This window comes from Opitutus sp. ER46 (assembly GCF_003054705.1).
In the GTDB taxonomy this organism is placed as follows: Bacteria; Verrucomicrobiota; Verrucomicrobiia; order Opitutales; family Opitutaceae; genus ER46.
In genome coordinates this window covers 1-115,343 of the sequence record NZ_QAYX01000017.1, presented here as the reverse complement: position 1 = coordinate 115,343, position 115,343 = coordinate 1, and the positions used below count along the sequence as shown (strand labels likewise).

Genomic DNA, 115,343 nt, shown 5'->3' with positions numbered 1-115,343 from the left:
CGCCACCCTGGCATCCGCCTCGAACTCATCGAATCCCCGACGTCCGCCCAGCTCCCGGCGCTGGCCGCGGGTGAGATCGCGTGCGGCTTCTTCCACCCGGACGCTCCCACCCCGTCCCTTCACACGCGTTCACTGTTGCGCGAAAACAATGGCGTGCTCCTGCCGTCCTCACACCCCTTCGCCCGCCGGCCCGCCGTATCCTTGCGCGACCTGGCCGAAACGCCGTTTGTCCTCTTTCCGCGCGCCCACAACGCCGGGTTCTATGATCGAATCCTCGGCGCGTTTGCCGCCGCCGGCGTCAATCCCCGGATCTCCGAGGAAATCTGGCCGCGCGCCAATGGCGTCGGCTTGGTGCGCGCCGGCCTTGGCGCCACTTTCATGACACCTTCGGAAGCGCAGCATCTGCCCCCCGAGGTCACGTTCCGGGCCCTCACCGGCCCAGCGCCCGAAAGCCGGCTCGTGCTGGGGTGGCGGAAGGAGGCTGAGACCGACCCAGCCCTCCGTTCCTTTCTCAACGTCGCCGCCGCGGAACGCTGATCTACCCCCGCACCGGTCGCGTCGCATGGGGGCGCGCACCTGACGCCGGCAACAGCGCCCGCCGCCCGCTCCTCGCCGCACGCTCAGCCGACCCGACTCCATGCTCGCCAACCGCGGCACCGCGGAGTTCAAACGGGATCAACCCACGCATCCATGGAACAAGGACAGCCGTCCGCCCACCTCGTTGTCTCACGTCTCCGGCTGGCAGCCTTCCCCGTCGCCTACGGCCTGAGCGGAGTGCTGGTGGGAGGAACGATCAACCGGGTGATGATCGCGGAGCTCGGCGTACCCGCCACGCTCGTCGCCGCCCTTTTCGCCATCCCGCTCGCGCTCTCGCCGCTGCGGTTGTGGTTCGGCTTCTGGTCCGACCAGCACCCGATCCTGGGGCGCCGCCGCGAACCGTACATGGTCTTGGGCGCGCTTGTTCTCGGCCTGGGCCTCTGCGGCATCGCGGCGATCACCCGCCCCGACGTTTCGGCCGCCTGGCTCGCGACCTTCGGCGTGCTCACCTTCACCGTGTATGGCCTGGGTCGAAATCTGGCCCACACCGCCTATCAGGCACTGGTCGCTGAAATCTTCCCCGCGCGCCAGCGCGGACGCGCGATGACGCTCTATGAGGTGGCCACGCTGGTTGGCTCCGTTGCCGGTGCCGGCATCATCGGCCGAAAGCTGGAACACTACGATCCGACACAGCTCCTGGCCGTGGCCGGTGGCGTAGCCGTGGCGGTCCTGGCGCTCACGCTCATCGCCGCTCCACGCCAGGAGGTTCTCTCCCTGGCAACGGCGCGCGCCGAACGGGCTGGCGAGCTGCCCTTTGGCCAAGTGCTCCGCGAGTTCGTGCTGGCGGATCCCCAGATCCGTCGGCTGTTCGTCGTGGTCGTCTGCACGTTCACCGGCACCCTCGCGCAGGACGTGCTTCTGGAGCCGTACGGGGCGCTCGTTCTCGGGCTGAGCGTCGGCCAGACCACGCGGCTCACGATGTTCTGGGGCATGGGGGTGCTGATCGCGATGCTCCTGTCGGGGCTGCTGCTGTTGCGCTGGCTGGGACCGCTGCGCCTGATGCGTGTCGGGCTCACGGCGAGCATCATCGTATTCAGCGGCGTCGCCGCACTCGGGATCGCCGGGGCGGCCGCACAATTCCGTTGGCTCGTGCTCGCGCTCGGATTGTGCACCGGCCTCACCGGCGCCGGCATGCTGGCCAGCGTGGCGCAGTTCACGACGCCGGAACGCGCCGGCATGCTGATGGGAGTCTGGGGCATGGCCAACATGGTCGGACACGCCGTCGGCAGCCTCATGGGCGGCGCGATCGTGGACGTGATGCGTCTCTGGACCGGGAACGCCCTCCTCGCCTACACCACGCTCTTCGCCGCGGAGGTGGCCCTCCTCGTCCTCGCCCTGAGGCTAAGCCTCCGCCTCGCCCCCGAGCGAACCCGCGCCGCCACCGAATTCGCGACGTCTCCGTAAACGCGTCCGCTGCCCCCGCGGCCCGCCGAAAACAGAAACCCCGCTCCCGTTGTTCTCGGGGGGCGGGGTTTTGCGAGGCGACGGTTGGTCGTCGTTTATGGCGCCACTCCACTCGGAGCAGCAGGTGGGGTCTTCTGCTTGAAGATCAACTTCTCGCCCTCCCGGGCGACGAGGACGGGTTCGCCATCCTTGACGTCACCGCGCAGCAGCGCCTCGGCGAGCGGATCTTCCAGGTAGTGTTCAACGGCGCGGCGCAGCGGACGCGCCCCGTACTTTTCGTCGTAGCCCTTCTCGATCAGCAGGTCTTTCGCCTCCTGGGTGAACTCCAGGGTGATCTTCCGCTCGGCCAGACGCTTGCCGAACGCGACCACCTCTAGATCCACGATCTTCACGAGGTCTTCCTTGTTCAGCGGACGGAAGAAGATGATGTCCGAGATACGGTTCAGGAACTCGGGCTTGAAGACGCGTTTCGCCTCCTCGAGCACCTTCTCGCGCATCTTCTCGGCGTCGTTGAAGCCCTGCGCCGCCGCGCCGAAGCCCATCGAGGTCTGCCGCTGCAGCAGCTGGGCGCCGACGTTCGACGTCATGATGATGATCGTATTGCGGAAATCGACCGTGCGACCGAGCGAGTCCGTCAACCGGCCATCTTCCAGAATTTGGAGGAGCAGCTGGATGACGTCCGGATGCGCCTTCTCGACCTCGTCGAAGAGCACCACCGCGTACGGCTTGCGGCGGACGGCCTCCGTCAGCTGGCCGCCCTCTTCGTAGCCGACGTAACCCGGAGGCGAACCGACCAGGCGGGACACGGCGAACTTCTCCATGTACTCCGACATGTCGATCTGGATGATCGCGTCCTGGTTGCCGAACATCTGCGAGGCGAGCTGCTTCGCGAGCATCGTCTTGCCGACGCCCGTCGGGCCCACGAACATGAACGAGCCGATGGGGCGGCGCGGATCCTTGAGATCGGCGCGCGAACGCCGCAGCGCTCGGGCGATCGCGGAAGCCGCGATATCCTGGCCGATGACCGCCTTCTGCAGCTCAATCTCGAGGGTAAGCAGCTTCTCGCTCTCCTTCTTCTCCATCCGGGAGAGCGGAATACCGGTCCAGTCGGCCACGACCTGCATCATGAGGTCGTCGTCGATGGTCACGCGCTTCTCATCGCGCTGCTTCTTCCACTGCTCGGTCACCTGCTCCTGCTTGGCGCGGAGCTGCTTCTCCTGGTCGCGGAACTTGGCCGCCTCCTCGAAGTGCTGTTCGCTGATCGCCTTCTCCTTCTTGGCGCAGATGTCCTCGATCTCCTTCGTCAGGCTCTCGATGTCCGGCGGGCGGCTCAGCGCCGTGATCCGGGCGCGGGAACCCGCCTCGTCCATCACGTCGATGGCTTTGTCCGGCAGGAAGCGGCCGGTGATATAGCGGTCGGAAAGCTTCGCGGCCGCCTCGAGCGACTTGTCAGTGAAGGTCGCCTTGTGGTGATCTTCGTACTTCGACCGGATGCCCTTCAGGATGAGGATGGTGTCGTCGACCGACGGCGCCTCGACCTTGACGGACTGGAAGCGGCGATCGAGGGCGGAGTCCTTCTCGATGTACTTGCGGTATTCGTTGAGCGTCGTCGCGCCCACGCACTGCAGTTCACCGCGGGAGAGCGCGGGCTTGAAGATATTGGAGGCGTCCATCGCCCCTTCGGCGGCGCCCGCACCCACGATGGTGTGCAGCTCGTCGATGAAGAGGATGATGTTCTTCGCGCGCTTGATCTCGTCCATCACAGCCTTGATGCGCTCCTCGAACTGGCCGCGGTATTTCGTCCCGGCCACCATGAGCGCGAGGTCGAGGGTGATGACCTTCTTCTCGTAGAGGATCTCGGGGACGTTGCCGGCCGCGATTTCCTGGGCGAGACCTTCGACGATCGCGGTCTTGCCCACGCCCGCCTCACCGATGAGCACGGGGTTGTTCTTCGTGCGGCGGCAAAGGATCTGGATGACGCGGCGAATCTCGTTCTTGCGCCCAACAACCGGGTCCATCTCGCCCTTGCGCGCCAGCTCCGTGAGATCGCGACCGAACGCCTTCAGCGCCGGGGTCTTCACTTCCTTCTTGTCGTCACCACCGCCGCGTTGCGGCGCGCCCGCGGCCGCCTCTTCGCCCGGCTCACCGCGCTCGGCGCCGGAGAATTGGGGATCGAGTTCGCGCAGGATTTCGTTGCGGGTTCGCTCAATGTCGACGTCGAGCGACTTCAGCACCCGGGCCGCGACGCCCTCACCCTCGCGCAGCAGGCCGAGCAGGATGTGCTCGGTGCCAACGTACGAGTGGTTCAGCGTCTTCGCCTCCTTGCCCGCGAGCGCGAGCACCTTCTTCACGCGGGGGGTGTACGGAATGCTGTTCTGCGTCTTGGTCTCCTGGCCGGTGCCGACCTGCTTCTCGACGGCTCCGCGCACGGTCTCCAGGTCGAGGCCCATCTTCTGCAGCACGCTCACGGCGACGCCCTGCCCCAGCTTGATCAGCCCAAGCAGGATGTGCTCGGTACCGACGTAGTTGTGGTGGAAGCGGTCCGCCTCCTTGCGAGCCAGCGCCAGCACCTGCTGTGCGCGTGGCGTGAAATTGTTCATCGGTTCTTGGGACATTTAGAAAAGTGGGTCGCGGTCAGTTCTTGTCTTGGCTGACGAGATTGAAGTCGGGGCGCGCAAAATTGGCAAATTCGGAGCGGAGCCGGACGGCCCGCAGGATGTCGCGCTGGGCGGGATCGAACTCGCCCTTTTGCGCATGCTGCAGGTGACCGGGCTGCGCCTCGATGAAAAGGCGGTCGATCACGGAACGAGCGGTATCCGGGAACGTGCCGAGGTCGATGCCCAGGCGGATTAGCGAAAGCAGGTTCATGGCCTCGCTCGAGCTCAGCACATGGCTGTTCTGGAGGATGCCGTAGGCCCGCCCCACCTTGTCCAGAAGCTTGGCGGCGTCCGCCTCCAGCAGCTTCTCGCGGGCGTTCAGCTCATGCTCGATGATCGACTGGAGCACGCTGGTCAGGCGCTTGATGATCTCCTCTTCCGATTCGCCGAGCGTCGTCTGGTTCGAGATCTGGAAGATGCTGCCGCTCGCGTCCGACCCCTCGCCAAACAGGCCGCGAACGACCATGCCGAGCTGGTTCACCGCGCGGACGACTTTCTCCATCTGGCTCGAGATGACGAGGGCCGGAAGATGCATCATCACCGAGCCACGAAGGCCGGTGCCGAGATTGGTCGGGCACGCCGTCAGGTAACCGAGCGTCGGCGAGAACGCGAAATCGAGCTGGTCCTCGAGCGAGCTGTCGAAGTCGTTGATCGCGTTCCAGGCCTTCTTGAGCTGGAAACCGGCGCGCAGGACCTGGATGCGCAGGTGATCCTCCTCGTTGACCATGACCGAGACCGCCTGGTCCTTGCTGATGACAACGCCGGCCCCGCCCTTCGCGCCGCTGAGTTCGCGGCTGATGAGGTGACGTTCGACAAGGATCTGCTTCTCCAGGTCGGTCAGCTCCCCGATCGAAAGATTGTAGCAACGCTTCATCGCGTTGGTGCTCGAGATCGCCGTCCGGCAGCGCTCGAAGATCTCCTCGCGCTGGCCGGGCTTGGCCCAGCCGGGGAACGGCGTGCCCGCCAGGTTCCGCGCCAGGCGCACGCGCGTCATGAGGACGATCGCGCTCTTGCTGCTCGACGAGTCGGTCAGCTCGGAATGGGAATCCAGGAGCGATGCGATGCTCATTGGTTTAGCGCGCGAACTTCGCCCCGAAGGCTTGTTTGACTTGGTTGATTTCATCGCGGGTGCGGGCGGCGTCCTCGTAGCGCTCCGTCTTGATGGCCTCGGTGAGGTCGAGTTCGAGCTTCGTCAACCGGTCGTAGAGCGTCTTCCGCTCCAACGCCCGGTGGGGAATCTTGCCAGCGTGCGCCGTGCCATTGTGCATCCCCTCCAGCATCGGTTCCAAAATGGATCGGAAGGTCTCGTAGCAGGCCGGGCAGCCGAAGCGCCCGTGCTTCTTGAAATCATTCTGGGTGAAACCGCATTGCTCGCACCGCACCCCGCCGCCGGCCACCGGCTCCGGGTTCAACGATGCTTTGAGCAGCAGGTCCGCCAGCGAGAAACCGCTCGGATCGGTCACCCCCTTGGCCTGGGCACACGCCTCGCACAGATCCACTTTGTGGACCTTGTTGTTCACAATCTGCGTCAGGTGCACTGTCGCAGGCTTGGAGCAAAGATCGCATTTAAGCGGGTTGGCCATGGTAGGTGTTTTTGTTCTGCACGGAACATGCCACAGACACGTTCGCTGGCAAGTGTGGGCGAGTGGTGTGGCACGTGCGCCGCGACGGCGCGCCACCCTGTGACAACCGTGCTATCGTGACACGCGGCCACGAACTTGAAAACGCGTGGTCGTCCGCCCCCAACTCGCCGCCAATTGGCGCTAGATTTTCCGTTGCCCGCCTCAGATTCGCGTCCCCTCGAGCTTCACGCGGGCCCGGAAATCGGCCAGCACGCGCTGCGTGATCGGACCGGGCTTGCCGGTGCCGATGACCCGCCCATCCAGCTTCACCACCGGGATCACTTCCGCGCCGGAACCGGTCAGGAAACACTCGTCCGCGCACCAGATGTCGTAACGCGTCAGGTCCACCTCGCGCAGCGGGATGCCGGTCGCCTGCGCAATGTCGATGATCGTCGAGCGTGTGATGCCCTTGAGCGCGCCTTGGGAGGCGGCCGGCGTGAGGAGTTCGCCTTTGTGCACGACGAAGATGTTGTCCGCTGTGCACTCCGCCACATAGCCTTGGTCGTTCAGCATGATGGCCTCGAGCGCCCCGAACTGCTTCGCCTCAATCTTGCCCAGGATGTTGTTGAGATAGTTCAGCGACTTCACCGTCGAGGGCAGCGCCGCCGGTCCAATCCGCCGCGTCGGCACCGTCACGATCCCGAGGCCGTTGTCGTAGTATTCCTGCGGGTACAGCGAGATCTTGCCCGCGATGATGAAGATCGACGGCTTGGGACAGAGCCACGGGGCCAGCCCGAGGTCGCCCACCCCGCGCGTGATCACCAGGCGGATATACGCGTCGCGCAGCCCGTTCTGCCGGCAGGTCTCGCAGGTCGCCCAGCTCAGCTCCGCCCGCGAGAGCGGCATCTGCAGCATGATGGCCTTGGCCGAGTTCTCGAGCCGCTCCAGGTGCTCCTCAAGCCGGAAAATGTTCCCGTCGTACAGCCGGATGCCCTCAAAAACGCCGTCGCCGTAAAGCAGACCGTGATCGAACACCGAGACCTTGGCTTCCGCGCTATCGACGAATTTTCCGTCCAGGTAGACCTTCATGGCGCGCACCATTGGCAGACGCCGAAACCCTTGTCCAGTTGCGTTTCCCAACGCTTTGTCCATCGTCCCGCGACTCATGACCAACGCCGGCCCCACACCGCACGTTCCCTCCTCCACTCCGCCCGCCGCGGTCGCCAGCCGCATCCCCACTTACGTCATCGGGCACCGGAATCCGGACGCGGATGCGATCTGTTCGGCCATCGCCTACGCCGCCTTCAAGGAGGCCCGCGGCGAACGCGGTTATGTGGCCGCCCGCTGCGGCAATTCCAACGCCCGCATCGACACCATCCTCCGCCGCTTCCACCAGCCGCTCCCGCTTTACCTGAGCGACGTCTCGCCGCGTGTCCACGACCTGATGACGGCCGACGTCATCTCCATTCCCCAGGGCGCAACCTGCGCCGAGGCATTGGAACTCATCGACCAGCACGCCATCCGCATCCTGCCGGTCGTCGGCCCCGAACGCAGCGTCGTGGGCACCGTCTCCCTCGCCCACCTCGGCGGCGTCTTCATCCCCCGCGTCAGTGAGCCCCGCCTCATGCGGCAGGTGCACACGTCCCTCGCCCACATGGTTCGCGCGCTGCGGGGCAAGGCGCTCAACCTCGTCAAGGAACAGCAGGTCGAGCAGTTGTTCGTCCGCCTGGGCACCATGGACGTCAGCTCCTTCTGGGCCATCTCCATCCGCGAGAACATCCCCGCGGAGAAATCCATCATCGTCGTCGGCGACCGCACCGACATCCAGCGCCGCGCCATCGACATCGGCATCCGCGCGCTGATCATCACCGGCAACAACGACATCGACGCCGAGACCCTCGCCCTCGCCCGCGCCCGGGGCGTCAGCGTCATCCAAAGCCCCTACGACTCCGCGACCACCGCCTGGGTGGTGCGCACCGCCTCGACCATCGACCGCATCATCGATCGCGACTTCAAGAGCGTCGGACCCGACACCCGCATCGCCGATATCCGCAAGCTCCTCGCCCCGACGACCGCGCACGAGCTCATCGTGACCAGCGACGAGGGCTGCCTCATCGGCATCATCACCAAGAGCGACGTCCTGAAACCCGTGCAGACCCGCCTGGTCCTGGTCGATCACAACGAGCTCACCCAAGCCGTCCCCGGCGCCGAGGAGGTCACCATCACCGAGGTGATCGACCACCACCGCCTCGGCGCCCTCAACACCGCGCAACCCATCCTCTTCATCAACGAGCCCGTCGGCTCCACCTGCACGATCGTCGCCGACCTGTTCCGCCGCGAAGGCATCACGCCCACGCCCGACATTGCCGGCGTCATGATGTCCGGGCTGATCTCCGACACGCTCCACCTCAACGGCCCCACCACGACCGCCAAGGACGCCCGGACCCTCGCCTGGCTCGCCGAGATCGCGGGGATGAACCCCAAGCAGCTTGCCGACGAGATCTTCAACTCGGGGTCCGTCATTCTCGCGGTCCCGCCCGAGAAGGTCGTGCGCTCCGACCTCAAGGTCTACGAGGAGCAGGGCATTCGCTACGCCGTTTCCCAGGTCGAGGAGCTCGGCTTCGGCAATTTCTGGCGCCACGCGAAACCCATCGCCGATGCCCTCGAGGCCCTCTGCACCCAGGACCGGCTCGATTTCGCCGCCCTCCTCGTCACCGACATCAACACGCAGAATTCGCTGTTGATCGTGAAGGGCGGACCCGAGGTCGTCCGCCGCATCAATTATCCGCATGTCGAACAGGACGAGATCTTCGACCTGCAGGGCATCGTCAGCCGCAAGAAGCAGCTCATCCCGTATCTCACGAGTCTCCTCAAGGAGATGGCGGCCGATGGCACCACTCCCGCCGGCTCCCCCAACGCCCTCAAGACGGGCGGCGGCCGCTGACGTGGCCGCGGGGGCGCGGCGGCGCGCTTGCGGGCCGTGCCGATCGCGAGGGGAAGCACACCCGGTGGATTTACCGCTGCGCGCTCAGACGAATTCTATCAGCGCACGCGGCCAAGCGCGTGCGCCTTTGCGAAGCCAACGGCATCCGCGACGCCGCGGCGGGCCTAGATATGGATGGCTTCGCCGCTGGTGGCGGCCGCCGCTTCCATCAGCGCCTCGCTCAGCGTCGGGTGCGCATGGATCGACCGGTGCACCTCGTCGACGCTGCCTTCCATGTTCATCGCGAGCACGTACTCCGCGATGAGCTCCGGCGCCTCGTTGCCGAGGATGTGCACGCCGTAGATCTCGCCGGTCTTTGCGTCGCTGATCACCTTCACGAAGCCCTCGGCGTCGCCCGCCGCGACCGCCTTGCCGGACGCCGTGAACGGGAACTTGCCGACCTTGTAGTTGAGCCCCTTCTCCTTGCAGGCCTTCTCGGTCAGCCCCGTGCTCGCGATCTGCGGCTGGCAGTAGGTGGCGCCAGGGAAGATTTTCACGCGGCCGCCATGCTTGTGGCCGAACATCGATTCGACGGCATTCACGGCCTCGTACGTCGCCACGTGCGCGAGCCACGGCGGCCCGATGATGTCGCCCGCGGCGTAGATGCCCTTCACGCTGGTCTCGTATCCGTCATTCACCTTCACGTAGCCGCGATCCAGCTCGAGCTTCACCTTCGGCGACAGCGCGCCTTCCAGGTTCGGCGTCACGCCGATCGCGAGGAGCAGGCACTCGGCCTCGAGTTCGGTGGGATTACCGTCCTTCGCCAGCGTCAGCTCCACCTTGTCTTTGCCGACGCGGACATTCTCAACCTTGGTGCCGACGTGGACCGCGATGCCCTGCTTCTCGAACGAACGATGCAGCGCTTTGGCGATGTCTTCGTCCTCGACCGGGACAACCTGCGGCAGCATTTCCACGAGCGTCACCTTGCTGCCGAACGCATTGAAGAAATAGGCAAACTCCACGCCGATCGCACCGGCGCCGATGATGACGATCGACTTCGGCGGCGTCTTCCGCGGGACGAGTGCCTCGCGCGAGGTCATGATCCGCTCGCCGTCGACCGGCACGTCCGGGAGGCGCCGCGGTTTGCAGCCGGTGGCAAGCAGCACGTTCTTCGTCTTGAAGAACTTCCCCTTCTGCGGCCCGTCGGTGATTTCCACCATGCCCGGCACCGTCACCTGCGCGCGGCCGACGATGTAGTCGACCTTGTTCTTGCGGAACAGAAACTCGACGCCCTTCGCCATCTGGTCGGCGACGCCCCGGGAGCGCTGCATGACCTTGCCGAAATCGAAGGCGATCTCCTTGGCGCCGAGCCCGTAGGCCTCGGCCTTCTGAAAGGCGCGGTAAACCTCCGCACTCTTCAGCAGTGCCTTGGTCGGAATGCAGCCCCAGTTGAGACAGGTGCCGCCCGCGCGCTCGAGCTCGATGCAGGCAACCTTCTTGCCCAGCTGCCCCGCACGGATCGCGCCCGCGTATCCCGCGGGCCCACCACCGATGACAATCAGATCGTACTCCGTTGTTTCTGCCATTTGGCCAACGTCGCTAGGCCGCTGGGTTCGTCAAATTCAATCTCCACGCCCCGGCCCCGGTGCGCGCCGAAAGTGCCGGCGCTCAAGCTGGCGCGACGGAGCATCAGTGTAGCCGCTTCCGCCGCTCCGAATATCGACCCGGCACACCGTCCCTCGGCTGGGCGCGCCATCGCTCGAGGCGCGCGGCACCGCAAACCAACGTCAGATATCAATCACGTCGCCGCCCTTCGGAGGCTTGGGCGGAGGCGGCGGCTGACGATCCTTGGCCGCACCGCGGATGACACCGCTGGCAAACCAGTTCGTGACGCTCACCACCAGCGAGCCGCCGACGGCCGACCAGAACCCGGCGACTTGAAATCCGTCCACCAGCCGACCCACCAGCAGGAATAACAAGGCATTGATCACCACCACGCCCAACCCCATGGTCACGATGATGAACGGCAGCGTGAACAGCACCAGCAGCGGCCTGAGGATCGCATTGAAGAAACTCAGCAGCACCACCACGACGAACAGGGTGACGCCGTCGTCGCAATGGATGCCCGGGATGAGCCGCGTAGCCAGCAACACGCCGAGCGCCAGCACGAGCCAGCGGAGCAGCAGTTGAGTGAAGGGAGAGCGCATCGAAAGAGCGGCAACCATCCTCCCAAACCTGTCCCCCGCAATGAAAATCCTTGTCGTGCAGGACCACCTCCGCAGCGGCGGCACCGAGCGCCAGTCGGTGCTGCTCACGGGGGCGTTCGCCGCCGCGGGTCACGACACGACGCTGCTCACGTTTCGCCCCAGCGGCGCTCTGCAGCCCACCATCGCCCCCGCCGTGCGGCAGGTCGCGCTGCAACGCGCCGACTACCGTCTCGACTGGTTCGCCCCGGGACTTCGCCGCGTGACCGCGCAACTGGCGCCCGAAGTAATCCTTTGCATGGGGCGTATCGCGAACTGCTATGCCGGATCCCTGCAGCGCGCACTGCCCGCCAGCGTCGTCATCGCCACGATGCGCACGGGCAAACCCCTGCCCTGGCTTTTTCGCACCTCTCTCCGCCTTGTCCGGCACGTCGTTGCCAATAGCCATGAAGCGAGCGCGACGCTCACCGCCCGCTACGGAGTGCCCGCGGCACGGATCAGCGTCATTCACAACTCGCTCGTTTTCCCACCGCTCCTGTCGGGCACCGAACGCGCCGCCACTCACGACGCCCTTCGCCAGCGCCATGGCGCGACGTCCAACACCGTCGTGTTGCTGAACGTGGCGATGTTTCGGCCCGAGAAAAACCAGCGCGAGTTAGTGGAGATCGTGGCCGGGCTTCCCGCGGGCTTCGACGTCCAGCTTTGGCTCGCCGGCGACGGCCCGGCCCGGCCCGCCTGCGAAGCGCTCGTCAGGGATCGGCAGCTTGCCCATCGCGTCCGGTTCGTCGGCTTTCACCGCGACCCGTCCGCGTTGTATGCCGCGGCCGACATCGCGGTCCACGCGTCCTGGAGTGAGTCGCTCTCGAATTTCCTGATCGAGGCGCAGGCGCAAGGGCTGCCCGCCGTGGCATATCAGGCGCAAGGCGTCACCGAGTGCTTTGTGCCCGGCCGCACGGGTTGGGCCATCGCCCGCGACCAGCGTGACGCCTTCCGCGCCCAAGTCCTCGCGCTGGCGCAGGCCGCTCCGTCCGAGCGGGCTGCCCTAGCCGATGTTGCCCAGACGTTTGCCCGCGCGACCTTCGACCCAACCCGGCAGGTGGAGAAATACCTCGCGGTATTCTCTGCGCTTCGCGCCACGCCCCGGGGCTGAGGCCGACCGGCCACCAAGCCCTGAGCCACGCCACCTTCCCGGCGGGCCGCAAGCCCCCGAAGCGCGCGCCCGTCGCCGATCAGGGACAGGTCCGTTTGATGTTGGGGAGAAAGGTTTTCGCGCTGCCTTGTTTTGCACAGCCAGAGCCGTGGCGTGGCGTAAACTGCTGATCCATCGTACAAGCGGCCCCAAACCGCATCACTTGGAGATCAGGGGACAGACCCCGTTTAAGTCCCTGCCCCCGTCTCGGTCGCCGTCTTCTCAAACGTACCTGTCCCCGATCGCCGGCCCGCCACCCAAACGTAGCTGTCCCTGATCGCCGACGATTGCAGTCATGGCTGACCTGAAACGTACCTGTCCTTGATCCATCAGCCACACGCCAGCGACGGGGGGAGGCGATCGGTCGCCGCCTTCTCCACGAGGGACAGGTACGTTTCAAGTCGGCGCGCTCAACGTGCCGGCACAGCCCCCGCAACCGGCGCTGGACTCTGCGGACGGGCGGGGTACTTCAGTTCCTGTCGCCGTTCTACCGCGTCCCCTTTTTCCGCCCACCCCGCCTGCCATGACCAACAAGCAGCGCACCGACCTCATCGAGAAGTACATCCGCAAGCATACCTACGCCGACCTGCACACCCTCGCGACCGAGTTCGGCGGCTCTTTATCCACCGTGCGCCGCGCCCTGGACCTCCTCGAGGCCCGCGGTATCGTCCGACGCCATCACGGCGGCGCCTCGCTCATCGAGACCGACGCTCTCGCCGAGGAGTACGACTTCCTCGCCCGCAACAAGCGCCAGGTCGACGCCAAGTTCGCCATCTCCGCCCTCGTCGCCGAGCAGGTCAAACCGGGCATGACCGTGATCCTCGACGGTGGCACGACCACCTATACCGTCGCCCGCCTCATCGCCGGCCGCCGTCTCCAGGTCGTCACCAACTCCCTCCCCGTCGCCTCTCTCTTCGGTGACGTCGGGACGGCCGAAACCACCGTCACCGGCGGCAACATCTATGGTCGGCTTGGCGTCCTCCTCGGCCCCACCTGCGAGCAGGCGTTCGACGGCATGCACGCCGACCTCGCGATCCTTGGCGGCGCCGGCATCACCGAAAACGGCATCTGGAATCAGAACGCGCTCATCGTCTCCGCCCAGCGCAAAATGATCGCCGCCGCCGAACGCGTCATCTTCGCCGTCGACAAGACCAAGTTCGGACGCAAGGCGCTCAACCTCACCGCCCCGTTCGACGCTCGCTTCACCATCGTCACCGACACGCTCCCCGAGCCCGCGGTGGTCAACGCGATCAGCACCGCCGGTGCCACCCTGACCCTCGCCGAAAAGGTCGCCTCCCCCGACGAGGAGCCCGATTTCGAGGTCTGAGCTCGCGTTTCGCCTCCGGCAAAACGCGAGAAGCTTACGGCCGGTCACTTCCACCACCGCGCCGCAATCGCTTCCTACAGCCGGGCGTACTCCGAACTCCGCTTGCTCCGCGCGCCTTCTGCCCGCGCCCGGCCGTCGTTTCGACCGGGAGTGCGGCCATCGTGGCGAGAATCCGTTGGATCGTGTTCCAGGTGCGCGTCGTGATGCGTTTCCCATACCGGCGCTCCAACGCGACCATGAACTCGGCCCCCTCCATCTTCGTCCGATCGATCGCGGTGCACACCGGTGCCGGATCGTCCTTCCGAAAGGTGACCACCAGGTACAGCGGGGCTCCATGCTCCGCGCCGTCAAAGGGGTCGCTGCGCACCAGCGCCTCAAGTTCGTCCCGACTTCGCACGAACACATCGATCGTCTCGCCGAGCTTGTCCGCCAGTGCTTGCTCGATTTTCCGCTCCAACGTGGCCGTCTTCGTCCTGCGCGCGGCGAACACCAGGTTACCGCTCGAGAGCAACGGCTTCACCGCCTGATAACCCATCCCCGTCAGCACCGCGCAAAGCTTCGGGTTCCGGGTTTTCGGGTTCGCGGGGCCGATCCCGCGCAACAGCGCAACATATTGGGTGAGTGGCATGGGAAGGTGGGCGCGTCGCCCAAACTGCGAATCACTCGCGGCTTGTCACCTCTTCCGTTCGCGCCGAACCCGCGCCTCCTGACACCGGCCTGTCAGCAGCTTGGCCGACGACCGGGCGCTGAGTTGCGTTCTCGGCTCCGGTCAGCTTCGTCAGCGGGGTGTCTGCACCTTCACCCGTGTCCTTTCCAGCGGCGCCAGAATCCATCCGATTACGCGGAGTCCGTCAGAATAATCTGAAGGGCTTCGACCTCGATCTGCCGTTGGGCAAGTACATCGTGGTCACCGGCCTAAGCGGCGCGGGCAAGTCTTCCCTCGTGTTCGACACCCTCCACGCCGAGGGCCAGCGGCGCTACGTCGAGACGTTTTCCGCCTACACCCGCCAGTTCCTCGACCTGCTCGACAAGCCCAAGGTCGACTCCATCGAGAACATCCGGCCGTCCATCGCCATCGAGCAGACCAACACCGTCAAAACGTCCCGCTCGACCGTCGGCACGATGACCGAGCTCACCGACTTCTTCAAAGTCTGGTTCAGCCACGTCGCCGAATGCTTCGATCCCGCCACCGGCGAAAAGGTCGAGGACGACAATCCGCAGAGCATCTGGACCAAAGTCCTCGCCGCGCATTTTGGCCGCACCGTTGTCGTCGGCTTCCGCGTCACCCGCCCCGATGCCCTCTCCTGGCCCGAGATTCTCAAAAACCTCAAGGCCCAGTCCTACGTCCGCGTCCTCCTCCCGTCGTCCGCACCGGCCGCCTCCACTGCCGCGTCCTCGCCCACCCGCGCCCGCCGCGGCAAGACCGCGTCGCCCACCGCCACCGCTGTCTCGGCCGTAATCGCATCCGGCGCCCCCACCCCTTCCGTTTCGCCCGCGGCTCAGGCCGCCCCAACGCCCGTTTCCACGCCCGCCGCGCTCACCGCCCACCGGATTGACGATCTCCTCGCGCTCCCGCCCGCCACCCTCGCCAGCCAGCTCCCCGGCGCAGTGCTCTACGTTGCCCAGGATCGCGTCGCCGTCACCGCCGACAACCGCGCCCGCTTCCTCGAGGCCACCGAAACCGCCCTGCACTTTGGCAAGGGCGAGGTTCACATCTTCGGCGAGACCGACGCCTCCGCTTCGTCTCCCGCCACGCTCACACCTTCCGTCCCGGCAACCTCTGTGGCCGGCTCCGCGTCCGCCCCCGCCCCCGCCACCGCCTCCCGCGCGTCCGCCTGGACCGAACTCGGCCACTTTTCCCAGGGCCTCCATTCCCCGAAAACCGGCCGCACGTTCCGCCGCGCCACGCCCGCCCTTTTCTCCTTCAACTCCCCGCTCGGCGCCTGCCCGAAATGCCGCGGCTTCGGTCGCGTCATCGAGATCGATTACCGGCTCGCCATCCCCGACCAGTCCCTGTCCATCGACCAGGGCGCCATCAAATGCTGGGAGGGCGAGGTGTATCGGGCGTCCTTGGACGACCTCCGGCAGTTCACCAAGCGCAGGAAGATCCCGACCGACGTCCCGTTCGCCTCGCTCACGCCCGAGCAGCAGAGCTTCATCATCGACGGCGAACCGGGCTACGGGGAGGAGAATGGCAAGCAGTGGCCGCAGTACTGGTACGGCGTAAAGGGCTTCTTCCGCTGGCTCGAGAAGACCACCTACAAGATGCACGTGCGGGTCTTCCTCTCCCGCTACCGCGCCTACAACCCCTGCCCCGACTGCGGCGGCCAGCGCCTCCAGCCCGAATCCCTCTGCTGGAAATGGCAGGGCCGCACGCTCCCCGAGCTCTACACCATCCCGGTCTCCGACCTCCTCCAGCTCCTGCGCTCGGCCGCTCCCTCGACCAGCACCTCCTCCGCCCCTTCCACCACCCCGCCCGCCTCCTCCGATCTCGCCTACGACGCGATCGTCACGCGGCTGCGTTACCTCGAACAGGTCGGCCTCAGCTACCTGACGCTCGACCGCCCGTCGAAGACGCTCTCCGGCGGCGAGGTCGAACGCGTCAACCTCACGAGCTGCCTCGGCACGTCCCTCGTCGACACGTTGTTCGTCCTCGACGAGCCAAGCGTCGGCCTGCACGCCCGCGACATCGACCGGCTCATCGCGATCATCCGTTCGCTCACCGACGCCGGCAACACGGTCGTCGTCGTCGAGCACGACGAGGCCATGATCCGCGCGGCCGACCACGTCGTCGAGGTGGGTCCCGAACCGGGCCAGCGCGGCGGGCATATCACCTTTCAGGGCACAGTCGCCGACATGCTGGCGTCCCCGCAAAGCATCACGGGCGCCTACTTCTCCGGCCGCCAGTCCGTGCCGACGCCCGCCGCCCGCCGCCCGGTGGCCACCCGGCCCGCCGCCGCCGCGGCTAGCTTCGCCCCGCCGTGGCTGACTTTCCGCGACGCCACCAAACACAATCTCTGCCAACTCACGCTGCGCCTACCGCTCCAGCGGCTCGTCTGCCTCAGCGGCGTCTCCGGCTCCGGCAAATCCACCCTCCTCGACAACGTCATCTACCAGGGCCTCCTCGCCCAGCGCCACCTTCTCACCGAGGATGCCGCCACGATCGGCTCGGTCACCTGCGACGTCCCGCTCGGCGAGGTGGTCCTCGTTGACCAATCCCCGCTCTCGCGCACGCCGCGCTCCAACCCCGCCCTCTACACCGAGGCCTGGGATCTCATCCGCGAGCTCTACGCAACCACGCCCGCCGCGCAGGAGGCCGGCTTCAGCGCCTCGTCCTTCTCCTTCAACAGCGGCGACGGTCGCTGCGAACACTGCCAGGGCCTCGGCTACGAGCGGGTCGAGATGCAGTTCCTCTCCGACGTTTTCGTCCCGTGCCCGGTCTGCGAGAGCCGCCGCTTCAAGCCCGAGATCCTCGCCATCCAGTGGCACGGTCGCTCCGTCGCGGACCTCCTCGCCACCAGCGTTTCCGATGCGCTTCCGCTCTTCGCCGAACACGCGACCATCCGCAGCCGGCTCGCGGTCCTCGATGCGGTGGGCATGGGCTACCTCACGCTCGGCCAGCCGCTCAACACGCTCAGCGGCGGCGAATCTCAGCGCCTCAAGCTCGTGCGCTACCTGAGCGACTTCACCGGCGACGCGGGCCCCGCCGCCCGCGGCGCGTTGCTCCTGCTCGACGAACCCACGACCGGCCTCCACCGCCACGACGTCAAACGGCTGCTCTCCGTGCTCCAGGCGCTCGTCGACCGCGGTCACAGCGTCGTCGTGATCGAGCACAACCTCGACGTCCTCAAATCCGCCGACTGGCTCATCGAGATCGGGCCCGAGGCCGGCGCCGGCGGCGGCCGGATCGTCGCCGAGGGCACGCCCGAGGACGTCGCCCAGGTCGAGACCGCCACCTCGCCCTTCCTGCGCGAGGCCCTCGGTATCCGCTCCGCCAACGCCACGCTGCTCGCGGCCGAGGCTCCGGGCGCCTACACGACCTCGCGCCGCGGCAAGGCCAAGCCCCCCACCGCCGCACCGATCGCACCCGCACGTCCCGCCCTCGCCCCCGTGCTGCGCATCGAGGGCGCCCGCGAAAACAACCTCAAGAACCTGTCGCTCTCCATTCCGCACCGGCAGCTCAACGTCGTCACCGGCGTCTCCGGCTCCGGCAAGTCGACCCTCGCGTTCGACATCGTCTTCGCCGAGGGCCAGCGCCGCTTCATGGAGTCCATGTCGCCGTACGCGCGGCAGTTCGTGGAACAGCTGCCGCGCCCCGCACTCGACCGGCTCACCGGCATCCCGCCCACCGTCGCCATCGAGCAGCGCGTCACCCGCGGCTCCCGCAAGTCCACCGTCGCCACCATCACCGAGGTCGCGCAGTATCTGCGGCTCTTGTACGCCCGCCTCGGCGTGCAGCACCACCCGGAGACTGACCAGCCGGTCCGGCCGCTCTCGCCCGGCGAACTGAAGCAACTGCTCGGCCGCGTGCTGCAGTCGCCCGCCGCGAAACGCGCGAAGCACCTCTACCTCTGCGCCCCGCTCATCCGCGGCCGCAAGGGCCACCACCAGCCCATCGCCACCTGGATCTCCCGCCACGGCTTCGAGCTCATGCGCATCGACGGCCTGCTCACCCGCGTCGACGCCTTCCAGAAACTCGACCGTTACAGGGAGCACGACATCGAGGTCGTCGTCTCCGACCTGACCACCGTCGCCGCGGCCCCCGCGAAGCGGGTCCCGGCCGCCAGACCAGCCCCGCGCCGCGGCACGAATCCTCCCGCCACGTCCGTCGCGCCGGCGCCCGCCACGCCCGCCGCCGCCCTCGACCAGGCGCTGGCGCTCGGCAAGGGCGCGTGCTTCCTCCTCACCGAGCGGGGCGACATCCTGTCCTGGTTCTCCACCACGCGGACCGACATCGAGACCGGCGAGTCCTTCCCCGAGCTCGACCCGAAAAACTTCTCCATCAACTCGCCACGCGGCTGGTGCCCCACCTGCCGCGGCCACGGGCGCGTCTATCCGTGGATGCTCGAGCTCGCCAAGGAGGACGAAAAGGACGACCCCGCCGCCCGCTTGCGCGAGTTCGGCGTCGAGGCGCCTGAGGACCTCGCCGACGAGGGCCAGCCCTGCCCCGAGTGCCACGGCGCCCGGCTCAACCGGATCGGCCGCTCCGTGAAGCTCCATTTCCGCGGCGCGCAGCCGCCGCGCTCGTTGCCAGAGCTCCTCCGCGCCACGCCGTCCGAGCTCCTCGCCCGGCTCGCCACGCTCGACCTCGACCGCCGCGGCAAGCTGATCGTCCAGGACATCATCCCGCAGATCGAGGAGCGGCTGAAGTTCCTCGACCACGTCGGCCTGCCGTACCTGTCGCTCGATCGCGCCACCGAGACGCTCTCCGGCGGCGAGGCCCAGCGCATCCGGCTCGCCGCCCAGCTCGGCTCCAATCTCTCCGGCGTGCTGTACGTCCTCGACGAGCCGAGCATCGGGCTGCACGCGCGCGACAACGACCGGCTCATCGACACGCTCCAGGCGCTGCGCGCGAAGGGCAACACGCTCCTCGTCGTCGAGCACGATGACGAACTCATGGAGCGGGCCGACCAGATCATCGACCTTGGACCGGCCGCCGGCATCCACGGCGGCGAACTGCTCGCGCACGGGACGCCGGAGGAGATCAAGCGCAACGCCAAGTCGCTCACCGGCCTCTTTCTCGCCAAGGGCATCGCGCACCCGCTGCGCGGCCAGTATCGCCTGCTCGAACCAACCACGCGCAAGGACGCCTGGCTCGAGCTGACCGGCGTGCGTTTCCGCAACCTGAAGGGCTTCGACCTCCGCCTTCCGCTCGGCCGCCTGATCATGGTCGGCGGCCCCAGCGGCGCCGGAAAATCCACGCTCTTCCGCGACGTCCTGCATCCCGCGATCAACGCCGCCCTCGGGGCCAGGAAGGCCACGCTCACGGGCAAGGACTTCGTCAAGGCCACCGGTTTCGCCGACGACGCGCCCGGCGCGACCAACCCGCTGCCGCCATTCGATGCCCTGCGCGGCGCGCAGGGATTCCGACGCGTCGTCGAGGTGGACCAGTCGCCGATCGGCAAGACGCCCCGCTCCACGCCGGCAACCTACCTGGGCATCTTCGACCTCATCCGGCAGTTCTTCGCCAGCCTCCCGGAGTCCAAGATCCGGGGATACACCGCGTCCCGCTTCTCGTTCAACACCCCGGGCGGACGCTGTCCGACCTGCGAGGGCGCCGGCCGCGTGAAGCTGGAGATGGCGTTCATGCCGGACACCTACCTGCCGTGTGATGACTGCCGCGGCTCGCGCTACAGCGCCGAGCTGGCCGATCTCACCTGGAAGGGGCGCAACATCGGCCAGGTGCTCGAGCTCACCTTCGAGGAGGCGGCGACGTTCTTCGATTTCCATTCGAAGCTGCAGCAGGTCTGCCAGCTCATGGTCGACTGCGGCCTGGGCTACCTGACGCTCGGCCAGAGCTCGCCCACGCTGAGTGGCGGCGAGGCGCAGCGGCTCAAGCTCGTCACCGAGCTCTCCACCGGCCTCGCGTCCTACCGCGAACGCAGCCGCGGTGAGCTGCCGCGCAACCTGTACCTCCTCGAGGAGCCAACGATCGGCCTCCACCTGAGCGACTGCGAGAAGCTCATCCAGGTCCTGCACTCACTCGTCGACCAGGGGCACACCGTCGTCGTGATCGAGCACCACCTCGATCTCCTCGCCGAAGCGGACTACGTCGTGGAGCTTGGGCCGGTCGGCGGCCCCGCCGGCGGCGAACTGCTCTACCAGGGGCCGCTCGCCGGACTGCTCAAGGTGAAGCGCAGCCCGACCGCGCCCTATCTCCGCCGCCGCCTCACTTCTGCCCAGGCCGCGCGTTGATCGAGCCTGCCGGACGCACGCGCCACGCGCTGACGAGGCCCCGCGCTCGCGTGGTTGCACGCGAGCGCCCCGGAGCCCGTTGGCAGCGGCACTGAAGGTGCGCGGCCTTCCGCGCCACTCAGCCCAGCGCGTCCCGAATCGCCTTGGCCAACTCCGCCATCCGCACCGGCTTGATCAGGCACGAGGCGAGCTGGGCCACGGCAACGCTGCGCGTGAGCAGCTCCGGGTTCAGGTATCCCGTCAGGAGAATCCGCTGCGTGCCCGGGTGTCGCTGCGCGCACCGCACGAGAAATTGCAGCCCCTCCTCGCCCGGCATCAGGTGATCGCAGACGACGACATCGTACCGCCGCGTCGTCATGAGCAGTTCGGCATCCCGCGCGTTCGCCGCGACATCGAGGGCAAACTCCCGCTCCAAGCCCTGCCGCAACGCATCGAGCAGCGGCGCCTCGTCATCCACCAGCAGCACCGCCGGCTTGTTTCCCGACCTGTCCGCGGCGGCGTCCATGATCGGCTCGGCGGCGCGGGGTTATTTCTTCGCCGCGAGGCTGGCGTCGTGCGCCTTGGCGGCATCGGTCACCACGCGCACCAGCTCCGAGATCGCCACCGGCTTGAGCAGGTAGCGAAACAGCGCGGCCTCGTTGACGCTGCGCAAGAGCATCTCGGGCTTCATGAAACCGGTGACGAGGATGCGCTGCATGTGCGGGAAATCCTCCCGGGCGCGCACGAGGAAGTTCATGCCGTTGCCGCCGGGCATCAGGTGGTCGGCCACGACGACCTTGAAGCGCTTCTTCTGCAGGAGGAAGTCCGCGTCCCGCGCATTGTTCGCCGTCGTGACGTCGAAGTACGGACTGAGCGCCGCCACAAACACGTCGAGCAGGGGCTGCTCGTCGTCAACCAGCAGGACGGCGTCCTTGGGCTGCTCGTGGGTCGGGGCGTTCGTGGGGCTCGATTGCATTTTGCGCGGAGCGTGAATTTCGCGGCGGGCGCTGGCAAACCGAATGTGGCCGTCGCCTCGTGCCGTATCCGCGGGGGCAACAAGATGCTACGTGACTGCCGCCGCTGGCTTAACCGTGTTTTGTTTTGCCACGCCTCCCCGGGAGGCGCTTGCTCCTGCGCATCCAGCGATGGAAGCAATCGACCTCCCAACCGCGCTCCGTGACGGCACTCTCGCCCAGATACCGGCCCCCGCCCTGACGCTCACCGCCTTTACGGCGCCGAATGCCGCCGGCAATACGCCCATGCACGTCGCGGCCAAGTACGGGCGGCTCCGCGAGCTCCCGGCCGAATTTCTCACGCCAGAGACCCTTACGCTCAAGAACGACGCCGGCTACACCCCCCTGCACCATGCGGCGCTGGGCGGCCACTTGGACCAGATTCCGCCCGCGCTGCTCACCGCAGAGAACCTCGCGCGCCGCAGCAACGCCGGCGTGACGGTCGTTCACCTCGCCGCGGCCAACGGCCATCTCGACCAGATTCCGGCCGCGCTGCTCACCGCGGAGACTGTGCAGTGGAAGTCCGACATCGGGAACACCCTGCTGCACGACGCCGCCGAAAACGGCATGCTCGACCGCGTGCCGGCGGCCTTCCTCACTCCGGCGAACCTGGGCGCGAAGAATCTCGGCGGTGAAACCGTGCTCCACGTTGCCGCATTCAACAACCACCTGGCTCAGGTCCCCCGCGAACACCTCTCCGCCGCCGCGCTCCGCGAGGCCACGAGCTCGGGCGACACCGTGTTTCACGCCGCCGCCGTCTCCGGCCACCTCGAGCAGATCCCGCCGGAGCTCCTCACGCACGACAACCTGGTCGTCGCCAGCAAGTCGGGCTTCACGCCCATCCACGCCGCAGCCGAAACGGGCCAGCTCAACAAGATCCCCGTCGATCAGCTCACCGCCGACCTCCTGCTGACGCGCAACGACAACGGTGACACTCCCCTCCACGCGGCCGCGTACGAGGGCCACCTCGACCAGGTGCCCTCCTCCCTGCTCACGCCCGAGCGCCTCGCCACCCGCAATTACGACGGCCTCACCGTCCTCCGCACCGCCGTGAACCGCGGCTTCGTCCACCAGCTCCCGCTCGCCGTCCGGCCGCGCGAGCCCGGCCCGATCCGCCGCTTCCTCCAGCGCCTCGCCAACAGCCGGCTTCCGTTCTGAGCGCTTCCACCTCCGGCCGCCAGGTCCTCGCGACAACGCCGGCGGCCCCGCCGTCCGCGACCAGGCCCGCCTCCCGCTATGCGTTTGATGCCCGGCAGTTTCCAAGGCGGATTTTCTCCTGCAAATGGTGACCGGGAATCACCAATCCACACATAGTTTTTCGCCTTCCCCTCGCCCCGCGCCGGCGCTTTGCTGCACCCTGGTTTTTTCAAATCACGCGCTCCTCCCGGAGCACGCGACCTGTTCGGAATTCTTTTCCCTCCATGAACACAACCATTACCGCCATCACCGCCCGTGAGATCATCGACTCGCGCGGCAACCCGACCGTTGAGGTCGACGTGAAGCTCGCCTGCGGCGCCCTGGGTCGCGCCGCCGTGCCGTCCGGCGCCTCCACCGGCGAACACGAAGCGATCGAACTCCGCGACGGTGACAAAGCCCGCTACGGCGGCAAAGGCACCCAGAAGGCCGTCGGCAACGTGAAGGCCAAGATCGCCCCGGCGCTGATCGGCTTCGATGCCTGCGACCAGGTCGGCGTGGACCGCGCGATGCTCAAGCTCGACGGCACCTCCACCAAGTCGAAGCTCGGCGCCAACGCCATCCTCGGCGTCTCCCTCGCCACCGCGCATGCCGCGGCCGCCGCTCTCGGCCAGCCCCTCTACAAGTACATCGGCGGCCCGAACGCGAAGGTCCTCCCCGTTCCGATGATGAACATCATGAACGGCGGCGCGCACTCCGATGCCCCGATCGACTTCCAGGAATTCATGATCATGCCCACCGGCGCGAAGTCCTTCTCCGAGGCGCTGCGCATGGGCTGCGAGGTGTTCCACTCCCTCAAGAAGGTCCTCAAGGAAAAGGGCCTCGCCACCGCCGTCGGCGATGAGGGTGGTTTCGCCCCCAAGCTCGAGTCCGCCGAGGCCGCCCTCGACGCTATCGCGCTCGCCGTGAAGACCGCCGGCTACAAGCTCGGCAAGGACATCAACCTGGCCCTCGACGTCGCCTCCTCCGAGTTCTACGTCGCTGCCAAGAAGCACTACGTCTTCAAGAAGTCCTCCGGCAACATCCTCTCCGGCGACGAGATGGTTGAGTTCTACAAGACCCTCACGTCGAAGTACCCGATCATCTCGATCGAGGACGGCTGCGCCGAGGGCGACTGGGCCACCTGGAAGAAGCTCACCGACGCCATCGGCGACCGCGTGCAGCTCGTCGGCGACGATCTCTTCGTCACCAACACCGAGTTCCTCAAGAAGGGCATCGAGACGGGCACCGCCAACTCGATCCTCGTCAAGGTGAACCAGATCGGCTCCCTCACCGAGACCCTCGACGCCGTCGAGATGGCCAAGGAAGCCAACTACACCGCCGTCATCAGCCACCGCTCGGGCGAGACCGAGGACGTCACGATCGCCGACATCGCCGTCGCGACGAACGCCGGCCAGATCAAGACCGGTTCCCTCTGCCGCACCGACCGCATCGCGAAGTACAACCAGCTCCTCCGCATCGAAGAGGAACTGGGCGCCAGCGCGATCTACGGCGGCAAGATGCGCGGCCTGTAAGGCTCGCGCTTCCGCTCTCACTTCAAAGGCCGGGCGTTTCTGCCCGGCCTTTTTCGTGCCCGAGTTCCGGCTCGCGTCGCACCAGATTCCGCCGGCGGCTCGGCGTCGCCGTCGACATGCACTCGAACGCGAGAGGAGCCCCCGCCCCGCGGCCAATGGCCATGCCGCCGCCGAAAACGGGCGCGCTGACGCCATCGCGTCCCTGAGATAACTAGCCAGATCTGGCTAGTTATCGCCCGTAACTAGCCAGAATTGGCTAGTTATCTCGGTTTCGGGTCGTCCGGGGTTTGAGTCGATTCCGCTCGTTCCTCACGCCTCCGGAGCGAGGTGGAATGGCGCAGCTGCCCGCCCCCCTGCGCCTGCATCGGCGTTGGCAGTGCCCGGTATCGGCAGCTTCCTGCGTCGGGAGCTTCCGGGTTGGCAGCGTCAGCGCGTCCGGGGCGGCAGCGATCGCGCCGCCCGTTAGCCGTTCCTCACGGCAGCTCGTACACTTCGACGAGCGCCACGCCGCTCATGCCTTCGCCGGTCCCGGAAACCTGCACCGTGTAGCTGTCCGGCGGCAGCGAGAGCACGACGACTGCATCCTTGCTGCCATCCGCCAGCCCGAACGCCCCCGTGGCGGCAAACGCCGCGGTGATCTCCGGCGCCGTCGCCGCGCGCCCCCAATCCAGGTTCTCCGCGATCACGGCGTGGTCTGACTGGCGGAACACCTTCAGTTGCGGGTCGACGAGGTAGCTCGAAATCCACCGGCTGAGACCGGGCCCGATGCCGCGCACGAGCAGCCGCTTGGTGCCGCTGCCCCCGACCACGAAACCCGCGGTCAACATCGCCTCGCCGCTCCCCGCCTGCCCGCGCACCGAGAGATTGCAGAGCCGGGCGCCCACGGTCGGATCGGCATCATAGACCTCCGCCAGCACCACGCCGCTGCCGCCCTTTCCCCCCACCATCACGGAATAATTGCCGTCGCCCGCCGTCGCGAGCAGCGCGGCATCGGCACTACCGGCATCCAGCCCGAAGGCCCACGTCCGAGTCGTGGCCGCCGCCAGCGCCGGCTGGTCCGGGAACGTCACCCAGTTGTCGTTCGCCGCCACCACGAGGCCGTCGTGATACAGTGCGAGCTCCGGGTCCGGCAACGCCGTCGCCAGCTGGAACTGCGTCCGGAGGGTCGGTCCCACCGTCCGCACCAGGACGGGCTTGCCGTAGCCGGAGACAACGAAGCCCACGATCAGAGTCGCCTCGCCGGTCCCGGTCTGCGCGCGGACCGACATGTTCACGAGCGACGCCGTCGGTCGCACGCCCAGGGTGAGCGTCGCGCCTTCACTGGTGTTCGTCACCGCCGTGTTCGCCGGAACCAGCGCGGTCACCCCGGCGTTGTAGGTGTCAAGGGCAGTCGAGACCTGCGCCGCATAAACGCCACGGTCGGCCTCGCCGACGCCGCTCAGCGTGAGCGTCGCCGTCGTGGCTCCGCTGACCACCGTCCCGTTGGCCCGCGGCCCGTCCGTCAGGGGTACGCCGGCCGCCAGCCACTGATACCGCAGCGGCGTGGCATTGATGCCGCCGCCGCCCGCTGCTCCCACCGTGAAAATCGCCGTCCCACCCGGCACCGCCGTGAGGTCCTGCGGCTGCCGCGTGATCGTCAGCGCATTGTAGGTCACGAGGGCGTTGCCCCCGGCCGGCACCGCAAACTCCGTGCTGCCGGTGAATCGGACGTTCTGCGCGTTGAAAACCTCCAGCCCCACCGTGCCGTTCACGCGCACGTTGTGCAGCGTCACGTCCTCGATCAGCGCCTCCGCCAGCGGCAGGCCCCAGATCACGCTGTAGCCCCAGGCGTCGGTCGCGGTGATGTTCGACAGCGTGATGTGCCTCCACGTCGGAATCGTCGTCGCCGTCAGCGGGTGCGGCGGCGTCGCGTTCCAGTTCGCCACCTTGGCCGGAGTGGTCTGGTTCGAACCGCTCGTCGAACCGGGCGAGCCCACCGCCGCGTAGTAGCTGTAGAAAACAAACGGATACCGCACGTCGGTCATCGTGAGATTCGAGTACGTCACGTTTTGTACCGGCCCGCCCTGCGTGGCGTCCGCCTTCATCCGCACGCCCGTCGTCGTCCCGGTGAAGGTGCACTGGTCCACCAGCATGCCGTCGAGCCCGACGTTGGTCTGGCCGCCGATCGACACCCCGTGACCCGTGCCGAACGCGCAGTTCGTGATCGTGATGTCCCCGCAGAACACGCTGCCCGGCTTCACCGCGATGTTGTCGTCCCCCACGCTGATCGCGCAGTTCTTGATCAGGTAGTGCTGCCCGGCCGGATCGAGGCCGTCGGAGTTGGGGGCGTCCGCCGGCGTGGTGATCGTGATCCCGTCGATCGTGACGTTGTTCGTCGCGCTGAACGCGAGGTGGAACATCGGCGAGTTCGTGAACGTGAGTCCGGTGAACCGCACCGTGTCGGCCCGGTTCACCTGCACCAGCCGCGGCCGACCGCTGATCTGCCCGGCCTCGTAGGCGGCCCACCAGGCCTCGCCATCGCCATCGATCCGCCCGCCGCCGCTGAACTCCACGTGCGTCGCCCCCGTATAGACAGTGATGAAATGCGCCGGCGAGGTCCGGCTGTTCGGATAGGTCCCGAACGGCAGCGCCTGGACCACCGCCCCGGCCTCCACCAGAAAACGCGTGCCGGCATACACGGTGAGCGGTCCCGTGCGATATGACTGCGCGGCCGCGGGGAAGCGGACCGTCCCGCCGCCCGCCGTGCGCGCCGCGTTGAGCGCCGCCTGGATGGCGCTCGTGTTGTCGGTCACGCCGTCCGCCACCGCGCCCTGGGCGGTCACATCGAACACGCCGGCCGGAATCACCGGCAGCGGCGGATCCGCGCGCAGAAGGGTCGCGGCCGCCAGGACGAGGATACCCACGCCGGCCCAGCCGGCGCGGCGCAGCAAAGGGGGTAAGTAAGCCACGCCGGAAGCCCAAATCGCGACACGTGTCGTAGCGAGCGCGAAATCCGCCAAGTTTTGGGTCAAATGGAGCGGCCCCGGCGGAATCGCCCCCCTCGAAAGAGGGAACACGAAGTTGCTTCGGCCGCGCAACGTGCCCCAGCTTCCCGGCGTCTCCACCGCCATGCGTCCGCTTCCCCTGCTCTTCACGTTGCTGTTCACCCTCGGCCTCGCCCGCGCCGACGTCTTTCCGAAGCACGAGCCCGAGCGGCAATTTGCCGAACTCAAGGTGTACGACGCCGAGGGACACCCGTGGCGCGTCGCCCAGGAGGACTGGACCGGCGCCCGCCGGCGTGTGGCGGAGGATCCCGCCTGGACCAAGTGGCTGCGCAGCGAACGCGCCCAGGTCGATGCCTGGATCGCCCACCACCAGGACCACGTCGAGTGGGCCGCCGGCTGGTCGCACGACGGCGTCAGCCCCAAGGACGGCTCCCGCCTGAACTGGGTCGACCAGATCCCCGGGAAGGAGATCACGCATTTCACCAGCGCCTCCGATCCGCAGGTCGAAATCACCCCGAAGCTCTTCGCGTGGTGGGTCGTCACCTTCCGCAACCGGCACGTCGAAACCATGGTCCGCGCCGCCCGGCTCCACCGGCTCACCGGCGACGAACGCTACGCCCGTTGGGTGATCGACCAGATGGATTTTTACGCCGCCAACCTCGACCGGTGGGCCATGCTCCCGACGGCCAAGGGGGCCCGGTTGTTCTGGCAGACGCTCTCCGAGGCGACCGGCCTCGTGCAGTTCACCGAAGCCGTCCGGCTCCTCGGCGACACCGTCCCCGCGGCCCAGCGGCAGCGCTGGCGCACGACCTTCTTCCAGCCCGAAGTCGAGCTGCTCAACCGCACGTTCCGCTCGATCCACAACATCGCGACCTGGCAGCGCTGCGCCGTCGCCGAGGTTGCCCTCCTCTACGACGACGAACCGCTCTGGCGGCAGATGATCGACGGCGAGTTCGGCGTCCGCCAGCAGATCGCCGGCGGCATCACCTCCGAGTACCTCTGGTACGAGCAGTCCTTCGGGTACAACAGCTACGTCGTCAGCGCGCTGAACTCGCTGTTCACGGCGGCGAGCCTCCACGGGCGCGCGCCGGAACTCGCCGCCGAGATGGCCACCGCCGAGAACCTGATGCTCTCGCCGACGTACCTCCGTTTCCCCAACGGCCAGCTGCCCAACCCAGCCGACAACCGCGGCATCCTCACCGCGCCGGAACGCGGCCCTTTCCTCGAGACCTACCGCGTCCTGCCCACGACCATCGGACTCACCGACGCCGCCGGGACGCGCAACTGGAACACCCTGCTCGATCCGCCGCCCGCCTCGCCGCATCCGGTCACCCTCCCGGCCGTGACGAGCCGCAACCTGGAGTCCTCCCGCATGGCGCTGCTCAAGAGCGGCCGCTGGCAGGTGTTCTTCCATTACGGCCAGCTCACCCGCTCCCACTCCGAGGCGGAGGCGCTCAACTTCTCGGCCTTCTACGGCGACACCGACATCACGCACGATCCCGGCGTCGTGGGCTACGGCTCGCCTCTCTATCGCGGCTATTACACGCGCGGCCTCTGCCACAACGTCCCACTGATCGACGGCGAGGGGCAGGAACCGCCGCAACGGGGCGAACTTCTCGCCTACTCCGCCACCCCGGTCCGCGTCTCCGCCGCGCAACCGCACTACACCCGCAACGCCGGCGCCGGCCGCGCGCTCGAGATCAAGGACGACGCCCTCGTCGACACCGTCACGGTCGAAACCCGCGCGCCGCGGCGCCTCGGCCTCGCGCTGCATGTTCAGGGGCGCGCGCAGTTGCCCGCCGGCTTCACGGCCGACGCCACGCTCCCCGAAGGCCGCGCCGAACCTTTCCGCCACTGGCGCGACGCGCGGGCAGCCACGTTCCGCGACCACGCCGAGATCGACGTCGCCTACGGCAGCGTCGTGATGCGCGTCACATTCACCGCGCCGGGCGAGTTCCGCCTCTGGCACGCCTCCTCGCCGGACGTTCCGCCCGCCCGGCGCGAGAGTTTCTATCTCGAACTGCTCGCGCCGGCGGCCAAGGCCACGTTCACGACCACCTTCACCCCGCAGCCGACGCGGTAGTTCAGCCCAGAACGCCGGCCCTCTCTCGGCGGGATGCGCCCATGGCTCATCCCGGCAACCGCGCCGGCCAGATGGCCAGCCAACCTCCAGGTTCGACGCGGACGCCGGGATGCGTGATGGTCGGCACCGATGCGCTTCCCCCCACGTTTGATCGCTCCCGCTTTCGCCCTTCTGGTCCTGATCGCAGCCCCGCTGCACGCTCAGCGCGCCGCGGTCGAGGCGCGGCACGGCATGGTCGCCTCCGCCCACGTCCTCGCCTCGCGGGCCGGCGTCGAGATGCTCGAACGCGGCGGCAATGCGGTGGACGCCGCCGTGGCGACCGGCCTCGCCCTCGCTGTCGTCTATCCGATCGCAGGCAATCTCGGCGGCGGGGGCTTCATGCTCATCCACCTCGCCGACGGCCGCGACCTGGTCATCGATTACCGCGAAACCGCCCCCGCGTCCGCCGGGCGCGACATGTATCTGGACGCGAACGGCAATGTCCGCGAAGGCCTCGGATCCTCGACCGTCGGCTGGCGCGCCAGCGGCGTGCCGGGAACGGTGGCCGGCTTCGCGCTGGCCCTGCAGAAGTACGGCTCCGGCAAGGTCACGTGGGCCGACGCCTGCGAGCCGGCGCGCCGGCTCGCCGCCGAGGGCTTCGTCGTCTCCCAGGCCACCGCTCGACGCCTCCACGGCAACCGGGAGTTGCTCGCCCAGTTCCCCGAGTCGAAACGTATTTTTCTCCGCGACGGCGCGTATTGGGCGACTGGCGACAAATGGAAACAGCCTGACCTCGCGGCCACGTTCGCCCGCCTGCAACAGCAGGGTCCGGGTGAGTTTTACACCGGCGAGACCGCCACGCGCATCGCCGAGGCGATGGCCGCGAATGGCGGCACGATCACGCGCGCCGACCTCAAGGCCTACGTGCCCGCGGAGCGCGTGCCGCTGCGCGGCCGCTATCGCGGCCACGAGATCGTGACCATGCCGCCCCCGAGTTCCGGCGGCATCGCGCTGCTGCAGATGCTCGCCATGCTCGAGCCGTTCGACGTCGCGACCATGGGTCCCAACTCGGCCGCCAAGGCGCACCTGTTCGCCGAAGTGATGCGGCGCGCGTTCTGCGATCGTTCCGAATACCTCGGCGATCCGGACTTCGTGGCCGTGCCCACCCGCGAGCTCCTGGCCTCGGACTACCTCGCCGGCCGCATGCGCGACTTCGATCCCCGCCGGGCCACGCCGTCCTCCGCCGTCAAACCGGGACTGGGCCCGGTGCCGGCGCGGGACCCGCGGCCGGGCGAGTCGCCCGAGACCACGCACTTCAGCGTCGTCGACGCCGCCGGCAATGCCGTCGCCAACACCTACACGCTCAATGGCAACTTCGGCAGCGGCGTCACCATCCCCGGCACGGGCGTGCTCATGAACAATGAGATGGACGACTTCACCGCGAAGATCGGCGTGCGAAACATGTTTGGTCTCCTCCAGGGCGAACGAAACACGATCGCCCCGGGCCGGCGCCCGCTGTCCTCGATGACGCCGACCTTCGTCTTCCGCGACGGTCGGCTCCTCCTCGTCACCGGCAGCCCCGGCGGCCCGACCATCATCAACACCGTCCTCATGGTCATCACCAACGTCGTCGATCACGGCATGCCGGTCGCCCAGGCCGTCGAGGCACCCCGCCTCCACCACCAATGGATGCCAGACGTGCTCACCTACGAACGGTACGGCATGAGTGGCGACAGCCTCGCGGTGCTCACGGCGCTGGGCCAGACGGTCCACGAGCGGCGTTCCTATGAAGGCGCCTACCAGGGCGACGCCGAGACCATCCTCATCGATCCCAAAACCTCGCTCCGGCTCGGCGCCGCCGATCCCCGCAGCGCCGACGCCGCCGCCGTGGGGCATTGAGCCGCACGCGAATAAACACCCAGCTTCCCAGACGGGCGGAGTGTCACCAGCATCTGGCACTCCCCTATGAAGCACCTGCTCTTCATCTTGGCTGGCGTCGCATTGACGGCGTCCGCCGCTCCGGCCGTCGAATCCAGCCTCCAACCGCGCGAGTTGCGGTGCGAGCACCGCGTCAACCCACTCGGCATTGGTGAGACCAAGCCGCGGCTGAACTGGAAGCTCGAGACACGGTCCGATGGGCGCGGCCTCGCCCAGTCCGGCTATCAGATCCTCGTCGCCTCCGCGGCGGAGAAGCTGGCCCGCGATGAAGGCGATCTCTGGGACACCGGCCGCGTCGCGTCCGCCGCGACCACGAACATCATTTACCAGGGCCGGCCGCTCGCCGCGCGCGCGGCGTGCTGGTGGAAGGTGCGGCTTTGGGACCAGGACGGACGGGCGTCGACCTGGAGCCCCCCCGGCCAGTGGACCGTGGGGCTCCTCAGTCCTGACGATTGGCAGGCGGAGTGGATCGGTTTCGAGGCGCCCGCACCTGCCGCCAGCACCGCGGTCAGCGATGAACAGCGCGCCCGACTCGGCCAGGCTGCCTGGATCACCATTCCCGGCGAGCAGCGCTCCCGTCCCGAGCCACTGACGGCCGCTTTCCGGCGCAGTCTCGTGCTGCCGGCGGACCGGCCGGTCACGCGCGCGACCGTCCTGCTCACGCCCGACATGCGGGCCGCGATCAGCGTCAACGGCCAGCTCCTGGCCGAGGTGAACCGCTGGGAACAGGCCGTCCCGCTCTCGCTGCTGGATCGTCTCACGCCCGGCGAGAACGTGATCGGCGTCCGCGTCTCCCAGGACGACGGCTATCTGCCTGCCGTGCTCGGCGAGGTCGAGCTGACGTTCGCGAACGGCGAGGTGGTGCGGTATCCGCTCGATGCCTCCTGGCAGTTTTCGCCGACCCCGGCCGACGGTTGGGACCGGCCGGGCTTCGACGCGACGAGCTGGGCGCCAGCCATCCTGCTGGTCGAGGCCAACAGCGTGAAGCCCCGGCGCAGCCCGTGGGGCACACCGCAGAACGCGCTGCACACCCTCGCCCCCGTGCCCATGCTGCGGAAGACCTTCAAGATCGAGAAACCGGTGCGCCGCGCGACCGTGTACGCGACCGCACTCGGCGTTTACGAACTGCAGCTCAACGGCACCCGGGTCGGCTCCGACTATCTCACCCCCGGCTGGACCGAGTATCGCCGGCGCGTGCACTACCAGACCTACGACGTCACGAGCCAGCTGCGGCCGGGCGCCAACGCCCTCGGCGCATTGCTCGGCGATGGCTGGTTCGCGGGCGTCGCCTCCTACACCGGCCGGCGCGGCTACTACGGCGGCACGCCGCGCCTCCGCGCCCAGCTCGAGATCGAGTACGCCGACGGCACGCGGACCGTCGTGGCGACCGACCGGCACTGGCGCGCGGCGTTTGGACCCGTGCGCCACTCGGACCTGTATCTGGGCTACGCGTACGATGCCCGGCTGACCGTGCCCGACTGGACGCAGCCGACCTTCAACGACTCGGCCTGGAAGCACGTCCGCACCGGACTGGCGGATGCCTCGCCGCGCGGCTTCACGCTCGAGGCCGCCACCCTCGCACCCGTGCAGGTCGTGCAGGAGCTGCCGGCAATCGCAGTCACCGAACCGGTGCCCGGCCATTACGTGTTCGACTTCGGCCAGAACATGGTCGGCTGGGTGCGGCTCAAGGTCCGCGGCCAGGCCGGCCAGCGCCTCGTGCTCCGGCACAGCGAGTTTCTCAACCCCAACGGCACGATCTACACCTCGAACCTCCGCGGCGCGGCGGCCGTCGACACGTACTGGCTGCGGGGTGACGCCGAGGAGGCGCTCGAGCCCTTCGGCACGGTGCACGGCTTCCGCTACGTCGAAATCACCGGCCTCACGGCGCAACCCGGCGTGGCGATGGCAACCGGCGTCGTGGTGCACAACCCGATGGCGCAGACGGGCGAGTTCACCTGCTCGGACCCGCTGCTGAACCAGCTTTTCCGCAACATCGTCTGGGGCCAGAAGGGCAATTACCTCGAGGCACCGACCGACTGCCCGCAACGCGACGAACGCCTCGGCTGGACCGGCGACACGCAGTTCTTCGTCCGGACCGGGCTCTACAACTTCGACGCCCAGGACATGATCGAGCGCTGGCTGACGACGCTGATCACCGATTCGCAAGGCGAGAACGGCGCATTCCCCCGCGTGGCGCCCGGCATTGATGCCGGCCCGCAGTTCATCACGGCCTGGGGCGACGCCGCCATCATCTGCACGCACGCGCTCTGGCAGGTGTATGGGGACACCCGCGTGATCGAGCGCCACTTCGACCGGCTCGGTCGCTACCTTGCCGGCCTGCGCAGCCAGGCGCGGCACGGCGTGGTGAGCATCGGCGGCTACGGCGATTGGCTGAACCTCGGCGGCGGTGCCAAACGCGAGGTCATGGACACCGCGTATTACGCTCATCTGTGCGGCCTCATGTCTGAGCTCGCCACGGCGATCGGCCGCCCGGACGAAGCCAAGAAGTACGCAGCCGAGCAGGCGCAGGTCACCGCCGCGTGGCGCCAGGCATTCCTCCAGCCCGACGGCAGCATCCTGGAGAGCAGCCAGACCGGCTTCGCACTCGCGTTCACCATGGGCCTGATCCCCGACGCGCAGCGGGCCGCCGCCGCCACCCGGTTTGTGGATGAGATCCGGAAGCAGGACTGGCACCTTGCCACCGGCTTCATTGGCACGCCTCGCCTTCTCCCGGCGCTGCACGAGGCCGGCCGCAACGATGTCGCGTATCGCCTGCTGCAGACACGGACGTATCCCTCCTGGCTGTTCCAGGTGACGCTCGGCGCGACGACCATGTGGGAACGGTGGGACGGCTGGACGCCCGACCGCGGGTTCCAGACGATCGATATGAACTCCTTCAATCACTACGCATTCGGCGCGGTGGCCGAGTACCTGTATCGCACCGTGCTCGGCATCAACACGGACGGTCCGGGCTTCCGCCGGATCCAGATCGCCCCGTATCCCGGCGGCACGCTCACGCATGCCAGCGGGCACTACGACGCGCCCACCGGCCGCATTCAGAGCAGCTGGCGGCTCGACCAGGGCACGCTGACGTTGCGCGTCCAGATTCCCGCCAACACGACGGCGACGGTGCGCGTCCCCGCGACCGACACCGCCGCGGTGCAGGAAGGTGGACGCCCCGCGATCCAGGCGCCCGGAGTGAAGCTCGATCACAAGGAAGCTGACGCGGCGGTTTTTCAGGTCGTTTCGGGCAGCTACGAGTTTACCTCCCGCTACACGGCTCCCGCGGGGCCCAACTGATCAGGGCGGGCGGCGGCATCTTCACCGCCGCCCGCACGGCGGGCAGGAAAATGGCGTAGTGGCTTTCAACCGACGCGGTTTGCCCCGCGTCGGGCGTGGGATTTGTACGGCGAGTTGACAGCTCCAAAACCGCTGTTTACCGCTAAATCACCCCTCGCATGGCCTCCGTCCCCCAAGCCTCCCCCGCATCCGCGGCCAACCTCACCCGCCCCGAAGATCGCGTCCCCATCCCGCGCAAGCTGGGCTACGGCCTCGGCATGTTCATGGACATGTGGGGGCATTGGCTCTACCCGACGATCGCCTTCCAGATTTTCGGCCTGGCTTTTCACGTCTCCAGTTCGCTCATCGGCATTGTCATCATCCTGAACCGGCTCTTCGACGCCGTCTCGGATCCGGTCTTCGGCTGGTGGTCCGACAACACCCGAACTCGTTTCGGCCGCCGCCGACCCTTCATGCTCTTCGGCGGGATACTGGCGGGAGCCGGCCTGCCGTTCCTCCTCGCGGTCAACCCCGGCCATTCGCCGACGTTCTACTTCTGGTTCATGGTGCTCTCGTCGGCGATCTATCTGCCGCTGGTCAGCTGCTTCAACATGCCTTACCGCAGCCTGGGGAATGAACTCACGCCCGACTACCACGAGCGCACGAGCGTCTTCGCCTACCAGAACGCGGTGAAGAAGATCCCCGAGCTCGGCCTGTTCTACTTCGGCACCTTCTTCTCGATGAGCGTCTGGGTCGGCGCGGATCAGTCGAACCTCGGCGGGCGACTGAAGCAGTTGCTCACCAGTCTGTCGGCGTGGAGTCCCGCGCCCGCCGGAACCGCACCCAACACCCTGCTCGGTGCGCAGGTGTACCTCGTGCTCTGCGGCATCATCATGATCATCGCGGGCATCGTCTGCACTCTCGTGATGCGCGAGCGGTACTACGACAAGGTCGTCGTCACCCAGAAGCAGGAGAAGATCTCCCTTATCACTACCTTGAAGCAGGCGCTGGAATGCCCGCCGTTCCGGATTCAGATTGGGGTCCAGCTCGCCTACAACATGGGCCTCAGCATGGTCAGCACGCTCGGCCTCACCGCCACGATCTACTGGGTCTGCTGTGGCGACAAGGCCATGGGCAACTTCTGGAACTTCTGGATGGGCGTCTCCGGCATGGTGCTCGGCTTCCTCGGCATCCCGGTGTTCACGTTCATCGCCCGCCGCCTCGGCAAGCGGCACGCGCTCATGGCCGTGCTGAGCAGCGCCATCGTGGTGTTCATCTGCACGTGGTGGCTCTACACGCCGAAGATCGTGTGGCTCCAGGTATTCGCCTCGGGCACGATCGCCTTCATCGGCGCGGGCTTCTGGCTCCTCGATGGCGCCATCCGCGCCGACATCATCGACTATGACGAACTGCGCACCGGCAAACGCCGTGAAGGCGCGTTCGAGGCCTGCATCTCCTGGATCGGCAAGGTCGGCATGGCCATCGGCGCCGGCGTCTCGCTGTTCATCCTCGACTGGATCGGCTTCGACAATGCCGCCGCCCAGCAAACGCCGCACACGCTCTTCATGATCCGCTTCTGGCTCGCCGCCATCCCCGTGGCCGGCCTGGTCATCGCGCTGATCGCGCTCTACCGTTTCCCGCTCACGCAGGCCAGGATGGCGGAGATCCGCCGCGAGCTCGAGGCCCGGCGCGGCACGGTCTGAGCCGGCGCGCGCGCGCCGGTCCGATACCTCGGCCGGCTGGGCTGCTCCAGAGGGCGACGCCCCGCGGCGCCCCTGCTTTTCACGTCAGAGGATCGCGTTGGCCGCGATGACTTGGGCGTAGTACTTCGCCGACAGCTTCGGCGTGCGCTTCTGCGTCGCGAAATCGCAGTGCACGATGCCGAAACGCCGCTGGTAGCCATCCTCCCACTCGTAATTGTCCATCAACGACCAGACGAAGTAGCCGTGGACCGGCACGCCGTCCTCCACCGCCCGCCGCAGCTCCCGCAGGTGCCCGCGCAGGTAGTCGCGGCGGTGCAGGTCGAACACCTCGCCGTTCACCACGTTCTCCTCGTTGTAGCCACAGCCGTTCTCGGTGACGTAGATCGAGCGCACGCCGTAAGCATCGCACGGCAGGCGCGTGCCCCAGTACATGACCTGCGGCGTGAGGTTGAGCCAGGTGCTGTCCGCCCGCGGGTAATTCACGGGCAACGGCAGCTCCTCGGGCCGCCCGTCCGCGCCCGAGCGCACGAACGTGCCGGTGTACAGGTTCAATCCCAGGAAGTCGGTCGGCGCGCTGATCAGCTTGAAATCGCCCGCGCCCACGCGGGGATAGTTGGCGCCGCAGCGCTCGAGGTACTCCGGCGAATAGCCGCCACGGTACATCGCACCGAGAATGTGGGCGTTGCGCGTCTCGTACCAGGAACGCGCCGCCGCGATGTCGGCCGCCGTTTCCGTGAACGGAATGCACACATCGCTGTTGTCTGTCAGGCCGACCTGCGCCCCCGCCCCGCCGTGCTCGCGCACCGCGCGCACGCCGTGACCGTGGCAGAGCAGCGCGTGGTGGTAGGTCTGGTTCAGCTCCTGCGGGCTCACCTTCCGTCCCGGCGCCTTCCCGCCGAAACCGTAGGCCAGGTAGGTGAAGCAGCGGATCTCGTTCAGCGTGATCCAGTGTTTCACAGGTTCATGGAACGCCTGCACGATCGTGTCGGCGTAGCGCGCAAAGGCGTCGACCGTCACCGGGCTCACCCAGCCGCCCTGGTCCTCGAGCGCCTGCGGCAGGTCCCAGTGAAACATCGTCACCCAGGGCGTGATGCCGTTCTCGCGCATGGCGTCGAACAGCCGCCGGTAGAAATCGAGCCCGCGCTGGTTCACCTGCTTCCCGCCGTCGGGGAAGATCCGGGGCCACGCGAGCGACAGCCGGTAGTTGCGCACGCCCAGCGAGCGCATCAGCGCGAAGTCCTCGCGGTACCGGTGATAATGATCGCATGCCACATCCAGCGTGTCGCCACCGTGCACCCGGCCCGGGATGCGGCTGAAGCGGTCCCAGATGGACTCGCCTTTGCCATCCTCGAAGGCGGCGCCTTCAATCTGCGGCGCGGCCGTCGCGACGCCCCACGTGAAATCCTCCGGAAAAACGCTGTTCGCTGGGTGCATGATAGTGCGCCCAAATCAGCGTCCCCCCGGCTAAACTCAAGCTGGAAGGCATTGATTTAGCGGGAAACTTGCCGCCCGCACGCTTTCCGTCCCACTCTCTCCTTCCCCGCCGTGAAACGTCTCCTTCCCCTCCTCCTCGTCGGTCTCGGCCTGCTTGGCTCTCCCCTCGCTGGCGCCAACGCCACCGCCACCACCACCTCCCCCTCCGACTCCGCCCCGCGCGAGCGCATCTCCTTCAACGCCGACTGGCGGTTCATCAAGGGCGACCCCGACTGGTTGCCCGGTCAGCTCGACTACACCGTGCTGCGCGACTGGCTCCTGCCCTCCAGCGCCGAATTCCTGGGCGGCACCGGCCCGAAGCCCCAGCGCCCGGCCGGCAACATCGGCGGCGGTGTCACGTATGTTAAGCCCAACTACGACGACACCGCCTGGCGCCGGCTCGATCTCCCGCACGACTGGGGCATCGAGGGCCCCTTCAAGCAGGAGTACGACGCCAACCAGGGCAAACTCCCGTGGTGGGGCATCGCCTGGTACCGGAAACACTTCACCGTCCCGGCCGCCGACGCCGGCCGGCGCGTGACTCTCGAGATCGACGGCGCCATGGCCTACGCCGCGGTCTGGCTCAACGGCCATTTCGTCGGCGGCTGGCCCTACGGCTACACGTCGTTTGCCCTCGATCTGACGCCCTACCTCAAACCCGGCGCCGAGAACGTCCTCGCCATCCGGCTCGACAACATTCCCGAGTCGTCCCGCTGGTATCCCGGCGGCGGCCTCTATCGCAATGTGTGGCTCACCAAGACCGGCCCGATCCACGTCGCCCACTGGGGCACCGTCGTCACCACCCCGGAGGTGAGCGCCGAGCAGGCCGCGGTCGTCGTCACCGCGTTGACCAACAACACCACCGACGCCGCTGCCGACCTCACCCTCGCCACCGAACTGTTCGAGCTCGACGCACAGGGCCGCCGCGGCGCCGCCGTCGCCCGCGCCGAAGCCCTGCCCGTCAAGGTCGGCGCGCAACGCCAGGCCTCCGCCGCGCAGACGCTCACCGTCCCGCACCCGAAGCTCTGGAGCCCGGCGTCACCGGCCCGCTACGTCGCGGTCACCACGCTCGCGCAGGACGGCCGCGCGACCGATGTTTACGAAACGCCGTTCGGCATCCGCACGATCGCGTTCGACGCCCGCCGCGGCCTCCTGGTCAACGGCCAGCTCGTCCGCATTCAGGGCGTGTGCAATCACCACGACCTCGGGGCCCTCGGCACCGCCATCAACACCCGCGCGCTCGAGCGGCAGCTCGAGATCCTGCGCGACATGGGCTGCAACGCGATCCGCACCTCCCACAACCCGCCCGCCCCCGAGCTGCTCGAGCTCTGCGATCGGATGGGCTTCCTCGTTTTCGACGAAGCGTTCGACTGCTGGATCAAGGGCAAGAACCGCGGCGACTACCACCGCCTGTTCCCCGACTGGCACGAGCAGGACCTGCGCGCGCTCGTGCGCCGCGACCGCAATCACCCGAGCGTTTTCATGTGGAGCATCGGCAACGAGGTGCTCGAGCAGTGGGGCGAGGAAGGCCAGGAGGGTTGGAAGGTCGCCCGCCGCCTCGCCGGCATCGTCCGTGAGGAGGATCGCACGCGTCCCATCAGCGGCGGCTTCAACGGCGAACCCGCCGGCTACAATGGCATGCAGACCACTCTGGACGCGGTCGGCTACAACTACCGCATCAACGAGTACGCGCGCTTCCGCCGCCTCAACCCCACGCAGGCGCTCCTCGGCGCCGAGACCGCCTCCACCATCTCGTCGCGCGGCGAGTACTTCTTCCCGGTCAACGACAACAAGACCGACCCGGCCTCGCGCGTGAACTTCCAGGTCAGCTCCTACGACCTCTCCGCGCCGCCGTGGTCGACCTCGCCCGACACCGAGTGGAAGGCAGCTGACGCCGCGCCCGGCTACGCGGGCGAGTTCGTATGGACGGGCTTCGATTACCTCGGCGAACCCACCCCGTACGGCGGCGATTCCAACGTGCTCCTCAACTTCTCGGATCCGGCCGACAAGGCGCGCGCCATGGACCAGCTCAAGGCGCTCGGCTCCATCCCCGTGCCGTCTCGCAGCTCCTATTTCGGCATCGTCGACCTCGCGGGTTTTCCGAAGGACCGCTTCTACCTCTACCAGGCCCGCTGGCGGCCCGATCACCCCGTCGCCCACGTGCTGCCGCACTGGACCTGGCCGGAGCGCGTCGGCCAGGTCACGCCCGTCCACGTCTACACCAACGGCGACGAGGTCGAGCTGTTCCTCAACGGGCAGTCCCTCGGCCGCAAGCCGCGCGTTCCCGGTGAGTATCGGGTTCGCTGGGACGACCTTCGCTACGCGCCGGGTGAGCTCAAGGCCGTCGCCTACCGCGCCGGCAAGGTCTGGGCCACCGCGGGCCAGAAGACCGCCGGCGCCGCCGCGCAACTCAACGCGACCGCCGATCGCAGCGTCGTCCGCGCCGACGGCACCGACCTGGTGTTCGTCTCGGTCGCGGTCAACGACGCCACCGGCATCCTCGCGCCGCGCGCCAACCCGGTGGTCCGGTTCTCCGTGACGGGTCCGGCGGACGTCGTCGCCGTCGACAACGGTGACGCCACGACTTTCGAGCCCTTCCAGGCCACGCAACACTCGGCCTTCAACGGACGCGTGCTCGCCATCGTCCGTCCGCGTGCCGGCGCCGGCGGCGAGATCACGGTCACCGCCACCGCCGAGGGCCTCCTGCCCGCCACCGTGACGGTCCGCGCCGACGCGCAGGGAATGAGGGAATGAGGGCCACTGCGCCCGGCGGTCTTACTCTTTCTCTTCCTCTTCCTCTTTCTCTCGATGGACCAAGCCGGCGTTCTCGCGCCGGCTCCCGCCGGCCCTCCGCTCTGTCCGCTCCGCTCTGTCCGCTCCGCGCCCGCACTCCCCTCATGCCCGCGCCCACGCGCCCGCTTCCGCCGTCCGTCGCGATCGTGGGTCGTCGGGCACCCTGAGTATCCGGACATTATCCCCGAGTATCCGGACATTATTCAGGAGTATCTGGACATTATCCCATTACTCGCTGTCCATCAGCGCGTAACAATTGCAACCCTCGTACCCTAGCATCGTCCCCTGCGCGTCGCGGACCGCCAGCGCCGCAACTCACCGACGCGCCGGAGCCGATCGACCACGGCAAGACGCCGACGCGCGCGGAGGTCCGCCCCGACGCGCGGAGATCCGCCCGCCACACCGCCCCGCCAGCGAACTGGCCGCGTGCGTCCGCGACCCGGCTACTTCGCCACCGCCGCTCGCAGATACGGCGCCAGCGGATTCTCCGGCAGCGCCTTCAACGCTTCGACGACCACCTCGGCGTTGAGCTGCGCGCCGGCCAGACTCGTGTGCGTGTGCGGGTCGGCAAACAACGCGTTCACCTTCTCCTGCCCCAGCTCGTCGTAGCGGTCCGCGATCCGATTGTTCAGATCGAGGAACGGCACCTTCTCCGCCTCTGCCACCTGCCGCGCCCACCCCGCAAAGCTGTCGGTGCTGCGGACGATGTGTCCGTCTTTCCAAGTCTTGCGCGGCACGAGTGAGCACACGATCGGGGTCACTCCCTTCGCGCGCGCCTCGGCAATGTACTGGCGCAGGTACCAGCCCCAGGTGTGCAGCCGCCGCGTCTCCTTCGTCTTCGGATCCTCGCGGTCGCCTTCCTCGTCGCCCAGGCCCGGCAGCGGGCCGCGCGGCGGGTTGTCGTTGTGGCCAAACTGGATCAGCACGAAGTCGCCGGCCTTCATCAGCCGGAGCGCGTTGTCCCAGTGCCCGATCCGGCGAAACGTCTCGATGCCCGTGCCGCCGACCGCGCGGTTCACAGTATTGATCTTCTCCGGGTCAAAGTACGGCGCGAGGTAGTCGCCCCAGCCCCACTGCCCGCCGGCGCCATCGCCGCGGCCATTGCGCACGGTCGAGTCGCCGACCAGGAAGAGCGACGGCACCTTCGGGTTCCATGGCCGCGGCAACCGCAGCCAGGTCATGTCCGCCGCCGCCACCGCCGCCCCCTGCGGCGACAGCCACTTGTCCAGCGGCGCCAGCCGCAGCCCCTTGAGCCCGGCCACGACCGCCTCGGCATGCAAGGTCGCGCCCTTGGCGTTGAAATGCGTATGGTCCTGCGGATACAGCGCCTTCACCGCGGGCTCGCCCATCGGCTCGAGTTGGTCGGCCACGGCGTTGGTCACATCAATGAACGGGACCACCGCCGCCTTTGCCACGTCGAACGCCCACGCGCCATACCGCCCCGAGCCGCGTTCGAGCCGGCCGTTCTCCCAGCGGTTGCGGACGGTCAGCGACAACACGATCGGCGTGGCCTGCTTCGCCTGCACGTCGGCGATCATGCGCCGCAGGTACCAGCCGTACGTGTGCACCGTCTCGGGCTTCTTCGTGTTGATGTTCTCGATCTCCTCGGTCTCCTCGCCGAGTCCCGGCAAAGAACCGCGCGCCCGACCCGAGTTCACCGGACTGCCGTCGTTGTGGCCGAACTGGATCAGCACGAGGTCGCCCGCCTTCACGTCGGCCAGCAGTTCGTTCCACAGCCCCTCGGTGATGAACGTGCGCGCGCTGCGTCCGCCCCGGGCGCGATTCACCACGTTGACCTTGGTGGCATCGAAATAGGGCGCGAACACCGCCGCCCAGCCCTGCTGCTGTTCGCCTTTGCCCTTCGCGGCGGTCGAGTCGCCCGCGACGTGGATCGTCGGCAGCGCGGAGTTGAGCTGCGGCTTGGCCGCGGCCGGGTTCGAGGCGAGATCCGGCGCAAGATTGGGCGTCTGCGCCCAGGCGGCGACACTCGCCACGACAAAGAGGAGAAAGCGTTTCATAGGCAGGGGACCGCCACAGGAACACCCGCGCGCGACGGAGGCAACCGGCTCAAAATCGGCTCGTCCGGCGGCGGCCACGACGGGCCGCCGCCGGACGAAGTGAAAGTGGCGCGGCCAGTGAAAGTGAGAGTGAAAGTTAAAGTGAGGAAACCACGGTTCGGTTGATCCCGAACCCCGGTTCGCTCACCGCTCCCGTCGGTTCAGCTCTCCGTCTGCCTCTTGTCTTCAGAGATCGCCGCGGTTCGGCCAACTTTCACTCTCACTTTCACTCTCACTTTTACTTTTCCCCATTCAGCCGGAACACCATCGGCACCACCATCCGGAAGCGGACAGGGACGCCGTTCACGGTGCCGGGCTCGAAGCGCCACTTCGAAACGGCGCGGACGGCCGCATCGTTAAAGACCGAGTCGCTGGTGTGCACCGCACGCGCCTCCGTCACCCGCCCCGACTCGTCGACCACGAACTCAACGTGCACCTCGCCTTCCCGGCCATCACGCCGCGCCAGCGGCGGATACTCAGGCGGGATCCGCGTCCGCGGATTCGGCGTCCGATCCAGCGACTCGGTACCCACAATCCCTGTCCAGCCGCGTCCGGGGCCGATCCCCGTGCCGGTCCCATCCCCGAGGCCTTCGATCGGGACCCGATCCACCGGTCCGGGCGACACGCGCGGGTTCAGGTCCACGCCCACCGGCTTGACCCATGGCCCGGTGGCATCCGGCACCGGCCGTTCCGGCAGTCGGCTGACGTCCGACTCCCCCTTACCCGCCCCACCCGACCGGTCCACGACCGGCGGCAGATCGGTCAGCGGGAGCACATACGGTGGAAGCTTTGGTCCGGTCGAACGTGGCGTCGCCTCGGGCACGGGACCACGGGGGAGACCGAACAGCAGGCCATGGAGGGCGGCGGCAATCGCAACGGGGAGTACGAAATGGCGTTCCATGATGTTTATGGGGTTGAAGGTTCACCCCATATAACGTGCCTGTCCCAAAAATCTTAGTACGAAGCGGACGCTTTCGCGTCCGCTTATGAAGGGGGATCTGCGATTGGCTGGGACCAGCGTTCGCCCGCACGCCGACGCACCGGTGAAACCCTATACCCGATCCCACCCCTGCCGGCAGCCTTCAGTCTTTCAGCTTTCAGCCTTCCGCAGTCCACTTCAGCACGACGGTCGTAAGCGGGGGGAGCGTCAGGGCGAGGGACTGGCTGAAGCCGTCGCGTTCGACGTCCTCGGTCGCGCGGCCACCGCCATTGCCCACGCCCGTGCCGCCGTAGTATTCGCTGTTCGAGTTGATCACCTCGCGCCAATAACCACGGCGCGGCACGCCAATCCGATAGTTTTCGCGCGTGGTGCCGCCGCCGAAATGCCCGACGACCGCCAGGAGCGATTTTTCGTCGGGATCGCACCGCAGGTAGGCGATGACGTTCGCGTCGGCGTCGTTGCAGGCGAGCCAGCGGAAGCCGCGCGGGTTGAGGTCGGAGGCGCCGAGAGCCGGCTCCGCCGTGTAGAGTTTGTTCATGTCGCGCACGAGGAGCCGGATGCCCTCGTGGTCCATGTACTGGCACAGGTGCCAGTCGAGGCTCGCGTCGTGCCGCCACTCACTCGATTGCCCAAACTCCCCGCCCATGAAGAGCAGCTTCTTGCCCGGCCACGCCCACATGTGGGCAAAGAGCGCCCGCAGGTTGGCCGCCTTCTCGGCGATGTGCCAGGCGCCCATCTTGAAGAGCAGCGACGCCTTCCCGTGCACCACCTCATCGTGCGAGAACACGCTGATGAAGTTCTCCGCGTACTGGTAGAGCATCGCGAACGTGAGGTCGTTCTGGTGGAAGCGGCGCACGATCGGCTCCTTCGCAAAGTAGCGCAGGGTGTCGTGCATCCAGCCCATGTTCCACTTGAAGTCGAAGCCCAGCCCGCCCTCGCGCGTCGGCTTGCTCACGCCCGGGAACGAGGTGCTCTCCTCGGCGATCATCAGCACACCGGGATAGTACTGGTGCACGAGGTCGTTCACCTGCCGGAGGAAGTCGATCGCCTCCAGGTTCTCGCGCCCGCCGAACTTGTTCGGCACCCACTGCCCTTCCTGGCGCGAGTAGTCGAGGTACAGCATCGACGCCACGGCATCCACGCGCAGGCCGTCGATGTGGTACCGGTCACACCAGGCGAGCGCGTTCGCCAGGAGGAAGCAGCGCACCTCGTTGCGGCCGTAGTTGAAGATCAGCGTGCCCCAGTCCATGTGCGCGCCCTGCCGCGGATCGGCATGCTCGTACAGGTGCGTCCCGTCGAACTCCGCCAGCGCGAAGCTGTCGCGCGGGAAATGCGCCGGCACCCAGTCGAGGATCACTCCCAGCCCGCGGCTGTGCAGGTAGTTCACGAACCACGCGAAATCGTCGGGCGTGCCGTAGCGGTGCGTGGGCGCGTAGAATCCAGTCACCTGATATCCCCACGAGCCCTCGAAGGGATGCTCGGCCAGCGGCAGCACCTCGATGTGCGTGAAGCCCATTTCGAGCGCGTAATCGGCCAACTGCGGGCCCAGTTCCCGGTACGACAGCGGCCGTCCGGCGTCCTCCGGGATCCGGCGCCACGAGCCGACATGGATCTCGTAGATCGAGATCGGCCGGTCGCGCTGCTCCGCCTGGCCCTGGCGCCGCTCCAGCCACGCCGCATCCGTCCACTCGAACTTGCGCGTGTTGCAGACGATCGCGGCGTTGTTGGGCGGCGGCTCAAACGCGGTGCCATACGGGTCGGTCTTCAGCCGGACGTGCCCCTGCTGGTCGCGGATCTCAAACTTGTAGAGTTCGCCCTCCGCGAGCCCGGGGATGAACAGCTCCCATACCCCCGAGGCGCCCAGCGACCGCATCGGATGGTAGCGGCCGTCCCAATGGTTGAAGTTGCCGACGACCGAGACCCGCGCGGCCGATGGCGCCCACACCGCGAACGACACGCCCGGCACCCCGCCGAGATCGCGCACGTGCGCGCCGAGCTTCTGGTAGATGCGGTGCTCGTTACCCTCGTTAAAGAGGTAAAGGTCCTGCTCGCCGAGCGTCGGAAGGAAGCAGTACGGATCGAAAAACTGGCGGAACTCCCCGTTGGGATAGCTCGCCCGCAACTGGTAGCGGAAAACCTCCGGCCGGTTCGGAATGAACACCTCGAACAGCCCCTCCGGCGCGAGCCGCGTCATCGCGAACTTCTTCTTGGGGTGCGCGTCGACGTCGATCACCTCGCACGCGCTCGCCCCACTCACGAAGGCCCGCGCCACGACCCCCGGCGACCGCCCGTGGCGCGTCGGATGCATCCCGAGCACCGAGTGCGGGGACGCGTGTTTCGCCTGCAGCAGGGACGTGAGATCAGCTTTGGAAAGGAGCACGCGAAAGAGGTTTGCGCGCGTAACCTGCCCCAACTCGCCCGATTCGTCTAGCCGAATGCCTTCTGAAAGCCGGGTGGGGACAAAGTCCGGGGCCGACACCTCGACCGGCCCGCGCGGCGCCCCTCAGGCGACTGCCACCAATTGCGGGTTCGGGGTCTCCTCGATCGCGCGCCGCAGGTCCTCCGCCCGGACGGGCTTGGTCAGGAAGTCGCTCATGCCCGCGCCCAGGCAGGTCGCGCGGTCACCGACCGACGCGTTGGCGGTCATCGCCACGATCCGCGGGGACTGACCCTCGCGCCGGACCGCCAGGATCTCACGGGTTGCCTGGATCCCGTCCATCTCCGGCATCTGCACATCCATCAGGATGAGATCGTATCGCTGCCGGATCGCCGCCGCGACCGCCTCGCGTCCGTTGGCGGCGACATCGGCGCGGTAGCCCAGCCGCTGCAGCATGAGGATGGCGACGCGCTGGTTCACCGGGTTGTCCTCGGCGACGAGAATCGACAGTGGCCGCTGCGGCACCGCGATGGCCGCGCCGGCACTCCGTTCGCTGCCGACGACGGTCCGGCCCTGCAGCAGGCTGCAAAGCACGTCGTACAGCGCCGCCGTCTTCACGGGTTTGCTCAGGGTCGTGGCGATCGCGGGATTCCGTGCGGGACGGGAACGTCCCGGCACCGCCATCAATGCGATGGGCACATCCGCCAGGCCGGGCAGACGCCGCAAGTCCTCGGCGACCTTGTCGCCATGCTCCTCGCCGAGCCGATGATCGATCAGCATCACGTCGAATTGTTCGGTCCGCGCGATGGCGGCGGCCTCGATTCCCGAGCTCACCGCCCGCGGCACCATGCCCCACGTGACCGCCTGCTGGCAGAGCACGCGGCAACTCGTCGCATTGTCATCGATCACCAGCAGCCGCCGGCCGGTCAACGCCTCGACCCGGCCCGCGGCAAATGGCTTCGTCGGGGCCAGCACGGACGCGACCTCGATCTCAAAGCAGAACGTGCTCCCCTTCCCCGCGGTGCTCTCGACCCAGATCTGCCCCTGCATCAGGTCGATGATCCGCTTGCTGATCGCGAGGCCCAGCCCGCTGCCACCGTATTGGCGCGTCGTGGACGCATCCACCTGGCTGAAGGTCTTGAACAGGCGGTCCATGCGGTCCGCCGGGATGCCGATGCCGGAATCGTGCACCGCAATCCGCAGCCGCACGCGACCGGTATCGCGCGCCGGCACCGTTGTCACCGCCACGAAGACCTCCCCGCGGGAGGTGAACTTCACCGCGTTGCTCAGCAGGTTTACGAGCACCTGGCGGAGGCGGACTACGTCGCCGGTGACCGACTCCGGCACGCTTCCGTCGATGGCGTAGATGAGGTCGAGCCCCTTTTCCGTGGCGCGGCCGGACAACACGTCGATCGCCGACTCCACGCAGACGCGCAGGTCGAACGGATGCTGCTCCAGTTCGAGCCGGCCCGATTCGATCTTCGAGTAGTCGAGGATGTCGTTGATCAGGGCCAGCAGCCCATCGCCGCTGGAGCGGATCGTCTCGGCGAACTCGCGCTGGTCCTTGCCCATCTCGGTTTCGAGCAACAGCCCGCTCATGCCGATGATGGCGTTGAGCGGCGTGCGGATCTCGTGGCTCATGTTCGCCAGGAACTCCGACTTCGCGACCGTGGCCGCCGAGGCGTCCTGCGCCAGCCGGTGGGCGCGTTCGAGCGCCTCGCCAAGCTGCCGGTTGAGATCCTCCGCCTGGTCGCGGGCGAACTCGATGTCCGCCTGCGCCCGGCGTTCGGCGGTCACGTCCAGATGCGCCGCCACCATGCGCACGGCGCGGCCGGCCGGGTTCCGCTGCACATGGCCGCGGGCGGTGACCTCGCGCTCGCCGCCGTTGGGCAGGATGATTCGGAAGGAAGTGTTGTAGGGCCGCCGGCCTTCGATCGCCTCGCGGTACTCCCGTTCGACGCGCGCGCGGTCGTCGGGATGAAGCCGATCCCGCCACGCCGCGAAGGTTCCCTCCACCGGCGCGCTCAACCCATAGATCGCGAGCAGACGCGCGTCGCACACGAGCTTGTTCTGCACGACGTCGTAATCCCAGATGCCGACCTGCGCGGCCTCGGTGGCGAGCTGGAGGCGCTCGGTGAGCGACTGCACGCGCTGCTCCACGGCCTTGCGGTCGGTGATGTCGAGCGAACGGCCGACCAGACGCATCACCCGCCCGGTGCTGTCGCGCAGCGGCGTCAGGCGCGTCAGCCACCAGAGCAGCCGCCCGCGGACAAAGAACGGCTCCTCAAATTCAACGGGCCCGGGCGATTCGACGCCGCGTTGGAAACTCGCCCGCAGGCAGGCCGCCATCTCCTTCGGGATCACGCCCACGAGTTCCTCGGGCGTGTGCCCGCGCAATTCGTCGCCGGTCATGCCCGTGAGGCGTTCATAGGCGGGGTTCACCTCGACGAACCGGAAGACGCCATCAGGCAGCACGTCGACCAGGAACACGCCGAGATCAACGCTCGAGAGAATGCTCTTCAGCACGGAACGGTTCTCCTCGTGCGCCTGTTCCGCCAGCACGCGCTCGCTGATGTCGGCGATGAACCCGTAGTGGACGAGCGAGCCGTCGCCCTGCCGGTCGGCGGTCGCGTTGGCCCACATCCAGCGCAGTTTCCCATGCGGGTCCCGCACGCGAAACTCACACTGCCAGCGCTCGCCCGCCTGGGTCGCCGCCCGGATCGTTTCGATCACCCGCGTGAGATCATCGGGATACACCCAGCTCACGAGCGGCGAGAGATCGTTGGCGAGTTGCGCCGGATCCAGGCCCGTGAGTTCCTGCGCGCTTTCACTCGCGTACAGCATGCAGCAGCGACCGTCGGGGAGTTCCCGGACCTGAAACACCATGCCGGGCACCTGTGCCGCGATCTTCGTCAGCCGCAGTCCGGCCTCCTGCCGCTCCGCCTCCGCCCGCCGTGTCGCGGTAAGGTCGGTGACGTGGATCAAGTAGCCGCCGTCCTCATCGAGCCCGGTGATCGCCAGCCGCGCTGCGAACCGGCTGTTGTCCGCCCGCCGGCACGTCCACTCCCGTTCGTCGTACTGTTCGCCCTGCCGGGCCGCCCCCAGGATGACCTGGAAGGGAGTCAGCGTCCCACCGGCCTGTTCCTCCCGGCGAAAGAGCTCCTCCGCGTCGATGATCGTCGGCAGCGTGGCCTTGCCGATCACCTCTTCGGCGGTGTAGCCGAACAGCCGCACGGCGCCGACGCTGAACGAAGTGATCAGCCCGTGCGCATCCACGGAGATCACGACCTGCGCCGAATGGTCCAGCATGCGGTCGAGCACCAGGGCCGCGTGCCGCCGCCGCCGCCGCTCCGCCCGCCCGCCCACAAAGTACACGGCACAGGCCAGCACCACCGCCGCGCAGAACCCCAAGCCCAACTGGGTCGATGGGGAACTCGGCGTGGCAATCGCGAGCAACCACCCCAGGCCCAGGGCCGCGCCGATGCCGGTACCGGCGACAAACCGGCACCGTCCGGACAGGAAGGAGCTTAAGCGAGCAAATGGCATCAGGACACGGCGGCGCATTGGCGCTGCCCAGGTCCTCGTTTCATCGGCACATCCCCGCGCCCAATGTAGGCCAAGCCGACGCAAAACGGGGCGGCCATCCGACCGCCCCGATTTCCTCCCAGCCGACTGCCTCGAGAGTCAGTGCAACTCAGGGATGATCTTCGAACGAAAGGTCTTCTGTGGACACCCGCCCGGCCTTCACCGGCGCGTGGCCATTCGTGCCATGGCCATTCGTGCCGTGACCATTGGTCCCATGCCCGTTCGCGCCGTCGTGGCTGCCATTGTGGTGCATCACGATCGGAGACTTCGCGGCGAGATGCGCGAGGCGCGAGGCCGACGCCGGGGCCTCGGAGACCGCCGTCGCGGGCGCGTGGCTGAATTCGGCATTGCCGCGTACCATCTCCATCAGCACATCGACCGCCTGGCGGACCTGGCCGGCCTGGGCCTTGAGCTCCTCGGACGCCGCGGCGGACTGTTGCGAAAGGGCCGCGTTCTCCTGCGTGATCTTGTCCATGCTGGCGACGGCGCTGTTGAGCTGGCCGATGCCCTCGCTCTGCTCGTGGGACGACTGCGCGATCTCGGCGATGCGTTCGTCGAGCTGGCGGGTCTTTTCCACAATCGCGGTGAGGTTCACGGCCATCTTTTCGCTGATGCGTACGCCCTGCTCGCTCTTCTCGGTGGAGGCGGAAATTTTCTCGGCGGTCTCCCGTGCAGCCTGGGCCGAACGTTGCGCGAGGTTGCGGACCTCGTCGGCGACGACCGCGAAACCGAGGCCGGCCTCACCGGCGCGCGCCGCTTCGACCGCGGCGTTCAGCGCGAGGATGTTCGTCTGGAAGGCAATCTCGTCGATGGTCTTGATGATCTTCGAAATCTCGACGCTCGACCCCTTGATGGCGTTCATCGCCGACTTCATCTGCTCCATCTCGGCCGCGCCGGCGTCCGCCGTCTGGCGCGCCTGGTTGGCCAGCGCCTTGGCATTCTGCGCGTTCTCCGAGTTGCGCTGGGTCATGCTCGCCATCTCGTGAAGCGAGGAACTCGTCTCCTCCAGCGAGGAGGCCTGCTGGGTGGCGCCGTTCGCCATCGCCTGGCTGGCCTGCGCGACCTGCGCCGCCGAGCCGTTGGCCTTGTCGGATTCAGACGCGAGGCGCGAGGCGACGTCGGTGATCCGGTGGGTGACGCTGCGGATCATCCACCAGGCGCAGACGATCGCGCCGATGAAGCCGGCCAGGGTCACGATGGAAACCATCAACTCGTTGTAGCGCTGTTCGGCGCGCGTGCGGCCTTCGAGGTCACTCTGGAAGGAATGCACCGAGGTGCGGACCTTGTTGATGGTCTGGGTGAATTCGGGGACGAGGCGGTTGATGCGCTCGCCGATGATACGGTCGCGGCCCTGCTTCAGCGCGACGATGTCCGAGAGCCCCTTGCCGTAGGCGTTTGCGGCCTCGATCAACCGAACGAGGAGCGCCTTCTTGGCGTCGTCCTTCATGGAGGCGTCGAGCTTCTCCATCTCGATATGATCCTTCTGCAGGCGCTGCACCTGGGCGTTGGCCGTCTTCAGCGCCTCCGCCGCGGCGGTGGCCTTGGTGAAATCCGACGTAAGCAGGAAGGCATTCGCCAGGCTGGTGCACTCGAAGAAGGCCTTCAGGCCGCTGGAAATTTGGAACGCCGCATTCATGTCACCCTGCGTCTTCGCCTGCGCGAGCATCTGGGTGAGGCCGTCCGCCAGCACCTGCTGTTGCGGGGTAAGCACGTCCTTCTCAATCGAGACGCGGGACCGATGGTTCGTCACCAGGTCGTTGAACGCGGCCCAGTACTGCGCCAGCAGGCCGCGCGCGGCGGTGACTTGGGCGGCGCGCTCCGGATCGGTGGTCAGTTTCGCGGCTTGGTCGAGATCGGCGTCAAGGGCCTTCTTGGCCGCCTCGCAGTTGGCAATGCTCTCGGCGCTGCCGGTCGCGAGAAAGTCGTTCACCTGCAGCTTGAGCGACTGCATCGAAGTCTCGAGTGTCGCCGCGGCATAGGTCTCCTGCGCGCTCCCGGCGTAGGCGGTCAGTCGCCGGCCGGCGCCGCCCAGGGCAATGTAGGCGATGACGGCCACGACGAGGAGCACCGTCAGCGTGAACGCGAAGCCCAGGCCGATCTTCTTGCCGATGGTCAGGTTCTTGAAGGACATGTTTACGGGTGCCGCAGGGCGGCAATGGGAGCTAGGAGCGAAGAGAGAGGTTAAGAGCGGGCAACGGTCCAAAGAACGGATCTTGGCCACGGGTGGCGGCATCGCGGTCTGCCGGTGCAATGGCGTCACGTCGGGCGGAACGACGCCCAGGCATGGGCGTCGACCGATTTCGGTTCGGCACACTAAATTGCATCAGAAGACGGCGATTCGTTGGCCTGCACATCGGCGCGCTGCACGCGAACTTGAGCCCAAATACGTAAGTATGCGTACGCAGTAACCGGTACGCCTTTCTTCACGCCCGAAGTGATTCATCCCCCGGAAGTCGCGGTTCACGAACGAAAGTAGTTCATTCCCGTTGCCCTCCGCCGGGTCGCTGCGTAGGCGTTGGCGCCGATGCCGCTGGAAGCCAAATTACGTCGGTTCTGCCTGGGCGCGGGGCTCCTCACGACTTTCTTGGGACTCGTCGGCCTGGCCGTACCGGCCTCAAGCCACTTTGGACTCGAGCTTGACGGCCCTGGTGCCGCCATCGCCGTGGTCCTGAGCGGGACGGCGCTGATTGCCAGCCAGTTTCCGCGCCGGCAGGGAGTGCGCCTCCTGAGCGCGGCGGCGGCTCTCCTGCTGGGAGCCGGCATCCTCGTCACCGGCCTGCTTGAAGTCACCGTTGCCGGCGATTTTCTCGCCGGCGGCGCCATCAATGGGCTCCTCATCGTCACGACCGCGCTGGCCCTGCTGCTGCTCCGCCCCGGCTCCGCCGCGCGCCACGGCCCCACCTCAGCCTGGCTCGGTCTCGTGGTCGTGGCCGGCGCCGCCGGCACGCTGCTCGCGATCGTGGCCGGCCCCGACCAAATCCAATCGCCCACAAACCTGTCGGGCCCACTCGTCGCGGCCCTGCTCGTCCTTGGGCTGGGCGCAGCCCTCGCCCGGCCGGACAATCGGTATTTGCACGTGATGTTCGCTCCACATGGCGCCGGCATCCTCGCCCGTCGCCTGTTCCTCGCGGCCGTGATTCTCCCGGTCTGCTTCGGCGCCGCGTTCGCTTGGATGGTCGGGACGCATCACCTGCCGGTCGCCGAGGCCGGCCTCCTGTTTGTCGCCACGACCCTGCTCAGCGGGTTCATCATCACCTTGTTCTCCGCCGAGATCGCCGCCGGGCTCAGCGAACGGCGCGAAGAGGCCGAAAGCCAGCGCGCCCAACTCACCGCCCGGCTGCAGCAACAGGCTGCTGAACTCCAGGAAACGGTCAGCCAGCGCACCCGGGAGCTCCGCGAAGCGAACGCCTCCCTGCGTGCTTCCGCCGAATCCAACGCTCTCCTCGCCCTCGTCGCCCAGAACACCACCAACGGCGTGGTCATCACTGACGCGGTCGGCGGCATCGCCTGGGTAAATGTCGCCTTCACGCGCATCACCGGTCACGAACTCGAGGCCATCAAGGGCCGCCGGCTCTCAACGCTGCTGACCGGACCGGAGACCGACCCCGCGCCCGTCCAGCGCCTCCAGGCCGCAGAACGCGATGGCGTTCCGGCGCACGAGACCCTACTCAACTACACTCGAACCGGACAAACCGCCTGGCACGCCATCGAACTGCAGCCGGTGCATGAACGCTCCGGACGCCTCATCAACTTTGTGATCAACCTGACCGACATCACCGCCGAGCGGGCGGACAAAATCCAACTCGAGCACCTCAGCCAGCGGCTGAAGATGGCCGCTCGCGCCGCCGAACTCGGGATTTGGGAATGGGATGTCCGCACCCAGCGGTCCCTCTGGGACGCCCGCATGTGTGAAATCTACGGGCAGCCGGACCAGGAACTCGTCGGCGGCGTCACGGACTGGCTCAAGTTTGTCCACGCCGATGACCGGGACCGCGTGACCCGGACCATCGACGCCCTCATGAAGGGCGGCAGCAGCCTCCAGCAGGAATACCGCATCGTGCGTCCGGACGGCATCGTCCGGCAGGTGCTGCGAAGTGCGGTCGCCGAACGCGACGAGCAAGGGAGACTCCTTCGCATCATCGGCACCGATCGCGACATCACCGTCGAACGCGAATCGACCCAGCAGCTGCAGTCATTGAACGAGCGTCTCCAACTCGCGCTACGCTCCTCCAAATACGGCGTCTGGGAACATGACCTCGTCCACCAGCGCCGCATCTGGGATGAGCGCCAGCTTGAGATTTATGGGCTCCGCCCTGACCAGTTCGACGGCTCCGAAGCGGCCTGGCTCAAGACGCTGCACCCCGACGACCAGCCGGCTGTCACCGCCCAGCAACAGCAGGTCATCGCGGGGACGACTTCCGACTACGACCTCAAGTTTCGCATCGTCCGCCCCGACGGCTCCGTCCGTCATGTGGAGTCGCACGGACATGTCCAGCGCAACGCCGACGGCCGCGCCATCCGGCTCGTCGGGCTCAGCCGCGACATCACCGAGAACGCCCAGCTCGAGCAGGCGCTGGAGCTCGCCGAGCAGCGCTGGCAACTCGCGATCGAGGGCACCAATGACTCCGTGTGGGATTGGGACGTCACCTCCGGCCACGTCTATCACGACGAGCGCTGGACGCGGATCATGGGCTACGAGCCGGGCGAGATCGACTACACGATCGACGGCTGGAAACGGCTCGCCCATCCGGACGATCTCCCGCCGAACGAGGCCGCGCTGCAGGAGCACTTCGCCCAGCGGACTTCCTTCTACTGTCACGAACTGCGGATGCGCGCGAAGGACGGCACGTGGCGCTGGATCCTGGACCGCGGCAAGGTTGTGCGCCGCGCCCCCGACGGCCGCCCGCTGCGCATGGTCGGCACCCACTCGGACGTGACCGCGCGTCGCGTGCTGGAAGACCGCCTGCGCACCACCGAGCAGCTCGCGACGGAGGTGAGCCGGATCGCCCAAATCGGCGGCTTTGAGATCAATCTCACGGACGGCACCGCCGTCTGGAACGAGGGCATGCGCCGCATCTGCGAGGTCGATGACGCCTACGAACCCTCGCTCGAACGACTCTGGAGCTTCATTCCCCCGGAGGCCCTGCCGACCGTGCAGGCAAGCCTGCATGAGGTGAAACCCGACCACCCGTCCTTCGACGTCGAGGTGCCGCTCAACACCGGTCGCGGCAACCGGATCTGGGTGCGTATCCTGGGGCACGCCAGTTTTGCGATGGGGCGCGCCACCAGCGTGCGTGGAGCCCTGCAGGACATCACGGCGCGTCACGAGAGCGAATCGTCGCGCCGCGAACTCGAGGCCCAGTTGTTCCAGGCCCAGAAGATGGAAACGCTTGGCACGCTCGCGGGCGGCATCGCCCACGATTTCAACAATCTGCTCACCGGCATCATCGGCTACCACGAGCTGGCCGCCGACTCGCTCCCGTCCGACCACCCGGCGCGCGAGTGCCTCGCCGAAGCCCGCAACGCCAGCCTGCGAGCCCGTGAACTGGTCGAACAGATTCTGACGTTTGGCCGCCACTCCGGGAGCGCGGAGCACATGCCGCTCGACCTGGTGACGGTGATTGACGAGGCCCGCCGGTTCCTCCGCGCCACGGTCCCCGCCAACATCAGCATCGAGTTCGACTGCGCTCCGAACTGCGGCTCCGTGATGGGCGACACCACGCAACTTCATCAGGTGATCCTCAATCTCGGCTCCAACGCAGCCCACGCCATGCGCCAGAACGGCGGCACGCTGAAGATCAGCCTCAAGCCGGCCGTGTTGACGCCCGAGCTCGCCCTCACCCTCGGTGGCCCGGCGGCGAGCGAGTACGTCTGCCTCACCGTCAGCGACACCGGCCACGGCATGGACGAATCCACGCGGCGCCGGATCTTTGATCCCTTCTTCACCACGAAGAACACGCGCGAAGGCACGGGCCTTGGCCTCGCCGTAGTCCACGGCATCGTGCGTTCGCATCGCGGCGCGATCGACGTCGAAAGCGTTCCCGGCCGCGGCTCCTCATTCTGCATCTACCTCCCGGTCGTCGAAACCGGCAACAAGGCCGAGGCCGAGGACAGCGACACCGCCCCCCGGGGCGGCGGTGAATTCGTCTGTGTGGTCGACGACGAAGAGGTCGTCGGAAGCTGCACGAAGCTCGTGCTCGAAAGCCAGGGTTACCAGTCCCTGATCTTCGCCTCCGCGGAAGCCTGCCTCGCGCACCTGCAGGCCAACCCGACCATCTGCTCCGTCCTCGTGACGGACCAGACCATGCCGGGCATGCAGGGCACCGAGTTGGCCGCGGCGGTCCGACGCCTCCGGCCCAACATCCCAGTCGTGATCATGTCCGGCTACTTCTCGAAAATCTCGCCGCAGGCGCTCGACGAGCTCGGCCAAGTGGAGTTGTTGGCCAAGCCCTTCACGACCGACGAACTCGCCACGGCGGTTTACCGCGCGCTGCACCCGACCAGCTGACCGGCTACTTCAGCGGCGGGAACTGGGTCTTCAGAATCTTGACGGCGACTCCGTGCAGCCCCGTCGAGCTCCAGCACAGGTCGGTCTTCACCCGGCAGTCGATCCCGGCGTCGAACAGCGAGAACATCACGCCGAGGACGCACGCATCCGTCTCGACGCCGCACACCGTCGCCCGCCTCACCCCACGGCGCTTCAGCCGCGCAATCTGGCGCGCATTGAGCCCGTAACTGCGTTTCGCAAAGACCACGTCGCCCGGCTGCGGCTCGATCAGGAGTTCGGTGTCGTCGGAGCCGGGCGGACACACCTTCATGTCGAGGCGTCGACGGAAGAGCGATCCGGCGGGATTCTCGAAGCGCGTGAACACGCGAAAGGGAAACCGGGCGGCATAGCGGCGGATCGCCGTCACCAGTTTCGGCGGAATCGGAAACGCGCGCTGGAGGTCGACGATGATGAGCGGTTCGGCGGCAGCCATGGGGGACGAGCGGGGTGGTTCAGGCGCCGGGGCGCGGCGCTTCGCGCACCACCTCAGAGGCGTCCTTGTCCGGCCTCAATCCGAGAAACACCGGGTGGCGGAGCGACCCGTCCTCGGTCCACTCCGTAAACTGGATCTGCGCCACGAGTTCCGGCCGCACCCACGTGACCTGCTTCATCACGACAGCGGTCATGCCCGTGCCGAAACGCGAGTGCCGCGCGGCCGGCAGATCGGCAAACGGGCACCGCCGCACCCTCCGCTTCCGCATCGCCCGGTGCAACGAGGCCAGGGTCGCGGCGTCGAAACCGCTGCCGACCTTGCCGGCGAAGCGCAGGGTCCCGTCCTCATAATACCCGACCAACAGGGCACCGAAGTGCGTCCGACTGTTCTTGGGCGGCGTGAATCCGCCGATGACGAACTCCTGCTCGCCATGCACCTTGCACTTGAGCCAGGCGCCCGTGCGCCGGTCGGGCTCGTAGGCTGACCCCGCCTGCTTGGCGATGATGCCCTCGAGTCCCTGCCGTCGCACCTCGGCGAGGAGCTGCTCCGGCTTCATCTCGAACACCGGCGAAAACCGCAGGGCCGCCGCGCCTTTGCCCACGAGCACCTCGAGCGCCATCTGCCGCTCCTCGAGCGGCAGATGCAGCAGCGAGCGGCCGTCGTGATGCAGCAGATCGAAAACGTAGAACACAATCGGCGGCCGCGCGCCCGCGTCGCGGTTCTGCAGCAGCTGGAAGCGGCTCCGCCCCTGCGCGTCGAGCGCCACGACTTCGCCGTCGATGCAGGCATTCGCACACTGGATACCGCGCAGCGCCTCGACCACCTCGGGATAGTCCGCCGTCAGCGGCTTGTGGTTGCGCGACCAAAGCTCGATGCGCCCTTCGTTCAGCAGCGCGAGCGCGCGGAAACCGTCAAACTTGATCTCCAGCCGCCACCGGCCGGCCGGGATCTCATCCACGCTCAGCGCTTTCATCGGCGGCACGAACGCCGCGGGAGCCAGTACCCGGGACGAGGCGGCGCGCGCGCGCTTTTTCCGGGGCACGTCGGCCGCCTCGCCCCGTTGGGCGCGCGTCGCCGGAGCGCGCGTGCGCGCCCGCCGCGTTGCCCGGCCCTCGGCGATCTCTTCCAGCGTCCGGCCGCTCAGCACCGAGCGCTCCCGCGCGGCCCCGAGTATCGGCGCGCGGTGCGCCGGGGCGTGGTTCTTCAGCAACAGCCAGTTCGCGTGCTTGTCCCCCGGTCGCGCGCGCAAACGGACCAGCGTCCACTCCCCCACCGCCTTCTCGCCCGCGAGGGCCAGGTGCATCTTCCCCTGCCGGTACGCGGTCTCGGCCGGCACGCCGGAAACGGTGTAGTGCCCGCGGTCCCACAGCATCACCGTGCCCGCCCCATAATTGCCCGACGGAATCACGCCCTCAAACGAACCATATTCCAGGGGATGGTCCTCCACTTCGACGGCGAGCGCGCGGTCGCCCGGTTTCTCCGGCAGGCCTTTCGGCACCGCCCAGGAGCGAAACACCCCGTCCATTTCCAGTCGGAAATCGAAGTGCAGCCGCGTGGCATCGTGTTGCTGGATCACGAAGCGCCGCACCGCCTGGCTCGGCGGCGTGCCCTCGCCTCCCGCCGGCTCACCGCTGGCCGCGAGATCGCGCTTGGCGTGATACGACGCCAGTCGCCCCCGCGCCGTTGCGGAGCGGCGCGGTGCAGGTCGGCGCGGCTGGGAGCGGGGAGGCATGATGGAAAGGCGCGGCAGCGTTAGACCCATCCCAGCGGTGCCGTTCCCGGTCGCAGTCCCGACGCCAGCTCCGGGATTGCGCGGCTTCTCCCGGGGGCCATTTTCCAGGAACCACCGCCCGGTTCGCGCCCACTCACCCCAGGCTTACCCGCCATGCGCCCGTCCCTGTTCCCGATCCTATTGGCCGCCGCTGTCGTGCCCCTTGGCGCCGCCACCTCGGGCCCGCTCCTGCCCGCCAACCCCGCCCAGAGTCGCCCCGACACAACCCTTCTCCCCGGCCCGTACCTGCTGTCGCCGGCCAAGGGCACGAGCAGCGCCACCTCAACCCACGCCGTCAGCAAGACGACGCATGCGGTTTCCAAGCCCGCGGTGCGGGCGTCCGCCCAGGCGGTGGAGAAGACCGGATCGGTGGCCCCGCCGCCGGATGCGCCGCCCCCGGCGTTCCTCGAGCAGACCTTTGTCCGGCCCGGCGACCCCACGACCCTGCGCTTTGACCATACGCTGCGCACGCAGTGGGACGTTCCCACGCTCCGGACCGTCACACCGCCCCGGCCCGCGCCCGCGCGCTGAGGCGCCTGCACAAACAACGACGCGACGCACGGCGCGAAGCTCTCGTTCGCGACGATGCGCGTGTTGCCCCGCGGCCGTTTCAGGCCGGTGGCTGGGGATGCGACAATTGGCGGAACGCCTCGTAGGTCGCGACGCCCGCCGCCGTGCTGAGGTTCAGCGAACGCAGTGTGGGGTTCGCGTGCGGAATGGTGACCCGACCGTCGTGCAATTCGTCGTGCAGCCAATCCGGCGCGCCCGAACCTTCGTTCCCAAACACAAGGCCGTCCTCGTCGGCGAAACGCACATCCCAGAAGGTGCGCTGCGTCTTCGTCGTGAAGAGCCACAGCCGCTTGGGTGCCACCGAACTCGCGCGAAAGGCCTGCCAGTTGGCGTGCTCGTGCACATCGAGCGACCGCCAGTAATCCATGCCCGCGCGCCGCAGGTTGCGGTCGTTGATGACGAAGCCGAGCGGATGAATGAGGTGAAGCCGCGAGCGGGTGAGCGCGCACATGCGCCCCACATTGCCGGTGTTCGGCGCGATCTCGGGCTGAAACAGGACGACGTGCAGCATGAGCAAGCCAGGCCGGTCAGCGGCGGCGCGCTTTCATCGCCTGCTCCACCTCGCGCAGCTGCACGCGCTTCTTGAGGTCGTCGCGCCGGTCAAACTGCTTCTTGCCGGTGCAGAGCCCCACTTCGACCTTCACGAGCGCCTCCTTGAAATACATGCGCAGCGGGACGAGCGCCCGCCCGCCGGTGGCCAGTGCCAGCTGGATCTTGTCGAGATCCCGCCGGTGCAGGAGGAGCTTTCGCACCCGCTTGGCGTCGTGGTTGAAGATGTTGCCGAACGCGTACTGCTCGATGTGCGCATTGTAGAGCCACGCCTCGCCTTTCTCGATGCGCGCAAAGGCATCGCTGATCTGCGCCTTGCCTGCCCGGATGGATTTCACCTCGGTGCCGCGCAGCTGGACGCCCGCCTCGAAGCGCTGGTCGACAAAATAGTCGCGCCCCGCCTTTGCATTGCGGATCTCGGTGTAACGTTTCGCTTCTTTCTTCGCGCCAGCCATGGGGGGAGACGGACCTGTACATGAAAAAGGCGGCTCCGACAATGCGGCGCCGCCCTAAAACCGGATGAGATACGAGGATCAGGTCGTCGGGCCCGACTCGAAGCTGATCTTGCCCTCGATGACTTCACGGAGGGCGATATCCTCGGGCGACAACTTCTCGAGCGACTCCACCAGCGGGCGATTGCCGCGTTTCAACTGCTTAACGCGGCGGGAAACCACGTTGATCAACACGTTAGGGTCGTTGATCGTCTTGAGGGCATCTTTGATATAGTCGTCGCGCATGGCTTCGAAATTGCTCGGTGAAAACCGGCTAGGGGAATGGTCGGCCCCAAGTCCGTCAAGGCTGAATTCCGCTTGCACCAACCCTGCGCCCCCGGATCGTGGCGCCGTGCTTCTCGCCTGGACAACCGTCGGCTCGCTGGACGACGCCAACCGCCTCGCCCGCGACGTTATTGCCCGTAAACTGGCGGTTTGCGTGCAGATCGAAGGGCCGATCACGTCGCACTACCGGTGGGAGGACAAGACCTGCGAAGAACAGGAGTTCCGCCTCTGCTTCAAGTTCCTGGAGGAACAGCACTCAGGCCTCCAGCAACACGTTCTAGCCCACCATCCGTACGACACTCCCGAGTGGATTGTCGTCACCGCGGAATATGTGGCAGAAAAATTCTTGTCTTGGGCGAAGGCCAACTCTACCAATCCGCCCCTTTAACACGTTCCACCCGTCTCCTTTCCCGTCATGTCACAGCACAAAAGCCTCCAAGGCGTCTCCGGTCTCGTCATTAAACGCAACGTCCTCAAGCGGTTCGAGCGCATCGATGTGCTCAAGAAGCGCGGCCAGTGGAAGGCGGGCGACCGCGTGTCCGGCCTCCGCAAGACCAAGCCCGACGTCTGAGTAATCTTCCCCCTTTCCGGCAGGCAGCCTTCGCTGCCTGCCTTTTTTTGCGTCCTCTCCCGCCCCTTTTCCATGCACGATTTCTTCAAGCCCCTCTTTGACTGGTACGCGCAATCCCTCGACACCGGCGGCTACTGGCTGGTCGCGCTGCTGATGGCGATCGAGAGCTCGATCATCCCGCTCCCCAGCGAACTGGTCATCCCTCCGGCGGCCATCATCGCCCAGCGGTCCGGCAGCAACATGACGCTGACCGGGATCGTCATCGCCGGCACCGTCGGTTCGTGGATCGGGGCCACGGCCATGTATTGGGCTTCCCGCCTCGCCGGCCGCCCGCTCGTGATGCGATACGGCAAGTTCATCTTCATCTCGCCGGCCAAGGTGGAGCAGGCCGAACGCTGGGCCGCCGAGTTCGGCAGCTTCGGCATCTTTGCCTCCCGCCTGCTGCCCGTCGTCCGCCATCTGATCGGCATCCCGGCGGGCATTGTCCGGATGAACTACGTGACATTCTCGATCTACACGATCCTCGGTTCGGCCGTCTGGTGCTCCGTGCTCTGTTGGGTCGGCATCAAAGCCGGTCAGGATGAGGCGCTCATGCAGGGCGAACTGCATCGCATCGCGATCTGGCTGATTGGTGCCCTGGCCGTGCTCGGCGCGATCTACTACTTCTTCGTCCATCGGTTCACGCACAAGCGGCGCTGAACCCCTCCCCCCGCTCTCGCCGCCGCGCTCCTGACCGAGGACGGCGGACACAAAAAAACGAGCTTCTCGCGAAGCTCGTTCTTTTGCGAAAGGACGACCCGATCAGGCCTTCGTCTCGGCCGCCGGCTGAGCCGACGCCGGCTTCGCCGCCGGAGCGGACTTCGGGGTCGACGCGGCGACCTTCTCGGCGTGAATCTCAGCCGCGCGATCCTTCTCCTTGATGGCGACCGCGGCCTTGCCGGTGCGGCGACGGAGATAGTACAGACGGGCCTTCATCGCCTCGGACTCACGCTCGACCTCGATCTTCTCGATGTTCGGGGAGTTGACGGGGAAAACGCGCTCCACGCCCTCGCCGTAGCTGAGGCGGCGGACCGTGAAGGTCTCGTGGATGCCCGAACCCTTCCGCGCAATCACGATGCCGGCGAAAACCTGCACGCGCTCCTTGTCGCCTTCGCGGACCTTCGTGTGCACGCGCACACCGTCGCCGACCTTGAACGGCGTGGTGTCTTTCTTCACCTGAGCGGCGGTGATTTCTTGGATGATCGGGTTCATGGCTGTGAATTATTCGAGTAAATCGGGACGCACCTGACGGGTTTTTTCCAAAGCACGCGCTTGGCGCCAACGTTCAATCTGGGCATGGTTACCGGAGAGCAAAACCTCGGGAACGGACATGCCCCGGAATTCGGCGGGACGCGTGTATTGAGGAAAGTCGAGCAACTTGCTGGTGAAGGATTCGTGCGTCAATGACTTTTCCTCCCCGAGCACGCCGGGAATGAAACGAGCCATCGCATCGATGAGCACCGCGGCGGCGAGGGTGCCGTTGGTGAGCACGTAATCCCCAATGGAAATCTCCTGATCGATGACGCCATCACGGATCCGCTGGTCAATGCCCTCGTAGTGCCCGCTGAGCAGAACCAGGTGCTGCTGCTGGGAAAGCTCCTCCGCCAGCTTCGGCGAAAGGGGCACGCCATCCGGCGTCAGATAAATCCGGCGGCAGCCCGGCGTCTGCACCTGCTCGATCGCCGCAAAGACCGGCTCAGGCTTCATGACCATCCCGGCGCCCCCGCCAAACGGCCGGTCGTCGGCCGTGCGGTGCTTGTCGGTCGTCCAAGCGCGCAAATCATGCACCTGGACCTGTACGAGTCCGCCCTCGATCGCCTTCCCGAGAATGCTTTCGCTCAGGAAGCCATCCAGCATCCGCGGAAATAACGTCAGGACGTCTATTTTCAGCGCCATGGGAGGGAGGATTGGACTGTCACGCAGGGAGGAGAATCGATGAACAAAAAAGCCCCGGAGTATTCCGAGGCCTCTGCGATGAACGGTGGGCTTTCGCCCGCCGAATCGACTGCATCCGGCGGGCCGAAACCCGCCAGGGCGACTTAGGCAGTCGCGGCAGGCGCTTCGGACTTCGCCGTCGCGCTGCGACGGGCCCGCTTGATCATCGCGTGCATCGTGTCGGTCGGCGTCGCACCCTTGCTCAGCCAATAATCGACGCGCTCCATGTTGATATTGATCGGGTTGCCCTTGCTGCCCGGACGGTACGTGCCGAGGTTCTCGACGGCGGCGCCATCGCGGCGCGAGCGCGCTTCAGCGACGACCACGCGGTAGAGCGGCTGGTGCACGGAACCAACCTTGGTGAGACGGATTTTGAGAGCCATGTCGGATTAAATGCGGAGCAGTTCTTGCCTTGAAAAGCTGAGCACAAGACCGGTCCCGCGAAATGTTGTCAAGCATCGGTTATGCAGATGGCCCGACGACCCAACTCGCGTCGGCGCAGGCACGTCACAACCCCGTCTCCAACCGCGCCATGACCTCACCGAGCAGGTAGATGGACCCCGTGACCACCACGATGTCGTCCGTCTCGCCCACGGCACATCGGTCGGCCGCCGGAAACACCTGCTCCACGGTGTCACGCACGACGCGCCCCGGAAACCCACGCGGCATCGCCTTCTCAAGCTCCTCATACCCACAGGCGCGCGGTTCGTGCGGCACCACCAGATGGACCGCACGCGCATACCGGCTGATCACGTCGAGCAGCGGTCGGGCCCGGTCCAGGCCCAGCACCCCCGTCACGATCACCGGCCGTCGATGCGTTTCTGCAACCAGCTGGCTCAAATTAGCCTCCAGCGCGAGCGCACCCTCGGAGTTGTGCGACGCATCAAGAATCACAGTCCGCCCCCCCACCCGCCGCCGCTCCCAGCGGCCCGCCCACTCCACACGCTCGAGCCCCTGGCGAATGGCTGCCGGCTCCATCCGCCACCTTGGGTCGAGCTGCTGCGCCGCCAGCGTCGCCGTAGCCGCATTCCAGCGCTGATATTCACCTTCCAGGCGCGTCGACGGCACGCCTTCCAGCCCGAGTCGGAAACGCTCGGCCACGGATTGGATCGGTGCCCCGAGTTGCGCCGCCAGCGCCCGAATCACCTTTTCCGCATCGCGTGGCATGCGGCCAATCACCACCGGCACCGCCGGCTTGATGATCCCAGCCTTCTCGGCGGCGATCTGCGCCAGGCTGTTTCCCAGCAACTCGCAATGGTCGAGGCCGATCGAGGTGATCACCGCGAGCTCGGGCGTCACCACATTCGTCGCATCCAGCCGGCCGCCCAGCCCGACTTCGATCACGGCGATGTCACACCGGCGTCGCTGGAATTCGAGGAACGCCATCGCCGTCATGAGCTCGAAAAAGCTCGGCCGCAGCGTCGGATCCGCCGCCGCAATCCGTGCGGCCACCGGGTCGAGCTCCGCGGCGTACGTGAGAATCTGCTCCTCGGTCAGCGCCCTGCGGTCCACCTGCACCCGCTCGCCCAGGTGCACCAGGTGCGGCGACGTGTACAAACCCGTCCGCCACCCCGCCGCCCGCAGCATCGCCTCAAGCATCGCCGCGACCGAACCCTTGCCGTTCGTACCCGCGATGTGGACACACGGCACGCTGCGCTCCGGATGCCCGAGCGCTTCCGCCAGGACGCGCATGCGATCGACGCCGAAATGCGGACCGTGCGCCTTCAGGGCAAACAGACGGTCGACCACCGCGGCGTACTCGCGGGACCTGTTGGTGTGCATCGCCGCGCCGGGACGCGCTCAGTTCGCGCCCGGCTTCTTCCGCAGATGCAGCGCGCCCAGCAGGTCGCGCAGCCGGTCCCGCATCTCGAGCCGGCTCACAATCTGGTCAATCAGCCCGCGCTTCAGCAGGAACTCCGCCGTCTGGAAACCGGCGGGCAACGTCTGCTTCGTGGTGTCCTTGATCACGCGCGCCCCGGCGAAACCGACGAGCGCGCCGGGCTCGGCCAGGATCACGTCGCCCAGCGTGGCGAAACTCGCGGTCACGCCGCCCATTGTGGGATGCGTCAGCACCGACACGAACGGCAGCCCGGCCTGCGCCAGCCGCCCGAGCGCCGCGCTCGTCTTCGCCATCTGCATGAGCGAGTAAATTCCCTCCTGCATGCGGGCTCCGCCAGAGGCGCTGAAAATGATGCACGGGATCTTCCGCGCGATCGCCGTCTCCACGGCCCGGGTGATCTTTTCGCCCGCCGCCGCGCCCATCGCGCCGCCGCAGAAGCGAAAATCCATCACCGCGACCGACACCTCGATGCCGTGAATCTTGCCCGTGCCGCAGATCACCGCCTCCGGCAGGCCGCTCTCCTTCTCGTAGCGCTTGATGCGATCCGGATACGGCTGGGAATCGACGAAATGCAGCGGGTCGCTCGACTTAACCTCCGCGTCCGCCTCCGCAAACGTCCCGGCATCAAAGAGGTAATTGATGCGCGCCCGCGCCCCGATCGGGAAATGATGCCCGCTCTTCGGCACCACCATCTGGTTATCTTCGATCTCCTTGTTGAAGAGAATTTCCCCGGAAACCGGGTCCTTCGTGTACAACCCCTTGGGAATGTCCTTCTTGCGGGCTTTGCGGACCGTGTAGGTCGGTTTGTCGAAATGCATGGGCGTGGATCAGCCGTGGCCAAACGTGACGACGCGCAGGTTCACGGCCCCCGCGCGGCGCATGACGCGCGCGCAGTTGTTGAGGGTGGAACCAGTGGTGAAGACGTCATCGACGAGGATGTAGGAAGAGGCGGGATTAATGGAGGCGCCCGGAGCGAGTGCAAAGGCATTTTTGAGGTTCCCCATCCGCGTCTTTCGATCGAAAGCCGTCTGCGTGTGCGTATCCACCACGCGCCTCAACAGCGCCTCGATCCGCGTGCCGCCGCCGGCCGCCCGCGCCAGCGCTTCCGCCAGCAACTCCGCCTGGTTGTAGCCGCGCTCCCGGGCCTTGCGCGCATGCAGCGGCACCGGCACGAGACTCCCGCCGCGCACGAACTCCAGCACGTGCTCACTCCGCCGCAACACGGCCTCGATGTCGTGCAGGACGTGCAGGCCGTGGTGGTATTTCAGCTCAATCACCAGCGCCCGCACCGGTCCGCGAAACAGCGTCGTCGTCCGCCCCTCCCCGAACGCTGGCTCCAAGCCCTCGCAGTGCGGACACTGGCGTTCACCTTCCACCACTCCGAAGAACGGATGCCCGCAGGTGGTGCAGTGCGGCGGCGCCACATACTCGATCAGCGCCACGCACCGGCGGCACAGGTGCCGAAAACCGCCCGCCGTCTCATCCACCACCCCGCCGCAATGCACGCACCGCGGCGGGAAAAGCACGTCTCCGGCCCGGTGCATCACCCCGCGCAGGACATCGCGCGCGCTGCGGGCCTCTCCGGCGGCGTCTTCCATCAGTAAAACACCTTCACCATGAACAACCCCTGCGGCGGCGCCGTCTGCACCGCCGTTGTGCGCTTGCGCCCTTCGAGTATCTCCCGCACGGCCTCCGGGCTGAGCCGGCCCTCTCCGACCGCCACCAGCACGCCCGCCAGGCTGCGCACCATCTTGTAGAGAAATCCATTCGCCTCCGCCGTGATGCGGATCCGCCGGCCGCGACGGCTCACGTCGAGCCGGCGCAAGTCCCGCACCGTGTCCTCCCGCTCCGGGCCGTTCAGCGCCGTGAACGCGCGAAAGTCGTGCGTCCCCTTCAGCACCGCGGCTGCCGCCTGCATTGCTGCGACATTCACCGGCGTGAAAACCGGCCAGCAATACGGGCGCGTGAAGGGATCCGCGTCCCCGAGGTGCACCTGGTACACGTACCGCTTCCCCTTGGCCGAAAACCGCGCGTGGAAACTCGGTGCCGCTGGCCGCATGCTCTTGATCTGGATGCTCGCCGGGAGGCCCGCCCGCAGCGCCGCTGCCAGTTTGTCCGGCCCGTGCCGCCACGCCGCGTCGAAATGAAACACCTGCCCGAGCGCATGCACCCCGGCATCGGTCCGGCCACTGCCATGGATGCGCATCGTCGTCCCAAACATTTCCGCCAGCCGGCGCTCAAGGGTGTCCTGGACCGCGGTCCCGCCCACCTGGCTCTGCCAGCCGTCAAAGGTCGTGCCGTCGTACGCGCACACTCCCTTCCAGCGGGTAAGTTCAGGCGGCAGTTCGGACATGCCGGCGCAGCATGGGATTTCGCCCGCGACCGGCAATTTGAAACCAGGCTCAGCCTCTATCAGGGACAGGTCCGCTTAGGCCCAGGCCCGCGACCTCCATCAGGGACAGGTCTCTTTAGCCCCGCCGGGAGACCTCCATCAGGGTCTGCATCGGGGACAGGTCCGTTTCGCGGAGGTCACTATCGGGGACAGGTACGTTTTGCGCGCGAGAGCCGCTATCAGGGACAGGTCCGTCTGGCCGGGGAGCCGGAGCAGCCCGGGCCGGCGCGTCTCTATCGGGGACAGGTCCATTTCGCGCCCTTGCGTCGTGCCGCCAGTAGCCCCCTATCGGGGACAGGTCCGTTTAGCCTGGGGCTCCGATCAGGGACAGGTCCGTTTCACGTAGGAGAGTTCCCTTGCCTCGTGCCGCCGGCGGCGCCTTCGTCATTCCTTCGCCGATGCTCCGACGCTATCAACACCTGATCTGGGACTGGAATGGCACGCTCCTCGACGACCTCCAGTTGTGCATCGAGGTCACGAACAGCCTGCTCCGCCAGCGCCGCCTGCCGCCGCTCGACCTGACGCGCTACCACGCCGTCTTCGGTTTTCCGGTGCGCGCCTACTACGCCGAGATCGGGCTCGCGACCACCGAGGAGACCTTCAAGGCCCTGAGCGTCGACTTCATCAGCGCCTACGAGGCCCGGCGGCTCGAGACGCGGCTGCATCCCGGCGCCGAGGAACTGCTCGCCGCGATCCCGGCCCGCGGGCTGACGCAGTCGATCCTCTCCGCCTACCGCCACGACACGCTCTGCGAAATCGTCGCCCATTTTGGCCTGACCTCACGGTTTGTCGCGCTGTCCGGCCTGGACAACATCTACGCGCACAGCAAAGCCGCCCTCGGCCGCGCGGCCCTTGCGCGGCTCGGCGTGCCTGCGGCCAAGGTTCTCATGATCGGCGACACCCTCCATGACCTCGAGGTCGCCCGCGAGATGGGCGTCGATTGCGTGCTCGTCAGCCATGGCCACCACCCGGCCGAACGTCTCCGCCAGGGAGGCGTGCCCGTGTTCCCAAACCTCCACGCGCTCGGCGCGGCCTTCGGGCTGCCCGCCTTTCAGTCCAGCGGCTCGGGTGGCGGCGGCAACGGGAACCTCGTGTCGAGATAGTCCTGCAGAATCAGCGTGGCGGCGCGGGAATCGATGATTCCGCTCGCCCGCACCTCGCGCCGGCGCGACTTCGCGATCGTCGCCTCGGCCTCGTAGCTCGTGAGCCGCTCGTCCACCAGATGCACCGGCAATCCGAACTCCTGGCGAAACCGCGCGGCGACCGCCTCGATCTGCTTCGCCTTCGGTCCCACCGAGTCGTCCATGTTCAGCGGGTGCCCCATCACCAGCTCCGTGACGCGCCGCTCGCGAATGACGGCGGCCAGCGCCTCCCGCCGCCGGCCTTCGTCTGCGGTCGTGATGGCCGGCAAGGGCGTCGCCACGCCGAGCTGATCGCCAAAACTCAGGCCGATCCGCCGGTCGCCATAGTCAATGCCGAGAAATCGCGTGCCGCCGCTCATGGGAAAATTCGGCCGACAGGCTCCACAGCCCGCCGCCAGGCACGAGCACAAAAAAGCCCCGCGCGAGGCGGGGCTGAGATCAGAATCGCGGCCGATGGAGAAACGCTTAGCGCTTCTTCACCAGGCCGAGGGCCTTCTTGATGTTCTGCACGGTCGGCAGCGAGATGTTGAGCGCTTCGGCAATCGCCGCGCCCGTCTTCCCTCCCTCGACCATCTTCTTCACCTCCGCGCGGGTCTCGTCGGTGATGACCGCCCGGCGACGGCGCTTCTTCGCCCCGTCAGCATTCTTGGCAGGACGACCGCGGCGGCCACGACGGGCCCCCGTTGCCGTGCGCACCGCCTCGATGAAGTCATCGACGGACTCGAAGCCAAACTTGGCCGGGAGACCCGCGAGTTCCTTGCCGAGTTCGGCCTGAACCGCCTGCTCGAGGCTGGCGAGCTTGGCGCGCGTCGCCTCCAGTTCCTTCAATTTTGCTGAAACGATAGTAGGCATAGGACCGCTACGTTGGCTGCACTCGGTGGATGCAGCAAGGCTTTATATACTATTTGCGCCGGGAATGATGGTTCCCGCCTAGATTGTCATAGCGTGATATCCGCCATCTACAACGATCTCGGCACCGGTAATAAAGCCGCCCGCGGTATCGCTTGCCAGCAGCAGCGTGGCGCCGATCAGTTCGCGCGATTCACCAAAGCGTTTCATTGGCGTGTGGCCCATGATCGACGCAACCCGATCAGGGGTAAGCACCTTACGGTTCTGCTCCGCGGGGAAGAACCCGGGGATCAGCGTATTTACACGTACGTGTTTCGGCGCCCACTCGCGGGCGAGATTCTTCGACAGATTGTGTACAGCGGCCTTGGTGGCGGAGTAGGTAAAAACCCGGGACAGCGGGACGATGCCCGACATCGAGCCGAGATTGATGATCGCGCCGCCCTGCCCGCGCTCGACGAGATATTTGCCGAAGATCTGGCAGCCAAGGAAAACGGCCTTGAAATTCACCTTCACGATCCGGTCGAACTCCTCCTCCGGAATATCGAGATAAGGGGTCGCCGAGTTTACACCCGCGCCGTTGACGACAACATCCACGCGCCCCGAGCGCTTCAGCACCGTCTCCAGCAGCTGCTGCAGCGCCGCTTTCTCGCTCGCCTCCGCCGAGACGAAATAGCCCTTGCCGCCCGCCGCCGTGATGCGCTCGAGCCGCGGCTTGGCCTTCTCTTCATTGCGGCCCACGAGCACCACCTCGGCACCCGCCGCCGCCATGCCTTCGGCCATTGCGCCGCACAGTTCACCGGTGCCGCCAATCACGACGGCGACCTTGCCGGACAATGAATACAACGAGGACAAATATTCGGAGGGTGTGCTCATGAAGGGCTATAAAAGGAGTCAGGTTCGCCGGGCTGGCAACGGGAAATACGGTCACCTGTCCGCAACCGCCACCGGATGCCGCCCCGGGCCCGCCCACTTGCGCCTTGCTACCCGTCCCCCCAACCCGACTTCATCACGCCATGGCCCGCATCCCGCTCGAGGATAATTTCAACGATGTCATCAACAAGGCCCAGCGTGGGCTGGGCATCTCCGACGCCGACCTCGCCAAGCGCGCCGAGGTTTCCCTCGCCGATCTCGCGGCGGTCCAGGGCGGCAAGCCCATCGATGCCGTGCTGCGCCGGGTCGCTCGTCACCTGAACCTCTCGCCCAACGCCCTCGAGGACCTCGCCCACAAGCGATGGTATCCGCAGCAGGTGGTGTTCCCCCGCAGCTTCGCCGCGTTCAACACGCCGTGCGAAGACATCACCGTGAATAGCTATCTCGTGTGGGACCCGCGCGACCGCGTGGCCGCCGCATTCGATACCGGTGCCACCAGCGAACCCATGCTCGACCTCATCCAGGCCGAGGGCCTGACGCTCCGGTACATCTTCCTCACGCACTCCCACGAGGACCACGTCGCCGGCCTCGCCCCGCTCGCGGCGAAGACCGGCGCCGAGGTCTGGGGCAGCGAACTCGAGCCCGTGCCCCACCCCGGCGCCAAGGTCTTCCGCGAGAACGCCCACTTTCACGTCGGCACGCTCGCGATCAAGACACTCCTCACCGCCGGCCATTCCCCCGGGCTCACCACGTTCTACGTCACCGGGCTCAGCTGGCCGCTCGCCGCCGTCGGCGACTCCCTCTTCGCCAGTTCCCTCGGGGGCAGCGAGACGCGCTTCCGCGACCAGCTCAGCAGCACCAAGCGCAAGATTCTCACGCTCCCGCGCGACACCGTGCTCGCCTGCGGCCACGGCCCGCTCACGACCGTCCAGCAGGAGCGCGATCATAATCCGTTCTTCGCGCGCTGACGCCCCGCGCGCGGCCCGTCAGCGCCGCGCCACCTCGCCCGCCGCCCGCAAACCGCTGGCGAGCGCGCCGTGGACCGTGCCAATCGCCTCGCCCTCGGCCGTCGCCTCCCCCGCAAAGAAAAGCGTGTCGCGCACCGGCTCCGCCAACTGCGCCCCCGCGCCGTCGTGCCCCGCGCGCACGAAGCTGTAGGCGCCGCGGCTGTACGGGTCCTCCGTCCAGTTGTGCGTCACCACGTCCTGCACCGCCGCCCGCAGCTCACCCACGGTCACGCCCCACAACCGCGCCAGCGTCGCCAGCGCCGCGCGCCGGATCTCCGCCGGCGTCCGCCGCGTCAGTGCACTCGCGCCCGGCCCGCCCACCCAGCCGGTCACCACCGGTGCATCCGTGAGTGACCACCAGACCGGCACGCCATCCTCGAGCGAGTGGATGAATCCGAAACGCGGCCTCCCGCCCAGCGCCGCGGGCACCAGCCGCCGCACGCGCCGCCCGTCCAGCCGCACGCTCAACCGCACCACCTGCCCCGGCCCGATCGCCGCGAGTGCGCGCTCCCGGGCCCGCAACACCGGCGAAAAGGCGAGCCCGCCGCGCCGGCGCAGCACGCCCACTGGAACCGCCACCACCGCCGCCCGCGCCTCCCACGCCGTGTCCGCCGTCTCCACCTGCACTCGCCCCGCGCGCCAGGTGACGCGCCGGCACGGGACGCGCAACTGCACGTTCACCGCGAGGGCGGCAAGTTCCTTCACCAGCGCCGCGACCAGTTGGTCGTAGCCGCCGGGCACGATGAACTGCTCGTTGTCGTCGAGCGTCTCGCCCGCCACCGCCGCCGCGCTCATCTCCTCGCACGGCGCCGCTTCGAACCCTTCCACGAAGCCCACGGCCAGCTCGCGGTCCACCGGGTCCACGTCCTGCCCCGCCCGCCGCAGAAAACCGGCAAAACTCCAGCGCCGCATCCGCCGCGGTTCGATCCGCTCCGTCACCGCGGCCACCCGCGTACGCATGTCCGCCACCGGCACCAGCGATTTTCCCTCCTTCCGCCAATGCCGCTCCGGCACGCGCTGCACGCGGATGCGGTGGCGGCGCAACACGTCCCAAAGCGCGTCGTTGCCGGCATGCACGAACTGCGCGCCTTTTTCCACCGGTTCCGGCCAGCCCGCCCGGCGCTCCGTCCAGATCCGCCCGCCCAGCCGATCGCGCGCCTCCAGCAGCTGCACGCGGTAGCCACGCCGCCTAAGTTCTCCGGCCGCGGCCAGGCCCGCGACTCCGCCCCCGATCACCACGACGTCCGTTTTCCTCGTCTGCATGAACGGATCCAGACCGCCGAAACCGCTGGCGGTGCGGCGCATACCCGCTTTGCCACGGCCGGAGCGCCGCGCCGCGCGTCCGTCGGCGGATGAGATAACTAGCCAGTTTTGGCTAGTTATGTGAGATAACTAGCCAGATCTGGCTAGTTATCGCGGACGGGCCGCCGCGGCTGACTCCACCGAGTCCCAAGGTTCCGGTCGGTCCCGGCACGCGCAACAACGCCGCCGGTAATGACTTCGCGTCAGCTCGACGGCGCACCTACGGCGCAGCCGTGGCGTGCCGCCCGGCTGCGGCCGTCAAACCGACCGACTCAGCGGGTCGCCAGCTCGCGCTGCGTCGGGAAGACGTCGCGCAGGTTCGTGCTGAGCTGATCCTGCAGGGCCTGCATCTCGCGGTAACGCGCGACGTTCGCCTTGTTCGGCTCGCAACGCGACGCCTCGTTCACCGCCACGCAGCCCTTCGTCAGATCGGTGATCGCCGCGCCCCGGTTGTCGCGCCGCGCCAGGCACCACGCAGCCTGGAGCGCGCCACCGAGCGCCGCGCCTTCGTCCTCGACCATACCCACGACCGGCACGCCAAAAATGTCCGCCATGATCTGCCGCCACACCGCCGACTTGGCGCCGCCGCCGGTCACGCGGATTTCCTTTGGCTTCACGCCGAGCGCGCCCAGCCGGCGCAGGCCGTAGTTCATTCCCATGGTCACGCCTTCCATCGCGCTGCGCGCCAGGTGCGCGGGCTTCAGTGTCGCCTGGTTCACGCCCAGCCACACACCCGAGCCGTGCGGCACGTTGGGCGTGCGCTCGCCGGCAAAGTACGGGAGGAGCATCAGCCCGTTGCAGCCCACCGGCGCGGTCGCCGCCGCCGCCTCGAGCGCCGCCACGTCATACCCAAACAGTGCCCGCACCTGCTCCGTCACGGTCGTGACGTTCATCGTGCAGAGCAGCGGCAGCCACCCGCCGGTCGAGGAACAAAACGCCGCGATCTCACCCTGGGGATCGATCACGGGCTTGTTCGCATACGCGTAAATTGTGCCGCTCGTGCCGAAGCTCGCCGTGACCACGCCAGGCGCCACGTTGCCCGTGCCGATCGCGCCCATCATGTTGTCGCCACCGCCTGCGCTCACCACGACGTCCGCCGGGAAGCCGAACTTCGCCGCCAGATCCGGCCGCAGGGTCCCGGCCGCCTCATGCGAATCATGCAGCGCCGGCAGCCAGTCGATCAGGTGGCGGTCGATCGCCGCCACCGCCTCCTTCGACCAGACCCGCTTCCGCACGTCCATCAGCGCCGTGCCCGAGGCGTCGCCGTACTCCATGAAGTAGTTTCCGGTAAGGTGAAAATTCAGGTAGTCGTGCGGCAGCAGCACGTGGCGCAGCCGGCGATAGTTGGCGGGCTCGTGCTTTTTCAACCAGAGGATCTTCGCCGCCGTGAAGCCCGGCAGCACCAGGTTGCCGGTCTTCCGGATCGTCGCCTTCGGCCCGCCCAGCTTCTTCGTGATAATCGCGCACTCCGGCGCCGTGCTCGTGTCGCACCAGAGCTTCGCCGGCCGGATCACCTGGCCATGGTCATCCAGCGGCACAAATCCATGCTGCTGGCCCGACACGCCGATCCCGCGCACCCGCGACCGGTCGATCTTCTCCGCCACCGCCGCGATCACGGTGTCCAGCGCACTCACCCACTCCTGCGGATGCTGCTCCATGTGCCCCACCGGCAGGCCGGCGATGAGCGCATGCGGCGCGCGGGCTTCCGCGACGACCTTGCCTTGGTCCAGGTCGAACGCGACGGCCTTCACACTTTGGGTACCGGAATCGATGCCAATGAAGAGGGACATGGTGGTAAGAAAGAGCCCGAATCTGGCCGGATCCGCCGCCGCGTCTCAACTGCAAAGCCGTTCACCCTTTAGCGCGCCGGCGCCGCGCCACCCTGCGGAGTTCGTCCGCGGGCTGCGCCTCCCCCGCCCCAAAATGGCGCAGCCATTTTGCTTGGCAGCCTGTCGGACGCGTCCGACAGGCTGCTCCTGCTACCGCTCGCTGGTGTTGTTGGTCTTCATCGCGTCGAGAAACTCCACCGGCGCGAAATCGTCCGTCAGCACCCGCGCGCTCCGCACCGCCTGCGGGATGGGCACGTACTCCTCCCGCAGCGCCGCGAGCTCCAGTCGGCCGGCAAACTCCGGCCGCATCAGCTTCGCCGGGTCCGGCCATTTCGCCGGGTCGGTGATCACGGGTTTCCGGTACTTGACCGCGAACACGATCACGTTGCCGCGCGCGTGCGTCTGCAACAGCACCACCTGCGGGAACACCGCCTGGATCGTCTTGATGTCCGAATGGAACAGCTCGCTGTTCGCGTGCAGGTTGCTCACGAACACGCCGCCCTCCGCGAGCCGCGCCGCGCATTCCCGGTAAAACTCCTCCGTCTTCAGGTGCGGCGGCACGAACCCACCGCGAAACGCATCGAGGATGATCCAGTCCCAGCTCTCCCGGTTGCGCTTCACGAACATGCGGCCGTCCATCGTCGCGATCGGCTGCCGCTCGTCGGGCGCGAACGCCAGGTGCGTCCGGCAGAGCTCGACGACCTTCGGGTCGAGCTCGACCGACTGGACGATCGCCTGCAAATACGCCGCGTGGAACAGCCGGTGAAAGCCCGCTCCGCCCAGGCCGATCATGAGCACGCGCCGCGGCTCCGGCTGGAAGAACAACGCCCCGTACAAGGTGCGCGTATACGGCACGACCAGCCGCAGCGGATCCGCCAGGTCCACCGCCGACTCCAGCGCCTCGCCGCGCCGGGAACGCGCCCGCATCTCCACGACCGTCCCGTTCTTCTCGATCGTGAGGCTGTTGTAGAGCGTGTCGTAACGCTCGACGTAGTCGCCCGTCGGGGCCGCGCGAAGGGCCACCGCAGCCAGGGCTAGGAAAGTCAGGAGCAGGCGCATCATGAGGAGGAGACCGGGGCTGGACGCAGGAGGTGCAGCAACACCGCTAGGCTGGCCACTGCCACGGCCAGCCAGCCGTAGAGCAGCGTCGATACCCGGAAGTGCGGAATCAGGAGGAACGCCGTCATCATCACGCCGGCAATGTTCCCGAGCGTGCTCACGCCATAGACCAGACCCGAGGCCTTACCCGGCGGCGTCCCGTGGCTCGCGAGGTACTGCACGCACTGCGGACTGAACAGCGACAGCGCCGTGACCGGCACGAAGAACAGGCTCACACACGAAACGAGCAGCCCGATGCTCAGGTCTGGAAATGCGACTTCGATTCGGTCCAGCAAGGCGCGCCCAAACGCCGCCGTCAGCGTCAGCGAAACGACCGCCAGCCCCGCACCCACCCATTGCCCACGCCGCCGCGGCGCCGACGGCAGGTTGCTGATCCAGCCGCCCACCATGGAGCCAATGCTGAACGCCGCCAGGAACGTGGAAATCAGCCACGCCCAGACGATGATCGACGAACCGAAGTGCGGATTCAGCAGCCGCGAGGCCAGCAACTGAAAGCCCATGCTCAGGATACCCAGTGTTACGACGACGAGGTGGAAGACGAGGCGCGGCACAAGGCTTCGAACCGTGCTCAGCGAAAACCCAGATGTCAGCGCCAAAAGGGAGGCGGAAAAGTGAGAGTGAGAGTGAAAGTGAGAGGGATCGAACCGCGCGCCGTCAGACAGGCTCCTCGTGGGGTGCCGGCCGGACGCTCCCCCGACCAAAGCTCGCCCGGCGCCCCCGGATCTGCGACAACCGCCCGCAGCTTTCCGGACCCTCCTCGCGCTTCTGCTCTCAGCCGTCATTCCGGTTTCCGCCTCCACCCTCACTTTCACTCTCACTTTCACTTCGCCCATGCCCTCCCCCCGGTCACTGCTCGCGTCCGCTGTCTATGAATGGTCCAAGCTGCCCGCCATCCCCACGCGCGTGGGCGAACGACGCGACTTCTTCGACCGGCCGACGCGCACGATGCGCAACCTGGAGTGCCACGCCACCACCCTCCACCCGGGCGAACGCGCCCATGAGGCCCATCGTCACCCCGACGAGGAACTCGTCATCGTGAAGGAGGGCACGCTCGAGGTGACGATTAACGACCGGGTCGAACTGGCCGGCCCCGGCTCCCTGCTCTTCTTCGCCGCCAACGACCTCCACGGCATGCGCGCCATCGGCGACGGCCAGGTCTCGTATCACGTGATCCGTATCCTGACGGCGGAGACTCCGTCCATCTGAGCCCCCCGCGTCGGCGAAGAACCTGCATCCGCCGCTCCCGCCCTCTTTCTCGTTCTCGTTCTCTTTCTCGTTCTCCTTCTCTGGGGCGCTCGGACAATCGTCACCCGTCCGCCGCACCCCGCCCTCGTACGCCCTCTTTCTCGTTCTCTCCAGGCCCGCGCCCCCCGCGTACCCCGCGCACCCCGCCTCTCAAAACTGCGTGTGCTGCCAAAATTGGGCGGGAGGTATGTCGCGCCGGCAGTTGCCCTCCCGCCGCCGCCCCGTCCGTTCTGCGGCGTCATGCCCTTCGTTGAAATCTATCTCCGCTCCGGCAAACCCGCCGCCTACCGCCGGGCCCTGGGCGACAGCGTCCACGCGGCCCTCGTCGCCGCCCTCGGGGTGCCGCCCGACGATCATTTCCAGGTGATCACCGAGGTTCCGCCCGACGGGTTCATCTGCGACCCGCAGTACCTCGGCATCAAGCGTTCGGCCGAAACCGTGTTCATCCGCATCACGCTCGGCACCGGGCGCACGCTCGCCCAAAAGCGCGCTCTCTTTGCCCAGATCGCTGCCCAGCTCGGCTCCGCGCCGGGCCTGCGGCCCGAGGACGTGTTCGTGGCGCTCGTCGAGACCGCCGCCGAGAACTGGTCCTTCGGCAACGGAGTCGCGCAATACGCCGACGCCCCACCCGCCTGGGCCAAACGCTGAGCCGCCTCCCGGCAGAAATCGCGGCCGCGGTTTCTGCTACTTCTGCACTTCCACCGGGCCGCCCTGCGACTCCACCCACCGCACCGCGTGGCGCACCAGCGCGGTCGCGTCGTCGAGCCCGAGCTTCTCCTTCGTGTTCGCGCGGTGCACATCGACCGTTTTCGGACTGAGCCCAAGCTGCTTAGCGATCTCGCGCGTGCTCTTTCCCTGCCCGATCAACTGGAAGACCTCGAACTCGCGGTCGCTCAGCCGCTCGATCGGTGAATTCGAACCGCGCGGTTTCCGCCCCGACATGTCGTCCAGGATCTTGGCCGACACCCGCGGGCTGACATACGCCTGCCCCACCAGCACCTGGCGGATGGCGAACAGCAGGTTCTCGCCCCCGGCTTCCTTCATGATGTAGCCGCGCGCCCCTGCCCGGAGCACCCGCTCCGCGTAGATCACCTCGTCGTGCATCGAAACGACCAGCATCGGCATTTTCGGATACAGCGCCTGCACGTCCTTGATGAACTCGATGCCGCTGCGGCCGGGCATCGTCATGTCCGTCAGCACGAGGTCCACCTTCAGCTCCGCGAGCTTTCGCAAGGCCTCGGCCGGATCACCCGCCTCGCCGCAGACCCGCAGGTCCGCCTGCTTGTCGATCAACTGCGCCAGGCCCGCCCGCATGAAGGGGTGGTCGTCAACGATCAGGATTGTCCGGCGCTCCGCGTCCCCGGCCCCGCGAGACGCGGCCGCCGGGATGCTCGGCGCGGGAGTGGAAGTGGCGGCACGGGGAGTGTGGGAGGCCCGAGGTTTCATGGCATGGTCGAAAGGGATGCGAACACCGTCACGCGGCAAATTTCTGGTGCAAGGTACAGGTGACCGTGACGCCACGGTTCCGCCGCGAGCTGATCGACAGGTTCGCGCCAATCGTCGCCGCGCGGTGATCCATCACCCGCATGCCCACCCCGGCGTCGCCCACCTCGTCCGCCTTCGGCAGTCCGGTGCCATTGTCGGAAACGCGCAACGTCACCACGCCGTCCTCGTCGACGAGGCTGACGTAGATTTCCGTGGCGCGGGAATGCTTGAGCGCATTGCCGATCGCCTCCTGCGCGATGCGATAAAGATGCACCGCCGTCTCGCCATCCTTCACCCGGACCGGCGCCGGGCAGGAGAACCGCACCTTCACGCGGCCCAACGCTCCCGTGGTCTCGGCCAGCTCCGCCAGCGCGCCCTGCAGACCGCTCGCGTCCAGCATGAACGCCGTCAGTCCGTGCGCCAGCGCCCGGGTCTGCGTGATCGCCTGCCGCAGGAACGCTCCCATCGCGACGACCTGTTCGCGGATCTCCGGCGCTGCGTCCTTCAGGTCGGCGCGCAGCGACTGGCACATGAACTCGATCGCCGTGAGCTGCTGTCCCAGGCCGTCGTGCAGGTCCTGGCCGATCCGGCGCTGCTCGCGGTCGCTGATGCTCGTCAGCTCCTTTTCCAGCTGCTTGCGGTCCGTGATGTCCGCGTTGGCGCCGATCATCCGCAGCGGCCGTCCCGCCACGTCGCGCTCGAGCACCGCCCGGGAGTGAATCCACCGGTACGAGCCGTCCTTGTGCTGCATCCGGTATTCGATGCTGAAGGTGTGGATCGCGTCGGTGAGAAAGTCGCGGAACGCCACCTGCACCCGCTCCTCGTCCTGCGGATGGATCCGCCGCCGCCACTCGTCGCGCACGTCGGGGATTTCGTTGGGCTGGAAGCCGAGGATCGCCTTCCACCGCGGCGAAAAGTACGCGCTGTCGTCGGGAATGCGCCATTCCCACACGCCGTCGTTCGTCGCCCGCATAGCCGCGGCAAAACGTGCCTCGCTCTCGCGCAGGCTCGCTTGCGTCTGCGCCAGTTGCCGGTCGCGCTCGATCGCCTCCAACGCGCGGCGCACCACCCCGGGCAGCAGGTCGAGCAGGCCCGAGTCCTTCATCACGTAGTCGAGCGCGCCCTGCTTCATCACGTCGACCGCCACCTTCTCATCGCCCTGCCCCGTCACGACGAGGAACGGCACCGGAGTTCGATGCTGCTTCAGCCGCTTCACCAGCGCCTGCCCGCCGACGTCGCGCATCTTCAGGTCGAGCAGCATCAGGTCGGGGGTATGCGCCTCGAGCCAGGCCAGCGCCGCCGCGCCGGAGCCGGCCGTGGCCACCGTGAGATGATCCGCCCGCAAGGCCTCCGCCATGAGCAGGCAAAGGCCCTCGTCGTCATCCACGACGAGGATGTGCGCTGACTTCGGTTCGTCGCTCACGAGGCAGGTTCGGTCACCGGGGGGACGAGCAGCAGCGTGACAAACAGCCCGAGGCGGCGAATCGCCTCGGCGAACTTGTCGTAGTCGACCGGCTTCTGGATGTAGACGCTGCACCCAAGCTTGTGGCAGCGCTCCACCTCCCGCTGGTCGTCGGTCGTCGTGAGCATGATCACCGGGATCTTCCTCAGGTCGGGATCCGTCTTCAGCCGCCGCAACACCTCGATGCCGTCCACCTTCGGCATGCGGATATCCAGCAGCACGAGGTACACCTCGCCCGGATGCCGGCTCGCCCGGCCGTCCGGACCGAAGAAGAAGTCCAGCACGGCCTGGCCGTCCCGGAAATGCTGGATGCGGTTGTCCAGCCCGGCCGCCTCGAGATTCTGGCGGACGAGAATGGCGTGTCCTTCGTCGTCATCGACGATGAGGATGATCGGTTCCTGCTTTTTCATTATCGGGTCACCACCGGCAGATCACTCGCCGGCAAAGAAACGTAGAACGTCGACCCGCGCCCCTCGGCGCTGTCGACCCAGATGCGCCCGCGCTGCCGCTCCAGCACGCGTTGCGCAATGGTCAGCCCCAGCCCCTCGCCCGGCGTGTCGTCCGGGTTGAGGCGATGGAAAATCTCAAACGCCTTGGCCTGGTGCTGCGGCGCCATGCCAATCCCGTTGTCGGCCACCGCGTAGATCACCTCGGCGCCCTCGCGTCGCCCGGTTACCGTCACCTGCAGGGGACGCGACGCGTCGCGGTACTTGAGCGCGTTGTCGATCAGGTTGGCGAACACCTGGCTCGTCTGCGCCGAATCGCCCAGGCAGCTCGGCAACGGGTCGACGCGCACGCTCGCCTGCACGTTGTCGATCTGGAATTTCATCGCGGCGACGATCTCCGCCAGGAGCGAGTTCATCTCGAGCGGGCGGATATTCAGCGCCACCCGGCCGAGCCGCGAGTAACGCAGCAGGCCGGCCAGCAGCATCTCCATCTTGTTCACGCCGGCATTGATGAACTTCAGCGCCTGCGGAATCGCCCCGTCGAGCTGCGGCCGGATATCGGCCACCGCAATGCGGCCGTCCGCCGCCCCGGTCGCGACCAGGGTGAGCTTCTCGCAGGCGCGGTTCAGCTGCTTGCTGAAGCCCTGCACGTTCACGAGCGGCGAGCGCAGATCGTGCGACACCGTGTACACGATCGTCTCCAGCTCCTTGTTCTTCTCCTCCAGCTCGCGGGCGAACTGCTTCAGGTTTTCCTCGTCCGCCTTGCGCTTGGTGATGTCCGTCCGGATCGCCACGTACTGCACCGGCTTCCCCTCCGCGTTCACGCGGGGATAGATCGTCGTGTCGACCCAGTAGAGGCTGCCGTCCTTCGCCCGGTTGCGAATCTCGCCATGCCAGACGCGGCCGTGCGCGATCGTGTGCCAGAGATCCTGGAAGAACGTCTTCGGGTGCGTCCCGGAATTGATGATGCGATGGTCCTGGCCGATCAGCTCCTCGCGCGGGTACTTCGAAATCGCACAGAACTTGTCGTTCACGTACGTGATCCGACCCGTGCGGTCCGTGATCGCCACGATCGAGTGCTCGTCCAGCGCCGCCTTGATGTCCCGCAGCTCCGCCTCGGTGTTCTGGGCGCGCTCTTCGGAACGCTGCCGCTCCGATGACGCCGTCCGCTCCAGGTCGGCAAGACGCGTCACAAGATCCTCGCGGGTGAGGTGTTGGTAATCGAGCTGGGCCACGATCAGAGACCCTAATCACATGGCAACCGTTGCGCAAGGGGCCAAAACCACGCATCCCGATGTGTTTCCGCTCGTGGCGAAGGTAGGACTAGGGAATTTCCCTAGTGAGATCGCGCGGCCACACCAATATCGGGGCTCCGCATTATTTGCTATTGTGTGCGCGTCGAAGGCGACCCTCCCACAATGAACACCCTGCTCCCCACCCAGCCCGCCGAAACCGCTTCGCGCCACCGTGACATGGTGGCCCACATCGAGAAATCGGAGCTGTTTCGCGAATACCAGAAGGCCTTCGAGGCCACGACCGGGCTGCCCCTGGGCATCCGCGCTTCGGAGTGCTTCCGGGCGCCCCTTCACGATTCAAAACAGGCGAATGGCTTCTGCCTTCTGATGGCCGCGACCAACCGCTCCTGCGCCGCCTGCCTCCAGATGCAGCAGCACCTGGCCGACAACGCCCGGGACGAGGCCAAGACCCTCCAGTGCCACGCCGGCCTCACCGAGTCCGCCGTGCCGATCCGCGTGGGCGAGACCGTCCTCGGCTACCTGCAAACCGGCCAGGTCCTCCTCCAGAAGCCCAGCGCCGAGCGTTTCAAGCGCGTGTCGGCCGGCCTTGGCTTCGACGCCCAGCCCAATGCCTCCGAGCTGAAGAAGGCCTACTTCGCGACCCGCGTGGTGCCGCGGAAACAGTACGACGCCGTGGTCCGCCTGCTCGCAATCTTCGCCGCGCATCTCTCCGCCCGCAGCAACCAGATCGTTACCCAGGAGGCCACCGCGGAGGCGCCCGTGATCAGCCGCGCCCGCGCCTTCATCGCCGAGCACTACGCCGACGAGATCGCCCTCACCGACGTCGCCCGCGCCGTGAACACGAGCCCGTTCTACTTCTGCAAGCTCTTCAAGGCCGCCACCGGGCTCACCTTCACCGACTATCTCGCCCGCGTGCGCGTCGAGATGGTGAAACAGATCCTCCTCAACCCGCACAAGCGGGTCAGCGAGGCCGCCTACGAAGCGGGTTTCCAATCGCTCTCGCAGTTCAACCGCGTGTTCCGCCGGGTCGCCGGCGAGTCGCCGTCGGCCTACCGCGAGCGGCTGCACGGCCCCGGCGTCAACCCGGCCCTGGCGCACGCGGCCTGACCCAGCAGCTTTTCGTTCCGCACGTCGGCCCGGGTTCAGTCCAGCCGCCGCTGCTGGCGACGCCAGCAGCCCGGCGAGAACCCGGGCCTTCGCGGCGCGAATCGGTGTGTGTGTGCAAACAAGTGGGATGTCGCGGGGAGCCCTATAGTGGTGTGGGGCTCCCCGCCTTCGTTCCTCTTTCTCATACTCTTCCTCTTTCTCTTTCTCGTTCTCCTTCCGCGCCCAGCTTCGCGGCGCCATTCGGCGCCGCTCCGGAGAGAAAGAGAAAGAGTAGGAGTAAGAGAAAGGGCCCGCCCCCCCGCCCCCCCTTTTCCCTCCTGCCGTGTTGCGTCCCCGTGGCGGCACGGTTTTTTCGGCGGCATGGCGTCTCTTTCCTCCCCTTCGGCCCAGGGCTCGACTTCGCCCTTGTTCGGCTGGCTCAACCGCCGGGCCGCCGGCGTCCTGGTCCACCCGACCGCCCTTCCGAGCGCCTTCGGCGTCGGCGCGTTCGACGCGGCCGCCGTGACGCTCCTCGAGACCCTCGCCGCCGCCGGCATGAAATACTGGCAGCTCTGCCCGCTCGGTCCCACCGGCTACGGCGACTCGCCCTACCAGTGCTTCTCTTCGTTCGCCGGCAACCCCAACCTCGTCGATCCCGCCGCCCTCGTCCGCGCCGGCCTGCTCACCGATGCCCAGGTTGCCCCGCTGCGCGCCCTCCCCGCCAACCACGTCGACTTCGGCGCGCTCTACCACCAGAAGCGCCCGCTCCTATTCGCCGCCCACCAGGCTTGGCGCGCCCAGCGTTCCCGCGCCCTGCCCTACGGCAGCTTCGAAACCTTCCAGCAGGACAACGCCCCCTGGCTCGCCGGCTACACCCTGTTCTCCGCCCTCAAGGACCACTTCAACGGGCAGCCCTGGTGGGAGTGGCCGGCCGCCGTGCGCACCTTCGCTGCCGCCGCCAAGTCCGACCTGCGTCACGCCCTCGCCGAGCGCGTCGAGGCGTACGCGTTCATCCAATACCTGTTCTTCGGACAGTGGACTCAGCTCCGCGCCCAGGCCGCCCGGCTCGGCATCCAGATCATCGGTGACACTCCGATTTTTACGGCCCTCGACAGCGCCGACGTGTGGGCCAACCCCGAGCTGTTCCAGCTCGACCGCAAGACCCAGCGCCCCACCGCCGTCGCCGGCGTACCGCCGGACTACTTCTCGGCCGATGGCCAGCTCTGGGGCAACCCGCTCTACGACTGGCCCGCCCATGCCGCCACCGGCTATCGCTGGTGGCTCGAGCGCCTGCGCGCCAATTTCGCGCTCTACGACGTCGTCCGCATCGACCACTTCCGCGGGTTCGAGGCCTACTGGTCCGTCCCCGCCGGCTCCGCCACCGCCCGCACCGGCAAATGGGTCACCGGCCCCGGCGTCGATTTCTTCGCCGCCATCCGCCAGGCCATGCCCGACGCCAAGCTCATCGCCGAGGATCTGGGCCTCCTCACGCCCGCCACGATCGCCCTGCGCGAAGCCACCGGCCTCCCCGGCATGGCCGTGCTCCAGTTCGCCTTCGGCGGTCCCGCCGACAACCTGTACCTTCCTCACAATCTGCGCGCCAATACCGTCATCTACTCCGGCACGCACGACAACGACACCACCGCGGGCTGGTACGCCACGACCGACGAAAAAACCCGCGACCATGTGCGCCGCTACTTCCGGATCAGCGGCCAGGAGATTCCGTGGGACTTCATCCGCGCCGCTTACGCCTCCGTCGCCAACCTCGCGATCATCCCGCTTCAGGATCTACTCAGCCTTGGCAGCGAGAGCCGGTTCAACACGCCCGGCAGACCCCAGGACAACTGGACGTGGCGCTACCGCGCCGACCAACTCCGCACCTTGAGCGAACAGTCCGCCGCCTACCTCGCCGATCTCGCCGCCCTCTACGGCCGCGCCGAGCCGCCCGTCAAATAGCCCGCCACCGCCATCGAGCGCAAGGCCGCGCGATCGTAAACCATTTACCCTACATATCTAACAAAACTCACTGATCCGACCGATCAGACTCATCAGACGGATCCGACTGATCTGCGCTACCCACCCCAGCCCGTCCCCGCCAGCCCCGCGCGTCTCTCACCTCCGCGCCCCCTCACTCCCTCATTCCCCTATTCCCTCACTCCCTCGTCTCGGGCGGCGACAGCCGCCCGAGACGGAACTTGCCCAAGGCTCCCCCGGTCACTCTACTCCAAATCACCCATGACTTCGTTCTCGAAACGCCTCCTCGCCCTCCTGCTCGTCGCTGGCGGCGCCCTCCTCGCCGGTTGCACGACGAACAGCCCCAAACAATCGTCGATTCCGTGGAGCCAACCTGCCGCTTGGGAAGGCCAGATTCCCGGCATGGCCCAGCAGGGCGGCCGCTGATTGCGGCTCAGTCTTCTTTCCTAATCCGGCGCTCCCTCGGGACGCCGGATTTTTGTTTTCCCGGCCCGCGCCTGCCCGGCATCGTGAGCCCCTTCCCGTCCCCGGTTCCGCTCCCGCCATGTCCTCCGAAAACACCTCGCTCGTCCCGCAACCCGGGCACTTGTACGTCGTCGCCACACCCATCGGCAATGTGGCCGACCTCACCGAGCGTGGTCGCGCCATCCTCGGCGGCGTTGACCTGATCGCCTGCGAGGACACCCGCACCACCGGCGCTTTTCTCACCCGGCTCGGCCTGCACAAGGAACTCGTCGCCTATCACGAGCACAACGAGACCGAGGCCGCGCCCCGCCTCGCCGACCAGCTCGCAGCAGGTCGCAGCATCGCCGTCGTGAGCGACGCCGGCACTCCCGCCCTCAGCGATCCGGGTTTTCGCGTGGTCCGCGAATGCCGCCGGCGCAGCCTGCCCGTCGTTCCCGTCCCTGGCGCCTGCGCCGTCATTTCCGTCCTCAGCGCGAGCGGACTGCCGACCAATGGTTTTCTTTTCGTCGGTTTCCTGCCGGCTAAGAGCGCCGCCCGCGTCACTTTCTTCGATCAACACCGCGCCTTCCCGTACACGCTCGCGCTCTACGAGAGCTGCCATCGAATCGACAAGGCCGTCGCCGAAATCGTCACCACACTCGGGCCCCAGCGCGTTGTCTGCGTGGCCAAGGAGGTCACCAAACTCCACGAGACTTTCTTCGTCGGCCCCGTCGGCGAAGTGCAGGCCCGGCTCGCGAAGGCCAGCCTCAAGGGCGAGTTCGTCCTCCTCATCGCCCCGGCGGATTTCACGCTCTAGCGGCGGCGCCTGGGTTGATTCCCTCAGTAAACGAAGGCTTCCCTTTCGGCGGAATCATGGGTTTGGTGGCGCCATGGTTTCGGCTGTTGCCGTCATCGATATTGGCAGCAACTCGATTAAACTCCTGATCGCCAAACGCGGCGAGGGATCGATCGTGGTTGTTCACTCCCGCTCCCTGGACGCCCGCATCAGCGCCGGCATCAGCAAGGCCGAACCCGAACTCAGCGAGGACGGCATGGCGACGGGATTGGACGCCATCCGCACGCTGCTCGCCGACGCCAAGGCCCACCACGTCCGCAAGATTCTCCTGGTCGCCACCAGCGCGGTGCGCGACGCGCGCAACGGTCCGCTCTTCCGCGCCCGCGTGCACGAGGAGACCGGCCATGAGGTTCGCATCCTCACCGGCGACGAGGAGGCGCGGCTGATCGGTCGGGGCCTCGCCTGCGATCCCGCCCTTGGCGATCTCCAGAATTTCTACGTCTTCGATCTCGGCGGCGGCAGCCTCGAATGCCTCGCCTTCCGCCACCGGCAACTCGTCCAGGCCGCGAGTCTCCAGCTCGGTTGCGTCCGCCTGACCGAGGCTTTCGTCAAGGATGTCACCCGTCCGCTTGGCCGCGGCGCCCGCTACCGCATCATGCAGCACGTCCACGACGAGCTGGTGCGCAGCCCGTTCAAATTCGACTTAGGCGACGATGCCGTCGCCGTCGGCACCGGCGGCACCATGGCCACCGTGCGGGCCATCATCGGCGCCCGCGATGGCATTCCCTTCGAACAGACCCCCACGCAGCTTCCGGTCGCGTGGCTCCGCGTGATGTTCGCGCACCTCGGCCGGCTGCCGCTGGACGAGCGTCGCACCGTCCCCGGGCTCCCGCCCGCCCGCGCCGACGTCTTTCCGACGGCGCTCGTGACTTTCGTCGCCGTCGCCGACGTCGCCGGCGTGCAGGGTTTCCGGCATTCGCTGTACAACCTGCGCTACGGCCTCGCCGCCGAGGCGCTGCTCGGCGCCTCGCACTAACCCTGCTGCCGCCGGCCACGCCGGGGTGCCGGGGTCATGCCGAGCTTCTGCAGGTCTTCCCGCGAGCGTTCGCGCACATAAGCCGCCTCTTCCGCCGTCAGTCCGATCCGGCGCAGGAAGCGCGCGTGCGCCTGCGGATCGTCCCGCTCCAGCGCCATGTGCCAGACCTGCAGATCGCGGTCCGTGAACGCACACGCCCGCAGCAACTCGACCCACTGGTCGCGCGTCCGCTTGGGCTCCTCGCCGCGCAACACGGCCTCGCGCAGCATCTCGACGATGAAACGCTGCTGACCGCGCAGCGCGCTGATCTGGTCCTGAATCTCCCGCAGCCTCGCCTCGAGCGTCCGGTTCACGCGCGTCGGTGCGCCATCCATCATCTGCTGAATCGAGCGAAGCGGCACCCCCGCGCGACGATACGTCACGATCCGCGCCAGCTTCGCCTCGTCCTCCGCCGAGTACATCCGCGCATCGGCCGCGGTGCGGTAGCTCGGTGAAAGCAGGCCCAGTCGGTCGTAGTACAGCAGCGTGGTGCGCGAGAGGCCGTAGCGCCGCGCGATGACGGTGATCGTCTTCATTGCCAGAAAAGGGGGCCGGTCAGCGGAGCGGAGATTCACGCCGGGGGCGAGTGCGCTTTCCCCGCCGCGGCTGCATGCCAAAGCCCGGCGCACGCGCCAACGCGCGCCGGGCCGCCGACTCAAGCTTTGGGTTTACCGACTGCGGACGCGGATTTTGGCCGCCGTCTCCGCGTCGATCTGGAGCGCCTCAAGAAACGCCTGGTGCGCCTCCGGATGCCGCTGCTCGAACAGGCGATGCAGCTTGTCCATCTGCGCCTCGCTCACGCCGCTATCCCGCAGGAGGGCGACGAATTGGTCCTTCGTAACGAATGTGGCATGCGTCTTCATCGGGGATGAGCCTCGGGGGTGAACCTATAGACGGGTCAAGCCGCCTCCGCCTCTTTCTCTTACTCCTACTCTTCCTCTTTCTCTCGAGGGATTGAGGGATTGAGGGATTGAGGGATTGAGGGATTGAGGGATTGAGGGATTGAGGGATTGAGGGATTGAGGGATTGAGGGACTGAGGGATCGAGGCTCACGGCTTGCCGCCCGCTCAGCCCCAGCCACCCTCCATCACTTCGCCGTCGCTTTGCGCAGCGCCTTGATCAGCCGCGTGAAGTCCTTCGGCAGCGGCGCCCGCAGGTCCAGTTCCTTACCGGTCATCGGATGCGTCAGCACGAGATGCTCCGCGTGCAGCATCACCCGATCCGGCTGCAACGGCATCCGCGGATCCGGTTTCCAGCCGTACAGCGCGTCCCCGAGAATCGGGAAACCGATCGATTTCAGGTGCACCCGGATCTGGTGCGTCCGACCCGTGAAAATCTGGCAGCGGATCAGTGCCGCCATCTGCCCGAAGGCCTCCGCGCGCTCCCACGCCGTGCGCGCCGGCTTTCCGCCTTCGCCGACCGTCATGCGATGCCGGTGCACCGGGTGCCGGGAAATCGCCCGGTCAATCATCCCGCTCAGCCGGTCCGGCGCCCCCGCCACCAGCGCCACGTACTCCTTCTTCAGCGCCCGCGTGGCGAACTGGTCGGCCAGCGCCCGGTGCGCCGCGTCGGTCTTGGCCACGACGATCACCCCGGTTGTCTCCTTGTCCAGGCGGTGCACGATGCCCGGCCGCTCCACGCCGCCGATGCCGCTGAGGCTGCCGGCGCAATGAGCCAGGAGCGCATGCACCAGCGTGTCCTCGCCCGTCGCCGCGCCCGGATGCACCACCATTCCGGACGCCTTGTTGATCGCCAGCATATGGCGGTCCTCGAAGATCACGTCGAGCGGGATGTCCACCGGCTTCAGCTCGGTCGGGACCACCTCCGGCAGCGCAAACTCCAGCACGTCGCCCGAGACCACCGCGTGATCGCGCTTGATCGGCTCGCCGCGCAGCCGGACCAGCCCGGCGTCAAACGCCCGCTGCAACGCCGTGCGGCTGTGCCCGGGAAATCCCTGCGCCAGCGCCTTGTCGGCGCGCGCGCGCGCTGATCCTTCGGGAACGGTGTAGGTTTCGGCAGCCATGCAGCGGCCCTATCCCCGACAGGTTTTCCACCGCGGGTAAAGCCTCAGAAGATCACCCGGTAGGAGCTGACCAGCTCACGGTCATTCCCCAGGCGCGCCTGCGACTTTACCATGTCGTAGTCACCCGCATTGCGCAGGGTCAGCCCCACGGTATGCGCCACCTTCTTGCGCCGGATCGTCCAGTTGGTGCTCAGCGTCAGGAGTCCGTAGCCGGGATACTCGAGGGCGTAGCGCTGCTTGTCCTCATACTGCGCGGTGAAGGCCGACACGTAGCTCCAGGTCGCCGCCAGCGAGAGTCCCTTCAGCCGGCCCTTGGCGAAAGCGTAGGTTCCGCTCGCCGTCGCCGTATACGGCGGCAGGCGCGTGATCGGCCGGCCCACCTCCTCCGGCAGGTCTGGCGAGGCGGTGGTGATCGCCCGCGTGTATGCCGCGCGCGCCGCAAAGGTCCATCCCCCCCACGGGCGCCACCGGCCCTCGAACTTGCCACCCGAGAAACGCTCCTCGCCCGCCGCGACCAGCTGCGGCTGCGTCTGGTTCGCGTCGTAGATGGGGTCGTCGTACAGCGGGTTCCGGCGCGAGATGTCCTGGTTGAACAGCAGGAAGCCCGACGCGCTCAGCTCCAGTTCGCCGTCCTGGAACCTGCCCTTCAGGCCCGTCTCATAGCCGCGCGTCGTGTCGTTGCCCTGGATACGACCGGTGCGGGAGTCGACCCGCGTCGAGGGGTCGAACGCCGTGCTCGTCGTCGCGAACACCAGCAGCCGGCCGGGCAGCGCCTGGTAGTTGACGCCGACGTGATAGGTGAGCTGCTGCACGCGGTCCGACACGTACGGGAGCGTGGTCCCGGGCCGCCGGTCCTCGAGCGTCAGGCCCACCAAATCCTGCCGCAGCCCGGTGGTGAAAACCAGCCGCCCGGCGGCCATGCCCATGCGCTCGGTGAGCTCGAGCGCCGTGTAGCGCGCGTTCTCCTCCCGGTCGGTGAGCACGCGGGTGTAAACCTCGTCGGCAAAGGGCGTGCGGTAATAGTTCGGCGCGCTCGGGTAGAACAGCCGCACGCTGGCCGGCAGCTGGTTGCGCACCGCCGTCGGCAGCGCGAGCTCCTCGCGCGTGTACGTACCCCAGGTGTGGTTGAACGCCGCCATCAGCTTGTGCTGGGTGCGCCAGAAATCGAAGCGCCCGGTCGCCTCGAGATGCGCCAGCAAAACCTCCTGCGGCTGCTCGGAGTGCCGCGGCTCACGCGTGCCTTCGAAGCGTCGCGTGGCGACGTTGTACACGCCCGTCGTGAACCGGTCCTGCTCGACGGTCCGCCACCACGACTCCAAGCCCGCCCGCAGCGTCAGCCAGCGCCGCGGCTGGCCGTCAAACAGCACGCTCGCCGCGCCGGTCCGCCGGCGCACGCCCGCATCGGGGCCAAAGACGTTGAAGCCCGCGAGCGGCAGATACGGGCCGACGATCTTCTGCCCCGTCGCCAGCCGGTAGTCGGGAATCGCCGGCGCGGCATTCGTCCGCACGCTCTGCACGTCCACCGCCCACAGCGTGCTCGCCACCGGGCTGTGCTTCCAGGACACCGCCGCGCTCGCGTTCATGGTCGTGTTCGCGGCGAACTCCTCCGGCCCCTCGCGGCGCGTGTAGCTCAGCCCCACCCGGTGCCACACCCGCTTCGGCACGCTCACACCAAACACCTCCGCGGTCGCGTTCTGCGTCTGCTCCGTCGAAATCGAATACTCCAGCTTCTTGCCCGGGGTCGTCCGCGGCCGCGCCGTCCAGAAATCCTGAATACCGCCCGGCGCCGCCCGCCCCATCACCGGCACCAGCGCGCCCTGGATGACGATCGTCCGCAGCGTGTTCAGCATGTCCGTCGCCCCCATCGTCACAAAGCCGTTGCGCAACAGCGGCGTCGGGAATCCCCGCAGGCTCAGGCGCGCGTCCCCCGTCGCCAGGTCCACCGCCGAGGGGTTCGCGATCTGCACCAGCTGCACATCGACGACTTCGTCCTCCACCGGCTGCGCCATCACCAGTTCGTTCGCAAAGGGCCAGTCCCGCAGCTGCTGCTCATAGCTCCCCATCCCGGTGCCGTCAAAGGACGTGTCCTCCGCCGACTTCACCTCGTAGGCGTCCATCTTGATCAGCGGATCGCGCTCGGGCCGGACCAACGCGCCGGGGTCGGTTGCGACCGGCCCGACGGCCGGCGGCGTCACCGGTTGGGCCGCCGGCGGCGTGGGCGCCGCCACGGACGGAGCCGACGTAATCGGAGTCGTCGTCGTCGTCGCGGCAGCCGCGCGCCCGCCGCTCACGAGGAGCAGCGCAGCCAGCAAGGGAACGACGGCACGGGACGGCATGGCGGAAGAAAATTCGAAAAGTCTGACGCCTGAGGGCAACGATCGTCACGCGGGCCGGCAAATTTCCCCCTGCTTTCGCCAAGATTTGCCCGCCCGCGCCGGGGCGGTCGCCCCGGTCGCGCATATCCATTCAGGCCCGTCCGGCGGGTCAGGTCGTGGTCGCGGAGATCCGATCGATCTCGTCGAGCATGGCCCGGCGCGTCGCCGCGGGCACCTGCGCGACTTCCCAACCATTCTTGGCCAGGGCCGCCAGCTCCGCGCGCGAAAAGGTCAGCTCGCTCGCGAGCGTCTCGTACTCCTCGACCAGCGTGTTGCCGAAACAGAGCGGATCGTCGGTGCTGATCGTGCAACGCACCCCCGCCTTGATCAGCCGCCGGATCGGATGGTCTTTCATCGTGGGCACCACCTGCAGGCCGACGTTGCTGATCGGGCACACGTCGAACGTGACGCCGCGCTCCGCCGCCAGGCGGACCACCGCGGGGTCCTCGATCGCCCGCACGCCATGCTGGATCCGCGTGACGCCGAGGAGCTCGATGGCCTCGCGCACCCGGTCGGCTCCGCCGAACTCGCCCGCATGCGCCTTGGTCACCTTCCCCGCCGCCCGCACGCGCGCCCAGATCGTTGCCGTCTCCGGCGGCGTCGGCTGCACCTCGTGCCCGTGCAGGTCGATGCCGGCCAGGTCGTCCCACGTGTGCAGTTCGTCGATCGTCGGCCGCAGGTCGCTGTTGATGTCGGTCCGCGCCATGCCGGCGAAGATCCGCACCTCGAGCCCCGCCGGGACCGCCGCCCGCAGCGCGGCGATGATCTCGGGACCGGGCACCTTGATGAACTTCGTCACCGGCAGGTGAAAACTGGTCTCCACGTAGCGCACGTTCTGCGCGACGTGCTTCGCGAACATCACCTTGGCCGCCTCGTGATAGCGGTCGGCCGTCGTGAACCACGGCAGCGCGTTGTCCAGGAGGATCCGGTCGAACTCCGGAAACGAGGGGTAGCGATACGCGCGCGAGCGGAACTGCGGATCGGGCGGCCATTGCTCCGGCTGCCATTGCGTCAGCAGTTCGTAGGGCAGCGCCCCTTCGACGTGCAGATGCGTTTCGGTCTTCGGCAGGGCTTGGATGAAGTCGCGCATGGTTCGAAAAAACCGCGGCGCTCGGGCGCGCCGCGGCAGGTGAGAAGGAGGGTGGCTGGATTTCCGCCGGCCCGCAAGTGGCGCGCCGCTCCAGGCGAGTGCGCGCCGCCGCGGGTCGCGTTTACCGGCTGCTCCCCAGCAGGTACGCGGGGTTCAGTTTGTGGAGGGACTTCGGCACGAACAGGCCATCTTTGCGGATCAGCTTCCCGTCGAACCAGATCTCACCGCCGCCGTACTCCGGCCGCTGGATGCACACCATGTCCCAGTGTACCTGGGACTTGTTGCCGTTGCCCACGCCTTCGTAGGCCTGGCCGGGCGTGAAGTGGAAGGAGCCCGCGATCTTCTCGTCGAAGAGGATGTCTCGCATCGGCTGCAGGATGTGCGGATTGAAACCCAGCGCGAACTCGCCGATGTACCGCGCGCCCGCGTCGCTATCGAGAATCTCGTTGAGCCGCGCGGTGTTCGAACCCGTCGCCTCCACCACCTTGCCCTTGCGGAACGCGAGCCGGATGTTGTCGAACGAGGTCCCGAGATAAACCGTCGGCGCGTTGTATTGCACGTGGCCTTCGACGCTGTCGCGCACCGGGCAGGAGAACACTTCGCCGTCGGGGATGTTGTGGCGGCCGCCGCAGGCGCGCGCCCCGATGCCCTTGATCGAGAAACTGAGGTCCGTGCCCGGGCCCTTGATCTGCACGCGATCGGTCCGCTCCATCAGGTCGGCCAGCGCCTTCATGCCGGGCGTCAGGCGCGAATAGTCGAGCGTGCAGACCTTGAAGTAGAAGTCCTCGAACGCCTCGGTGCTCATCCCTGCCTGCTGCGCCATCGCCGCGCTCGGCCAGCGCAAGACGACCCATTTCGTGCGGCCCACGCGGTAGTCGAGTACGGGCTTCATCAGCCGCGAGACCAGTTGCACGCGCTCCGACGGGACGTCCGACGTTTCAAAGATGTTGTTCGAGCCGCGCAGCGCCACGTAGGCGTCCATCTTCTGCATCCGCGCGAGCTCAACTTCCGCCTGCGGCGCGAACTGCGCCTCCTCGGCCCCGCGGTGCAGCTCGCGCGTGATCCGCGCCCGGTTGATCTGCACGTAAGGATAGGCCCCGCGGGCCCGCGCCGCGCGCACCAGTGCAATCACCATCTCGTCTGGCACGTCGAACGCATCGATCAGGACGCGCTCCCCTTTTTTCAGCTGCGTCGAAAACCCAATGAGCCCGTCCGCGAGCTCGTTATAGCGTGGATCAATGATCATTTGCCCGCCAACTAACGCCCCGCCCGCTGATCCTCGCAAGGTGGAAAACGGACAGGCGGGGGCGCGGGGGGGGGGCCGCGCGGTCTTTCTCTTACTCTTCCTCTTTCTCTTCCTCTCAAACTTCGCTCGGCGGTTCACGCCGAGCGGGGGAGTAAGAGTAAGAGAAAGAGAACGAGAAAGATTCGAGCCCGCCCCCCTCTACACCACGCCCCGCCCCCGCTCAACCGGGTCCTGCGGAAAACAGATCCGGCCGACCGCTTCATCGAAGTCCGCCGCGCCGCGCAGGATCTCGATCTCCAGCCGCAGATAATACAGCGGCAGCGGGCACGACTGCGTCTCCTGGATGCGCACCGCGTCCTTCTCGGTGGTGACCAGGCACTGCGCGCCGTCGCGCCGCGCCATGGCGAACAGCTCGGCCACGTCTTCGTCGGTGTACCGGTAGTGGTCGAGGAAGCGCTCGCGGCCCACGAGCACGGCGCCGAGGTCGCGCAGGAATTTCTCGAAACTCTCGGGCGTCGCGATGCCGCTGAACGCAAACACGCGGCGGCCCTTCAGAAAACTCAGCGGCTCGCGCGCGGCGGCGTCCGTCACCGGCACGCCGAAACGCTGCAGGTACTGCGGCCGATGCGCGCACTCGATGATGTCCACGCCCGGGTTGTACTGCTGGATCGTCTGCTCCAGCTCCGGGTCGCGCTCGCCGTTGGATTTGGTGAGGAAGACGTAGCTCGCGCGGCGCAGATGCTTGATTGGCTCGCGCAGCACGCCGCGCGGCAGGAGGTGCCCGTTGCCAAAGGGGTTCGTCTTGTCCACGAGCAGCAGGTTGAGCCTGCCCTTCAGCGGCAGGTACTGGAATCCGTCGTCCAGCACGAGCGTGTCGCAGCCGAACTTCTTGATCGCATACGCGCCGGCCTTCACGCGGTTCTTGTCCACCAGCACGATCACGCCGGGCAGATTGCGCGCCAGCATGTACGGCTCGTCGCCCGCCTCGTCGCTTTCGAGGAGCACCTTCTGGCCGTCGCTCACGATCCGCGGCGGCGGCTCCTCGGCATGCGTGAAGCGGATCCACCAGCGGCGCCACAACGGCTGCCGCTTGCTCTTGTAGCCGCGGCTCAGGATCGCCACGCGCCGGCCGCGATCGCGCAGCGCGCGGGCAAACTTCTCGACGACCGGCGTCTTGCCCGTGCCGCCCGCCGTGAGGTTACCCACCACCACCACCAGGCAGCCCAGCGGCTGGTCGCGCATGATGCGGTTCTGGTACAGCCATAGCTTGGCCTGGGCCGCCGCGCTCCAGAGCCAGGAAAGCATTTGCAGCAAGGCGCCGTACAGCGCCGCCGATGCCCCCGCGCGCCGGCCCAGGATCACATCGATCGTGTAGAGCTCCAGCGCATTAGCCTGCTTTTTCAGCCAGTGCAGTTGCATCGCGTCAGGTCAGCCACCGCCCCGCCGCCCGCGCGCGCCCTCGGGCGTCCGGGAGTCGGACGCAGGCAGCGGGTTTATCGGCAGCGGTGTCAGGTGTGTCACGACCGCGATTGAAGGTTGACGCCCTACGGGGCGTAAACTGTTTTCGCACCGCCTACGCGCACTCCTCATGAGCTACAAACTGTTCATTCCCGGCCCCATCGCCGTGTCGGATAAGACCCTGCGGGCGATGGCCCAGCCGATGATCGGTCATCGGAGCAACGACTTCGTCGCGCTGTACCAGGCGATCCAGCCTGAGCTGCAGGCGCTGATGTACACCAAGGATCCCGTGTACCTTTCCACGAGCAGCGCCTGGGGCTCCATGGAAGGCGCGCTGCGCAACGTCGTGCAGAAGAAGGTGCTCAACTGCATGAATGGCGCGTTCTCCGACAAGTGGTACGACGTCGCCCTCCGCGACGACAAGCAGGCCACCGCGCTCAAGTTTGAATGGGGTCAGCCCGTCGACCCCGAGGCTGTCCGCCGCGAGCTCGCCAAGGGCGGCTACGACGCGATCACCCTCATCCACAACGAGACCTCCTGCGGCTGCATGAGCGACCTCGCCGCCGTGATGAAGGTCGTCCGCGAGTTTCCCGAGGTCATCTCGATCGTCGACACCGTCAGCTCCTTCAGCGCGATGCCGATCAAGAAGGATGAGCTCGGCATCGACGTCCTCATCACCGGCTCGCAGAAGGCGCTCGCGATGCCGCCGGGCCTGTCCCTCATCTCCGTCTCGAAGCGCGCGCTCGATCGCGCCGCCCAGACGCCCGGCCGCGGCTACTATTTCGACTTCGTCGAGTTCCAGAAGAACCACGAGGCCGGCATGACGCCGAGCACGCCGACGGTCTCGCTGATCTTCGCGCTCAAGTCCAAGCTCGAGGACATCAAGGCCGAGGGCGTCGAAAACCGCTACGCGCGCCACCTCCGACTGAACAAGATGGTCCGCGACCACATCCTCGCCAAGGGCTTCAAGATGTTCCCGAAGGAGGGCTACGGCTCCGTCACCCTCAACTGCTTCGCCAACACGCTCGGCTACGATCTCGCCGCGCTGAACAAGATCCTGAAGTCGAAGCACCACCTCGTGATCGACGGCGGCTACGGCAAGCTGAAGGGCAAGACCTTCCGCATCTCCAACATGGGCGACGAGACCGATGAGACCATCGCCGCCATGCTGAAGTCCTTCGACGCCGCCCTCGCCGAGACGCCCAAGGTTTCCGCCTGATCCGTTTTCGCCCCCGCGAGAACGGCAGCGATCGAGCCGCGCCGGTTGCGTCCCTGACGCCGCCGCGCGGCTCTTTCTTTTGCTCACGCCTCGGCTTGAGGTTCGACGTTCCAAAGGAAAGCCGTGATGCTCGCGCCCGATGCCCGCCGCCGCCCGGCTCACTCTTCCCGACCGCCTGCCGACGCTCGCCAACGCCAGCTTCGCGCTCGGCCTGATCGTGCTCGGCGTGCGACTGGCGCTCTTCGGCTATGCGGGAAGTCCGCTGCCGTACTACGACCAGTGGCTGGCCGAGTTTAACAACACCCTCCTCCCCGCGACGGTCGACGGTCCCTCCTTCGCGCTGCTGTTCACGCCGCACAACGAGCACATCCTCGCCACCACCAAGCTGCTTTCGCTGCTCGGCGTCGGCCTCAACGGCTACTGGGACGTTCCCTTCCTCGCCGCCATCGCCGCGCTTGTTCGGGCCATCGAGGCCGTCCTGACGTTTCGCGTGCTTTCGTTTGCCGCGGCGCGCGGCGTGACCGTCACCGCTTGGCTGGGTTGCCTCGTCGTGTTCGCCACCCCGCTCTCCGGCTACAACCTGCTATCGGGGCTGCAGGTGAGTTTCTACCTCTCCGATCTCGCCTTGCTGGGTTCGCTGCTGTGCGTCGCGCGATGGCAACATGCTGGCCGCAACGGCGCCGCCCTGGCGCTGCTCACGCTTTTCGGACTCTCCAGCATGGGCGCGGCGATCGCGATTCCGGCCGCCACGCTGGCGACCCACCTCGCCTCGCCGCGCCACCGGCCCGGCTTCTGGACCGCGTGGATCCTCTCGGCCACGGCCGCCGGCGCGTATGCGCTGTGGGCCGGCGCCGGGGTCGGCATCCGAACCGCCGGCCTCCCGCTCGCCGAACGCGCTGCGTTCCTCCTGCAGCTGCTGGGCTGGCCAAGCGGCAACGTGCTGTGGGGCGCGGCGATTCTTTTCGGCGTGATCGCCGGCGTCCTCTGGTTGTGGCGTACCCAGCGTCGCGCCGCTGCGGCGCTGCCGCTCGGGCTCGCCACCTACGCCGCCGCCAACCTCGCGATGCTCGCCTGGCGCCGGCCACCGTCTGATTTTCACGCCCGGCACTTCGAAATCGCGGCGCTCCTGCCCCTGGGCGTCATGGTCCTCGCCGCCTCCTTGGCGTATGTGACGAGCCCGAGTGCGCCCGACAGCACCGCTCCCGCCACTTCGCACCCGTCGCCGGGAACCGCTCCACACCGCGCCAGCCGCCGGCTGCTTGTGCCTCTCGCGGCGCTGTACCTCTGCGCGCTCGTCTCGGTCTGGCTCAACGCGGGCACCTACCTCGTCGCCGCGCACGCCCACCGCGCCGAGGCGGTCGCGCATTACCGCGCGCTGCTGACCTCGCCTCGCATGCAGCAGGCGCGGGTCGAAATGAACGAACGGCTGCGAGCGCTCGATTACCGGTTCTTCGACGACCCCATCCTGCGCTTCACGCCGCATCCGACCGTGTACGGTAATATCCTAGTCCGGCCCTTGTCCGCGCTCGCACTTCTCGCGCCCGAGATCCTGCCATCGCGTCCCCCGAGCGTCACCAGCCGCGTCGTGCGCGTGGCCTTTGCGGCCGGACCGTGGCTCGCCGTCCTCGGCGCGCTCCTGGCCGCCGCCGTCGCCCTGAAATCACCCGCCCGCCGCCCCTTGGCGCCATAAACACCGGGAGGAGAATCCGCCGCGCCGAGGTCGGCCCCACGAGGAGCGTCCAGTTTAACCCCGCAGGGATCATCCGACCCCGGCGCAGCGGAAAGTCATACAACGGCGCGCGTCGCGTTGTTCCTTCTCCTACTCTTCCTCTTTCTCTCTCACGGCAGTCCGCGCCCCTGACGGAGTGTCAGAGCCGCTTCGCCGCTCATCCTCCCGGTCCACACCAGCCGCTCAGACGCGCCGCTCCGCCGCCGCTCACTTTCACGCCCACATTCCCTCTCACATCTCGGTCCACACTCACTTTTACTCTCACTCTCACTTTCACTTTCTCACAGGTGTTGCGCGTAGGCGATGAACCCACGGTGACGGCGAACAAAGCGCTTGAGAAACAGCGAGACCGCCGCGGTGTGCCGCGCCGCCGGCCAGAGCGCCGGAATGGCGAGCACAAGTTCAAACGGCGCGACCGGCAGATCATCGGCCACCGCGAGCGGCCCGCGCCGCGGGTCGGCGTCCGCCTCGACTTCCCAGCGCACGGGCAGCGGCTCGATCTCGTCCGAGGAAATCAGTTCCAGCGGCGGCGCCGCGTTCTCCGTCGCCGCCTCGGCATGCAACCGCACCGTCACTTCGTCGGACGTCGTCGTCTCAAGCCGCACGAAACCGTGATAGCCCCGCAGCCGCGCATCGTGCTCGAGCACCTGGATCTCCGGCTCCGTTGAGGTCGCCCAGTTTTCCTCGGCCAGATCCCGCGCCGGCGTCGCCTCCGCCAGCCCCAGCGCGTCCACGAGCGGAAAGAACGAAAGATCGAGCCCCTGCCCCAGGTCCGGCGCGAGCGCCAGCCCCTCGATGAAACGCAGCAGCGCCAGCGAACCGCGCAGCTCGCGATGATCGAGCCCCCCAAGGAAACTCAGCCGTAACGCCGCATCCGTCGCGCCCGGCCCGAAGTATACGAAGCGCTGCAGGTGCGCCGATCCGGCGGATCCACGCAAGGGACCAAAGGGCGACGCGAAGACGTGGCGCGACTGTTCGACGGCGCGAAACGTACGGAAGAGTTGCTCGTGCCAGGCCGCCGCCGGCGAAATGGGCTCGAGGAGGGCGCGCTCATGGCGCGCGAGAACAGAAGAAAGGAGTTTCATCATTGGATCAGTCACAGGCCGCCGCGAACACGCGCGGAATGGCAATACGGGAGAACTCAGCAGGGAACGGCGCAGACGCACCGGAACTCGCCCCCCCGACCGGCACCAAGGCCAGCGGCGGTACGGACGGGCGGAGGCTGAAGCATGCGGAGCGGCCGGGGCCGCACTCGGCATGGATTAACCCGCCGCTCTGACGGGTCGCTCGCTGGCGCTTAACCGGAGTCGTGCTCCGATGCGCCCAGCGACCGCGTCAGCGGTGCTCCGAAAAACATCGAGCGCCCGCATCCGCGGCTCGCATGGAGCCGGGATGCATCGTCAGGGCGCCGACGCTCGCGGGAGCCGAAAGGCTCGCCGAGCTGACCGGCGCACGCTGCGCGAAAAGGCCTCGAAGAATTGACTTCACGTGGGCGACAAAGGCCGCCCTCTGCGTCGCGCGCAAGCCTTTTCTAGTGTTCTTGAGTCGCCTACTAGGCTTTATGACTCACGTGGCGGTAATTGTTTACGAACTCCTGTCATCTCTGAGCGCGCTGTATTGCGCCCTCCAACGGACGTAAATCCCTCGGCCTCACCGCGCAACGGCCTACGTCCCGCCGGGTGCAGCGCCTCGATCGAAGTCGCGTCGCCGCCAATCGCGTTCCGAGCCGACGTATCAGCCATCCGGCGACATTCTCGCCCCGCCAAAAGTGTCACGTATTACGTGACACTTTCCGCACGTCTCCCTCGTGTGGCATCGCGCCAGTGTCACGTATTACGTGACAGTTGCCGGAGGCAAATTTGGTGAGTGCGCGACCACATGTGGCCGGCTGCTGCCGCTGCGGCGTTCAGCTTTCCGCCGTCAGCTCCCGCCGTCAGCGCGACGGGGACGCCGTGCGCAGTTGCACAATGTACCCGTGCACGGATGCGGCCACACGCGGCAGGGCGATGGAAGCGGCCACGGCGATCGTCACAGCCACGATCGCAGCGGCAAAGAAGCCGGCGTTGAAATCGGAGCCGCGCGTGAACGCTCGGGCGCGATAGGAGGACGAGGGCATGGGTCAAAAGGGACAGCCGCCGTAGTTTTGGGTTCGGCACAAATCATCGTCACCGCCCCTCGCGCCCTGAGCCCCGCCCTCCACTTTACGTGTTTCTGCCCCACCAAAGGGCGGCAGTGCCGCCCCTTTCAGTTTTCGCGTGAGCGAAAACTGCCGGGAGTTGCCAATTCCCTGCGCCCACAAATAGTGCCCGCCCTACGCGATGCTCCGAACGACGACCTGCCTGGACCAGATCCAGCCCGAACCTGACGCCAATCTCCTCGCCCTGAAGGGCTGGTTCGTCGCCGACCGCCCCATTCGCCGCCTGTTCGCCCAACTCCCCGACGCGAAGCCCATCGCCGTCTGGCTCGGTGATCCTCGTCCCGACGTCCGCGCCGCCTTCCCCGACGCCCCGACCGCCGCCCGCAGCGGCTACCTTTTCGCCCTGCCGGCGGCCGCCCAACCGCAGCACGGCACCTGGTGGGTCGAGGCGCAGGACGGCTCCTGGTGGCAGTTGCCCGCCGACTGGACGCAGCACAGTCCGGTGCAGCGCGAGGCGACCGCCGTCGCCCCCGAGGCGGTGCCCGCCGACGTCCGCACGTGCAGCGACGAAAACCTGGTGGAGGACCGGCTCCGGCGGGCGTTCACCCGCGGCTCTGGCATCACGCTGCGGCTGGACCTGATCAACAAGTGCAACCTGCGCTGCATCATGTGCCACTACAGCCAGGACGAGATCTTCAAGCGCCCGGCAAAGTCCATCAGCCTCGAGCAGTTCCGCACGTTGTTCGAGGGCATCGCCCCCGCCGTCGAGGTCATCCTCCTCTCCTGCGCCGACGAGCCGCTCGCCTCGAAATTCTTCTCCGAGATCGTCACCTACCTGCGCGCCGTCCGGCCGGGCCTCGTCATCTGCTTTTGCACGAACGCCATGTTGATGACGGCGCCGCTGCGCAAGGTGATCGTCGAGCAGGGCGTCGACCACGTGCTCTTCTCGATCGACGGTGTGGCGGCCGCCACATTCGAGGGCATTCGCAAGGGCGCCAACTTCCAGCGCGTGCTGTCGCACATCACCGCCCTGCGCGACCTGCGCCGCCGCGCCGGCGTCGACCGCCCAATCCTCACGGCCAATTTCGTGATGATGGCGCGCAACATCCACGAGGCGCCGCACTTCATCCAGATCGCCCGCGAACTGGAGCTCGCCTACGTCGACTTCCGCCACGTCGTAAACTGCTTCGGCGAGTTCGCCCTGCAGGACGAGCAACTCCAGCACTACCCGGGACGCTTCAATCACTACCGCGCCCAGGCCATCGCCGCCGGCGCCGCCGCCGGGATCGTCGTCTATATTCCGCCGGCCCTGCCGACTGAAGCCACGTGGAGCCCCGGCCCCGACGAGCCCGTCGCTGACGCCGCCACCGCGCTCGCCATCATCCGCGGCGTGCCGGCCGATGCCGGCGAGCTCGCCCCACCCAAGCCGAAGATCCCGCGCGTGACCGAGGCGCGCCTCCAGGACATCTTCGGTCACCTCTACTGCACGCGCCCGTTCACCGAGATCACGATCCGGAACCAGGACGAGGTCCTGCCCTGCCCGTGGCACCGCGTGGCGCTCGGCCGGTTGAGCGAAGTCCCCGACCTCAAGTCGCATTTCTTCGGCCCGCGTTTCCAGCAACTGCGGCGCGCGATGCTCCGCCCCGAGGGCGACGAGAACTGCCGCGGCTGTCCGCTCAAGGGCCAGGAACTGCCCTCCGAACTCGACACGGCGTAGCGGCGTCACCCCGACCCGGCCGCGCCGTCGGAGCGTCGGGGCGCCAGCGCCGCCGCGCTCCCGCTCAGCGTGAGGCAAAGACGCGCAGCGCGTCGCCGAAGTAGTTATCGTCGATCTGGTGCTGGATCTTCGAGTAGCCGAGCTTTCCCAGCACCTGCAGGTAGTCGTCGATCGTCATCCAGCAGCACGACGGCGCCACGCCGCCCCAGAACGCGCTGAAGTCCTTCACGTCGCCGTAATAGTGCGGGTAGTACGTGTAGCGCAGCCCGTCGCTCTCGATCAGCTTTCCCTCGCCGAACGCCGGTTTGAATTCCGGGTGCAGCTGGAAGAGGCGCTCGTTGTAGGTGACGTTCCACACGTAGATCGAATCGCAGTGCGCGCTGAGCTGTCGCAGCAGGCTCACGGGATCCGTCAGGTGATTCAGGAAGGCGAGGCAGAGTCCCAGGTCGTAGCGCGTCTGACACTGTTTGAGAAACGGGATGACGTTGCCGAGCTGGAATCGGGTTTTTTGCAGCCCGAATAGCTCCTTCACGACGAGGCACTTCAGGTACGCGATCCCGTTCGCCTCGATGGCGTCGATATGGCCGACCCCGAGCCGCTCGAGCATGGTCGTGTGGCCGGCCTCAAGCGGTCCGAGTTCCAGCACGTTGAGATCGCGCAGCGAGCGCCCCGTGACGGCCCCGTAGGTGGCGTTGAGCCACTGGATGCGCTCGTCGACGAACAGCCCCGCCTTGCCATTGGTCGTGAGCCCCGACTCGGCCGGCAGAAGCGACGCCCAGTTCTCGAAGAGATCGACGGCGTTTTGAGCCGACGGCGCCGCGAGGACGAAGGGCGAGTTCTGGAACTTAAGCTGGGTGCTCATGAAAGCCGTTCGGACTAAGCGCTCCGCCCCCCTCCGGCGAGCGGGAAACTCGGGGCCCGCCCGCCCTCACTCTGACCATCATTCCGAAGGCGCACCTCTCTCACTTTCACTCTCACTCCGAAGGCCGTTCTCGTTCTCGGCCCGCTCGCGCCGGCCGAGAAGGTTCGAGAGAAAGAGTAAGAGTAGGAGAAAGAGTAAGAGTAGGAGAAAGAGTAAGACCGGCCCCGGCCCGCACCGGCCGTCTTCTCCCTTTCCGCCCCCCCACACTTACTCTATTCACCACGACGCGGCCTATTCCCCCCGCCGCCCGCCCCTCACTCTCCCTTTCCCTCACTCCCTCTTCATGCCACCCACCTTCGACATCACCCGCAAGGACGCGATGGCCATGCCGGTCCGGCCGATCGACCCGGCAGCTTTCGATTTCGCGCGCTACGAAGCGTTCGCGGCCGAGGCCGATGCGCGCTTCCACGCGTTTCTGCAACAGCAGGACGGCATCGCGGTGTGGCAGCGCGTCCGCGCGGGCGAGGTGTTCCGTGACGCCTGCCGCGACATGCGCGAGTCGCTGCGTTGGCAGATCGGCGCGCTCCAGCGCACGCTCGACTACCGCACCGACGCGCCCACGTACCTCGAACCGTGGTACGGCATCGGCACGACCGCCGCCGCGTTTGGCGCCACGTACGAATGGCTGCCGGGCCAAGCCCCGGTGGTCATGCCGGCCTACGCGTCGGTCGCCGACATTCCCAACCAGCTCGAGCCCCGCCCCGCCGAGGAGGTCCCGATCCTCCGGTACACGCTCGAGACGATCGAGTACTTCCTCTCGGCCACGCAGGGGCGCGTCCCGATTTCCTGGTGCGACCTGCAGGCCCCCATCAACGCCGTCGGCGGGATTGTCGAACTCGGACAATTTCTCGAGCTCTGCTACGACGAGCCCCAGCGCGCGCAGCAGATCCTGGGCGCGCTGCGCGACGAGATCATCCGTTTCACGCGCCGGCAGAGCGCCCTCCTGGGCAACACGCTCGCGCGTCCGGGACACGGCTTCGCCAGTTCGCGCGCGGGCATGGGCATCGCGCTGAGCACCGACAACCTCGTCATGATTTCGCCGGCGATGCTGGCCGAGTTCTGTAGCACCGACTGCGCGCAACTGGGCGCGGCCTTTGGCGGGGTTGGCATTCACTCCTGCGGCAACTGGGCGCGCTGGATCGACACGGTGAAGTCGATTCCGAATCTCTGCATCGTCGACGGCGCCTTCAGTCCGCAGACCGATCCCGGTTTCAACGACGCTGCGACCTTCCGGGACGCGCTCGTCGGCACCGGCATCATCCTGCACGCACGGATCGTAGGCGATCGCGCCGAAGTCATGTCGCGCGTCCGCCAACTCTGGAAACCCGGTCTGAAGCTGATCGTCGGCACCCACATCGAAGACCCCGCCGAGCAGCACGCGACCTACGAGGAGATCCATGCGCTGGACGGGTAACCGCAGGCCAATGTTGAGTTGAGCGTCCGGGCTTGCGGATACGCAAACGTCACAGCGCTTTGGCGACGTCGACGAGACGGTACACTGCGTACACGGTCATGTCTCGGCCAAGTTCGGTCAGCATGACATCCCGGTCGTCCCTGAGGCGGCCCGTCCCGGGCGAACTGACAACACCCTGAGCATCCAGATGGCCAAACGCTTCACGGACTTCCGCGATGCTCGCGCCCGATTGGTCCGCGAGAACCGAAAGACGCACGGGTTGCGGATCGACCGAGAATAGGTTCACGACCAGAAACAGTTCCGTTCGGTCCAGTTCGAAAGCCGCCAGCACGCGGGCCATGGGATCCGGCACGCCGCGCGGCGCGGCCAATGCCTTGAGAAGTCGCGCCCGATGCACGGGGATGCTGAGTCCCGCGCGCTCCGCAAGGGCAATGAGCCGCCATACCGCCTTCGGTACGGTGACGCCGGCGAGATCTCCGAAACCGTCTCCGGCCCATCTGTTGCGATGTACAGGGTCACACCGGGTCTGCCGAATTCGAGGATGCATGGGAAGAGAAGGAGAGCACGGGATCCACGACAGTATCGCCCGACGGGGTCTGCGCGTATCCAGCATCCTACGATAGCAGGATGTTCCCGGTTTCAGAAATGCCTCCGGCGAATCACGTCTATGCCCGAGGGCTATAACCCCGCCGAAACGCCGACAGTATCGGCCGAGCCCCACCCGAAAGCCTGCGCGGTCGCGCGGAAATCCTCTTCGGATCCAACTTTTCCGTCCCAGTCTCGCCCGCGTATGAGGTGTCCCGCGCTCCGCCGTCAGCCGACTCGCCCGCGGCCGACTCGCCCAACGCATCAGCCCGTCGCTTGCCTCGACTCTGCGCACCTGCTTTAGAGGCGAGATGGAGCTCCGTCACATCCGCTACTTCCTGGCCGTGGCTGAAACCCTGAACTTCAGCCGGGCGGGCGAACGGCTGCACGTAGCCCAGTCCGCGTTGAGCAAACAGATTCGCGCGCTTGAACAGGAGCTCGGCGGCCAGCTGTTTCATCGTACGACGACTAAGGTGAGCCTGACCGAGATGGGCCACTACTTCCAGGAACAGACCCGCCGGATCCTGATCCAGTGCGACATCGCCGTCACGGGGGCCCAGCAACTCGCCAAGGGTTCGGTCGGCACTCTTCGCGTCGGTTGCGACTGGCGGCTGGTCGGATTGCCGATCGCAGCAGCGGCGCGCAAAATGACCACGCTCCATCCGCGTCTCTCCGTGAGCTTCGTCGAACGGCCCGTCACCGAGCATCTCGGTGCCATCCGCGCGCGGGAGATCGACCTCGGCTTCTCCGCTCCCATGTTCCTCGGCGCCGCCGACGACCTCGAATTGCAGCGCGTGTGCGCAGTGCGAATCAAGGTCCTGCTCCCGGACCACCACCGACTCGCGTCCCGCCCGCAGATTGAACTCAAGGAACTGAAAAACGAGCGCTGGCTAACCCTGGCGCCGCAGAGCATGCCGGGAGGGCGGGTCGTCATGTCCCAGATTCTCCAGTTCACACCCAAGTACGGGACGGCAACCGAGTCGCTGCCGGGAATCGTCGCCCACGTCATCGCCGGCCATGGGGTCGGACTCATTCCCGACTGGGGAAACGGCCGCGCTGAACCTGGCACCGTGATGGTCGAGACCGATTGCACACCGCTCGAGGTATTCGCGGTTTCCAGCAAGGAATCCCCGTCACCACTCATCCCGGCTTACCTCGAGGCGCTCAGAGGCGCGCTCAAGGCGCGGAGGGTTTGACCCCGCGTCCCGGCCTGCGCGATATCGCCGCCCTCCCCTCGCGGTCGATATCCAGCTCCGCGTCGCAACTCCATCGCGCATCGAGAATCGCCTCATGATGCGTCGGCGGTTGATGCGTCGGCGGGAAAATTATTCCAGGCCGGAATAGGTCGAGGTCTGGCAGGCTATTTCTCCCAGCGAAGGCCGCGCCGTAGAATAATGCCATGGATCAGTTCAGCCCAAGCGCGCGCGACAACCGCCACGTCCCATGATCGCCGCCAACACCATCCCGTTTCGCGCGATCCTGACGATCGCCGGTCAGAAGCGCGGGGCGGATGCGACGCATTGCCGCGTCGTCCTCGGGCTGCTCAGCACCGCCACCGCGGTTCGCCACGCGTTTCGCCGCGAGTTCGAACGCCTCGGGCTGTCGGAACTCGATTTCGCTGTTCTCGTTACGCTCTACGCGATCGCGCCGGAACGCTCCACGCTCGCCGCCGTGGCAGCGCAGACGGGATCGGCGCGCCCGAGCATGACCGAGGCAGCCGATCGCCTGGAAGGGCGTGCGCTCATCCGGCGCGAGCGCGCCACAGCCGACCGCCGCAGAATATTCATCGAACTCACCGACGCCGGGCGCAGCCTGGCGGAGCAATCGCTGCAGCTCACGATCGAGAAGGCGCACCAGATTGGGCGCGCGATCGGCGTCCACGCCAATGAGGTCCTCGTCGAGGCCTTTCGCCGCCTCGACGCAGCCGCCCGCGGAAAACCCTCCGCCGGCTGAACTCCAGTTTACGACCAGACGCTCCGCCTTCGCGAGCGTCCGTCCGTGAGTGGTCGATACCGTCCGTCCACGACGGAGATCCACTCTCTGTCCGAATCCTCCATGAAGATACCATCGTCCTTTCGAGCGACCCTCCTGGTCGTCCTCGTTCCGCTGACAGGCTGCGACCGCGACGTCAGTCAGGCGTCGCCGGCTGCCGTCACCGTCTCGGTTCATATAGTCCACGCCAGCAATGTGCCGGAACAGATCGTTGCCTCGGGCGCGATCGAGGCGATCGACAAGGCCGAGATTGCCTTCATGGTCTCCGGCCGCGTGCTATCGGTGCCGGCCGCCGACGGCGCCCTGATCAAGCAGGGCGACGTGCTCGCCCAGCTCGATCCCGTGGATTACGAGAGGAGCGTCGCCATCGCCGAAGCCCAACTGCAGGAGGTCAAATCTCGGCATGCGCGCCTGGCCCGCCTCCACGAGGCCGGCAGTCTCACCGCCACGGATTTCGATCGCATCAGCTCCGCCCTGCAGCAGGCCGAAGCGGCCGCAACCCTCGCGCGCCGGCAACTTGACTACACCGTCTTGCACGCGCCATGCGACGGCTGGGTCGTGCGACGCGGTATCGCGCCGGGACTCGTTGCCGTCCCTGCCGTACCCGTGTTCACCCTCTTGCCGCCCGGCGCCGTCTGGGCCAACGTCGGGGTTGCGGAGACAGAGATTTCCAGGGTGCAGGTTGGTCAGCTCGTCGATGTTCACGTCCCCGCCGCAGGCCACGATCCGCAACGCGGAACAGTCGAATCGATCCTGCCCAATGCCGATCCACTGGCCCGCACGTTCACCGTAAAGGTGCGGCTCGCGAACCGCGGCGGCGAACTCCGGCAGGGGCACGTCGTCGTAGCCCACATCTTGACCGGCCGAACGCACCGCGCGCTTCTCGTTCCGCCGCAAGCTGTACAAAAGCACCCTGACGGCTCGCTCTTCGTCTGGCTCGTCGAGCCGACGCGGCAGACGGCGGTCCGGCAACTGATCCAGGTGGAATCCCTAACTGCCACCGGCATCGAAGTCTCCGCCGGGCTGACCGACGGCGACCAGATCGTCCTCAACGTTCCCCATACGTTGTTCGAGGGTACCCGTCTCGCGCTCGCCCATCGGCCATGAAATTTCTCACCTGGCCCCTGCGCCACCGACAGGTGGTGTTCGTCCTCAGTTGCTTTGCGCTCCTGCTCGGCCTCAACGCGCTCCTGCGGATGCCACGGCAGGATACGCCAACCATCTCGGTGTATCAGGCGCTCGTCGCCGTTCCCTACCCCGGCGCCAACGCCGCCGAGGTCGAGCAGCAGGTCACACGCCCGCTGGAGAACTACCTGTTCTCTTTTACCGAGGTTAATCATCGGAAGACCAAGTCCGTCACCCGCGACGGCTTGGTGGTGGTCACGGTCGAGTTGCACGAGTGGACCAAGGACCAGAAGGCGTTCTGGTCGCGCCTGCGGCTCGGATTGGCGGAGCTGAAGGCGACCGCGCTCCCCGCCGCGACTCTGCCCCCGATCGTCAATTCCGATTTTGGCGAATCCGTCGCGCTACTCATCGGCGTCTCTTCGCCGCAGCGCACCTACGACGAGACCCGTCGCTTTGCCCAGCGGATTGAAGACGGGCTCAGGCGCGTCGAGGGCATGGGGCGGATTAAGCGCTACGGCGAACGCAACGAGACGATCTACGTCGAGGCGGACTCCCAGCGCCTCGCCCGTTTCGCCGTCAACCTGCCGGCCGTGTCGGCCGCGCTCCTGCTGCAGAACTCGACGCCGCCCACCGGCACCATCAAGGCCGGCGACACTGAGACTCCGCTCCATACGGTTGGACGCCTCACCTCCATTGCGGATGTTCGCCAGCAAGTGGTGTTCTCCGACCTGCCGCACGAGCGCGTCGTTCGCATCGGCGACATCGCCACCGTCAGCCGGAGGCTGTCCGATCCCGAGGCGTTTCTGCGGGTGAACGGTCGCGACGACGCGGCGTTGATGATCTCGGCGGAGATGCAGCCGGGCTACAACATCGTCGAGTTCGGCCAGGCCGTGCGGCAACAGATCAACCAGGTGCGATCGCTCCTCCCGTCCGACGTCGACGTCGTGGTGATCAACGACCAGCCGGAGGTGGTGGCGCAGTCAATCCACCACTTCATCGTGGAGTTCTTCATCGCGATCGCCGCGGTCGTGCTCGTCACGGTGATTCTGCTGCCCCTGCGCGTGGCGCTGATCGCGGCGCTCGCCATCCCCCTCACCATCGCCGCGACCTTCTGCAACCTGAGTCTGCTCGGGATTGAGCTGCACCAGGTTTCGCTCGCCTCGCTGATCGTCGTGTTGGGCATGGTCGTCGACAACGCCATCGTCATCGTCGACAACTACCTCGAGAAACTCGACGCCGGCGCCACGCGCTGGGACGCGGCGTGGCGCGGGGCCCATGAGTTGATCGTTCCGGTGCTGGCCGCCACGGTGGCCATCATCCTGGCCTTCGCGCCGCTGAACTTCTTCCTCACCGGCAACTCGAAGGAGTTTCTCTGGGCCATGCCGATCACCGTCGCCGTGGCTCTGCTGCTCTCGCTCGTCGTGGCGCTGTGCGTCACGCCGCTCCTGTGCTACCTCTGCATCCGGCAGGGCCTGAAGGGCGGCCGCCAGACCATGGGCGCGCGCGTGCTCGACCGTGTCTTGGCGACTTACGAGCGGATCATTCGCCCCGCGGTCGCTCATCCCTATCTCACCACGAGCCTCGCCCTGCTTACCATTCCCGCTGCGCTGCTGCTGACGCCGGTCGTAAAGCAGGAACTCTTTCCCGCCGCCGAACGCGACCAGTTCATCATTGAGATCGACATGCCGCTCGGCACCCGGCTTGAGGCGACGGATCGCGTCGTCCGCCAGGTCGAGGCCGTCCTGCGCGCCGACCAGCGGATCCCGAAGTTTGCGGCTTTCGTCGGTACCGCTGCCCCGCGAGTGTACTACAGCTTCTCGCCCGAGTTCCCGCGTCCGAGCTACGGCATGCTTCTCGTCAGCACCCGGACCGCCAAGGAAACCGGCGCGCTGGCGCAGGAGTACTTCACGAAGCTCGTCAACTTCGCGCCTGGCGTCCGCATCGACGTGAAGCGGATCCAGCAAGGAGAGGAATACGGCGCGCCCGTCGAGGTCCGTCTCAGCGGTCCCGACTTGGCGACATTGCGCGAGTACGGCGATCGGATCCGCGCCCTGGCGCAGCGGATCCCCGGCGCCACCCAGGTGCGCGACAACTTTCGCGACGGCCTCGCGATCAATCTCCAGGTCGATGCCGAGATGGCCAATCGGCTCGGTCTGGCGACCAGCCTGATCGCCGCCCAAGTTCGTGCCGGATTCTCCGGCTTCCCCGTCACCCAGGTATGGGAACACGACGCCACGGTGCCGATCGTGCTTCGCCTCAACGCCGCGCATCGCGAGGACTACGCCGCCCTTCGTTCGTTCATGCTCGGCACCCTTTCGACCAGTGCCCCCGTGCCGGTGGCGGAGGTCGCCACGCCCGTGCCGACCTGGCAGCCGGCCCAGATCGCGCATCGCAACGGGCTGCGCACGCTGACGGTGCTGATCTCACCGGATGCGCGGACGTTGCCTTCGCAGGTCCTCGCGCCGCTGCGGCGGCAGGTGGCGGAGCTGAAGCTGCCGCCGGGCTACCGCATCGAATTCGGCGGCGAGTACGAGAACCAGCAAAAGACCTACGGGCAGATGCTCGGCGCCCTGCTCGCCAGCCTGGTCCTCATCTTCGGCGTGATCCTGTTCGAATTCAAAACGGTGCGGGAGACGCTGCTCGTGATGCTGGCGATCCCGCTTACGCTCTTCGGCGCGATCACCGGCCTCGTCATCACTCACAACGTGATGAGTTTCACGGCCGGTATCGGGATGATCAGCCTCGTTGGCATCGTGATTCGAAACTCGGTCATACTCGTCGACCACGCGAACCACCTGCGCCGGGAGGAAAAGCTTGATGCCACTGCCGCCGCGATCGCCTCGGGCGTCCGCCGGCTCCGCCCTATCTTTCTCACCTCGATGGCCGCTGCCGTCGGCATGGCCCCGATGCTGATCACGCGTTCCCCCCTGTGGGCGCCTCTGGCCGGCGCCTTCTCGATCGGGATCATCTGGTCAATGGGCATGACCCTCGTCGTCATTCCCGCCATGTACAGCGTCGTCATGCGGCCCGTCGCGCCCACGGACGATCAGGAGAGCCGCTCATGAAAGCCCGTTTCCTCATTCCGCTTTTCGCGGCGAGCACCTTTTGCGGCCTCGGTCTCGCCGGCGAGCCGCTAACGCTCGACCAGGCCCTCTCGCTCGCACTGCAGAAGAGTAAGGCCTCGCAGCTGGGGCAGACCAAAGTCGACACCGCGGCGGCCGAGCTCACGGCCGCGCAGCGGCAGCGGTTCGCCCAGGTCCACGTGTATGGAGCCTCCTGGTACATGAAGGATCCGCTCGAGGTAAAGCTCGCCCGTGGATCGCTCACCTCGGTTCTCAACGGCACCGGGCCGGCCCTCGGCCTGGGGCCGCTGGACGTCACGGCCTTCCCAACGAACGACCTCGCACTCGCCCGCGGCAGCCGGACGCCCTCCGTTGGCTCGCTTACCGTCGCGCAGCCGCTCTCGCAGCTCTGGCGGATCGGCAGCGGCGTGCGTGCCGCCGGCGCCGGCGTTGCGGAGGCGCAGCGGGAACTGAATCACGTCAACGCCCGGATCAGGCTCGACATCGAGGAGCTCTTTGTCGGCCTGCGCGTCCAGACCCTGAGGATTTCCGAAAAGGAGGCGATGCTCCGCTGGCAAGAGCGGCGGCTCCACGACGCCAGGGTCGCCCGCAGTGCGGGTGAGTTGCTCGACGACAAGGTCATCGGGTTGGGAGCGGCCGTGATCCAGGCGCGCGCGGAACTCACCCGCAGCCGGCAGGAGTACGCGCGCCTGTCGCTGGAGCTCGCCGATCTGATCGGACGCGGCGGCGTCGACGACCTCGTCGTCACCGACCGGCTTCCGACCCGCGAGGATCGGCCGCTCTCCGATTGGATTGCGCAAGCCGCCAACAACCCGGAGCGCCTCATCGCCGCCGCCACGTTAGAACGCGCCACTGCCGGCGTGCGTGCCGCGCGCCAAGCCTACATCCCCGACGTCTCCCTGGTCGGCGGCGTGGTTCGGCAGGACGGCGTGCCGCTCGTCGCCCGCGACAACGGCGTGGTCGGCGTAACATTGAGCTGGGACGTCTTCGATTTCGGCCGGCGCCGCGCGCTAGTCACCCGCGCGCTGTCACAGCGTCGCGGGGCCGAGCTAAACCAGGACCGCCTCGAGGAGGAGGCTGCGCGCCGGCTCCGCTTGGCGCACCAGGACCTCGTGTTCGCCGACGAACGGATCGCGCTCGCCCACGAGGCCGTTTCATTTCGGCGCCGCGCCTCCGAACTTGCGCACCAGTCTGCGACCAACGGACTGGCCCTCGAGGCGGCGACGCTGGAGACCGACGCCGAGCTCCGGAAGGCCGAGGCCGATCTCTTTGACGCCAACTGCCAGCGCCACATTGCCCTCCTGCACCTTCATTATCTCGCCGGACAGCTATGACCCGGATTCGTCCGCGTCCCTGCTGACGTCCTGATGCTCACGAACGGGCGGAGGAGGCAGAGAATGGGCGGCGCCATTTTACCGGAAAACCGCGCTGCGACTTGCCCCTTTCCGCCCCGACGCGCCCCTGATGGGCGCGTTCTCCGCCCTGCGTCTTTGGGCCTCTTGCACCTTCTTGCGGCCCAACCTCCTTCCGTTTCCGTCACTTCCCTGCCCGATCCTTGCTGTGTTCGCGTTCACGAAAACAGTCGGAGACCGCCGAAAACCCAGGAGCCCAGCGGACGAGGGCTGCAATTATATCCACCCGACATCCGGCCACTTGCGGAATAATGTCCAGATACTCCGGAATAATGTCCGGATACTCCGCGATAATGTCCGGATACTTTCTGCGGCAGGTTGCGGCGGTTTCACGCGGGAACTGAGGCGCCGATGCGAAAAACTCGAGCGTGTCTCGATCGGACGGCTCATGATTTCTCGCACGAATCCGCGCGCGGTCCTGCATCCATCGAGTTGGTACCCCGAGGGCGATCGCTTCAAAAACGGCACGATGGGATTCGAGAACCCGCCACCGGCTTCGCGAGCAGCGTGCGAAAACCCTCGGCCGCGACGGCACGCCCCCAATGTGAAATGAAGTGCGTTTCACCGACCGCGCGACGCATGCTTCGCTTGACGTTCGCAAAGGCAGAGGCTCGTTGCGCGCACCATATGGACAAAGTCTACAAGGGCAGTATCCCCGCGCACCGAAAGACCCTGCAGTCGCTAAAACGCGAGTTCTCGCAGTTGCCTTCGAAAACCAACTGGGCCCGGCTGCGAATCGACCCACTGCTGAAACACGTCACGAATCTCGATCGGTTGCTAAACTCACCCCAGTTCGCACAGGAACACGCGCGCCTCCGTCAAGGCGTCCGCATGTTTCACTCCGACCTCGTTTACTTGCGCGACAACATCGCCGCGCTGAAAAAACTTCTCGCCGAAGCCCAGCGACGCGCGGAGAAGCGCGCGTAAATCTGCGCGAGTTTTTTCTGACTCGCTCGGCCCGCGCGAGTGAATGCTGGCACCACGCGTCACGCCGGTCGCGGCTCGTTGATTGGCGTGTGTTGATGGAAAGCCAACCGCGCTCGCAGGTCGTCGGTTTGCCCGATGTACCGCTCTCCAAGGGTGTTCACGCTTTCGAGGATGTAGACGTAGGTCATTGTCGTTCGCCCGCCGCCGCCAAGCCTATGGCGGGCAGCCTTCGCTCGGCAATCCCACCCCGGTCCCGCACGCGTGTGGCTGGCCTGCCAGCCGTAGTCTCATCCGCTTGCGGATGAGCGAAGGCTGGTGCCAGGGGCCGGGATTGAACGAAGTTTCGTCGCCGGCATAGGCCTCCAGTCAGAGGAGGCGCCGGAAAAAGCCGAGCTGAAATTCAGGGGTACTTGGCAGAATTCTTGGCATCTTCCTCAATTCTAATCGGCGAGCCGAATGTGCGTGCCGTCACCGTTCTCATCCCCATTGCGCCAACAGAACTTCGCGCTACTCGACCTGACCTTATAGAGACTGGGTATCGAACCCGCCGGCGACGTGAAGCGCCGAGCGCAGACCCCCATTAAAACAATTGTACCGCTCCCGTGGCAGTGGCAGAACGGAGCTATGGTCCGGTTCTTGGCAGTCCTTGTGGTGATCTTCGGTCTCGTTTCCAAACAGGCCTTTGGCGCTGGGATCGACCTACGCGCCCCAATTCCAGAATTGCAGCTCAGTGACGGGACGGTCCTTCACAATGTCCTTTTCGTTTCCTATGCGACCTCGGCAGCAATGGCGAAGTGGGACGGCGGGCGAGGGACCATCCAATACGCGAACCTCCCGCCCGATGTTTTGGCGGCGATGCGGTCTAGGATTCCGCAGGCCGCACCACCGCCACCGCCTCCACCGTCATACTCTCTGCCAGCCGCCAGCGGTCATACAAAGACAATTACCGGGCAAATCTTCACTACCATTAGCGGCACAACAGAGAGGATTTCTGAGGCCCACGTTGAGGCTTACCCACTCGCGGCGATGGACGACGTTAAAGCCGCTCAAAAGCGATACTACGCCCAGCATCCTAATGGTGATCGGAACGGACTTGGGACCACGCTGGCGGGCGAACGCGATGCGTTTGCCGCAGCTTTGAAAAACGTCCCGATTGTCGCCTCGGGTCGCACCGATGCTGATGGCGTCTTCACCATCTCGGTACCGGACAACATTCCAGTTTTCCTGTTTTGTCGCGGCATCATGCACTTTCAAGGATACCCGATGTTGCAAATGTGGTTCGTCCCCGCGACAGAGGGAAAGATGATCCTGAGCGGAGACAACGCTTGGATGCAGTGGAGAGACGGCAAGTGAAGCCACAGATTTTGCCACAATCACCTAACGCCCACATCCGAGTGGATGTCGTATTGGAGAAGGTGAGCCACAAGACCGTCGTATCCGGTATCATTGTGATTTCGCAGAGTGCGGGAAGACGGATTTGACGTTTGTCGGTACTGCGGGAGATCGGGAGGAAAAAGCCGCGAGACACATATTGCGTCAGCGCCGGAAAGAAAGAGCCTAGCCAACAAATGACCGTCGGAATTTACATGATCAGTGGCTGCGCCGTGCCTGCTCAGCAACTCGGAGACCATGGATATTTTGGCTTATCGATCGATGTTGACCGCCGATTCGATCAGCACGAGCGCGACCTGAAGAAGAACCAGCACTGCAATCAGTATCTCCAAAATTGCTTCAACCTCTACGGTGGCTCGAATTACTTTGTTTGGTCGGTGGTCGAAGAATGTGAAAAGGAAGAGCTTTCTGACAAAGAAATCCAGCACATCAAAGACGGAAACACCTACGAGAATCCCAGAGGATTCAATATGACACCGGGAGGTTATGAGGGCGTAAGCGTAGCTGCCGCAAAGCCGTTCGCATTTCGTGATGCGAAGACTGGCACTCTATTCATCGGTACAAACCTTTCTCAGTTCTGCCGAGACCAACCTCAATATGATTATGTTCAGTTATCACGACTAAGGAGAGGAGAGATCCAAATTTACATGGATCTGATTGCACTCGATGTGCCTGAGCTTGGTAGCAGCTAACAATCGCTGACCAGTAGGAACGCGCCCCTAGGCGGCAACGCTGAACAAGTCGAAATCGAAGATTAGCATTAAGCCATGCCGAATCGAGTTTCGTGCAAGGCCGAGACGGTCTACCGTGCCGTCAAGGAATCGGCCATGAAGGCCGTTGTCCAAGGGATGGACACGGTAAGAAGAATCGCCGCCACGCCGGCCGACGCCCCTTGGGGGCGTAGTGACAATTTCCTCCTCGTCGTGACTTTCGAACAGCTGAACTTGGGATGCAGCGTAAGCGTTCAACTTGGGCGTGGTGACGGGGCGATTCGTACCGGCTAGACTCGGGGGATGGC

Annotated in this window: 88 protein-coding genes and 1 pseudogene (1 of these 89 running past the window's edge); 39 read left to right on the top strand and 50 right to left on the bottom strand. The window is 66.9% G+C overall.

The annotated features are described in order from the left end of the window. Nucleotides 1–537, top strand: the 3' portion of a protein-coding gene (locus DB354_RS02810) for a LysR family transcriptional regulator (RefSeq protein ID WP_107833912.1). The gene continues 369 nt to the left of window position 1, outside the view; 537 of the gene's 906 nt are visible here — the last part of the coding sequence; the start codon falls outside the window, past its left edge; the stop codon is at nucleotides 535–537. A 153-nt stretch (nucleotides 538–690) separates the two neighbouring features. Then, nucleotides 691–2,001: an MFS transporter gene (locus DB354_RS02805; protein ID WP_107833911.1), complete on the top strand. Its 1,311-nt coding sequence runs from the start codon at nucleotides 691–693 to the stop codon at nucleotides 1,999–2,001. A 95-nt stretch (nucleotides 2,002–2,096) separates the two neighbouring features. Here the strand turns inward: DB354_RS02805 and DB354_RS02800 are convergent, their stop codons facing one another. From DB354_RS02800 to ilvE, 4 genes are all read right to left on the bottom strand, one after another. Continuing rightward, nucleotides 2,097–4,616: an ATP-dependent Clp protease ATP-binding subunit gene (locus DB354_RS02800; protein ID WP_107833910.1), complete on the bottom strand. Its 2,520-nt coding sequence runs from the start codon at nucleotides 4,614–4,616 to the stop codon at nucleotides 2,097–2,099. Nucleotides 4,617–4,635: 19 nt separating this feature from the next. Beyond that, nucleotides 4,636–5,727, bottom strand: coding sequence for a protein arginine kinase (locus DB354_RS02795; protein WP_107833909.1), 1,092 nt, complete (start codon nucleotides 5,725–5,727; stop codon nucleotides 4,636–4,638). A 4-nt stretch (nucleotides 5,728–5,731) separates the two neighbouring features. Then, on the bottom strand, nucleotides 5,732–6,241 hold the full coding sequence (locus DB354_RS02790; RefSeq protein ID WP_107833908.1) for a UvrB/UvrC motif-containing protein: 510 nt from the start codon (nucleotides 6,239–6,241) through the stop codon (nucleotides 5,732–5,734). 201 nt (nucleotides 6,242–6,442) lie between these two features. Continuing rightward, entirely contained in the window at nucleotides 6,443–7,309 is an 867-nt protein-coding gene (gene ilvE, locus DB354_RS02785) for a branched-chain-amino-acid transaminase (RefSeq protein WP_107834063.1), read from the bottom strand. Between the two features lie 76 nt (nucleotides 7,310–7,385). Between ilvE and DB354_RS02780 the strand changes: the two genes are divergently transcribed. After that, entirely contained in the window at nucleotides 7,386–9,164 is a 1,779-nt protein-coding gene (locus tag DB354_RS02780; protein WP_107833907.1) for a putative manganese-dependent inorganic diphosphatase, read from the top strand. Nucleotides 9,165–9,328: 164 nt separating this feature from the next. Here the strand turns inward: DB354_RS02780 and lpdA are convergent, their stop codons facing one another. After that, complete coding sequence (gene lpdA, locus DB354_RS02775; protein WP_107833906.1) at nucleotides 9,329–10,729, bottom strand: dihydrolipoyl dehydrogenase; 1,401 nt, start codon at nucleotides 10,727–10,729, stop codon at nucleotides 9,329–9,331. Nucleotides 10,730–10,930: 201 nt separating this feature from the next. Beyond that, complete coding sequence (locus DB354_RS02770; RefSeq protein WP_107834062.1) at nucleotides 10,931–11,350, bottom strand: phage holin family protein; 420 nt, start codon at nucleotides 11,348–11,350, stop codon at nucleotides 10,931–10,933. 40 nt (nucleotides 11,351–11,390) lie between these two features. On the opposite strand from DB354_RS02770, the gene DB354_RS02765 reads away from it, so the two are divergent. Together DB354_RS02765 and DB354_RS02760 are read left to right on the top strand one after the other, a co-directional pair. Next, nucleotides 11,391–12,497 carry a glycosyltransferase gene (locus DB354_RS02765; protein WP_107833905.1) on the top strand — a complete coding sequence of 369 codons (1,107 nt, stop codon included), beginning with the start codon at nucleotides 11,391–11,393 and terminating at the stop codon, nucleotides 12,495–12,497. Between the two features lie 562 nt (nucleotides 12,498–13,059). Next, a complete protein-coding gene (locus DB354_RS02760) occupies nucleotides 13,060–13,863 on the top strand; it encodes a DeoR/GlpR family DNA-binding transcription regulator (RefSeq protein ID WP_107833904.1) in 804 nt (267 codons plus the stop codon). 34 nt (nucleotides 13,864–13,897) lie between these two features. Here DB354_RS02760 and DB354_RS02755 read toward each other — a convergent pair whose 3' ends face one another. Next, on the bottom strand, nucleotides 13,898–14,491 hold the full coding sequence (locus DB354_RS02755; protein ID WP_107833903.1) for a DUF1697 domain-containing protein: 594 nt from the start codon (nucleotides 14,489–14,491) through the stop codon (nucleotides 13,898–13,900). Nucleotides 14,492–14,667: 176 nt separating this feature from the next. Here DB354_RS02755 and DB354_RS02745 point away from each other — a divergent pair, with 176 nt between their 5' ends. After that, entirely contained in the window at nucleotides 14,668–20,778 is a 6,111-nt protein-coding gene (locus tag DB354_RS02745; protein ID WP_233256535.1) for an excinuclease ABC subunit UvrA, read from the top strand. A gap of 118 nt (nucleotides 20,779–20,896) precedes the next feature. Here DB354_RS02745 and DB354_RS02740 read toward each other — a convergent pair whose 3' ends face one another. Continuing rightward, nucleotides 20,897–21,283, bottom strand: coding sequence for a response regulator (locus tag DB354_RS02740; protein WP_107833902.1), 387 nt, complete (start codon nucleotides 21,281–21,283; stop codon nucleotides 20,897–20,899). 21 nt (nucleotides 21,284–21,304) lie between these two features. Beyond that, entirely contained in the window at nucleotides 21,305–21,733 is a 429-nt protein-coding gene (locus DB354_RS02735) for a response regulator (RefSeq protein ID WP_107833901.1), read from the bottom strand. A gap of 169 nt (nucleotides 21,734–21,902) precedes the next feature. Here DB354_RS02735 and DB354_RS02730 point away from each other — a divergent pair, with 169 nt between their 5' ends. Both DB354_RS02730 and eno read left to right on the top strand, forming a co-directional pair. Beyond that, nucleotides 21,903–22,928 carry an ankyrin repeat domain-containing protein gene (locus tag DB354_RS02730; protein WP_158277334.1) on the top strand — a complete coding sequence of 342 codons (1,026 nt, stop codon included), beginning with the start codon at nucleotides 21,903–21,905 and terminating at the stop codon, nucleotides 22,926–22,928. Between the two features lie 263 nt (nucleotides 22,929–23,191). Next, entirely contained in the window at nucleotides 23,192–24,478 is a 1,287-nt protein-coding gene (gene eno / locus DB354_RS02725) for a phosphopyruvate hydratase (protein ID WP_107833899.1), read from the top strand. A 473-nt stretch (nucleotides 24,479–24,951) separates the two neighbouring features. On the opposite strand, the gene DB354_RS02720 is transcribed toward eno, so the two are convergent. Continuing rightward, nucleotides 24,952–27,426 carry a glycosyl hydrolase family 28 protein gene (locus DB354_RS02720; RefSeq protein ID WP_158277333.1) on the bottom strand — a complete coding sequence of 825 codons (2,475 nt, stop codon included), beginning with the start codon at nucleotides 27,424–27,426 and terminating at the stop codon, nucleotides 24,952–24,954. A gap of 160 nt (nucleotides 27,427–27,586) precedes the next feature. Here DB354_RS02720 and DB354_RS02715 point away from each other — a divergent pair, with 160 nt between their 5' ends. From DB354_RS02715 to DB354_RS02700, 4 genes are all read left to right on the top strand, one after another. Beyond that, on the top strand, nucleotides 27,587–29,545 hold the full coding sequence (locus DB354_RS02715) for a heparinase II/III family protein (protein WP_107833898.1): 1,959 nt from the start codon (nucleotides 27,587–27,589) through the stop codon (nucleotides 29,543–29,545). A gap of 147 nt (nucleotides 29,546–29,692) precedes the next feature. Beyond that, nucleotides 29,693–31,423: a gamma-glutamyltransferase gene (gene ggt / locus DB354_RS02710; protein WP_233256534.1), complete on the top strand. Its 1,731-nt coding sequence runs from the start codon at nucleotides 29,693–29,695 to the stop codon at nucleotides 31,421–31,423. A 66-nt stretch (nucleotides 31,424–31,489) separates the two neighbouring features. Continuing rightward, nucleotides 31,490–34,762, top strand: a complete 3,273-nt coding sequence (locus DB354_RS02705; RefSeq protein ID WP_107833896.1) for a family 78 glycoside hydrolase catalytic domain — start codon at nucleotides 31,490–31,492, stop codon at nucleotides 34,760–34,762. A 158-nt stretch (nucleotides 34,763–34,920) separates the two neighbouring features. Further along, nucleotides 34,921–36,444 carry an MFS transporter gene (locus tag DB354_RS02700; protein WP_107833895.1) on the top strand — a complete coding sequence of 508 codons (1,524 nt, stop codon included), beginning with the start codon at nucleotides 34,921–34,923 and terminating at the stop codon, nucleotides 36,442–36,444. 84 nt (nucleotides 36,445–36,528) lie between these two features. Here the strand turns inward: DB354_RS02700 and DB354_RS02695 are convergent, their stop codons facing one another. Further along, nucleotides 36,529–37,878, bottom strand: a complete 1,350-nt coding sequence (locus DB354_RS02695; protein WP_107833894.1) for a GH1 family beta-glucosidase — start codon at nucleotides 37,876–37,878, stop codon at nucleotides 36,529–36,531. A 111-nt stretch (nucleotides 37,879–37,989) separates the two neighbouring features. On the opposite strand from DB354_RS02695, the gene galB reads away from it, so the two are divergent. Further along, nucleotides 37,990–40,671, top strand: coding sequence for a beta-galactosidase GalB (gene galB / locus DB354_RS02690; RefSeq protein ID WP_107833893.1), 2,682 nt, complete (start codon nucleotides 37,990–37,992; stop codon nucleotides 40,669–40,671). Between the two features lie 482 nt (nucleotides 40,672–41,153). Here galB and DB354_RS02685 read toward each other — a convergent pair whose 3' ends face one another. The 5 genes from DB354_RS02685 to DB354_RS02665 form a co-directional block, all read right to left on the bottom strand. Continuing rightward, nucleotides 41,154–42,728, bottom strand: coding sequence for a rhamnogalacturonan acetylesterase (locus tag DB354_RS02685; protein WP_107833892.1), 1,575 nt, complete (start codon nucleotides 42,726–42,728; stop codon nucleotides 41,154–41,156). A 277-nt stretch (nucleotides 42,729–43,005) separates the two neighbouring features. After that, on the bottom strand, nucleotides 43,006–43,668 hold the full coding sequence (locus DB354_RS02680; RefSeq protein ID WP_107833891.1) for an energy transducer TonB: 663 nt from the start codon (nucleotides 43,666–43,668) through the stop codon (nucleotides 43,006–43,008). A 196-nt stretch (nucleotides 43,669–43,864) separates the two neighbouring features. Beyond that, entirely contained in the window at nucleotides 43,865–46,087 is a 2,223-nt protein-coding gene (gene glgB, locus DB354_RS02675) for a 1,4-alpha-glucan branching protein GlgB (protein WP_199226778.1), read from the bottom strand. A gap of 123 nt (nucleotides 46,088–46,210) precedes the next feature. Beyond that, nucleotides 46,211–49,630 carry a PAS domain-containing protein gene (locus DB354_RS02670; RefSeq protein WP_158277332.1) on the bottom strand — a complete coding sequence of 1,140 codons (3,420 nt, stop codon included), beginning with the start codon at nucleotides 49,628–49,630 and terminating at the stop codon, nucleotides 46,211–46,213. Nucleotides 49,631–49,778: 148 nt separating this feature from the next. Next, nucleotides 49,779–51,800: a methyl-accepting chemotaxis protein gene (locus DB354_RS02665; RefSeq protein WP_233256533.1), complete on the bottom strand. Its 2,022-nt coding sequence runs from the start codon at nucleotides 51,798–51,800 to the stop codon at nucleotides 49,779–49,781. Between the two features lie 453 nt (nucleotides 51,801–52,253). On the opposite strand from DB354_RS02665, the gene DB354_RS02660 reads away from it, so the two are divergent. Continuing rightward, on the top strand, nucleotides 52,254–56,177 hold the full coding sequence (locus tag DB354_RS02660; RefSeq protein ID WP_146180080.1) for a PAS domain-containing protein: 3,924 nt from the start codon (nucleotides 52,254–52,256) through the stop codon (nucleotides 56,175–56,177). A gap of 4 nt (nucleotides 56,178–56,181) precedes the next feature. Here the strand turns inward: DB354_RS02660 and DB354_RS02655 are convergent, their stop codons facing one another. Together DB354_RS02655 and ligD are read right to left on the bottom strand one after the other, a co-directional pair. Further along, nucleotides 56,182–56,649 carry an isochorismatase family cysteine hydrolase gene (locus tag DB354_RS02655; RefSeq protein WP_107833888.1) on the bottom strand — a complete coding sequence of 156 codons (468 nt, stop codon included), beginning with the start codon at nucleotides 56,647–56,649 and terminating at the stop codon, nucleotides 56,182–56,184. Nucleotides 56,650–56,668: 19 nt separating this feature from the next. Further along, complete coding sequence (gene ligD, locus DB354_RS02650) at nucleotides 56,669–58,381, bottom strand: non-homologous end-joining DNA ligase (RefSeq protein WP_158277331.1); 1,713 nt, start codon at nucleotides 58,379–58,381, stop codon at nucleotides 56,669–56,671. A gap of 153 nt (nucleotides 58,382–58,534) precedes the next feature. On the opposite strand from ligD, the gene DB354_RS02645 reads away from it, so the two are divergent. After that, nucleotides 58,535–58,951, top strand: a complete 417-nt coding sequence (locus DB354_RS02645) for a hypothetical protein (protein WP_107833886.1) — start codon at nucleotides 58,535–58,537, stop codon at nucleotides 58,949–58,951. Nucleotides 58,952–59,030: 79 nt separating this feature from the next. On the opposite strand, the gene DB354_RS02640 is transcribed toward DB354_RS02645, so the two are convergent. From DB354_RS02640 to DB354_RS02630, 3 genes are all read right to left on the bottom strand, one after another. Next, nucleotides 59,031–59,501, bottom strand: coding sequence for a tRNA (cytidine(34)-2'-O)-methyltransferase (locus DB354_RS02640; protein ID WP_107833885.1), 471 nt, complete (start codon nucleotides 59,499–59,501; stop codon nucleotides 59,031–59,033). 16 nt (nucleotides 59,502–59,517) lie between these two features. Continuing rightward, nucleotides 59,518–59,994 (bottom strand): SsrA-binding protein SmpB, encoded by a 477-nt coding sequence (gene smpB / locus DB354_RS02635; RefSeq protein ID WP_107833884.1) that lies wholly within the window; start codon nucleotides 59,992–59,994, stop codon nucleotides 59,518–59,520. A gap of 78 nt (nucleotides 59,995–60,072) precedes the next feature. Continuing rightward, on the bottom strand, nucleotides 60,073–60,276 hold the full coding sequence (locus DB354_RS02630) for a DNA-directed RNA polymerase subunit omega (protein ID WP_107833883.1): 204 nt from the start codon (nucleotides 60,274–60,276) through the stop codon (nucleotides 60,073–60,075). 106 nt (nucleotides 60,277–60,382) lie between these two features. Between DB354_RS02630 and cutA the strand changes: the two genes are divergently transcribed. The 3 genes from cutA (at nucleotide 60,383) to DB354_RS02615 (ending at nucleotide 61,585) form a co-directional block, all read left to right on the top strand. Continuing rightward, entirely contained in the window at nucleotides 60,383–60,703 is a 321-nt protein-coding gene (cutA, locus tag DB354_RS02625) for a divalent-cation tolerance protein CutA (protein ID WP_107833882.1), read from the top strand. A gap of 27 nt (nucleotides 60,704–60,730) precedes the next feature. Continuing rightward, nucleotides 60,731–60,886 (top strand): small basic protein, encoded by a 156-nt coding sequence (locus DB354_RS02620; protein WP_107833881.1) that lies wholly within the window; start codon nucleotides 60,731–60,733, stop codon nucleotides 60,884–60,886. Between the two features lie 72 nt (nucleotides 60,887–60,958). Then, entirely contained in the window at nucleotides 60,959–61,585 is a 627-nt protein-coding gene (locus DB354_RS02615; protein ID WP_107833880.1) for a DedA family protein, read from the top strand. Nucleotides 61,586–61,798: 213 nt separating this feature from the next. Here DB354_RS02615 and rplS read toward each other — a convergent pair. The 7 genes and pseudogenes from rplS to truA form a co-directional block, all read right to left on the bottom strand. Continuing rightward, nucleotides 61,799–62,137 (bottom strand): annotated as a pseudogene (rplS, locus tag DB354_RS02610) (50S ribosomal protein L19); the annotation flags it as partial. Nucleotides 62,138–62,146: 9 nt separating this feature from the next. Further along, nucleotides 62,147–62,821 carry a tRNA (guanosine(37)-N1)-methyltransferase TrmD gene (trmD, locus tag DB354_RS02605; protein WP_107833878.1) on the bottom strand — a complete coding sequence of 225 codons (675 nt, stop codon included), beginning with the start codon at nucleotides 62,819–62,821 and terminating at the stop codon, nucleotides 62,147–62,149. A 143-nt stretch (nucleotides 62,822–62,964) separates the two neighbouring features. Beyond that, nucleotides 62,965–63,243, bottom strand: a complete 279-nt coding sequence (gene rpsP, locus DB354_RS02600) for a 30S ribosomal protein S16 (RefSeq protein WP_107833877.1) — start codon at nucleotides 63,241–63,243, stop codon at nucleotides 62,965–62,967. Nucleotides 63,244–63,367: 124 nt separating this feature from the next. Then, nucleotides 63,368–64,609: a folylpolyglutamate synthase/dihydrofolate synthase family protein gene (locus DB354_RS02595; RefSeq protein WP_233256532.1), complete on the bottom strand. Its 1,242-nt coding sequence runs from the start codon at nucleotides 64,607–64,609 to the stop codon at nucleotides 63,368–63,370. 51 nt (nucleotides 64,610–64,660) lie between these two features. Next, complete coding sequence (gene accD, locus DB354_RS02590; RefSeq protein WP_107833875.1) at nucleotides 64,661–65,518, bottom strand: acetyl-CoA carboxylase, carboxyltransferase subunit beta; 858 nt, start codon at nucleotides 65,516–65,518, stop codon at nucleotides 64,661–64,663. A 9-nt stretch (nucleotides 65,519–65,527) separates the two neighbouring features. Further along, nucleotides 65,528–66,298 (bottom strand): double zinc ribbon domain-containing protein, encoded by a 771-nt coding sequence (locus DB354_RS02585; RefSeq protein ID WP_233256531.1) that lies wholly within the window; start codon nucleotides 66,296–66,298, stop codon nucleotides 65,528–65,530. After that, a complete protein-coding gene (gene truA / locus DB354_RS02580; RefSeq protein WP_107833874.1) occupies nucleotides 66,298–67,053 on the bottom strand; it encodes a tRNA pseudouridine(38-40) synthase TruA in 756 nt (251 codons plus the stop codon). The genes DB354_RS02585 and truA overlap by 1 nt, the downstream gene beginning before the upstream one ends. A gap of 395 nt (nucleotides 67,054–67,448) precedes the next feature. On the opposite strand from truA, the gene DB354_RS02575 reads away from it, so the two are divergent. Next, complete coding sequence (locus DB354_RS02575; protein ID WP_146180079.1) at nucleotides 67,449–68,195, top strand: HAD family hydrolase; 747 nt, start codon at nucleotides 67,449–67,451, stop codon at nucleotides 68,193–68,195. Here the strand turns inward: DB354_RS02575 and ruvX are convergent. The 3 genes from ruvX to DB354_RS02560 form a co-directional block, all read right to left on the bottom strand. Then, nucleotides 68,144–68,593 carry a Holliday junction resolvase RuvX gene (gene ruvX, locus DB354_RS02570; RefSeq protein ID WP_107833872.1) on the bottom strand — a complete coding sequence of 150 codons (450 nt, stop codon included), beginning with the start codon at nucleotides 68,591–68,593 and terminating at the stop codon, nucleotides 68,144–68,146. The genes DB354_RS02575 and ruvX overlap by 52 nt on opposite strands. 106 nt (nucleotides 68,594–68,699) lie before the next feature. Continuing rightward, nucleotides 68,700–69,086, bottom strand: coding sequence for a helix-turn-helix domain-containing protein (locus DB354_RS02565; RefSeq protein ID WP_233256530.1), 387 nt, complete (start codon nucleotides 69,084–69,086; stop codon nucleotides 68,700–68,702). A gap of 78 nt (nucleotides 69,087–69,164) precedes the next feature. Next, nucleotides 69,165–69,956: an SDR family oxidoreductase gene (locus DB354_RS02560; RefSeq protein ID WP_107833871.1), complete on the bottom strand. Its 792-nt coding sequence runs from the start codon at nucleotides 69,954–69,956 to the stop codon at nucleotides 69,165–69,167. Nucleotides 69,957–70,096: 140 nt separating this feature from the next. Between DB354_RS02560 and DB354_RS02555 the strand changes: the two genes are divergently transcribed. Further along, nucleotides 70,097–70,921, top strand: a complete 825-nt coding sequence (locus tag DB354_RS02555) for an MBL fold metallo-hydrolase (protein WP_107833870.1) — start codon at nucleotides 70,097–70,099, stop codon at nucleotides 70,919–70,921. Nucleotides 70,922–70,939: 18 nt separating this feature from the next. Here DB354_RS02555 and DB354_RS02550 read toward each other — a convergent pair whose 3' ends face one another. The 4 genes from DB354_RS02550 to DB354_RS02535 form a co-directional block, all read right to left on the bottom strand. Next, the gene (locus DB354_RS02550) at nucleotides 70,940–72,223 is read right to left on the bottom strand and encodes an NAD(P)/FAD-dependent oxidoreductase (protein WP_158277330.1); all 1,284 of its coding nucleotides are present in this window, start codon (nucleotides 72,221–72,223) and stop codon (nucleotides 70,940–70,942) included. Nucleotides 72,224–72,534: 311 nt separating this feature from the next. Continuing rightward, a complete protein-coding gene (gene xylB / locus DB354_RS02545) occupies nucleotides 72,535–74,052 on the bottom strand; it encodes a xylulokinase (protein WP_107833868.1) in 1,518 nt (505 codons plus the stop codon). A gap of 189 nt (nucleotides 74,053–74,241) precedes the next feature. Beyond that, nucleotides 74,242–75,153: a fused MFS/spermidine synthase gene (locus DB354_RS02540; RefSeq protein WP_107833867.1), complete on the bottom strand. Its 912-nt coding sequence runs from the start codon at nucleotides 75,151–75,153 to the stop codon at nucleotides 74,242–74,244. Then, nucleotides 75,150–75,761, bottom strand: coding sequence for a fused MFS/spermidine synthase (locus tag DB354_RS02535; RefSeq protein WP_107833866.1), 612 nt, complete (start codon nucleotides 75,759–75,761; stop codon nucleotides 75,150–75,152). The genes DB354_RS02540 and DB354_RS02535 overlap by 4 nt, the downstream gene beginning before the upstream one ends. A gap of 280 nt (nucleotides 75,762–76,041) precedes the next feature. Here DB354_RS02535 and DB354_RS02530 point away from each other — a divergent pair, with 280 nt between their 5' ends. Beyond that, a complete protein-coding gene (locus DB354_RS02530) occupies nucleotides 76,042–76,416 on the top strand; it encodes a cupin domain-containing protein (RefSeq protein WP_107833865.1) in 375 nt (124 codons plus the stop codon). A 279-nt stretch (nucleotides 76,417–76,695) separates the two neighbouring features. Next, a complete protein-coding gene (locus DB354_RS02525; protein ID WP_107833864.1) occupies nucleotides 76,696–77,103 on the top strand; it encodes a tautomerase family protein in 408 nt (135 codons plus the stop codon). A gap of 36 nt (nucleotides 77,104–77,139) precedes the next feature. On the opposite strand, the gene DB354_RS02520 is transcribed toward DB354_RS02525, so the two are convergent. From DB354_RS02520 to DB354_RS02505, 4 genes are read right to left on the bottom strand one after another with little or no spacing between them, the layout of a single operon-like run. Then, the gene (locus DB354_RS02520) at nucleotides 77,140–77,901 is read right to left on the bottom strand and encodes a response regulator transcription factor (protein WP_107833863.1); all 762 of its coding nucleotides are present in this window, start codon (nucleotides 77,899–77,901) and stop codon (nucleotides 77,140–77,142) included. A 28-nt stretch (nucleotides 77,902–77,929) separates the two neighbouring features. Next, nucleotides 77,930–79,363 (bottom strand): PAS domain-containing protein, encoded by a 1,434-nt coding sequence (locus tag DB354_RS02515; RefSeq protein WP_107833862.1) that lies wholly within the window; start codon nucleotides 79,361–79,363, stop codon nucleotides 77,930–77,932. Then, on the bottom strand, nucleotides 79,360–79,812 hold the full coding sequence (locus DB354_RS02510) for a response regulator (protein ID WP_107833861.1): 453 nt from the start codon (nucleotides 79,810–79,812) through the stop codon (nucleotides 79,360–79,362). The genes DB354_RS02515 and DB354_RS02510 overlap by 4 nt, the downstream gene beginning before the upstream one ends. Beyond that, nucleotides 79,812–81,083, bottom strand: coding sequence for an ATP-binding protein (locus tag DB354_RS02505; RefSeq protein ID WP_199226777.1), 1,272 nt, complete (start codon nucleotides 81,081–81,083; stop codon nucleotides 79,812–79,814). The genes DB354_RS02510 and DB354_RS02505 overlap by 1 nt, the downstream gene beginning before the upstream one ends. Before the next feature lie 183 nt (nucleotides 81,084–81,266). Here DB354_RS02505 and DB354_RS02500 point away from each other — a divergent pair, with 183 nt between their 5' ends. The 5 genes from DB354_RS02500 (at nucleotide 81,267) to DB354_RS02485 (ending at nucleotide 86,440) form a co-directional block, all read left to right on the top strand. After that, the gene (locus DB354_RS02500; protein WP_233256529.1) at nucleotides 81,267–82,211 is read left to right on the top strand and encodes a PocR ligand-binding domain-containing protein; all 945 of its coding nucleotides are present in this window, start codon (nucleotides 81,267–81,269) and stop codon (nucleotides 82,209–82,211) included. 360 nt (nucleotides 82,212–82,571) lie between these two features. After that, nucleotides 82,572–84,146 carry a 4-alpha-glucanotransferase gene (gene malQ / locus DB354_RS02495; protein ID WP_107833860.1) on the top strand — a complete coding sequence of 525 codons (1,575 nt, stop codon included), beginning with the start codon at nucleotides 82,572–82,574 and terminating at the stop codon, nucleotides 84,144–84,146. A 279-nt stretch (nucleotides 84,147–84,425) separates the two neighbouring features. Next, entirely contained in the window at nucleotides 84,426–84,590 is a 165-nt protein-coding gene (locus tag DB354_RS22465) for a hypothetical protein (RefSeq protein ID WP_199226776.1), read from the top strand. Between the two features lie 118 nt (nucleotides 84,591–84,708). After that, entirely contained in the window at nucleotides 84,709–85,425 is a 717-nt protein-coding gene (gene rsmI / locus DB354_RS02490; RefSeq protein WP_107833859.1) for a 16S rRNA (cytidine(1402)-2'-O)-methyltransferase, read from the top strand. A 73-nt stretch (nucleotides 85,426–85,498) separates the two neighbouring features. Continuing rightward, nucleotides 85,499–86,440: a phosphatase gene (locus DB354_RS02485; protein WP_107833858.1), complete on the top strand. Its 942-nt coding sequence runs from the start codon at nucleotides 85,499–85,501 to the stop codon at nucleotides 86,438–86,440. Here DB354_RS02485 and DB354_RS02480 read toward each other — a convergent pair. The 7 genes from DB354_RS02480 to lpxK all read right to left on the bottom strand — a co-directional run bounded on the left by DB354_RS02480 (nucleotide 86,437) and on the right by lpxK (nucleotide 94,632). Then, a complete protein-coding gene (locus DB354_RS02480) occupies nucleotides 86,437–87,015 on the bottom strand; it encodes a MerR family transcriptional regulator (RefSeq protein ID WP_107833857.1) in 579 nt (192 codons plus the stop codon). The genes DB354_RS02485 and DB354_RS02480 overlap by 4 nt on opposite strands. A 132-nt stretch (nucleotides 87,016–87,147) precedes the next feature. Next, on the bottom strand, nucleotides 87,148–87,342 hold the full coding sequence (locus tag DB354_RS02475) for a hypothetical protein (protein WP_107833856.1): 195 nt from the start codon (nucleotides 87,340–87,342) through the stop codon (nucleotides 87,148–87,150). A gap of 224 nt (nucleotides 87,343–87,566) precedes the next feature. After that, a complete protein-coding gene (locus tag DB354_RS02470; RefSeq protein WP_107833855.1) occupies nucleotides 87,567–88,502 on the bottom strand; it encodes an RluA family pseudouridine synthase in 936 nt (311 codons plus the stop codon). A gap of 44 nt (nucleotides 88,503–88,546) precedes the next feature. Beyond that, entirely contained in the window at nucleotides 88,547–90,838 is a 2,292-nt protein-coding gene (locus tag DB354_RS02465; protein ID WP_107833854.1) for a TonB-dependent receptor, read from the bottom strand. 148 nt (nucleotides 90,839–90,986) lie between these two features. Next, complete coding sequence (locus DB354_RS02460; protein WP_107833853.1) at nucleotides 90,987–91,967, bottom strand: adenosine deaminase family protein; 981 nt, start codon at nucleotides 91,965–91,967, stop codon at nucleotides 90,987–90,989. 121 nt (nucleotides 91,968–92,088) lie between these two features. After that, the gene (locus DB354_RS02455) at nucleotides 92,089–93,213 is read right to left on the bottom strand and encodes an aminopeptidase (RefSeq protein ID WP_107833852.1); all 1,125 of its coding nucleotides are present in this window, start codon (nucleotides 93,211–93,213) and stop codon (nucleotides 92,089–92,091) included. 198 nt (nucleotides 93,214–93,411) lie between these two features. Next, nucleotides 93,412–94,632 (bottom strand): tetraacyldisaccharide 4'-kinase, encoded by a 1,221-nt coding sequence (gene lpxK, locus DB354_RS02450; protein WP_107833851.1) that lies wholly within the window; start codon nucleotides 94,630–94,632, stop codon nucleotides 93,412–93,414. Nucleotides 94,633–94,801: 169 nt separating this feature from the next. On the opposite strand from lpxK, the gene DB354_RS02445 reads away from it, so the two are divergent. Both DB354_RS02445 and DB354_RS02440 read left to right on the top strand, forming a co-directional pair. Beyond that, on the top strand, nucleotides 94,802–95,890 hold the full coding sequence (locus tag DB354_RS02445; RefSeq protein ID WP_107833850.1) for an alanine--glyoxylate aminotransferase family protein: 1,089 nt from the start codon (nucleotides 94,802–94,804) through the stop codon (nucleotides 95,888–95,890). Between the two features lie 139 nt (nucleotides 95,891–96,029). Then, nucleotides 96,030–97,580 (top strand): hypothetical protein, encoded by a 1,551-nt coding sequence (locus DB354_RS02440; protein WP_107833849.1) that lies wholly within the window; start codon nucleotides 96,030–96,032, stop codon nucleotides 97,578–97,580. Between the two features lie 320 nt (nucleotides 97,581–97,900). On the opposite strand, the gene DB354_RS02435 is transcribed toward DB354_RS02440, so the two are convergent. Continuing rightward, a complete protein-coding gene (locus DB354_RS02435; RefSeq protein WP_146180078.1) occupies nucleotides 97,901–98,704 on the bottom strand; it encodes a M14 family metallocarboxypeptidase in 804 nt (267 codons plus the stop codon). Nucleotides 98,705–99,552: 848 nt separating this feature from the next. Further along, entirely contained in the window at nucleotides 99,553–99,735 is a 183-nt protein-coding gene (locus DB354_RS02430; RefSeq protein ID WP_107833847.1) for a hypothetical protein, read from the bottom strand. A gap of 202 nt (nucleotides 99,736–99,937) precedes the next feature. On the opposite strand from DB354_RS02430, the gene DB354_RS02425 reads away from it, so the two are divergent. After that, nucleotides 99,938–101,473: a radical SAM protein gene (locus DB354_RS02425; protein ID WP_107833846.1), complete on the top strand. Its 1,536-nt coding sequence runs from the start codon at nucleotides 99,938–99,940 to the stop codon at nucleotides 101,471–101,473. Between the two features lie 64 nt (nucleotides 101,474–101,537). On the opposite strand, the gene DB354_RS02420 is transcribed toward DB354_RS02425, so the two are convergent. Beyond that, complete coding sequence (locus tag DB354_RS02420; protein ID WP_107833845.1) at nucleotides 101,538–102,335, bottom strand: hypothetical protein; 798 nt, start codon at nucleotides 102,333–102,335, stop codon at nucleotides 101,538–101,540. Between the two features lie 343 nt (nucleotides 102,336–102,678). On the opposite strand from DB354_RS02420, the gene DB354_RS02415 reads away from it, so the two are divergent. Further along, nucleotides 102,679–103,809 carry a uroporphyrinogen decarboxylase family protein gene (locus DB354_RS02415; protein WP_158277329.1) on the top strand — a complete coding sequence of 377 codons (1,131 nt, stop codon included), beginning with the start codon at nucleotides 102,679–102,681 and terminating at the stop codon, nucleotides 103,807–103,809. A gap of 49 nt (nucleotides 103,810–103,858) precedes the next feature. Here the strand turns inward: DB354_RS02415 and DB354_RS21885 are convergent, their stop codons facing one another. Beyond that, the gene (locus tag DB354_RS21885) at nucleotides 103,859–104,356 is read right to left on the bottom strand and encodes a hypothetical protein (protein ID WP_146180077.1); all 498 of its coding nucleotides are present in this window, start codon (nucleotides 104,354–104,356) and stop codon (nucleotides 103,859–103,861) included. 349 nt (nucleotides 104,357–104,705) lie between these two features. Here DB354_RS21885 and DB354_RS02405 point away from each other — a divergent pair, with 349 nt between their 5' ends. The 8 genes from DB354_RS02405 (at nucleotide 104,706) to DB354_RS21875 (ending at nucleotide 115,017) form a co-directional block, all read left to right on the top strand. Beyond that, nucleotides 104,706–105,590 carry a LysR family transcriptional regulator gene (locus DB354_RS02405; protein ID WP_107833842.1) on the top strand — a complete coding sequence of 295 codons (885 nt, stop codon included), beginning with the start codon at nucleotides 104,706–104,708 and terminating at the stop codon, nucleotides 105,588–105,590. Nucleotides 105,591–105,837: 247 nt separating this feature from the next. Beyond that, the gene (locus DB354_RS02400; protein WP_107833841.1) at nucleotides 105,838–106,347 is read left to right on the top strand and encodes a MarR family transcriptional regulator; all 510 of its coding nucleotides are present in this window, start codon (nucleotides 105,838–105,840) and stop codon (nucleotides 106,345–106,347) included. 102 nt (nucleotides 106,348–106,449) lie between these two features. Next, on the top strand, nucleotides 106,450–107,493 hold the full coding sequence (locus DB354_RS02395) for an efflux RND transporter periplasmic adaptor subunit (RefSeq protein WP_107833840.1): 1,044 nt from the start codon (nucleotides 106,450–106,452) through the stop codon (nucleotides 107,491–107,493). Next, complete coding sequence (locus DB354_RS02390; protein ID WP_107833839.1) at nucleotides 107,490–110,576, top strand: efflux RND transporter permease subunit; 3,087 nt, start codon at nucleotides 107,490–107,492, stop codon at nucleotides 110,574–110,576. Before DB354_RS02395 ends, DB354_RS02390 begins: the two co-directional genes overlap by 4 nt. Next, nucleotides 110,573–111,928 carry a TolC family protein gene (locus DB354_RS02385; protein ID WP_107833838.1) on the top strand — a complete coding sequence of 452 codons (1,356 nt, stop codon included), beginning with the start codon at nucleotides 110,573–110,575 and terminating at the stop codon, nucleotides 111,926–111,928. The genes DB354_RS02390 and DB354_RS02385 overlap by 4 nt, the downstream gene beginning before the upstream one ends. 705 nt (nucleotides 111,929–112,633) lie before the next feature. After that, the gene (locus tag DB354_RS02380) at nucleotides 112,634–112,933 is read left to right on the top strand and encodes a hypothetical protein (protein ID WP_107833837.1); all 300 of its coding nucleotides are present in this window, start codon (nucleotides 112,634–112,636) and stop codon (nucleotides 112,931–112,933) included. A 651-nt stretch (nucleotides 112,934–113,584) separates the two neighbouring features. Next, entirely contained in the window at nucleotides 113,585–114,286 is a 702-nt protein-coding gene (locus tag DB354_RS22175) for a hypothetical protein (protein WP_158277328.1), read from the top strand. 215 nt (nucleotides 114,287–114,501) lie between these two features. Beyond that, complete coding sequence (locus tag DB354_RS21875; RefSeq protein WP_146180075.1) at nucleotides 114,502–115,017, top strand: hypothetical protein; 516 nt, start codon at nucleotides 114,502–114,504, stop codon at nucleotides 115,015–115,017. Nucleotides 115,018–115,343: the final 326 nt, after the last annotated feature.

Excerpts from the sequence above, each read along its gene's own strand:
- DB354_RS02380 (WP_107833837.1), top strand. The coding sequence starts at position 112,634 with ATGGACAAAGTCTACAAGGGCAGTATCCCCGCGCACCGAAAGACCCTG.
- DB354_RS02780 (WP_107833907.1), top strand. The coding sequence starts at position 7,386 with ATGACCAACGCCGGCCCCACACCGCACGTTCCCTCCTCCACTCCGCCC.
- DB354_RS02655 (WP_107833888.1), bottom strand. The coding sequence starts at position 56,649 with ATGGCTGCCGCCGAACCGCTCATCATCGTCGACCTCCAGCGCGCGTTT.
- DB354_RS02430 (WP_107833847.1), bottom strand. The coding sequence starts at position 99,735 with ATGCCCTCGTCCTCCTATCGCGCCCGAGCGTTCACGCGCGGCTCCGAT.
- DB354_RS02440 (WP_107833849.1), top strand. The coding sequence starts at position 96,030 with ATGCCCGCCGCCGCCCGGCTCACTCTTCCCGACCGCCTGCCGACGCTC.
- DB354_RS02435 (WP_146180078.1), bottom strand. The coding sequence starts at position 98,704 with ATGAAACTCCTTTCTTCTGTTCTCGCGCGCCATGAGCGCGCCCTCCTC.
- lpxK (WP_107833851.1), bottom strand. The coding sequence starts at position 94,632 with ATGCAACTGCACTGGCTGAAAAAGCAGGCTAATGCGCTGGAGCTCTAC.
- DB354_RS02470 (WP_107833855.1), bottom strand. The coding sequence starts at position 88,502 with ATGGCTGCCGAAACCTACACCGTTCCCGAAGGATCAGCGCGCGCGCGC.
- DB354_RS02385 (WP_107833838.1), top strand. The coding sequence starts at position 110,573 with ATGAAAGCCCGTTTCCTCATTCCGCTTTTCGCGGCGAGCACCTTTTGC.
- DB354_RS02770 (WP_107834062.1), bottom strand. The coding sequence starts at position 11,350 with ATGCGCTCTCCCTTCACTCAACTGCTGCTCCGCTGGCTCGTGCTGGCG.
- DB354_RS02420 (WP_107833845.1), bottom strand. The coding sequence starts at position 102,335 with ATGAGCACCCAGCTTAAGTTCCAGAACTCGCCCTTCGTCCTCGCGGCG.
- DB354_RS02475 (WP_107833856.1), bottom strand. The coding sequence starts at position 87,342 with ATGAAGACGCATGCCACATTCGTTACGAAGGACCAATTCGTCGCCCTC.
- DB354_RS02640 (WP_107833885.1), bottom strand. The coding sequence starts at position 59,501 with ATGCTGCACGTCGTCCTGTTTCAGCCCGAGATCGCGCCGAACACCGGC.
- rpsP (WP_107833877.1), bottom strand. The coding sequence starts at position 63,243 with ATGGCTCTCAAAATCCGTCTCACCAAGGTTGGTTCCGTGCACCAGCCG.
- truA (WP_107833874.1), bottom strand. The coding sequence starts at position 67,053 with ATGTCCGAACTGCCGCCTGAACTTACCCGCTGGAAGGGAGTGTGCGCG.
- malQ (WP_107833860.1), top strand. The coding sequence starts at position 82,572 with ATGGCGTCTCTTTCCTCCCCTTCGGCCCAGGGCTCGACTTCGCCCTTG.
- DB354_RS02465 (WP_107833854.1), bottom strand. The coding sequence starts at position 90,838 with ATGCCGTCCCGTGCCGTCGTTCCCTTGCTGGCTGCGCTGCTCCTCGTG.
- DB354_RS02695 (WP_107833894.1), bottom strand. The coding sequence starts at position 37,878 with ATGCACCCAGCGAACAGCGTTTTTCCGGAGGATTTCACGTGGGGCGTC.
- DB354_RS02500 (WP_233256529.1), top strand. The coding sequence starts at position 81,267 with ATGAACACCCTGCTCCCCACCCAGCCCGCCGAAACCGCTTCGCGCCAC.
- DB354_RS02395 (WP_107833840.1), top strand. The coding sequence starts at position 106,450 with ATGAAGATACCATCGTCCTTTCGAGCGACCCTCCTGGTCGTCCTCGTT.
- DB354_RS02485 (WP_107833858.1), top strand. The coding sequence starts at position 85,499 with ATGGTTTCGGCTGTTGCCGTCATCGATATTGGCAGCAACTCGATTAAA.
- xylB (WP_107833868.1), bottom strand. The coding sequence starts at position 74,052 with ATGTCCCTCTTCATTGGCATCGATTCCGGTACCCAAAGTGTGAAGGCC.
- eno (WP_107833899.1), top strand. The coding sequence starts at position 23,192 with ATGAACACAACCATTACCGCCATCACCGCCCGTGAGATCATCGACTCG.
- DB354_RS02790 (WP_107833908.1), bottom strand. The coding sequence starts at position 6,241 with ATGGCCAACCCGCTTAAATGCGATCTTTGCTCCAAGCCTGCGACAGTG.
- DB354_RS02680 (WP_107833891.1), bottom strand. The coding sequence starts at position 43,668 with ATGGAACGCCATTTCGTACTCCCCGTTGCGATTGCCGCCGCCCTCCAT.
- trmD (WP_107833878.1), bottom strand. The coding sequence starts at position 62,821 with ATGGCGCTGAAAATAGACGTCCTGACGTTATTTCCGCGGATGCTGGAT.
- rsmI (WP_107833859.1), top strand. The coding sequence starts at position 84,709 with ATGTCCTCCGAAAACACCTCGCTCGTCCCGCAACCCGGGCACTTGTAC.
- DB354_RS02405 (WP_107833842.1), top strand. The coding sequence starts at position 104,706 with ATGGAGCTCCGTCACATCCGCTACTTCCTGGCCGTGGCTGAAACCCTG.
- ruvX (WP_107833872.1), bottom strand. The coding sequence starts at position 68,593 with ATGAGCGGCGGCACGCGATTTCTCGGCATTGACTATGGCGACCGGCGG.
- DB354_RS02760 (WP_107833904.1), top strand. The coding sequence starts at position 13,060 with ATGACCAACAAGCAGCGCACCGACCTCATCGAGAAGTACATCCGCAAG.
- DB354_RS02645 (WP_107833886.1), top strand. The coding sequence starts at position 58,535 with ATGCGCCCGTCCCTGTTCCCGATCCTATTGGCCGCCGCTGTCGTGCCC.
- DB354_RS22465 (WP_199226776.1), top strand. The coding sequence starts at position 84,426 with ATGACTTCGTTCTCGAAACGCCTCCTCGCCCTCCTGCTCGTCGCTGGC.
- DB354_RS02765 (WP_107833905.1), top strand. The coding sequence starts at position 11,391 with ATGAAAATCCTTGTCGTGCAGGACCACCTCCGCAGCGGCGGCACCGAG.
- DB354_RS02755 (WP_107833903.1), bottom strand. The coding sequence starts at position 14,491 with ATGCCACTCACCCAATATGTTGCGCTGTTGCGCGGGATCGGCCCCGCG.
- smpB (WP_107833884.1), bottom strand. The coding sequence starts at position 59,994 with ATGGCTGGCGCGAAGAAAGAAGCGAAACGTTACACCGAGATCCGCAAT.
- DB354_RS02705 (WP_107833896.1), top strand. The coding sequence starts at position 31,490 with ATGAAGCACCTGCTCTTCATCTTGGCTGGCGTCGCATTGACGGCGTCC.
- DB354_RS02700 (WP_107833895.1), top strand. The coding sequence starts at position 34,921 with ATGGCCTCCGTCCCCCAAGCCTCCCCCGCATCCGCGGCCAACCTCACC.
- DB354_RS02400 (WP_107833841.1), top strand. The coding sequence starts at position 105,838 with ATGATCGCCGCCAACACCATCCCGTTTCGCGCGATCCTGACGATCGCC.
- DB354_RS02805 (WP_107833911.1), top strand. The coding sequence starts at position 691 with ATGGAACAAGGACAGCCGTCCGCCCACCTCGTTGTCTCACGTCTCCGG.
- DB354_RS02455 (WP_107833852.1), bottom strand. The coding sequence starts at position 93,213 with ATGATCATTGATCCACGCTATAACGAGCTCGCGGACGGGCTCATTGGG.
- DB354_RS02735 (WP_107833901.1), bottom strand. The coding sequence starts at position 21,733 with ATGCAATCGAGCCCCACGAACGCCCCGACCCACGAGCAGCCCAAGGAC.
- ilvE (WP_107834063.1), bottom strand. The coding sequence starts at position 7,309 with ATGAAGGTCTACCTGGACGGAAAATTCGTCGATAGCGCGGAAGCCAAG.
- DB354_RS02560 (WP_107833871.1), bottom strand. The coding sequence starts at position 69,956 with ATGAGCACACCCTCCGAATATTTGTCCTCGTTGTATTCATTGTCCGGC.
- DB354_RS02460 (WP_107833853.1), bottom strand. The coding sequence starts at position 91,967 with ATGCGCGACTTCATCCAAGCCCTGCCGAAGACCGAAACGCATCTGCAC.
- DB354_RS02795 (WP_107833909.1), bottom strand. The coding sequence starts at position 5,727 with ATGAGCATCGCATCGCTCCTGGATTCCCATTCCGAGCTGACCGACTCG.
- DB354_RS02530 (WP_107833865.1), top strand. The coding sequence starts at position 76,042 with ATGCCCTCCCCCCGGTCACTGCTCGCGTCCGCTGTCTATGAATGGTCC.
- DB354_RS02685 (WP_107833892.1), bottom strand. The coding sequence starts at position 42,728 with ATGAAACGCTTTCTCCTCTTTGTCGTGGCGAGTGTCGCCGCCTGGGCG.
- DB354_RS02740 (WP_107833902.1), bottom strand. The coding sequence starts at position 21,283 with ATGGACGCCGCCGCGGACAGGTCGGGAAACAAGCCGGCGGTGCTGCTG.
- DB354_RS02585 (WP_233256531.1), bottom strand. The coding sequence starts at position 66,298 with ATGGAAGACGCCGCCGGAGAGGCCCGCAGCGCGCGCGATGTCCTGCGC.
- DB354_RS02480 (WP_107833857.1), bottom strand. The coding sequence starts at position 87,015 with ATGAAGACGATCACCGTCATCGCGCGGCGCTACGGCCTCTCGCGCACC.
- DB354_RS02615 (WP_107833880.1), top strand. The coding sequence starts at position 60,959 with ATGCACGATTTCTTCAAGCCCCTCTTTGACTGGTACGCGCAATCCCTC.
- DB354_RS02550 (WP_158277330.1), bottom strand. The coding sequence starts at position 72,223 with ATGCAGACGAGGAAAACGGACGTCGTGGTGATCGGGGGCGGAGTCGCG.
- lpdA (WP_107833906.1), bottom strand. The coding sequence starts at position 10,729 with ATGGCAGAAACAACGGAGTACGATCTGATTGTCATCGGTGGTGGGCCC.
- DB354_RS02730 (WP_158277334.1), top strand. The coding sequence starts at position 21,903 with ATGGAAGCAATCGACCTCCCAACCGCGCTCCGTGACGGCACTCTCGCC.
- DB354_RS02390 (WP_107833839.1), top strand. The coding sequence starts at position 107,490 with ATGAAATTTCTCACCTGGCCCCTGCGCCACCGACAGGTGGTGTTCGTC.
- DB354_RS21885 (WP_146180077.1), bottom strand. The coding sequence starts at position 104,356 with ATGCATCCTCGAATTCGGCAGACCCGGTGTGACCCTGTACATCGCAAC.
- DB354_RS02565 (WP_233256530.1), bottom strand. The coding sequence starts at position 69,086 with ATGCCTACTATCGTTTCAGCAAAATTGAAGGAACTGGAGGCGACGCGC.
- DB354_RS02715 (WP_107833898.1), top strand. The coding sequence starts at position 27,587 with ATGCGTCCGCTTCCCCTGCTCTTCACGTTGCTGTTCACCCTCGGCCTC.
- accD (WP_107833875.1), bottom strand. The coding sequence starts at position 65,518 with ATGCATTTCGACAAACCGACCTACACGGTCCGCAAAGCCCGCAAGAAG.
- ligD (WP_158277331.1), bottom strand. The coding sequence starts at position 58,381 with ATGCCTCCCCGCTCCCAGCCGCGCCGACCTGCACCGCGCCGCTCCGCA.
- DB354_RS02540 (WP_107833867.1), bottom strand. The coding sequence starts at position 75,153 with ATGATGCGCCTGCTCCTGACTTTCCTAGCCCTGGCTGCGGTGGCCCTT.
- DB354_RS02665 (WP_233256533.1), bottom strand. The coding sequence starts at position 51,800 with ATGTCCTTCAAGAACCTGACCATCGGCAAGAAGATCGGCCTGGGCTTC.
- DB354_RS02445 (WP_107833850.1), top strand. The coding sequence starts at position 94,802 with ATGAGCTACAAACTGTTCATTCCCGGCCCCATCGCCGTGTCGGATAAG.
- DB354_RS02520 (WP_107833863.1), bottom strand. The coding sequence starts at position 77,901 with ATGAAACCTCGGGCCTCCCACACTCCCCGTGCCGCCACTTCCACTCCC.
- DB354_RS02425 (WP_107833846.1), top strand. The coding sequence starts at position 99,938 with ATGCTCCGAACGACGACCTGCCTGGACCAGATCCAGCCCGAACCTGAC.
- DB354_RS02670 (WP_158277332.1), bottom strand. The coding sequence starts at position 49,630 with ATGCCATTTGCTCGCTTAAGCTCCTTCCTGTCCGGACGGTGCCGGTTT.
- DB354_RS02415 (WP_158277329.1), top strand. The coding sequence starts at position 102,679 with ATGCCACCCACCTTCGACATCACCCGCAAGGACGCGATGGCCATGCCG.
- DB354_RS02620 (WP_107833881.1), top strand. The coding sequence starts at position 60,731 with ATGTCACAGCACAAAAGCCTCCAAGGCGTCTCCGGTCTCGTCATTAAA.
- DB354_RS02510 (WP_107833861.1), bottom strand. The coding sequence starts at position 79,812 with ATGAAAAAGCAGGAACCGATCATCCTCATCGTCGATGACGACGAAGGA.
- DB354_RS02800 (WP_107833910.1), bottom strand. The coding sequence starts at position 4,616 with ATGTCCCAAGAACCGATGAACAATTTCACGCCACGCGCACAGCAGGTG.
- DB354_RS02525 (WP_107833864.1), top strand. The coding sequence starts at position 76,696 with ATGCCCTTCGTTGAAATCTATCTCCGCTCCGGCAAACCCGCCGCCTAC.
- DB354_RS02555 (WP_107833870.1), top strand. The coding sequence starts at position 70,097 with ATGGCCCGCATCCCGCTCGAGGATAATTTCAACGATGTCATCAACAAG.
- DB354_RS02630 (WP_107833883.1), bottom strand. The coding sequence starts at position 60,276 with ATGCGCGACGACTATATCAAAGATGCCCTCAAGACGATCAACGACCCT.
- DB354_RS21875 (WP_146180075.1), top strand. The coding sequence starts at position 114,502 with ATGACCGTCGGAATTTACATGATCAGTGGCTGCGCCGTGCCTGCTCAG.